Consider the following 115,343-nt stretch of genomic DNA (forward strand, 5'->3'; position numbering starts at 1 on the left):
CTGGTGCGATCCAGCTGAAAGAAGGCGTTGAAATGGTTATGCCAGGCGACAACGTTGAAATGTCAGTAGAATTAATCCACCCAATCGCAATGGACGCTGGTTTACGCTTCGCGATCCGTGAAGGTGGCCGTACTGTAGGTGCGGGTGTAGTTGCTAAAGTAACTGCATAATTATAAAATAAGTTTCACAAGCCGAAGTTTGCGGATTTCGGCTTGTTCTACAGGCCAGTAGTTCAATTGGTAGAGCGTCGGTCTCCAAAACCGAATGTTGGGGGTTCGAGTCCCTCCTGGCCTGCCATTTTTCAAAAAAAGCTTGATGCTGGCAAAACTGGTCATATAATAAGTCGCGAATCCTACGACGAGTACAAAAATGTCGAATGATAAATCGCGTGACGCATTAAGCGAAGCGCCAATTCCTCAAAGAAATAATCCTGCTGAAGTTGTAAATTCGGGTTCTCCATTAGACTACGTGTTGTGGATTATCGCCTTGATTTTATTCATTGCGGCAACCATGGTGAATCAGCATCTACCAGCGTACTGGGCACCGGCAAATGATATTTGGGTGCGCGTTGGGGTAATTTTGGCTTGTATCGTAGTGGCTTTAGGTTTATTATACGCCACCCATCAAGGCAAAGGCTTTGTTCGTTTATTGAAAGATTCACGAATCGAGCTGCGTCGAGTGACTTGGCCAACCAAGCAAGAGACAGTGACCACATCTTGGCACGTACTTGCAGTTGTAGTTGTAGCATCCATTTTATTGTGGTGTTTTGACTACGTTTTAGGTTGGGCAATTAAATTTATTATCGGGTAAGAGAGCTATGAAACGTTGGTACATTATTCATGCCTATTCTGGTTATGAAAAACAAGTGATGCGTTCGCTTAATGATCGAATCCAGCGTAGCGCTGTTGCCGATAGCTTTGGTGAAGTCCTGGTTCCTACCGAAGAAGTGGTAGAAATGAAGGATGGCAAGAAACGTAAATCTGAGCGTAAATTCTTTCCGGGCTATGTGCTAGTCGAAATGGAAATGAATGATGATACTTGGCACATTGTAAAAGAATGTCCAAAAGTATTAGGTTTTATTGGTGGTACACCGGAAAAACCTGCGCCAATTACGCAGCGTGAAGCTGATGCGATTCTTGCACGTGTACGCAATACTGGTGAAGCACCTCGTCCGAAGACGATGTTTGAACCAGGCGAAGAATTACTGGTAATTGACGGTCCATTCACCGACTTTAAAGGCGTGGTGGAAGAAGTCCTTTACGACAAGTCGCGTTTAACGTTGACGATTAATGTATTCAATCGACCAACACAGGTTGAGCTGGAATTTCGCCAAGTCGAAAAATCAGTTTAATTCACTGCTGGTTGAAAACGCCCGATTTGTTATGGATCGGGCATTGTTGTTGTAACGGTATCGTTACTTAGAAATCATTGGGGAGCCTAGCGGCGTTTGTACCCAGAGGTAATTGAAAATGGCTAAGAAGATTGACGGCTATATCAAGCTGCAAGTTCCAGCTGGTAAAGCAAATCCATCTCCACCAATTGGTCCTGCACTGGGTCAACGTGGTGTTAACATCATGGCATTCTGTAAAGAATTCAATGCTGCGACACAAAAAGTTGAAGCTGGTCTTCCAATTCCAGTAGTGATCACTGTGTACAACGACAAGTCGTTCACATTCATCATGAAAACTCCACCTGCTGCTATTCTGCTTAAGAAAGCTGCTGGTATCCAGAAGGGTTCAGCTGTACCAAACAAAACTAAAGTTGGTAAGTTGACTCGTGCTCAGTTAGAAGAGATCGCGACTACGAAAGAACCAGACTTAACTGGTGCTGACTTAGACGCGCGTGTACGTACCATCGCTGGTTCTGCACGTTCTATGGGCTTGGAAGTGGAGCTATAAGACATGGCAAAGTTAACTAAACGTCAAAAAGCCATTGCTGCTGCTGTAGAAGCAAACAAAGTTTATACTTTGGAAGAAGCAGTACAAGTTCTTAACAGCCTTCCTGCAGCTAAATTCAAAGAATCTTTGGATGTATCTGTAAACCTAGGTGTTGACCCTCGTAAATCTGACCAGGTTGTTCGTGGCGCGACTACACTTCCTGCAGGTACAGGTAAAACTGTACGTGTAGCTGTGTTTGCTCAAGGCGCTGCTGCTGAAGCTGCTAAAGCTGAAGGCGCGGACGTAGTTGGTTTTGATGACCTGGCTGAAAGCATCCAAGCGGGTAACCTTGACTTTGACGTAGTAATTGCTGCTCCAGATGCAATGCGCGTTGTAGGTAAATTAGGTACAATCCTTGGTCCACGTGGCTTAATGCCAAACCCTAAAGTGGGTACGGTTACTCCTGACGTAGCAACTGCAGTTAAAAATGCAAAAGCTGGTCAAGCACGTTACCGTGTAGACAAAGCGGGTATCATCCACGCTGCGATCGGTCAAGTAGGTTTCACTGCTGAAGCTGTTCGTCAAAACGTTGAAGCTCTTGTAGCTGACCTGAAGAAAGCAAAACCTGCGACTTCTAAAGGTGTATACATCAAAAAGATCACTCTAAGCTCAACTATGGGTCCTGGTCTGACTGTTGATGTAAACAACGTTTCTAACTAAGTTTAACTTAGACAGAATTTTAAAGTCCTGAAAGGTCTCCTTCTCCCTCTGGGAGAAGGTTGGGATGAGGGTTAAACCTCTCCCTAGCCCTCTCCTGAAAGGAGAGGGGACATTCAGGCGGACTTTGAATTGGTAAATGAGAATTTATCAGCGTCAAAGACCTCAGGCGAGGGGAGTTTTATGCTCTTCTCTTAAAATCCCAGCCTGCGTAGACGCGGTGGTGTGATTTATTCCTCCTCCGCGTGTGAGTTCAGTGATGAATTCACGAATTGGGAGTGTATCCCTTGTGGGTACATAAATCACCGTTAGGAGGTTTTACAATGGCTCTTCTTATCGAAGACAAAAAACAGATCGTAGCAGAAGTAAACGAAGTTGCTTCTCGCGCGTTCTCTGCTGTTGTTGCTGACTATCAAGGTTTAACCGTTGAGCAATTAACTGCTTTACGTGTTGAAGCGCGTAAGCTTGGTGTTACGACTCGTATCGTGCGTAATACTTTGGCTAAGCGTGCATTCGAAGGTACTCAATTCGATATCTTGAATGCAACTCTTGTTGGTCCAACAATCTTAGCTTTCTCGACTTCTGAAGACGACATGGGTGCAGCTGCACGCTTGTTCGAAGATTTCGCTAAAACAAACAAAGCATTTGAACTTAAAGCTGCTGCATTTGACGGCAAGGTTTATGAAGGTGCTGAAGTTAGCGTGATTGCAAATCTTCCGAACCAAGAAAAAGCGCTTACTATGCTTGCAAACGTTCTTCAAGCTCCTATTTCGAAATTGGGTCGCCTTATTACAGCACTCAAAGAGAAAAACGAGTCAGAAGCAGCTTAAGCTTAAATCAATTTACACACCATTCAATTTCCATTTGGAGTTATTCTCATGGCTTTAACTAACGAAGAAATTTTAAACGCAGTTGCTGAAAAAACTGTTCTTGAACTTGTTGAACTGATCTCTGCTTTCGAAGAGAAATTCAACGTATCTGCTGCTGCTGTTGCAGTTGCTGCTGCTCCAGGCGCTGGCGCTGCTGCTGCTGAAGAGCAAACTGAATTCAACGTTGAGTTGACTTCTTTCGGTGCAAACAAAGTTGCAGTAATTAAAGCAGTTCGTGAAGCGACTGGCCTTGGTCTTAAAGAAGCGAAAGACATGGTTGAAGGTGCTCCAGCAGTACTTAAAGAAGGCGTTTCTAAAGAAGAAGGCGAAGAGCTTAAGAAGAAACTTGAAGAAGCTGGTGCTACAGTTACACTTAAGTAATAGCTTAAGCGGAGTCGATTTTTTTATAATCGACTCCAAAAAATGGCTGATGGCTCTTGGGTCATCAGCCTTTTTGCGTTACAATAATCGGCTCGATTTTTGTTTGCATGATATAAATTTCATACAAATTAAAAATAAAGATAACAATCAAACGCTTACCAATATTTTTCAATGTTAAAAAATATTGTTAAGCGTTTTAATACCACTAAAAATTGCAGCATTTGTAAAGAGTGGTGGCCATATCGGCCTGCGTAATTCCTTCTGAGCCCGTTCTGCAGGCGGGCTTGGTTTACTTTCCGAGGACTCCAGATGGCATACTCATATACCGAAAAGAAACGGATCCGTAAGAATTTTGGTAAATTGCCCCAAGTCATGGAAGCACCGTACCTGTTGGCGATTCAAGTCGACTCGTACCGTACTTTCTTGCAAGATGGCAAATCTCCAAAAAACCGCGAAGATATCGGTCTCCAAGCCGCATTTCGTTCAGTTTTTCCTATAGAAAGTTATTCTGGCAATGCTGCTTTAGAATTTGTTGAGTATAGTCTTGGTAAACCAGAGTTTGATGTGCGCGAATGTATTCTTCGCGGCTCAACTTATGCGGCACCAATGCGCGTTAAAATTCGTTTGATCTTGAAAGATCGTGAAACGAAATCAATCAAAGACGTACGTGAACAAGAAGTCTATATGGGCGAAATGCCATTGATGACGGATAACGGTACTTTTGTGATCAACGGTACCGAGCGTGTAATCGTATCGCAATTACACCGTTCACCAGGCGTATTCTTTGACCATGACAAAGGTAAGACTCACTCAAGCGGTAAAGTGCTGTATTCAGCGCGTATTATTCCTTACCGTGGTTCATGGTTAGACTTTGAATTTGATGCCAAAGATTTAGTCTATGTACGTATCGACCGTCGTCGTAAATTACTGGCGACTGTGGTTCTGCGTGCCCTGAACTATAACAACGAACAGATTCTTGACCTGTTCTACGAAAAAGTTCCTGTTTACCTGGATATGGGTAGCTATCAGATCGACTTGATTCCAGAACGTCTGCGTGGCGAAATGGCACAATTCGATATCACTGATGCCGATGGTAAAGTCATTGTTGAACAAGGTAAGCGTATCAACGCACGTCATGTTCGTCAAATGGAAGCCTCTGGTCTGACCAAACTGTCAGTGCCGGATGAATACCTGTATGAGCGCATTACTGCCGAAGACATCGTGCTGAAAGATGGCGATGTGATTCCGGCCAACACACTGTTAAGCCATGAAGTGATGGTGAAGCTGGCTGAAGGCGGCGTGAAGCAGTTCAATACCCTGTTCACCAACGACATCGACCGCGGTTCATTCATTGCAGATACGCTACGTGCCGATACGACTACAGGTCGTGAAGAAGCACTGGTTGAAATCTACAAAGTCATGCGTCCAGGCGAGCCACCAACTAAAGAAGCAGCTGAGAACCTGTTTAACAACCTGTTCTTCTCTTCTGAGCGTTATGACCTGTCACCAGTCGGCCGTATGAAGTTCAACCGTCGTCTGGGTCGTCCTTATGAAGTGGGTACTGACCAGAAGTCGCGCGAAGTTGAAGGCATCCTGTCGAACGAAGACATCACGGATGTACTGAAAACATTGGTTGAAATCCGTAACGGTAAAGGTGAAGTCGACGATATCGACCACTTGGGTAACCGTCGTGTTCGTTCAGTGGGCGAGATGACCGAGAACCAGTTCCGTGTGGGTCTGGTACGTGTTGAGCGTGCTGTAAAAGAGCGTCTATCACAAGCTGAAACTGACAACCTGTCTCCGCAAGATCTGATCAATGCGAAGCCAGTGGCGGCTGCAATCAAAGAATTCTTTGGTTCGAGCCAGTTGTCTCAGTTTATGGACCAGAACAACCCATTGTCTGAAATCACCCACAAACGTCGTGTATCGGCGCTTGGTCCTGGTGGTTTGACCCGTGAACGTGCAGGCTTCGAAGTGCGTGACGTACACCAGACTCACTATGGTCGTGTATGTCCAATTGAAACGCCTGAAGGTCCAAACATTGGTTTGATCAACTCGCTATCTGTTTACGCGAAAGCCAACAGCTTCGGTTTCCTGGAAACGCCATACCGTAAAGTGGTTGATGGTCGTGTAACAGACGAAGTTGAATATCTGTCTGCGATTGAAGAAGTGGGTACCGTGATTGCACAGGCCGACTCGGTTGTAGATCAGGACGGTAACCTGACTGAAGAATTCGTTTCTGTACGTCACCACGGTGAATTCGTACGTATGTCACCTGAAAAAGTGACCCATATGGACGTATCTGCTCAGCAGGTGGTTTCTGTTGCAGCATCACTGATTCCATTCCTTGAACACGATGACGCCAACCGTGCATTGATGGGTTCCAACATGCAACGTCAGGCCGTACCTACACTAATCGCGGACAAACCGCTGGTTGGTACCGGTATGGAAGCCAACGTGGCACGTGACTCAGGTGTGTGTGTGGTTGCAGGCCGTGGTGGTGTGATCGAGTTTGTTGATGCATCACGTATCGTAATTCGCGTGAATGAAGATGAAATGATCGCGGGTGAAGCAGGTGTAGATATCTACAACCTAATCAAATACACGCGTTCAAACCAGAACACCTGTATCAACCAGAACGTTGTGGTACGTTTAGGCGATAAAGTTGCACGTGGTGACATCCTGGCGGATGGTCCATCGACAGATGGCGGTGAACTGGCCCTGGGTCAAAACATGCGCGTGGCGTTCATGACCTGGAATGGTTACAACTACGAAGACTCGATCTTGCTTTCTGAGCGTGTGCTTCAAGAAGACCGTTTAACGTCGATTCACATTCAGGAACTGTCATGTGTTGCACGTGATACCAAACTGGGTGCTGAAGAAATCACGGCTGATATTCCAAACGTCGGTGAAGCTGCGCTGTCTAAACTGGACGAATCAGGTATCGTTTACATCGGTGCAGAAGTGACTGCCGGTGACATCCTGGTGGGTAAAGTAACACCAAAAGGTGAAACTCAGTTGACGCCTGAAGAAAAACTGCTTCGTGCCATCTTCGGTGAAAAAGCAGCGGATGTGAAAGACTCCTCTTTACGTGTTCCATCGGGCACAAAAGGTACAGTCATCGACGTTCAAGTCTTTACCCGTGATGGTCTGGAAAAAGACGAACGTGCACTGGCGATTGAGAAAGCGCAGCTTGATGCATACCGTAAAGACTTGAAAGAAGAATACAAAATCTTCGAAGAAGCAGCACGTGAACGTATTGTCCGTCTGTTAAAAGGTCAGGAATCAAATGGCGGTGGCGGCACCAAACGTGGCGACAAACTGTCTGAAGATATGCTGTCTGGTCTTGAACTGGTTGATCTGCTTGAAATCCAGCCAAGTGACGAAGCGATTGCGGAACGTTTAACGCAAATTCAAACCTTCTTGAAAGAGAAGAGCTTTGAAATTGACGAGAAATTCGCCGAGAAGAAACGCAAACTGTCTACAGGTGATGAACTGACCACTGGCGTACTGAAAGTGGTTAAGGTTTACCTTGCGGTGAAACGTCGTATCCAGCCAGGTGATAAGATGGCGGGTCGTCACGGTAACAAGGGTGTTGTATCCAACATTCTGCCGGTTGAAGACATGCCACACGATGCCAACGGTGTGCCGGTAGACGTGGTACTGAACCCGCTTGGTGTACCATCGCGTATGAACGTGGGTCAGATTCTAGAAACGCACTTAGGTATGGCAGCCAAAGGTCTGGGTGATCAGATCGACAAGATGCTGAAAGAACAGCGCACCATTCTTGAACTGCGTGAATTCTTGGACAAGATTTACAACAAGGTGGGCGGCGAGCAAGAAGATCTTGACAGCCTGACGGATGATGAAATCTTGGCGCTTTCTGGCAACCTGCGTGCTGGTGTTCCATTGGCAACACCTGTATTTGACGGTGCTGAAGAAGGTCAGATCAAAGACTTGCTTGAACTTGCGGGTCTGTCACGTACCGGTCAAACCGTATTGTATGATGGCCGTACGGGTGAGCGTTTCGACCGTCCTGTCACTGTTGGTTACATGTACATGCTGAAACTGAACCACTTGGTTGATGACAAGATGCATGCGCGTTCAACTGGTTCTTACTCATTAGTAACACAGCAGCCGCTGGGTGGTAAGGCACAATTCGGTGGTCAGCGTTTCGGTGAGATGGAAGTCTGGGCACTGGAAGCATACGGTGCAGCTTATACGCTTCAAGAAATGCTCACTGTGAAGTCGGATGACGTTGAAGGCCGTACCCGCATCTATAAGAATATTGTAGATGGCAACCATTATATGGATCCGGGCATGCCTGAATCGTTCAACGTATTGACCAAAGAGATCCGTTCTTTAGGTATCAACATTGAACTGAAAAATGGTGACTAAGAATCTCCATTAAATCTCCCCAAACCCCTCTTTATAAAAGAGGGGCTTCCCCCTTAACAAAGGGGGACTGAGGGAGATTAAAATTCAGTTAAAAAACAATATTTGTGACCCAGTCGGAAAGTGAAAATCTTACCGGCACACGGAGAAAAAAATTGAAAGACTTGCTCGATATCATGCGCAAAAAGACGGACTCAGACGGTCATGCTCCTGTAGAGTTTGATCGCATCCGTATTGGTCTTGCGTCACCAGAAATGATTAAGTCGTGGTCTCATGGTGAAGTTAAAAAGCCTGAAACCATTAACTACCGTACCTTCAAACCAGAACGTGACGGTTTGTTCTGTGCCAAAATCTTTGGTCCAGTCAAAGATTACGAATGCTTGTGTGGTAAATACAAGCGTATGAAATACAAAGGCGTCATCTGTGAAAAATGTGGCGTTGAAGTAACAACTGCAAAAGTTCGTCGTGAGCGTATGGGTCACATCGAGCTGGCATCTCCAGTAGCACACATCTGGTTCTTAAAATCACTGCCGAGCCGTATCGGTCTGTTATTAGACATGACCTTACGTGATATCGAACGTGTTCTGTATTTCGAATCTTATGTAGTGACTGACCCAGGTATGACTCCATTTGAGAAATACCAGCTTCTGAACGATGAAGAATACTTCAATGCGTTGGAAGAGCACGGTGATGAATTCACAGCGAAAATGGGTGCAGAAGCAGTTCAGGACCTGTTAAAAGACATCGATCTTGAAAACGAAATCTCACGCCTGCGTGAAGAAATTCCACAAACAACCTCTGAGACGAAACTGAAAAAAGCGTCTAAGCGTTTGAAATTGATGGAAGCGTTCAAAGAGTCGAACAACAAGCCAGAATGGATGGTGATGAATGTACTGCCAGTACTTCCGCCAGACCTTCGTCCGCTGGTTCCGCTTGAAGGTGGCCGTTTCGCAACGTCTGACCTGAACGACCTTTACCGTCGTGTGATTAACCGTAACAACCGTTTGAAGCGTCTTCTTGACCTTGCAGCGCCAGACATCATCGTACGTAACGAAAAACGTATGTTACAAGAGTCTGTAGATGCATTGCTTGATAACGGTCGTCGTGGTCGTGCAATTACCGGTTCGAACAAACGTCCGCTGAAATCTTTGGCCGATATGATCAAAGGTAAGCAAGGTCGTTTCCGTCAGAACTTGTTGGGTAAACGTGTTGACTATTCAGGCCGTTCGGTGATTACCGTAGGTCCTACTTTACGTTTGCACCAATGTGGTCTTCCGAAGAAAATGGCGCTGGAACTGTTCAAGCCGTTCATCTTTGCGAAACTGCAAGCCTCTGGTCAAGCCACTACCATTAAAGCTGCGAAGAAAATGGTTGAGCGCGAGACGCCAGAAGTTTGGGATGTTCTTGCATCTGTGATCCGTCAGCATCCAGTGATGTTGAACCGTGCGCCAACCCTTCACCGTTTGGGTCTGCAAGCGTTTGAACCGATCCTGATTGAAGGTAAAGCGATCCGTCTGCACCCGCTCGTTTGTGCTGCGTTTAACGCCGACTTCGACGGTGACCAGATGGCGGTACACGTACCATTAACACTTGAAGCGCAATTAGAAGCGCGTGCGTTAATGATGTCGACCAACAACATTCTGTCTCCAGCCAACGGTGAGCCAATCATCGTACCGTCTCAGGACGTGGTCTTGGGTCTTTACTACATCACCCGTGATGCGGTAAATGCCAAAGGTGAAGGTATGGTGTTCGCAGATACGCATGAAGTTAACCGTGCCCTTGCAACCGGTCAGGTTGATTTGCACGCTCGCGTAAAAGCGCGTGTATACCAAACTGTGATCAATGACAACGGTGAGCGTGAGCAACAAACTATTGTTGTTGACACCACACCAGGTCGCTGTCTGCTTTGGGAAGTTGTGCCAGAAGGTTTAAGCTTCGAGCAAATTAACGTTGAGATGACCAAGAAAAACATCTCCAAGTTAATCAACTCTTGCTACCGTAAACTGGGTCTGAAAGACACGGTCATCTTTGCTGACCAATTAATGTACTTGGGCTTCCGTCAAGCGACGCGTTCAGGTGTATCGGTTGGTATGGAAGATATGGTTATTCCACCAAGCAAACAGGCGATCATTGACAAGGCAGAAGCTGAAGTTCGTGAAATCGAACAACAGTTCGAACAAGGTTTCGTAACGGCCGGTGAACGTTATAACAAAGTCGTCGATATCTGGGCACGTACCAATGACCAGGTAGCGAAAGCGATGATGGACAACTTGTCTTTCACTACTGTGAAAAACAAACAGGGTGAAGACGAGAAACAAAAATCATTCAACTCGATCTACATGATGTCGGATTCTGGTGCCCGTGGTTCGGCAGCTCAGATTCGTCAGCTTGCAGGTATGCGTGGTCTGATGGCGAAGCCGGATGGCTCGATCATTGAAACGCCAATTAAGGCGAACTTCCGTGAAGGTTTGACCGTACTTCAGTACTTCATTTCAACGCACGGTGCGCGTAAAGGTTTGGCCGATACTGCACTGAAAACTGCGAACTCGGGTTACCTGACGCGTCGTCTGGTTGACGTTGCGCAAGACTTGGTGATCACTGAGCCAGATTGTGGCACCATGGCTGGTCTGGTGATGACACCATTCATTCAGGGCGGTGACGTGATCGAGAACCTGGGTACGCGAGTACTGGGTCGTGTGGTTGCTGAAGACGTGAAGAAAGCCGGTTCAGATGAAGTGATCCTGCCACGTAACACCTTAATTGACGAAAAACTTGCCAACTTCCTGGAAGAGCAAGGTGTCGACGAAGTGAAAGTACGTTCAGTAGTATCATGTGAATCGACCTTCGGTGTGTGTGCGAAATGTTATGGTCGTGACCTTGCACGCGGTCACTTGGTGAACCCAGGTGAATCTGTGGGTGTTATGGCGGCACAATCAATTGGTGAGCCAGGTACACAGTTAACCATGCGTACCTTCCACGTGGGTGGTGCGGCAAGCCGAACTTCTGCTGCCAACAGCGTTCAAGTGCGTAACAAAGGTACCGTACGTTTCCACAACGTGAAAACCGTACAACATGCCAAAGGTCACTTGGTATCGACTTCACGTTCAGGTGAAATCGGTATTGCGGATGATTTGGGTCGTGAGCGCGAGCGCTATAAACTGCCTTACGGTGCATCTATCTTGCTGAAAGATGGCGAAGCTGTAGAAGCTGGCGGTATCGTGGCAACTTGGGATCCGCATACACATCCATTGGTAACAGAAGTTGCTGGTAAAGTACGTTTCAGCCAGATCGCTGATGGCGTAACCGTAACGTCGAAAACTGATGATGCAACAGGTATGTCAACAATCGAAATCCTGCCAGTGACTTCACGTCCTGCGTCAGGTAAAGATTTGCGTCCTGCGGTTGTATTAGACACAGTGGATGGTGGTGAACAGTTCTACTTCCTGCCACAAAACACCATTCTTTCTGTCCGTGATGGCGAAACAATTGGTGTCGGTGACGTTATCGGTCGTGTACCACAAGAATCTTCACGTACCCGTGATATTACCGGTGGTCTGCCGCGTGTAGCTGACTTGTTCGAAGCACGTAAGCCGAAAGAGCATGCGATCCTTGCAGAAGTGTCTGGTATCGTAAGCTTCGGTAAAGAGACCAAAGGTAAGAACCGTCTGGTGATTACTCCGGATGATGGTTCTGAAATCTACGAAGAGCTGATTCCGAAATGGCGTACCATCAACGTGTTCGAAGGTGAGCATGTGAACCGTGGTGAAACCATTTCTGATGGTCCACAAAACCCGCATGACATCTTACGTCTGAAAGGTGAAGTGGCGTTGACCAACTACATCGTGAACGAAGTTCAGGACGTTTACCGTCTGCAAGGTGTAAAAATCAACGACAAGCATATTGAAGTCATCGTACGTCAAATGCTGCGTAAAGTTGAAATCACTGACGGTGGTGATACCAGCTTTATCAAAGGCGAACAGGTGGATTACATCCGCGTGGTTCAAGAAAACCAGGCTGTACTTGCACAGAACAAGTTCCCAGCGAAGTTTGATCGCCAGTTGATGGGTATTACCAAAGCATCGCTGTCGACGGATTCGTTCATCTCTGCTGCATCGTTCCAGGAAACCACACGTGTGTTAACTGAAGCGGCTGTAACCGGTAAAGAAGATGATCTACGTGGTCTGAAAGAAAACGTCGTTGTTGGTCGTCTGATCCCAGCGGGTACAGGTTTGGCTTACCACTTAGAGCGTCGTCGTCAGGAAGCAGAAGCTGCAGAATTTGAACTGCAAAATGACTTCTCTGATGTAGACCAAGCATTAAGTCAGGCATTTAACCAGGAATTCTAAGCTGGTGAAATGACAACCAAGAGACGCCTTCGGGCGTCTTTTTTTATGCCTGAAAAAAGGGTATCGTGCTGTACTTTGGCGTTAGATGGGCCGGGTTGCTGCTGCAAAGCGGGTGTTTTTACATAAATCCTCTATTGGTTACCAAGTTGGTAACATATTGCTCAGATTCGACCCATCAATATCGAATAAGCTAAAGCTATGACCAAAACAGGGGAAGAGCGATCATGAAAAAAGTTATCGGTGTTATGGCAGCCGCCACCTTATCTACCTTTATGCTGGCCGGCTGTGAAAGTATGTCTCCAAATGAACAGCGTATTGGTGCAGCTGCTTTAGGTGGTGCAATTGGTGGTGGTGTCGGTGGTAATGTCGGCGGTACTGCAGGTGCAGCCATTGGTGGTGGTGCCGGTGCAGCAGTGGGTAGTAAAACCCAGGATGGTTCAAACCGTAACGCGACCTATAGTGGTGTCGGCGGTGCAATTGGTTCTGCGGTAGGTAAAAGCATCTTCGGTGGTAGTACTGGTGCAGCGATTGGTGGTGCGATTGGTGGCGGTGCAGGTGCCGCGATTGAGCAGAACCGCTAAGTCGGGTGCAGACGATCTCACATAAAAAAGCGCTTAAAGATAAGCGCTTTTTTATTTAGCCGGCAGCATGCGGCTTTTTGCGGCGGATGTATACCGTCTTTTCTACCTCCGCAATACGTACGCCGGCTTCATCAAAAATATTCAGGCGGTAGTTACGATATACCGGTGCATAATTCTCGGCCAGTTCCCGAATGGTAGCGACCTCCATGGCATTGAGGCGGATATCGGCATAGACCATACTGCGACCGGGCGCTAGAAAGCGGATGGTCGCGGCCTTATCCCAGACAATATATTTTGAGCCAAGATGATGCATCAACAGCAGCATATAAAACGGATCGACCATGGCATACAGGCTACCGCCAAAATGCACCCCAACAATATTCTGGTTTTTACGCGTCAGTGGCATTTTGACACGAATGTGGTAATTGGCCAGATCCATTTTCTCGACCGCAATACCGGCGCCGCGATAGGGGGCATAGCGATTGATCAGGAATTTGGACAGGGTCGGAATTGTCTGTAGTTTTTTTAAAAGGCTCATAAGGGTCAATTATTTTTATTGCACTGATCTGCATACTAGAACAGAAACCGGCAGGTGGCATTGATTTGATTGACTGCACTTGCCAATAAACAGCCAATACAAGAAATCACCCATAAACAGAACAGGATGTCATCATGCACGCTCATACGCAGTGGATTCATACCTCAGACCAGCAGCGCCTGTATGTCAAAAGCTGGGGCAAGCCCGACAATCCGGCGCTGGTACTGGTTCATGGTTATCCCGACAATCAGGAAGTCTGGGAAGCTGTTATTACCCAGCTGATTCAGGATTTTTATATTGTGACCTATGATGTGCGTGGGGCCGGTCAGTCTTCCATTCCAAAGCATATTCATGATTATCGGCTGGCACGCCTGTCTGAAGATTTACTGACCGTGGTGGATGCAGTGCTGCCCAACCGGCCATTTCATCTGGCTGCGCATGATTGGGGTTCAATTCAGTCCTGGGAGTCGGTGACCGATGCCCGGTTTCGCCAGCGGATTCTTTCTTACAGCAGCATTTCCGGGCCTTGTCTGGATCATGCTGCATTCTGGATGCGTGCGCAGTTACAGCAGGGTAAGGCCAAATTCTTAAAACAGCTGGGCAAGTCCTGGTATATCGCTGTGTTTCAATTGCCCTTACTGGCACCGACGGTGTGGCAATACATGAGTGCAGAGCGCTGGGGCAAAATGCTACAGCAGCTGGAGCAAAGCTCGGGTCTGGCCTTAAACCCGAATATCCAGCAGGATGGTCAATATGGCGTCAATCTGTATCGGGCCAATTTTATCCCGCGTTTGCTCAAACCACGTCAGCGTGTGGCGATTTGTCCGGTACAGGCCGTGGTACTGACCGAAGACCGCTTTGTCAGTCCGGAGCTGATTGATGAAGTGCCGAACTGGGCAGCAGACTTCCAGCGCGTAGAGATTGCGGCCAATCACTGGGCAATTTTAAGCCAGCCGGAGCGGATTGCTCAACATCTTCGGGATTTTGCATTTTCAAAATCAGGCAGTTAATTTGACTGTTACTGGCAAGGTCAAGACAAATATCGGACAGCGCAACAACAGCAGCTAAATAGCGATCAATCTCTGATAAAATAGCGTTTTTTCTCGATCCGTCTTTTCTTATGTTTGCAATTCTTGCCGCCATCGCAGTCATGTTCGGGCTGTCGTTGGCACGTGTTCCTGTTGTTTTTGCACTGGTCATTGGTGCCGTTACGGGTGGTTTGCTGGCTGGTTTGGGCCTGCAAGGTACTTTAGAGGCGTTTAATAATGGCCTGGGCGGTGGTGCTAAAATTGCTTTGGCCTACGGTATTTTAGGTGCTTTTGCACTGGCTCTGGCGCGTTCAGGTTTACCTGATTTATTGGCCTATAAAATGATTCACACCTTAAAGGGTGAGGCCGATCTGAAAGCGCAAAACCGGGTCAAATACTTTATTTTCCTGGTGGTGGCCATTGCCGCGGTATTCTCCCAGAACGTGATTCCGGTACATATTGCCTTTATTCCGGTGCTGATTCCGCCATTGTTGATGGTATTTAACCACCTGAAACTGGACCGTCGTCTTGTGGCCTGTTTATTGACCTTTGGTCTGGTGGCCACCTATATGCTGGTGCCGGTCGGATTTGGCGCCATCTTCCTGAATGATATTCTGGGCCATAATATTAATACCTTTGGCAAGCCGTATGGATTTGAGATCAGCTATGACCAGATTCCAACAGCGATGGCCATTCCGGTATTCGGGATGTTTGTCGGTTTGCTGATCGCGGTGTTTTTCTCATACCGTAAGCCACGTGAATATAAAGACGTGCATATTGAAGAGCAGCAAAGCATTTCGGCTGAAATGGGTGTGGCACAAAAATCAGGTCAACCTGAAGTGGCGACGTTCACCATCTGGATGGCAGTCATTGCGATTCTGGTAACCCTTGGCGTGCAGCTGTATTCAGATTCGATGATTCTGGCCGGTCTGGTTGGTGTAGCGATTCTGAGCTGTGCCGGGATCTTTAAGTGGAAAGAAGCGGACGATGTTATTATTACCGGTATGCGGATGATGGCACTGGTTGGCTTTATTATGATTGCTGCGCAAGGTTTTGCTGCCGTGATTGAGGCAACAGGACAGGTTTCTGCGCTGGTTGAAGCGTCGGTTGACTGGATTGGTAATAGCCAGGCACTTGCAGCCTTTTTAATGTTGTTGATTGGTTTGCTGATTACTCTGGGCATCGGTTCATCATTCTCTACCATTCCGATTCTGGCGATTATTTATGTACCGCTCTGTATTCAATTTGGTTTTAGTCCTGCAGCAACTATTGCGATCATTGGGACTGCGGCTGCACTGGGCGATGCCGGTTCACCTGCTTCGGATTCGACCTTGGGGCCAACCTCAGGCCTGAATATGGATGGTCAGCATGACCATATGAAAGACAGTGTAGTGCCGACCTTTATTCACTTTAATATCCCGCTGATGATTTTTGGCTGGATTGCCGCCATGGTGCTTTAACCTGAAATATCCCGGGAATAAAATCCCGGGATTTTTTTGAATCATAGATGTATTTATAATAAATCTTATAATCATTCTGATAATCTAATAATAGATGTATTTAAAATATATATTATAGAGCGTTTAAAATAAACCTGAGTATTTTAATCTGAATATTATTATTTAATCTTGATAAAGCAGGTTGGTATTTAAAACCAAGTTGTGTGGTTGGTTAAAATAAATTAATTTAATAATCAATAGTTTGAAAATAATATAAAATTATTATATCGGATAAGTATTGCATATTAATTTCTAACGTGTTTATTATTGATTAATGTTTAATTTTTGAATAAATAATCTTCCAGTGGGGTATTAAAATGTTAAAGCAAATTACACTCGTTGCATTAATGGGTCTTTCTGCTTCTGCGATGGCAGGCCAATGGCAAGTCAAGCTGGGCGGTTCGGTTGTAGCACCTACAGGCGATTATAATCTCGGCGGCGCAACAGTTGAGGCAGATCATGAATATGCATTTACCCCGTCAGTTGAATATTTCTTTAATGACAATATTTCGACAGAACTGCTTTTAGCTGCACCAATTAACCATGATGTTCAGTTAGCGGGTACAGATGTGGTACGTATTAAACATTTACCACCAACGCTGACGGCAAAATACCATTTTAAAAACAATACCGGTTTTACACCGTACATTGGTGTCGGTGGTACCGCATTTGTGGCTTGGGATGAGCGTACCAAAGGTCTGGGTGATACCGATGTGAAAGTAAAAGAAGATTTTGGTTTTGCCGGCCAGATTGGTTTTAACTTTCAGCCAGCAGATGCCAAAAACTGGGGCGTATTCTTTGATGCACGTTATGCGCAACTTAGCCCTGAAGTTACTTTCAGTGGTGATGTGGCAGCCCAATTCGATTTAGATATCGATCCAATGGTGTACACCATCGGTTATAGCTATAAATTCTAATTATAAAAAGTACCAATAATAAAATTCAGCGTAGCCCCATCCTGGTGATGGGGCCTTTTTATTGCAAAATGATAACAATAGAACAAAATCAGAATATTGAGTTAAGTATTCGTTTTCATTTAATTTGTAGTGAATGAAATGAAAGAAATGAAAAAGTGAGAAGATCAAATATGAATAGAAATACAACCTTTGCCTTGGTCTTCGCCAGTTTGATCAGCCTGCCTGCCGCTGCAGCCAGCTTTAATTGTGAACGTGCCCAAACCCCAACCGAACATGCCATTTGTGAACATCGTAATGTTAATGATGCCGATGTGAAGATGGCCACCACCTATAAAATTATTAACCGTCTGGTACCGATGGGGACACGTTCGGCTATACGGGATGAACAGGTGCGCTGGCTGGCCCTGCGTGACCGCTGTGGCCAGTCGGTTGAATGTCTGACCCAGGTTTACCAGATGCGTCAGCAAAAGCTGGAGCAGTATATGCAGCGGGTCTATCAGCAGGGCCCATTTTAATATTTTTTTGTTTTCCTATTGAAAAATCGTCGCCTCACTCCAATTCATAAGGCATTCCAATACAACAATGCTGTCAATTTAAGGAGTGATGAATGAGCGAACAAAGCGCACAAAAACACAGTTTCCAGGCTGAAGTGGCTCAGCTTTTACATTTGGTGACGCATTCTCTTTATTCCAACCCTGAAATTTTTCTGCGTGAACTGATTTCTAACGCCTCTGATGCCTGCGATAAATTGCGTTTTGAAGGCATCAACCATCCTGAATATTATGAAAATGATCCGGACCTGCGCGTGCGTGTGCGTCTGGATGCAGAGAACAATACCCTGACTATTTCCGATAACGGTATTGGTTTAAGCCAGCAGGAAGCGATTGATAACCTGGGGACCATTGCCAAATCCGGCACCAAAGACTTTATGTCCAAGCTGACCGGTGATCAAAAAGCCGATGCCCAGCTGATTGGCCAGTTTGGGGTGGGTTTCTACTCTGGCTTTATTGTGGCCGATAAAATTACCGTAGAATCACGCCGTGCCGGTCTGGACGCATCGGAAGGTGTACGCTGGATCAGCGGTGGCACCGGTGAATTTGAAGTCGAGCAAATCAACAAGGAAGGTCGTGGCACCGACATCATCCTGCATTTACGTGAAGATGCGTTGGACTATCTGCAAAGCTATAAAGTGAAGCAGATTATCAATAAATATTCTGATCACATCAGCCTGCCCATTCAAATGCAAAAAGAAGTCTGGCAGGAAGAGGAAGTAGCGGAAGGTGAACAGCCAAAAGGCGGCCAGTATGTGAAAACTGATGAATGGGAAGCGATTAACTCGGCCAGTGCTTTATGGACCCGCAGTAAAAACGAGATTAGCGAAGAACAGTATATCGAGTTTTATAAAAACCTGAGCCATGATTTTGAAGCGCCGCTGGCCTGGTCGCATAACCGTGTCGAAGGCAGCACCGAATATACCCAGTTGCTGTATATTCCACCAAAAGCACCACATGATATTTTTACCCGCGAAGCCAAAGCTGGCATCAAGCTGTATGTCAAACGCGTGTTTATTATGGATGATGCTGACAACCTGATTCCAAACTATTTGCGCTTTGTACAGGGTGTGGTGGATAGCGCCGATTTACCGCTGAACGTCAGCCGTGAACTGCTACAGGAAAGCCGCGATGTGAAAACCATACGTGAAGGTAACGCACGCCGTGTGCTGACCATGCTGGATGGTCTGGCCAAATCTGAAGATGAAAAAGACCAGAACAACTTCAAGACTTTCTATCGTGAATTTGGTTCGGTCTTAAAAGAAGGCCTGGGCGAAGACTTTGGTAACCGTGAGCGTATCCTGAAATTATTACGCTATGCGACCTCCACCCAGGATGAGGTCAGTACCTCACTGGCAGATTACAAAGCGCGGATGCAGGACGGCCAGAAAGCCATTTACTATGTAACCGCAGATAGCCTGACCGCGGCCAAGAACTCGCCGCAGCTGGAGCTGTTCAAGAAAAAAGGCATTGAAGTCCTGCTGATGACTGAACGTGTTGATGAATGGGCCATGAACTTCGTACATGAGTTTGATGGTACACCGCTGCAAAACGTGTCTAAAGGTGCGGTCGATTTGGGCGATCTGCAAGATGCTGAAGAGAAGAAGGCACTGGAACAGGCGGCAGAGCAGTTTAAGCCAGTGGTGGAGCAGCTGTCTGAATCGCTGAAAGATAAAACCAAAGAAGTGCGCGTGACCACACGATTGGTTGATTCTCCGGCCTGTCTGGTTACGGCTGATGGGGAATTGTCGCCACAGCTGATCCGGATGCTGAAAGATGCTGGTCAGCCGGTGCCAGAAATGAAGCCGATTCTGGAAATTAACCCGCAGCATCCACTGGTGCAAAAACTGCAAGGTTCGGCTCAGTTTGATGATCTGGCCAATGTGATTTTTGATCAGGCCCTGATTGCAGAAGGGGGACTGCCAGAAAATCCGGCAGAGTACCTGAAACGCATCAACAGTCTGCTCTTAAAATAAGCCTATTAAAAAAACCTCCTGCGGGAGGTTTTTTAATGCACGATTATATTGTTGACGGCTTTAGAACAGGGCTTCTAAACGCAGCAAGACACTCGGGTAATGGCTGCGGTCTTCACGGTCATCATTATAGTAATTCAGGTCGCCCTGCACAAAAAACCATTCGCGCAAGAACGGCTGACGCCAGGACACAAATGGCCCCCAGCTGTTCAGGCGTAAATCATCATTATGATAATAACCGCCGGTGTAGAGCCCGTAGTTAAAACGGTTGCCGTGGAAGAACTGGTGCTGTCTAAAGCTGTAGTTGTCCCATCTGAGGTCATCATCCTGTTCATCGGCATAGGTCAGGCTAAACTGGTTGCTTAAAAACGGATGATCGGGCCGGGCATGAATGAGTTCCAGGTTGGTTCTTAAATAGTTTTCACTGTCGAGGCCGTAACGGTAAATCTGCTCGGCATGAAAGGAAAAGTCATTGACCAGTTCCCAGTCCTTGGCAATTTTTAAACGGGCATAAATATCATCACCGGAACGCACCCCGAGGTCGGCATCAGTTTCAAAGGGTAAGCGTTCAGTGAAGTCAGACCAGCGTAAGGCCAGCGAGCTGTTGTCTTCACGTGCCCGTCGACCATCCAGGGTTTTGTCCGGGCTGTTGCTGGGGTTTTCATTGGTAATGGCAACACTGTTTTGCAGTTCGTTATCCAGTGAGTCATCACCAAAGACCAGACTTAATTTGCGTTCCAGCGTCGGCAGTTTAATCCGGCCACGTACCCGCGGTTTAATATCGTAGTCATCATATTTGTTCCAGCGACTGTCGACCAGAATACGCAAGGTCGCAGAGGCCGGTTCCTCCGGGCTGGTTTCTCCAAACCAGTTATCAATTTTATGTGCGGTATTGTCTGCCCAATGGCGAATCTGCTTCTGGCGCCGGTCTACCCAGCTTTGTTCTTCGGTTTCATGCGTGGGCGGCACAATCGGTTCATTCGACTGTTCCGGCAAAATGGTCGGGGTGGCATCAATCAGCCGCGGCAGGGTATAGAAAAAACCATTACCCGCCTCACTTTCGGGCACCAGTGGCACCTCATAACCTGGTGGTGCGGTCTGCGGTTCTGTCTCCAGGTTGGTATTGTTGTCTGCAACCGTATATCCACTGCCTAACAGGCAAAATAATAATAATGATGGCGCTATAAAATGTACTTTTCTTGGCATTATTTACTGATCTTTAAGCTCTTTTTGCTAGTGTTGAAAATCTTCAGGCGAAAAGCAAGATGCAGCTACAAAAACATAAACATTAACTGGCGGTGAGCCGTTGAATGGCCTGAACCAGACGTAAAGGGTCGACCGGCGCAGGCAGGTGATTCAAGACTTTTTGAATAATTTGCCAGCTCACGCCCTGCTGACGATCGAGCAGAATATAGGGATAGGCCGGTTCGGTACGAGCCAGTTGTAAACGCTGCTGGCCATGAATCAGGCGAATTTTTTGTCGCTCTTTTAATAAAATCAGCGGGGTGGCCAGCGTGGCTGCTGTTTCCTCAAACTGGATAAATTTCTGGGTATGAATCAGTTGTAGCGGAATAAACGGATAATAATCTTCTTTGTGCCAGATCATCTGCTCGGCATGTTGATAGCACTGAAACAGGCTGTCCAGCGCAAACAGCTGGCTTTCCAGTACAGCGCTGTCTATTTCACGGATTGCGGCAATTTCATGTTCATGCTGCTGGCTAAAGGCATGGGCAAAACGGGTGGCCTGCATAGCATCCAAGGCGCCAAACAAGACCAGATATTTAATAAAACGACCTTGGGCATTGATCTGCTCGGCCACATAACCGGGGCGTTTGAGCAGAGCCGCTTGCTCTGCATCATGAACCAGCACATCGGCATACTGCATCACTTCAGGCCGGGCTGGTAAAAATACCCGGCACAGTTTTTCCGCCGGCAGATGGTCCAGGGGTAATTCGGAAATCGGGCAGCTGAGCTGATTGAGCAGCAGATGACGGGCGCTAGACTCTGCTTGCTGTTCAGGCTGAACAGGTGCGGCTTTGGTAGGCTTGAGTTGCTGAGCTGCTGCTTCAGGTTCTATCGCTACAGCTGTACGTACTGCGACGGTATGCTGAAAGGCCTGCGTTGCGGCATAGTTTTGCTGGTTAAGTAATTCCAGATCGGTGTGCAGACTGCGATACTGATGCTGCTGTTGCAACATCCAGCGATAGACCTGTTCCAGATTGCCCCAGTCACTGAGCAGGGCAGTACGTGCGGGTGCCGGAATCAGCCAGATTTGCCAGCCGGAGGCGGGCTGATACAAGATAGCCCAACCTGAATCGGGCTGGGTATATAAAGCTTGTTCTAGCGCCTCGACCTGCTGAAACACGCCCCGAAAAGAACGTGCATAAATGGTGTCACGCGCAAATTCTTCGGCAGAACGTTCCGGCTGCACCTGTGTCTTATAGGCCAGAATCTGCTTTTTAAACAGAGGCTGGTCGCATTCAACAAAAATACTTTTAATCCGGCTTTTGGCCTTGGCGGTTTCATACAGACTCAAGGAACGGCGCTCCAGCGCGCCCGTTAGGTCGTGCAGTTCTTTAATCAGCCGGGATTTTTCTAAAGTATTCATGGTGGAAACTTAAACCAGTTGTTGTGCTTTTTCCAGATAACTGGCCAGGACAATATTCAGGGCCAGTTCAACCAATTTGTATTCGGCAGAATGCGGCTGTGAATAATGTTCCGCCAGCGCCACCAGATTTTCTACATTAATCTCTTGTGGAGAAATTTTTCTCTGAATCAGGGCTTGAAGTTCGTGCATTGCTCTCTCATCAACCTGTACTTAAATAATTGTTTTGGATCACTTTGATTATAGGTATTTCACTAAAAATTACATGAAAAAAAATGTCAGCTTTTGTGGATTTTTAGGCATTTATGACAGAAATTGGGATTTCAATATAAGAAATATTAAAAAATTTTTTAGATAAATTTCAGTTAAATCAGAGAATAAACAGATCATGCTGCCGAATTGACAAAAAATGTCAGTCTCAAATTGTCCGGTCGGATCAGGTGTCAGCCGCAGAATTGTTCTAAACCGCAATAAAAAAAGCAGACCTGAGGTCTGCTTGTATTTAAAGAAGTGCTTAAGCTTCTTTGTTCTGTTCAGCGCTTGCAGGCTGATCGTTGCTCACGGTTTCAGTGTGGGCTTTTTCAGTCGGGAAGCTTGGTACATAAACCATTTCTGCTGATACATTGGCTGCATACAGGGTGACCATAAACAGGCCAAGCGCTTTTAAAACGTTCATCAATCTTACCTTCACAAAAAAAGGATGACTTGGGAGAAAAGTCATCGTGGGAGAGTGTATTCAAACAACAGCTATGATAGCGCGTTGTGATTGAGAGAAAATGATCATATCGGCAAGTTTAAGACTTTTTGTTAAAAAATAACATTTAAAAACAATAAATTAGAATAATTGCTCTAATCATTTAGCTACAAGATTTAAATTAATGATGATTTTTACAAGAACGAGATCATCCTGTTTTAAGATGAAAAAATCTCCAGATTTTTTGCCCCATCCATGCGTCATCTCTGTACAAATCCCTTGATCTGTATAGAGATGTAAGTTTTTGACGCGGTATGGTTAAGCGCTCTTTTATTGTCTATTTTTTATTCTAAGATGAACGTTTATACCAACACTGAGGGATCAATCATGGCGATTGCAAAAGTAGTAGAAGTGAATGCCAGCAGTAATAAAAGTTTTGAAGATGCCATTCAAAGCGGCATTGCCAAAGTCGGTGAAACAGTCAAAAACCTGCAGGGTGCCTGGATTAATGAACAGAAAGTGGTGATTAAGGACAATAAGATTACCGAGTATCGGGTTAATTTAAAAATCAGTTTCCTGGTGGAATAAAGTACATAGAAAAAAATCCCCGTAAGGGGATTTTTTATGGCAGCGATGCTTAAGGATGTAACTGCTTATTGTTCCGGTACATCGCACTGGTCATCCTGACATTGCGCGCCGTTGTCTGTAGGTGTTTCCAAAGCTTTTTTCAGCACCTGTTCAAACACTTCCCGTGGCTGGGCACCGGCTAAAGCAACGCGCTGGTCAAATACAAAAAAGGGTACGCCCGTCACTTTAAGCTGATCACGTGCTACATCCTGATCAAATTTCACAAAATCGGCATAGGCATCGGAATCGAGCACATCATCGACTTCCACCGGGTTTAAACCGATACGTGCAGCGACATCTTCCAGCGTTTCGCGTTCGCCAATAGCCAGACCTTGGGTCATATAGCTGTAGAAAAAAGCCTCTTTGGCTTCATTGCCCAAGCCTTTGCTTTGCGCCAGATGAATCAGACGGTGGGCATTCAAGGTATTGCCGGAATTGGCCTGTTCCCAGTTAAACTGGATGCCTTCTTCAGCAGCCATGCTGGCAATATTGCGCTGCATGTCTTCTACTTCTGCCAAGGTACGGCCATATTTTTGTGCCAGACGTTCAGAGTTGGAAATTTCCTGACGTTCCGGTGCCTCCGGGTCAAGCTGGAAGCTGTGCCAGTGCACCTCAAGTTCTACGCCGACCTGTGCTGCCGCGGCTTCAAGACGTTTTTTGCCGATATAACAGAAAGGGCAGACCACATCGGACCAGATATCTACACGCATGAATATTCTCTTTGCCTTGTTTTCAACTATTGATGGGGATGATTTGCCTGAATTAAAGCCGAGATGGGTACTTTGCCGCCAGCAAACCGTATTTTTCATCCTCATCACTTTATATTTTTTGAAAATAAGCTAAACAATAAAAAATTAGCTGAATAAAATAAATCACTTAAGTCATTTTTATTGTTTGATCTTTTGTGTGCTTTGTTGAATAATTTTGTCTAAAAAACAGGCGATACAACAACAAAGCGTTATGATAACGAGAAATACAACAAGAGGACAGGATATGCGACGTATAGTGTGGATCATCGTCCTCGTGACCTGTGCCGTGTTTGGATTGATGTTTTATCAATATCAGGCACAACAAAAAGAACTGACCCAATTACACGAATATCAGAACGTACTGTATGACAAGGCCGAGCAGATTTATGTACAGGCGCAGGATTGGTCGACCCCGATTCAGGTTGATCCGTCCGATCCGCGTTTAAGCGGTGATTATGCCCTGATGGCTGAATTTGTGATTAGCCATCTGGTGCAAAGTGCCGAAGCGCGTAACAGCTATTTACGTGAGCTGAAAGCGCTGCAATGGGATCAGTTTCTGGATATTAAACGCCTGAATGAAGATAAAAAACAGGACTATGCTGAAACTGAAGCGATGCTGTCACAGGTCAAAGCCATGATGGAGCTGTATCAGGAGCATCTGACTGAACATGAAGCTCAGGCGCTGGCCCAAATTGAAGAATTACCGATTAAATCGCATCTACGCCGTCAGTTAAGTGAATCTCTGCTGGAAAGCCGCCAGAATGATGAAGGCACAGTGCTGTTTGAGCTGGAAAAACAGAGCCTGAGTCAGGCCTATGTGCTGCTTGGGATTCTAAAAAATAATCGCTGGGAAATGAAAAACAACCTGTTTATGTTCTATGAAGATGCAGGCCTGAAACAGTTTAATCAGGCCTATCAGGACATGCTCAAGCTGAATCAGCAAATGCAGGAGATTATCCAGGCGCATCAGCAGGCATTGGCTGAAAAACTGTAAGTAACAGCTCAACTTCTTGCACCTGTTTTAAGCCAAAGCTTAATACTGCCCCAACACCGTCATGGGGCAGTATCGGCAGATGCAAGGTGCATTCTTAATGATCACCTGGCCACAGGCTCAGGACATATTTTAGTGCTGCTGCTGGCCGCGATGGCTGTGAAAATGCACTGTGAGTGTACAGCCTCTAGCGCTTTTTAAGGGTGTGGATGGCTACGAGTTATATACATGGACAGCATCGTGCGTGATCCATTTAAAAAGAGGAAAAGAATAAAATTATGAATGAAAAAATATTGGTATAAGTAATTGATAAAATTCTAAAATTTAAGAAATTATCTTTCTATTCTTTCTTGTTTTTAACTAGTTCATCTCCTCCTCATGTTGGTGCCGATTTACCAGCAAAATCCGGCAGATTTTTTAAAATGGCATAGTAATTGCTCCAATCCCGCAGGAATCGCGCTTGTCTGCAACATGCAGGCAAGGGCCAGTATATTTTTAAGGATGGCTTCAGAGAAAAGCATCACTAAGCTGCGGCGTGGGGCTACATATGACAACGAGCAAACAGAATATTTCGCCCGAAGATGAATTTTTAGGGACAGGAAAAAGCCTGACTTATGGCTTACAGCATGTATTAACCATGTATGGCGGTATTGTGGCACCGCCATTAATTGTCGGCACAGCGGCCGGTTTAACTGCTGCGCAAATCGGGATTTTGATTACTGCCTCATTATTTATGGGCGGACTGGCGACCCTGTTACAAACCTTGGGGGTGAAATATTTCGGGGCACGCTTGCCACTGGTACAAGGCGTGTCCTTTGCCGGCGTAGCCACCATGGTGGGTATTGCCACCACGGGTGGCGGTTTTAATGCCATTCTGGGCGCGGTGATTGCCTCCTCCTTAATCGGGTTATTGCTGGCGCCATTTTTTGCCAAGATTATCCGTTTCTTTCCACCGGTGGTGACCGGCTGTGTGATTACCATCATCGGCCTGTCTTTATTGCCGGTGGCTGTGCGCTGGATTATGGGCGGCAATAGCAATGCACCCGACTGGGGTTCTATGCAAAATATTGGTCTGGCCGCCATGACCCTGGGGATTTTGCTGCTTTTAAGCCGTTTTGGTTCTGAAACCATTCGCCGTACCGGAATTTTACTGGCGATTCTGATCGGTTCGATTCTGGCCTATGTCTTGGGTTTTGGCGATTTTTCCAAAGTGGGTGAGGGTGCCTGGTTTGCCTTTCCTGACTTTTTGGCTTTTGGCGCACCGACTTTTCATCTGTCTGCAATTCTGGCCATGACCATTGTGATGGTGGTGGTGTTAACTGAAACCACGGCCGATATTATTGCAGTGGGAGATATTGTCGGTGCCAAAGTCGATGACAAGCGTATTGCCAATGGCTTGCGCGCCGATATGATTTCCTCAGCAGTAGCGCCCTTCTTTGGCACCTTTATGCAAAGTGCCTTTGCTCAGAATGTGGGGTTGGTGGCGATTACCGGTGTGAAAAGCCGCTTTGTGGTAGCTGCCGGTGGCCTGATTCTGGTGATCTTGGGCCTGCTACCGATTATGGGCCGTATTATTGCTTCCATTCCTACGCCGGTATTAGGCGGCGCTGGTCTGGTCCTATTTGGTACAGTGGCGGCCAGCGGAATTCGTACTTTATCTAAACTGGACTATAGCGATCAGAAAAACCTGATTATTGTGGCAACGTCTTTAGCCGCCGGGATGATTCCAATTATTGATCATTCCTTCTATGCCCAGTTTCCAACCTGGTTTAAAACCCTGTTCCATTCGGGCATTAGCTCGACCTGTGTGATGGCGATTTTCCTGAATATCCTGTTTAACCATCTTCATTTTGGTAAAAGGACAACGGTTGAGCCAGTGTTAACCACAGTGGCCAAGCCCGAACATTAAGGCGATGAGCTGAAGCTTGCTTCAGTCGTGATTGAGATGCAATTTAAAAATGCCCGATGTAGCACATGGGGCGTTTTGTTTTGAATAATTTTCGCGAATATAAAAAATCCCCGTATCAAACGGGGATTTTTTTATCTAAGTATTTAAAGATTAAACGCGTTCGATAATTGTCGCGATACCTTGACCAAGACCGATACACATGGTTGCTAGACCGATTTGCGTGTCTTGTTGTTCCATCACGTTCAGCAATGTGGTGGTGATACGCGCACCTGAACAACCCAATGGGTGACCAAGTGCAATTGCACCACCGTTCAAGTTCACACGATCTTGCTGATCATAGATGCCTAAGCCTTTAAGAACAGACAAACCTTGTGCAGCAAACGCTTCGTTCAATTCAAAGGTTTGAATGTCTGCAATTGACAAGCCAGCACGTTTAAGCGCTTTTTGAGTTGCAGGTACAGGGCCATAACCCATGATTGCTGCATCGCAGCCTGCAACTGCCATAGAGCGAATCACCGCACGTGGTTTTAAACCTAAAGCTTGTGCACGTTCAGCAGACATAAGCAACATCGCAGATGCACCATCAGACAATGCTGAAGATGTTGCCGCAGTGACCGTACCGCCTTTCGGGTCAAATACAGGACGTAAAGCTTGGAACGCCTCAAGGTTGGCATCTGGACGGATCACTTCGTCGATGTCGCATAGCTGTTTAAAGCCATTTGCGTCATGACCTTCAATGCCAATGATTTCGTTTTTAAAACGACCTTCTTGTGTTGCAGCCCATGCACGACGGTGTGATTCCACACCAAAAGCATCTTGCTCTTCACGCGAAATACCGTTCATGCGACCCAACATTTCAGCAGTTAAGCCCATCATGTTTGATGCTTTAGCATAGTGCTTCGATGCAGCAGGGTTGATGTCGATACCATGCATCATGCCCACATGGCCCATGTGCTCTACACCACCAATGATGAAAATATCACCCTGATTGGTTGCAATTTGTGCTGCAGCCGTGTGGATTGCTTGCATTGAAGAACCACACAGACGGTTTACGGTTTGACCCGCTACTGTTTTTGGAAGATCAGCCAGTAATGCAATATTACGACCAATGTTCATGCCTTGTTCTAGGGTTTGGTTCACACAGCCCCAGATTACATCTTCAACTTCGTTGACATCAAACTGGTTACGAGCAACTAAAGCACGAACCAATTCAGCCGATAGACTGTCAGCACGTACATTGCGGAACATACCGTTTTTGGTTTTACCCATTGCAGAACGTACGCCATCAACGATGACAACGTCACGTGGATTTAAAGTAGCCATTCACGTTGCTCCTTAACCGTAGAATTTTTTGTTGTTAGCAGCCATGTCACGCAACATTTGTGGCGCTTCATAAGCTTTTCCTAAGTGTGCATACTTGTCGCAAAGCGCAACGTATTCAGCAACACCTGTTTGGTCGATGTAACGGCATGGGCCACCACGGAATGGAGGGAAACCTACACCCATAATCATCGCCATGTCTGCTTCAGATGGTGTTGCCACGATATTGTCTTCTAAGCAACGAACAGTTTCGTTACAGAACGCCAACATCATACGGTCAATGATTTCTTGTGCATCAAATTCGCGTTTTTCAGATGTTGCCACAGATGCCACAAGCTCGTATGCAGTTGGATCAACCACTTTGGCTTTTTTGCCTTTGCGATCCAATTCATATTTGTAGAAACCTACGTCATTTTTTTGACCAAGACGTTTGTTTTCGTACATGACTTGGATTGAGCCTTTATAGTCTGGCTTCATGCGGTCAGGGAAACCTTCTGCCATAACTTCTGCACCGTGAACGCCAGTGTCGATACCAACCACGTCCATCAGGTAAGCAGGACCCATTGGCCAGCCGAATTTTTCCATGACTTTGTCGATTTGCTGGAAGTCCGCACCATCTTTCAGTAACAGATCAAATGCACCGAAGTAAGGGAACAAGACGCGGTTCACCAGGAAGCCTGGGCAGTCATTGACCACGATTGGGGTTTTACCCATTTTCTGTGCAAGAACAACCGTCGTCGCAATGGCTTCAGCAGAAGTTTTCTCACCACGGATCACTTCTACCAGTGGCATCATATGTACCGGGTTAAAGAAGTGCATCCCCACGAAGTTTTCTGGACGTTCCAGATTTTCAGCCAGACGCGTGATCGAAATTGTAGACGTATTCGAGGCAATGATCGTGTTTTCACGAACTTTGGCTTCAGTTTCTTTCAGTACGATGCCTTTGACTTTCGGATTTTCAGTCACGGCTTCAATCACGATATCCACTTCTTTAAACTCGTCATAGCTTAAAGTTGGGCGGATACGTGCCAAAGTTTCACCCATTTTGGCAGGTGTCATTTTTTTACGTTCAACTTGCTTGGTCAGCAATTTGTTTGCTTCAGACATCCCTAATGCTAATTGTGGGTTGCCGATGTCTTTCATGATAATTGGGGTGCCTTTGCTTGCCGCTTGGTAAGCAATACCACCGCCCATGATACCCGCGCCGAGTACAGCCGCTTGGTTCACAGGATGTGCACCTTTTTCATATTTTTTCGAGGTCTTTTTCACCACTTGGTCGTTGATAAACAAACCAATCAACGCACCTGCTTGAGGCGTTACAGCAGCTTTAGCAAAGCCTTCAGCTTCTGCTTTGAGTGCGTCATTACGTGGCAAGCTTGCACCAGCTTGTAAAGAATCCAGCATGAGTTTTGGTGCTGGGTATTGTGCAGGATTCGCTTTGGCTAATACCGCACCTTTCGCCGTGTTGAACGCCATCATCTGTTCCAGCGGGTTCAATTTCACCGGATCGAGTTTTTCCTGACGCTTGGCTTTCCAGTCCAGACGGCCAGCTGCTGCCTGTTTAGCCAGATCAACTGCGGCTTCAGTCAGTTTGTCTGCGGCAACAACGGCATCTACTGCACCATCTTTTAATGCTGCGGCTGGTTTTTTCGGATTGGCCATTGCCATCCATTCCACCGCATTGTCGATCCCGATTAAACGACTTAAACGTACTGTACCACCAAAGCCTGGGAAGATTCCCAGCTTGATTTCTGGCAGGCCGACTTGCGCCTGTTCGGACATGACACGGTAGTCACAGACCAGACACATTTCAAAACCTCCACCCAGCGCCATACCATTAATGGCAGCGACTTTAGGAATATCTAGATCTTCAAAAGCATTGAAGATGTCGTGAACAGGCAACGCCCATTCCACAATTGCTTGTTCGCCTTGTGCGAAGTTTTCACCAAACTCAGTGATATCTGCACCCACGATGAAGGTCGATTTACCTGAAGTGACCACCAAGCCTTTAATTTCACTATTGGCTTTGACAGCGTCAATTGCAGCTTTAAAATCTTCAATCGTTGCACGGTTAAATTTGTTGACCGACTCATCTTGTAAGTCAAAGCGGAATTCTGCAATTCCGTCCGAAAGCATTTGGACGGTAATGGCATTGCCAGCGTGGATCATGCCTGATCTCCTTTATTTTGGAGGATTTCTAAGTTGATGTTGTGAAGCGAGTGTGCATTTCCCGCACACTTCTATGCCTCGCTAATCTTACGATAACTATATCGAAAAAGAACATAACAAGTTGTATCAAGCCGTGACGCTAGGGTCATCAATTTTTCTATGCCCAATCAAGGTCTTGTTCCCTTTCTTCTCCTGCTTATTTCGCTTAAAAGCCAATGAAGTACTTGTTTCAGTTTTACTTTTTTGGCGCAGTTGCCCTCTGTTTATAACGGAAAAAGCTGGCGCTGCCTATGCCGGAGTTGTGGTGTTTTGGTCAAAAAAGTCAATTCGTGTGAATGGGCAGGGCAGTACAGGTACCTGAACAGCGCCAGTTTTGCAACGCTGTGTCTTAAACGACCGGCTGATTGGCCTGGCTAAATTTGTTATGCTCGCCGATATTTTGGCTTGTCTGTCGTCCCTGTACAGGGCGGCAATTTCCCGGATGTTGCTATGCTTAAGTGGATTATTCTGGCCATCTTTGTCATTTCAGCGTTTTATATCCAGCAACGCGGCAAAGTTCGGCATTCGTTTTATCGACAGTTCTTTGACCATTCGACCCTGTTCGCCCCGATTAATTTTCTGATGTACCGTTTTTCACGCGTACCGAATCAGCCCTATATCGACACCCAGCATTTTCAGGATTTAAAAGTGCTGGATGAACATTGGGAGATGATTCGCGATGAGGCCAAAGCGCTGTATGAACAAGGCGGCATCAAGGCCTCCAGCAAATATGATGATCTGGGGTTTAACTCTTTCTTTAAAACCGGCTGGAAACGCTTTTACCTGAAATGGTATGACACCGCGCATCCTTCTGCGGCCGAGCTGTGCCCGAAAACCACGGCTTTATTAAAAACCTTGCCAAGTATCAAAGCGGCAATGTTTACCGAACTGGCACCGGACAGCCGCCTGGTCCGGCATCGCGATCCTTATGCCGGTTCGCTGCGTTATCATTTGGGCCTAATGACCCCGAATGATGAGCGCTGTTTTATTGATGTCGATGGCCAGCGCTATTCATGGCGTGATGGTGAAAGTGTGGTATTTGATGAAACCTATATTCACTATGCTGAAAATGGCACTACGCAAAACCGGATTATTTTCTTTGCCGATGTCGAGCGGCCGTTAACTACCCGTTGGATGCAAAAGTTTAATCACTGGTTTGGTAAAAAGGTGATGACGGCGGCCAGCTCGCCCAATGAAGTCGGGGACCGCACTGGCGGCCTGAATAAAGTCTTTGCCTATGTTTATCAGATCCGGATTCAAGCCAAGGCCCTGAAAGCCAGAAACCGGACCCTATATTACATTTTAAAATGGGTGCTGATGTTGGGGCTATTCTTCCTGATTTTTATCCGGCCTTATCTGTTTTAAGATGACATGCTGATCTTTTGCACTCCAACCCAAACGCCCACATGGGCGTTTTTTTCTGCACGGCGGAATACAGCAGCCCCCATAAATTTTGTGTAAGATACAGACAGTAAAGGGGAAAATAATGCAGAAATTTCGTTCCAAAATTGACTGGTGGGTGCTGGCTTTTCTGATCTGTATGACTGGGCTGCTGGTGCAATTGTTGCTGACCATGCAGGCCAAAGGTACCATGCAAGCGTATCCGGTGCATACTGCGGTGTATCTGCTGACCATTGTGGTGATCTGGTGGCCGGTGTGGAATACCCGCTATCGTGTGAGCGAAGACTGCCTGACCATCCGCTGCCTGTTTTTAAGCTGGCGCATCCCATTGGCGCAGATTCAAAAAGTATCATCGACCAATAACTCGGTGGCATCTCCGGCCATGTCCTTAAAACGCTTAAAGATTGACTATCAGCAAGATGGCGTGAACAAGTTTGTGCTGGTGTCGCCGCGGCATCCGGAGCAATTCTGCGCCGCGATTAAACAGCCTTTATCGTCCTGATTCAGTGCTGGTCGCTGGGTCCGGCTGAATCAACAGCTGCTGATCCTGACAGTCCAGACACAGACTAAGCTGCTCAGGATGACTGAGGAAATACAGCGCCAGAATCGGTTCCAGTTCGGTGCGCATGCGGCGGCCCAAATGCCGGGCGCCATAGCGAATATCATGTCCTTGATAAAAATAAGCCTTGGCGGCATCGGTCAGCTGCACCTGACGTTTCTGATGCTGCAGGCGTTTGTTCAGTTTTTCCAGTTCAATCTCGACCAGTTGCGGCAGGGCATTTTCCTGGACCGGCGCATAATGCAGGGTCCGGTCAATCCGGTTGAGAAATTCCGGATCAAAACGGCGCTGCATCACCTTTTCAATAATCTGTCTGGCCGGCAGACGTTTTAGACAGAGGTCCTGCATTTTTTTCGGGAACAGATTCAGCTTGTCCAGATATTGCTGCGCAGCTTGGGCACCGACATTACTGGTCATGAAAATCATGCAATTGCGAAAGTCGATGGTTTTGGTGCCAGAAGTCAGGGTCAGTTTGCCGGTGTCCAGCACATTCATTAGCCCGCGCAGTACTTCAGTCGAGGCTTTTTCCAGTTCATCAAACAGCACAATGCCGGGGCGGGTGTGACTGCCTGCAATCGCAGTTTCATCAAACAGGCTATGGCCTTCTTTGGAGCCAACATAGCCCGGCGGTGCACCGGTGAGTGCTGCTGCATAATGTTCCTGTGCCAGCGTGTTCATATCAATCCGGCAAAAAGCATCCGGGCGGCCATAAATCGCTTCACTGATCAGCCGGACAGTTTCAGTTTTACCGACGCCAGTTGGCCCCAGCATTAGCGTCACCGACAGCGGACGTTCCGGGCTGGAAAAATCTGCCTTGACCACATGCAGCATTTTTTCAATTTCATTTAAGGCTGTGTCCTGTCCAATAATCCGGGTTCTGAGCAGCTGCATCACTTCACGCGGTTCAAAATGAAAGCGCGGTTTGCCAATCAGGCGGTCTTTTTCCGATGTCGCATGTGTTGAGGTGGTCGGCTGAATAATATGCATGGCAGAGTGGACGGTGTGCATAAACTGAATCCTGAGCGGGACAAGCAGTTCAGCATAGCAAAATTTGTCTGTGGCACTAAGACTTTGTAGCAATCATGTCATTTCTGCCGGCATGCTTGCGCGGCAATGCTTGAAAATAGCAGAATCACCATCACATCATGCTAGAGCAGACGAGATCGATAAATAGGCTGAATGTGAACGAAAACGCACGCGAACATATTGTCAAAATTCTGGCCAATATGACCACCTTACCCGGTATTTACCGCATGCTGGGTAAAGATGGGGAACTGTTATATGTGGGCAAGGCCAAGAATCTTAAAAATCGCGTGTCCAGCTATTTCGTAAAAACCATCGAACATCCGAAAACCCAGGCGCTGGTGGCGCGGATTTATGATATTGAAACGCTGGTGGTACGCTCTGAAACCGAAGCCTTGCTGCTGGAACAGAACCTGATCAAGCTGCATCGGCCGCCGTATAACATCATGCTGCGCGATGACAAATCTTATGTCTATATTTTTGTCTCCAGTGACAAGCCTTATCCGCGGATTGCCAGTGGCCGTGGCAAAGGCAAGCATCAGGTCGGTAAATTTTTCGGGCCTTATCCAAGTGCCTACAACGCCCGTGATACTTTAATCGTGCTGCAAAAGTTGTTTAATGTGCGCCAGTGCGAAAACAGCTATTTTTCCCAGCGCAAACGTCCCTGCTTGCAATACCAGATCAAACGCTGTTCGGCGCCCTGTGTCGGGCTGATTTCACCGGAAGCCTACCAGGAAGATGTGCAGAACTCGATCCGCTTTTTACAGGGCGATACCCGTGAACTGAATCAGGAACTGATTGCCAAAATGGAAGCCGCGGCCGAAGCACTGGAATTTGAAAAAGCAGTGTTTTATCGGGACCGGATGGCCTTGCTGCGCGATGTACAGGCACAGCAGGCGATTTATAAGGTCAAAGGCGAAGCCGATATTCTGGCAATTGCCTATCAGGCCGGGGTGACCTGTGTGCAGATTATGCATGTGCGCAATGGCAAGATGCTGGGCGGGAAAAGCTATTTTCCGGATATGCTCGGAGATGATCAGGGCCAGATGCTGTCCGATTTTATCGCCAACTTCTATTTTCAGGTCGCCGATGAAGTACCGGCCGAGCTGATTGTCAATATAGAACTGCCAGATGCCAAAGAGCTGGAGCAGGCGCTACAGCAGCAGTTTCAGCAGAAAGTCCAGATCAAGCACAAAGTCCGCGAAACCCGGGCCGAATGGCAAGAACTGGCACAAATGAACGTGCAACACGCGATTAAAGGCAAGCTGGCCAATCACTTCGAGTTGAATGAGCGTTTTCATCAGCTGGAGCAGGTGGTGGGGCGTCCTATTGACCGGATTGAATGTTTTGATATTTCCCACACCATGGGCGAAGCGACCGTGGCGTCTTGTGTGGTGTTTGATTCGGGCGGTGCGCGCAAACGCGATTATCGCCAGTTTTCCATCAATGACATTACCGAAGGCGATGACTATGCCGCAATGCGTCAGGCCCTGACCCGACGTTATAAAAAAGCCATGCTGCCGGATTTGCTGCTGATTGATGGCGGTAAAGGCCAGCTGCATATGGCGATGGAAGTGATGCAGGAACTGGGACTGGAAGCCTTTATGGTCGGCGTGTCCAAAGGCGAGGGGCGTAAACCCGGACTGGAAACCTTGCATTTTACCGATGGCAGCAAAATCCAGCTGCCGGAAGATCATAAAGCTCTGCATCTGATTCAGCAGGTACGGGATGAAGCGCACCGTTTTGCCATTACCCGGCATCGGGCCAAACGTGATAAAAAACGTGGCAGTTCGGTGCTGGAAGTGATTCCCGGCCTGGGACCAAAACGCCGCCGTGATTTGCTGACCCATTTTGGCGGGATTCAGGGCGTGCTAAAAGCCTCGGAAAAAGACCTGATGCTGGTACCGGGACTGGGGCAGGTCATGGCGCGGACCATCTATAAAATTCTGCACGAATAAGTCCGGCATATTTGACCTATTGGCAAAAATAGTCACTGGCCAGTATACGATTGACCATTCACATCCACACTGAAAAGCTGCAAGATGAAGCGCACTCAATAAAAAGGAAAATATATGTCGCTGCGTTCTGTATTTGCCGCAATCGAGCAGGATGAATGGATTCAGATTCCAACAGGCTGGTTACAGGGTCGAACCATCTATGGCGGACTGGTGGCCGGACTGATGATGCAGAAAGCCCTTTCGGTGCTTGCCGACCCGGATAAACGCCTGCTCAGTGCATCGGTGACCTTTGTCGGGCCGGTACGGGAAGGCCGGGCCAGAATCAGTGCAGAAATTTTGCGACAGGGCAAGTCGGTGACCACGCTGGAAGTGCGCTTATGGCAGGATGATGCGGTACAAAGCATCTTGCTGGCCAGCTTTGGCGCGGCGCGTGAGTCCACTATTCAGGTACAGCAGGAACCGGTGGCGCCGGATTATCCTGCACCAGCGCAGCTTAACTATTTACCGGTGCATCAGCTGATGCCGGAATGTTATCAGCAGTTTGAGGTGTGCTGGGCCGAAGGCGATTATCCGTGTACCGGCAGCCAGCAGTCCGATTTTGGTGGCTGGTGCCGCTATACGCCAGAAAAACATGCCAACCGCGACTTTACTGTGGCCGATCTGGTCACACTGATGGACATTTGGCCACCGGGTGTACTGCCTTTATTTAAAACCTTGTCACCGGCCAGTTCGCTGACCTGGCATATTACTTATGTGCATCCGATCCGCCACCAAGTGCATGATTGGTTTAAATATAAAGTGATTACTGAGCATGCGGCAGATGGCTATTCTACTGAAACGGCGCATCTTTGGGATGCTGAAAACCGGCTGATTGCCATTTCGCGGCAAACCGTAACGGTCTTTGCCTAGTGACACTTTCTGCCATTTCGTATAAAGTGAAGCCTATTAACGATGGATAAACCCTCAAAAAATATGTGCATTTAGCTCGTGCATAACGGGGAAGCATTGGCGGTGTCTATGACAACAGGTCGAATCCTGAACATTCCAAATATTTTAACTTTAGCGCGTATAGCCTTAATTCCCGTATTTTTATTGGTGGCCTACTGGCCGCCTGCCATGGGAATCCATGATCATGATGCAGGGATGACCCGGCATCTGATTCTGACCGCTATTTTTGTGATTGCTGCCGTCACTGACTGGTTTGATGGCTATCTGGCACGAACCTTAAACCAGACCTCAGCCTTTGGCCGTTTCCTGGATCCGGTGGCGGATAAACTGATGGTGGCAGCCGCCCTGATTGTCTTGGTGCAATGGCAGCCGACCATTTCCATGGCCTTTGCCGCGATTGTAATTATTTCACGTGAAATTACCGTGTCGGCCTTGCGTGAATGGATGGCAGAACTCGGCGCGCGTACCAGCGTGGCGGTCTCTACCGTCGGGAAATATAAAACTGCGTTTCAGATGATTGCGATTTCCGTGTTCTTGCTGAACTGGGAGCCACTGGAATTGCTTGGTTATGCCTTGCTCTATACTGCGGTGGTGCTGACTTTGTGGTCGATGTTTATTTATTTAAAAGCCGCCTGGCCATATTTAAAACAGCCTTAAGGCAAAAAAGCTCCTGTACAGGAGCTTTTTTTATGGATTAAAAAATACAGAATCATTCCTTCATCTTTAACCGGATTGTGGTTTAACTATGGGTTTCTTCTTCTGCATCATCTTCAAAGGTTCTGGCAATCTTTTCAATATTCAGGCTTTTGGCCATCGCATCAAAAATTTCTTTATAGACACCGTCCTGATGGTACAGCGTGTCATGTTCGCCGTGTTCGGCAATCGCGCCTTCTTTCATGACATAGGTGTAATCGGCATCAATAATCTGCGACAGACTGTGTGAGATAATCACCACGGTACGGCCCTGTTTAATTTCATCCAGACTCTGCTTGATCTGCTCGGTGGCAATGGCATCCAGACTGGCGGTTGGTTCATCCAGAAAAATAATCGGTGGATTTTTCAGGAACATCCGCGCCAGTGCAATCCGCTGCTGCTGACCGCCCGAGAGCATCAGGGCATCACTGTCATAGCCTTGCGGGAGCTGCAAAATCTGCTCATGAATCGAGGCTTTCTGGGCGGCCTGTATCACTTCTTCCTGAGAAGCATCGGTTTTGCCATAGCGGATATTGTCAAAAATACTGCCCTGGAAAATATGGTTTTTTTGCAGCACCAGCCCGATATGGTCACGCAGGTATTGGGTGTCGATGTCTTTTAAATCCACTCCATCTAACTGAATGCTGCCCTGCTGTGGTTCATAGAATTTATCCAGCAGGCTGATCAGGGTCGATTTCCCTGCACCGGACAGGCCGACCAGTGCGGTAATCTTGTTGGGCTGAATGCACATCTCGATATTTTTTAAGGCATGATGCCCGTTCGGATAATAAAACTCGACCCCGCTTAAATTGAATTGCCCACGAATTGCCGGTTTTTGTGCACCGCTGGCTTCAATTTCATCATCGGCCTCCAGAATCTGGAAAAAGCTTTCCGAGTAGATCATGGCATCATTCACTTCATCATAAATCCGGTGCAGTGAACGGATTGGTGCCGACACGTTATTAAACAGTAGCACGTGATACATGATCATGCCGATACTCATCTGGCCATCCAGCACAAAATAGGCAGTCAGGATAATAATCAGTACAATTCCGATCTGTTCAATAAAGGTTTTCAGGCCATCAAACAGGAAGCTGGTCTGCCGGGTATGCATCTGGTTATCGGTCAGTTCCTTTTGCAGTTTTAGCTGTTTGTCCGATTCGATATGTTCCCGGTTAAAGGATTTGATCACGGTAATCGAGTTGATAATACTCAGAATACCCTGGCTTTTCCGTTCGCGGCCATCACGTAAATTGCGGCGCCAGCTGCCAAGTTTCTGGGCCTGTTTATAGGTCAGCCAGAAGTAAATGGGCACAATGGCCGAGGCCACCAGTCCGACATAGAAATTGGCCCAGTACATCAGCCCTAAGGCAATAATCGCGCTGGTAAATAACGGTAAAATATCAATAAAAAAGATTTGTACCAGCCGGGTGAGGGAGCCAATGCCGCGGTCAATCCGGGTTTGCAGCTTGCCGGCCTGATTGTTATCCTGATTAAAAAACGCCAGCCGGTAAGTCAGGAACTTCTCAATAATGCCTTGAGCCAAATCCTGCGACACAAAAATCCGCAGTTTTTCACCATAAAATTTCTGCCCGAATTGGACAAAGGCATTAATGATTTCCTTGCCCAGTAAAATGGCGCTAATGGTTATCAGAATCTGCCAGCCTTCAGCCAGCCCCTGACCGGCTTCTACCAGCCGGTTAATGCTGTCGACGGCATATTGCAGGGTCAGGGCATTGACCTGTGCGGTCAGAGAACCAATTAAAGTCAGAATCAGCGTGGCAATCACCAGCAGCCGATACGGCCGCACAAAGGGCTTGAGCTTCTGAAAGAGCTGCCATAAGTTCATAAGCAATTATTTTTTATTCTAAAACCTGTTTTTCAGTCTATGTCGATTTGGCGTGGCTCACAAGCACAGAGAATGTTTTGATTTGTGAAGCCGTTTTGGGTTTAAACTGAAGTTCCGCTTCGCAGGAAAACGCCACAATGAATCTGGAACTGTTTCCGCCCGAGCCACGGCAGAATCTGTTGCCCTATGAGGGGATCGTGCAGGATTATGGGCTGATTCTGTCCGCTGAGGACAGTCACGCTTACTTGCAGCAATGTTTACAGCAGCTGGCCTGGCAAGCCGATGAAGTCACCTTATTTGGCAAACATTATGTCACCGCGCGGAAAATTGCCTGGTATGGTGATGAGTATTATCAGTATCGTTATTCGGGCAGTTTGAAGCAGGCGCAGCGTTGGCATCCGGCTTTGTGGCAGTTAAAACAGCAGATTGAACAGATCGTGGGACATCCATTTAATTCCTGTTTAGCCAATTTATATGCAGATGGCAGTCAGGGACTGGGCTGGCACAGTGATGATGAACCGAGTCTGGTCGCATCTCCGGGTGCAGAAACGGTGATTGCTTCTTTAAGTCTGGGTGCAACCCGTAAATTTAGCTTTAAGCACAAACACAGCGCAGCAAAAGTCGAGCTGCTGCTACAGAGTGGTCAATTAATTGTGATGCGTGGGCAGACCCAGCGCTACTGGAAGCACAGCCTGCCCAAATCCAGCCGTGTGGTGACGCCGCGAATCAATTTAACCTTTCGCTATTTTTATCCACTCTAATGCTGGTTGTGATCCAAAGGCCGGGCAGGGCAGAGATTTATCTCACCACGCTGATCTTAACAGCTGTATTTTGATAAAGATCAATCTAGGTATGTGGATTCAGACTTTCAACTTTCTGTTCAATCAGCGCGGCATTTTCCTGCAAAATGGCAATCAGCTTTTCGACATTGACAAATTCAAAGCGGTTTTTGGAGGCCAGTAAGGTCAGGGTGAATGGTGCTGTTTTATTGGAGAGTCTGATCGGCACCGACAAGCCGGCCAGTTGCGGTTCCAGTTCACCACTAGAATAGTAATAGCCCTGTTTTTTGATCTTTTTCATTTTGCTGATGAACTCGGCTTCATCCTGGGCAAAACCGGACTGACGGAACTGCACGGCAAAACGCTGATAATAATTCAGCATTTTCTGTTTTGGTAAATGCGCCAGCATGATTTTCGGTGACGAACCCATATACACCGGACGTGGGCAGCCGCGGCCATAGGACAGCAGATTCATATGCTGGAATACTTCATCATGCAGGTCGATACAGGCATCCTGATTCAGATAGGTCAGTACGCAGCAAAATTCGGTACGCTGCACAATATCCTGCATAAACGGAATGCTGATTTGCACCAGTGGATCGGTGGTGCGGGAAATATAATCCAGCACTGCAATTTTCGAGCCGAGGGTGTAATCGCCCGAAGTCCCACTTAAACGCTGCAATAATTCGGCCGAAACCAGTTCTTTTAAATAGCGGTAGCTGGTCGGTTTGGACAGGCCCAGTTCTTCACTGATCATATCGACATTAATCACCGGACGTGACACTGAAAATAAATTCAGAACCATCAAAATTTTGCCAAAACTCGATATTGCCATCAGTGATTACTCTACAACGTGAAAAAAGATCAATGAAAAAATCCGGTACTGACTATCATAACAGACCGGATTGAGCTGAAAACCAAGAGAAAGGGGATTTGGACGTCAACAGCGAGATTTTAAGGCTGGACGCCTTGCGGATAACGATACCAGCTTTCAATGAACAGGGCAGCCGCAATACTGTCGGCGGCAATTTTTTTACCGCGTCCCTGAGCCTGATAATGATCCAGTTCATCACGGGCTTCACGCGTGGTCAAACGCTCGTCCACCATCAGGGTTTCGATATTGGTCTGATGACGTAAACGTCGGGCAAACTTGCGCGCCCGGGTCGACAGCTCTGACTCGCTATCATCCATGTTCAGTGGCAAGCCAACCAGAAATAAATTTGGCTGATACTGTTTCACCAGTTTCAGCAGTTCGTCCCAGTTTGGAATACCATCTTTCATGGGAAACAGGGCCAGCGGCGTGGCGCTTTCAATCAGGGATTGACCCACCGCCATGCCCATTTTCTGGGTGCCAAAATCGAAGGCCATAATCAGGTGTGCAGTAGACTCAGGCATGGCCAATCTCTGATGCAAGCCAGGTGCGGTCAATTCCAATTTTCCGGTAGGCAGCATCCCAACGGTCGCTATAGGGTAGATTAAAAATCAGGTCCATATCTGAATCACAGATCAGCCAGTCACCACGCGAAATTTCTTCTTCCAGCTGGTTTTTGCTCCAGCTGGCATAGCCGAGGGCAATCTGGTAACGGCCTACGCCTTCGTTATGCGCAATGGCATCCAGAATATCTTTGGAAGTGGTAATACAGACATTTTCACCAACTGCAATGGATGAATGCCAGGTTGGCTGGCCAGTATGCAGCACAAATCCAGCTTCCGGACGCAGCGGCCCGCCTTGCAATACTTCATGTGGATGGACATGATCGGCTTCAATATCCAGATCATTCAGTAACTCTTTAATTTGAATCCCTGCCGGACGATTGAGAATAATGCCTTGCGCCCCGTCTTCATCATGACGCGCCAAATAAATGACAGTATTCGCAAAAAAGTCATCATTTATCTCGGGTGGCGCAATAAGACAGCGATGTGTCAGATATTGTTTGGTCACCTAAGCCTTTCTCCTAAAATGTATGTTCTGATATAGATATAGGTCTTAATCATCACGTTACAAGAGGATTGCTATTTCACCAAACATTTTTTGTGGTTTTTCAGTGATTTTATACGCCAGATTGAAACTTGAGCTGACGTAACTGCTTGGCATGCTGCAAGGTGGTTTCGTTAATTTCGACGCCACCAGTCATCCGTGCCAGTTCCAGAATCCGCTCTTCTTCTTGCAGCATTAAAATAGTACTACTGGCCGGATCAGTCTGCTGTTTCTTCACCAGCAGGTGCTGGTCAGACTGAGCCGCAACCTGCGCCTGATGGGTAATACACAGAATTTGTACGTGCTGCCCCAGACCGGCCAGTAAACGCCCCACAATTTCTGCAGTACCACCACTAATCCCGACATCAATTTCGTCAAACACCAGCACTTCTGCTTCGGTTTTTTCAGCATTCATGACCTGCATCACCAGCGCAATACGCGACAGTTCACCGCCCGAAGCGACACGCGCCAGTGGTTGTGCTGGAATGCCTTTATTGGCCGTAAACAGCAGCTGGATAAAGCTTAAGCCTTCACTCGATGGCTGCTCTAAAGGCTCAAATTTAAATTCAAAATGTGCTTCTGGTAAGGCCAGCTGTTTCACCTGTTCGGTCAGCTGTTTGGCCAAAGGTCCGGCAGCTTCACGTCGAATCTGGTCTAAATGTTCGGCCTTGGCCAAAAAGTCCTGATAGGACACTTCGACCTGTTCGGCCAAGGTTTCCGGATCTTCCAGCTGATGCAGCTGTTCCAGCTCGGCCTGCCAGTTGTCATATTCGGTTTTCAATAATTCTGGCTGGGTGCGATATTTACGGGCCAGACGATGGAAAATTTCCAGTTTGGAATTCAGTTCTTCCATCCGCTCCGGATCGAAACTCTGCCGGTCAATAAAATGACGCAAACTGGCGGTGGCATCTTCAATTTCACTTTGCGCATTCAGCAGGGAAGTATAAATTTCTGACAGCTGTTCACTGCGGCCGGCATGGCTTTCCAGACGCCGTAAAATCGAGGACAGTTCCTGGCTCAGGTTTGGCTCTGCTTCATCCAGCCCGTTCAGACTATAGGCACAATCCTGCATAATCGCTTCATGATGGCTTAAGCGATCAAATTCCTGTTCAATATCGGCATAATCGACCTGGACCACTTCTTCTAATTCTTCCAGCTGCAATTCCAGTGTGTCGATGCGCTGTTTACGCGTCGCCTGGGCATCCAAAGCCGCCTGATGCTGGCGAATATCTTTTTGCCACTGGCTATAGGCATCGCGTACGGCCTGGGCTGGCGCATAAAAATTGCTATAACGATCCAGCCAGTGTTTTGGATAAGGCGGTTCTAACAGCTGCTGCTGGCTGTGCTGGCTATACAGCTGCACCAGCAAACGGCCAATTTCTTTGAGCTCAGACAGACTGCTCGGACGGCCGTTAATCCAGGCCTTGCTGCGTCCGGTGGCGAAAATTACCCGGCGTAAATGAATTTCGCCCGATTCATCATCCAGTTCCTGCTGTTTTAGCCACTCGGCTTCTGGACTACCGTCATGATAGCTGAAGGTGGCAGTGACATCGGCCTTGTCTGCGCCATAACGAACATAATTGGTGTCGGTGCGTTCGCCTAGACAGGCCGAAAGTGCATCCAGCAATAATGATTTTCCGGCACCTGTTTCCCCGGTCAGGACGTTAAAACCAGATTCAATATCAATGGCTAAACGGTCGGCTAAGGCAAAATTGATCAGGGTTAAATGTGTCAGCATAAACGCATCCAGGCTGCGAAAAGTTTGAGTTGAAGAGTGTCAGGTTGGGCAGTGCAAAGCATCGCCCTTTATTTTAAGCAACTGAAAAAACACGATCATTCTAGCTTAATTTTTGCAGAAAAATAAAACTTCTCGGTACAGAATATTCAGCGGTGTGCTGTGAGCAGAGGTTCTACATCCACCATGTAGATCAAGTCGCTAGTGCCGCAATCGGAATATCTACTCTTATCTTCATCTGAAACAGAAAACTGTGTCCAGTTTCATGTGCTTGCAATACAGCGTCGGCAGAATGTTGCATAACTTTATCTGCCAATCATCAAATTTTTTATGATTATCAGACAAGCTGAAAACGAGCAGAAAAGTGCTCACTATATTTAGAGATTCAGATGAAAATCAGTCAGATGCATAACCCGAATTGAACCAGTTCGGCGCAGGATTTGTCAGGCTGAAAATACAGATGGTCGGAGAGTGCAATGGGGGCGTTGAACTTTAGTTCATCTGCGATTAAAAGGTATTTGTACTTGCCTGAAAGTTGATTTAGACTCTCGCAAAAATGAGGTGAATTTATTCGCGTGCCAGGCAAAATGACTTGCCTGAAACGACAGGAAATAGAGTGATTTACCTTAGATGAAGATTGATTGATTAGTTCAGTAGGCAGCATTACACTACCTCAATCATAAAATATAAAAACGCGTTAGCTGGAGAATACGCATGTCAGCTCAGTTTGATCATGTATCAGTGGTAAAAAAATCCAATGTTTATTTTGGCGGGCTCTGCATTAGTCATACGGTGCAATTTGAAGATGGCACCAAAAAGACGCTGGGTGTGATTTTACCGACTGAACAAGCCTTAACTTTCGAAACGCATGTTCCTGAACGGATGGAAATTATTTCAGGTGAATGTCGTGTGCAAATCGCTGATAGCGAAGAAAGTGAGCTTTTCCGCGCTGGTCAGTCTTTTTATGTACCGGGCAACAGCCGTTTTAAGATTGAAACTGATGATGTACTGGACTACGTTTGTCATTTAGAAGGCTAAGCATTTTTAGCCCAAATCGGTTAAACTAGGCCGACACAGAAATCCTGTAAAGTTTCCTTTGCAGGATTTTTCTTTTGGATTTACAGCACAGCGTTGAGGTCATTCATGGCAAAACCAGAATATTATTATGGCGTTCATTCGGTAGAGTCATTGTTAGAACTTGAACCGGAGCGTGTATTAACCCTGTTTACCCTCAAAGGTCGTGATGACCAGCGTTTACAGCGTATTCTGGAACTGGCAGAGCCGTTTGGTATTAGCGTACAAAAAGCCAGTCGTGACAGCCTGGAAAAACTGGCCGGTTTGCCATTTCATCAGGGCGTGGTGGCTGCGGTGCGTCCGCATCCAACCTTAAATGAAAAAGATTTGGAACAGCTGTTGCAGCAGTCCAATCAGCCACTGTTACTGGCTCTGGATCAGGTCACCGATCCGCATAATCTGGGCGCCTGTATCCGTACGGCAGCAGCCATGGGTGTAGAAGCGGTGATTGTACCGCGTGACCGTTCAGCCAGCCTGACCCCAACGGCGCGTAAAGTGGCTGCTGGTGGCGCCGAGAAAGTTAAATTTATTCAGGTTACCAATCTGGCCCGTACTTTGGGGCAAATCAAAGAGCAGTTTAATGTGCGCGTGGTCGGCACCATGCTGGATGAAAAAGCCTTGCCGATCCAGAAGTTTGACTTCACCGGTACGGCGGTGTGTGTGGTGATGGGAGCCGAAGATACCGGTTTGCGCCCAATCACCCAGTCGCAGTGTGATCAAACCGTGTATATCCCGATGATGGGCAATCTGCAAAGTCTGAATGTTAGTGTGGCCACCGGCATGGCGCTGTATGAAGCCTGCCGTCAGCGTCAACCGGCTTAAGCGCTCTTTCCATCTTAATGATCAACGCGCGTCAGCAAGGCTATCTGTTACTGGCCATCACCATGTGTATTTGGGGGGGCTTTACCCTGAGTACCCGTTTAAGTGCCCTGTGGGGCATTAGTGCTTGGGATCTGGTGGCCTTGCGTTTTATGCTGGCCTTTTGCCTGCTGATGCCGGTTTTGCTATATCGTAAAGATACGGCATTTTTATGGACCCGACAGTCCTTTATCCTGGCGATGATTGGCGGTGTCGGTTACTGCCTGACGGCTTATAGTGCATTTCATTTTGTGCCAGCGGCGCATGCGGCGATTTTCTTGAATGGCTGTATTCCCTTATGTACTGCACTGGCGGCCTGGTTGCTGTTTCGACAGCCCTTTGACCGGCATACCTGGATTAGCGTATTGATCATGCTGCTGGCGATTGCTGCCATGAGTCTGCTGATGTATCAGGAAACCGGTGTCGCTTTCGGTTTTGGCGATCTGCTGTTTTTCCTGAGTGCCTTATGGTGGGGCGTCTTTACGGTGCTGTTGCGGCAATGGAAGCTGTCGGCCTGGCATTCTATGGCCAGTGTAGCCATCTGGTCAGCTTTGGTGTATGTGCCTATTTATTGGCTATTTTTTCCAAAAAACCTGAGTGGTCCCGAACCACTGCATTTAATCGGCCAGACCCTGTTTCATGGAATTTTTGTGGTGATTATTGCCACGCTCAGCTATGTCGAAGCGATTAAGCGTTTAGGTGCTTTTAAGGCTGGCAGTATTGTGACCTTGGCACCGTTTATTGCCGCTATTCTGGCGGTACCGTTACTGAATGAGCCATTGAGCCTGGCGATTGTCTGTGGTCTGCTTGGTATGGGCATTGGGGCGTTACAGCCTTGGCGCTGGTGGGGCCGGAAAGACAGCTTAAGCCAGCAAATCGAACGACAAAACAAGCCGTCTTAAACCGACTGCTGCTGTTGCGCCAAAGTCAGATAGTGTTGATGTAAGGGTTGAAGCTGGGCATAGAGATGCTCCAGATGACCATCATTCAGCACAATATCATCTGCCCGCTGGCGTTTGTCTGCGCGTGACATCTGTACCTGAATAATCTTGCGAATTTGTTCGATACTTTGTCCATCGCGTTGTGAGGCGCGTTGAATCTGCAGTTCTTCAGAGGCATCAATTAACAGGTTGCGCTGGGTCAGTTCATGCTGGTTGCTTTCAAATAACAGTGGAGACACCAGCACCACATAGGCACTGCGGGCTGCCTGTAACTGCTGGATGATCGACTGGCGAATGGCCGGATGGGTAATTGCTTCCAGGGTTTTGCGTGCTGCCGGTTCTTTAAAAATATGCTCGCGTAAGGCACGGCGGTTGAGCTCGCCATTGAGCAGGACCCAGTCGCCAAAGGCCTGATGAATCTGGGTCAGGGCCGGCTGGCCTGGCTCAACCACTTCACGTGCCACCACATCTGCATCGACCACCACAATGCCTTGGGTTTCAAACCAGTGACTTGCTGCCGATTTACCGCTGCCAATGCCGCCAGTTAAACCCAAAACAAATGTCATCCTGTTGTCCTTATTGACCTAAATAAAGCTTCATGATTGCATCACCCCACAAAAAGGCGATCCAGCCGGCAATGGCAATATAAGGGCCAAAGGCAAAAGGCTGGTTCTCTTTGCGGATTTTCAGCAAAATAATGCCAATGATTGCACCAACCAGAGAAGATAGCAACACAATCAGCGGCAGCATCAGCGGGCCCATCCAGGCACCTAAGGCGGCCAGCAATTTAAAATCGCCATAGCCCATACCTTCTTTGCCAGTCACCAGCTTAAACAGGTAATACACCACCCACAGACATAAAAAGCCAATGATATATCCCCAAATGGCAGAGCTAGCGGAGGTGTACAGGGCATAGCTGTTCACCCCCAAGCCGAGTGCAGCCAGGGGGAGGGTATAGCGGTCAGGCAGCAGCTGGGTGTCAAAATCAATAAAGGTCAGGGCAATTAACACATAGGTCAACACCAGGCCAAACAGCATTTGCAGGGTCGGGCCAAAAACCGCGACTACGGTTAAGGCACACACTGCGGTCAGCAGTTCAATAAAAGGATAACGAATACTGATCGGGTTTTGGCATTGGCCACATTTGCCACGTAGAAGCAGCCAGCTGATTACTGGAATATTCTGATACCAGCGAATCGGGCTGTGGCATTTCGGACAGGTCGAGGCTGGCTGACTGAGGCTGATTTTGCTTTCATCAATGATGGCCTGTTCAGGATGCAGCAGCATTTGACAGTCATTGCGCCATTCCTGTTCCATCATTTTTGGCGTGCGGTAAATCACCACATTCAGAAAACTGCCAATACATAAACTAAAAATCCCAACTACGAAATACAGCGCAGTTGGGTGTTGAATCAGATAATGAATGAATTCTTGCATTAAACCACAGAGCCCATTTGGAAGATTGGGAGATACATCGCGACCACCAGACCGCCGACCAGAATCCCGAGAACGGCCATAATCAGTGGTTCCATCATCGAGGTTAAGCCATCGACGGCGTTATCGACTTCGTTTTCGTAGTGAGTAGCGACTTTATCCAGCATCGCATCCAGCGCACCGGATTCTTCACCAATCGCAACCATCTGCACGGCCATGGATGGGAATTTATCCGTGACCCGCATGGCAAACTGCAACTGCTGACCGGTGGCGACATCTTCACGGATTTTCATTACTGCTTCTTCATAAACCACGTTGTTGGTGGCGCCGGCAGTGGATTCCAGTGCATCAATTAAGGGAACACCGGCAGCAAAGGTGGTGGCCAGGGTACGACTATAACGCGCGATAATCGCCTTATACACCAGATCACCAAAAATTGGTGCTCTCAGGGCGGCTTTGTCCAGCAGGTCACGGAATTTCTTGCTGCGTTTCTTGGCTTCCAGAAAAGCTGCAATCGCAAAGCCGACCACAATAATCAGCACAAACCAGTATTTCTGGGTCCACTGCGACATATTCACCACCATTTTGGTGAAGGCTGGTAAGTCGGCACCAAAAGAGGTGAAGAGTTCTTCAAACACCGGTACCACTTTGACCATCAGGATAATGGTGACAATCACCGCCACCACAATCACCGTTGCCGGGTATTTCATGGCTTTCTTGATTTTTTGTTTGAGTAATTCGCTCTTTTCTTTATAGATCGCTACCCGGTCCAGCATAGTTTCTAGAGCACCCGACTGTTCACCCGATTCAACCAGCGAGCAAAACAGATTATCGAAATGTTGCGGATATTTACGCAGTGCACCAGCAAAGGTATTGCCCCCTTCGACTTCGCCTTTAATCCCCAATACAACTTCACGCATGGCCGGGTTTTCCAGACCTTCAGCCACAATTTCAAAGCTTTGCACCAGCGGTACACCGGCTTTCATCATGGTCGCCAGCTGGCGGGTAAAAATCGTGATGTCCAGGGTCGAGACTTTTTTCTTCATCAAGCCTTCAAGAATATTTTTCTTCTTCTGGCGGATGGTTTTGATGGTGATCCCTTGCTTGCGCAACGTGACCTTGGCCAGCGCCATATTACGTGCTGGCAGTTCCCCTTTAAGTTTTGCCCCTTTGCGGTCAATCCCTTCATAAATAAAGGTGGGCATCATCTGTGCTTTTTTGACAGCCATGCGTGTTTATCCTTATTTTAAATGCTTCATCTATTCGCTGGTCACACGATTCACTTCCTGTAAAGAAGTGACCCCCTGCATGACCTTGATTAATCCTGAACGGCGTAAATTGTTAAACCCAGATTTTGCCGAGGCTGCTGCAATTTGCAAGGCATTACCATCTTCCATAATAATGCGTGAGATTTCCGGGGTGACTTTCATTACTTCATAGACCCCGACACGGCCTTTATAACCTTCACGACATTCCGGGCAGCCAACCGGCTGATACAGCTGGAACTCTGGCTGGTTTAAATCTTCTTCGGTAAAACCGAGTTCCAAGAGGCTCTGGCGTGGAATCTCCACCGGGGCCTTGCATTTCTGACACAGACGACGTGCCAGACGCTGGGCAATCACCAGGTTCACCGAGGTGGCGATGTTAAATGAGGGGACGCCCATGTTGCGTAAACGGGTCAGGGTTTCGGGTGCACTGTTGGTGTGCAGCGTCGACATGACCATGTGACCGGTTTGTGCGGCTTTAATGGCAATTTCTGCAGTTTCCAGATCACGGATCTCACCGACCATGACAATATCCGGATCCTGGCGCAGGAATGATTTTAGTGCTGCGGCAAAGGTCAGACCCACTTTCGGGTTGACGTTGACCTGATTGATGCCTTCCAGGTTAATTTCCACCGGATCTTCGGCGGTAGAAATATTGGTGTCTTCGCGGTTGAGAATGTTTAAGCCGGTATATAAAGATACGGTTTTACCGGAACCGGTCGGGCCGGTGATCAGCAACATGCCTTGTGGTTTGTCCAGCGCCTCCATAAACAGCTCTTTTTGCTCCGGTTCATAACCAAGTGCATCAATCCCCAGCATGGCACTAGATGGATCGAGAATACGCAGTACAATTTTTTCCCCGAACAGGGTGGGCAGTGAGTTGACACGGAAGTCGATGGCTTTGTTTTTTGACAGCTTGAGCTTGATCCGGCCATCCTGCGGAATACGTTTTTCCGAGATGTCCATTTGTGACATAACTTTTAAACGTGAGGCGAGCCGTGTAGCCAGCTGTAACGGAGGATTGGCAATCTGGCGCAGTACGCCGTCAATCCGGTAACGGACCCGGTAGCTTTTTTCATAAGGCTCGAAGTGTAAATCCGAGGCGCCCATACGGATTGCATCGATCAGTAACTTGTTAATATATTTGACGATTGGGGCTTCATCGCCTTGTGGCTCATCGTTATCTTCTTGTGTTTCGGGAGCGTTGTCGCCAACTTCTAGATCAAAGTCTTCATCAAAGTCAAAGGTGCTGTCTTCGGTAAAGTTCTGTTCAATCAGCCGTTCCAGCTTGTCATGCTCAACAATCACCACTTCAATATTCAGCTTGCTGTTAAAGCGGATCGCATCAATGGCTTCGATATTGGTTGGGTTACTGGTAGCGATATAAAGCTGATTGTGACGTCGGAAAATGGGCAGAATTCGGTATTTGGTGAACAGTTTTTCATCCAGACCTTCACGTACAATCAGACGCGAATCGTACACCGCCAAGTCAAAAATCGGTTCACCAAATTCATAGGAAATTTTTTCAGCAATGGTCAGCGGTGAAATCTGCAACTGCTGAATTAAATACGGCACAATATCGGTCTCGGCTTTTTTCGCCGCGACAATGGCTTGCTGCATATTTTCAGCCGTCACAAGCCCTTCTTCGACCAGTCGCCGAATAAAACCTGTAAATCTAGGCATTGCTTGTTGTACTGACATTCCCCAACGTCCTTAAAAAAAATCAAAAAAGTTTGTTTATAATTGGTATCACAAAATTATACTTTTGTTGCATAAAAATACCATATCTGAAAATGATGTCACCACCTAAGTATCCCCTAAAAGCATGAACCAGTCGCAATTAATCGGCAAAGATTTTTGTTAAGCCGATGTTCAGATGGGCCTATTTAGACTGCAAATCTAAAAATGCCGCAACAAATTGTTCTGTCCTGAATCGATTTACGTGTAGAATGTGCGCGATTGAAACATAGGTATTTGAATAGGTATTGTATGTCGGGTTCGGCGATTACGCCTTGGGTGATTGGCAATTGGAAAATGAACCCAGTGCAAGCAGAAGCGCAACAGCTGGTTTCAGAATTTAAAACATTATTAGAACAGCAGGCCATTGATGCCGCACAGTGTCATTTAGGGGTTGCGCCAGTTGCAATCGCATTGGGCAGTGTTCAGGAACAGCTGAAAACTGCGGTACGTCCGGTGTATACCGTGGCACAAGATGTTTCACGTATTGCTGGTTTAGGTGCTTATACTGGTGAGGTGAGTGCCGAGCTATTAAAAGACAGCCAGATTGGCTTTGTACTGGTCGGTCATTCAGAACGCCGTGAAATTTTTGCTGAAAATGTGCAAATTCTAAATGCAAAAATTCAAAATGCACTGGCAGCCGGTCTGACCGTAATTTACTGTGTCGGTGAAAGCCTGCAGCAGCGTGAAAGTGGCCAGGCCGAGCAGGTGGTATTACAGCAGATTTGTGACATTGCGGCAGTGGTCGAGGCAGAGCAGTGGCAGAATATTGTAATTGCCTATGAGCCAATCTGGGCCATTGGTACTGGTAAAACCGCTTCGCCTGAAGATGCGCAGGCCATGCATGCCAAAATTCGTGAAGGTCTGACCCAGCTGACCAGCTATGGTCCGCAAATGGCTATTCTGTACGGTGGTAGTGTTAAGCCGGAAAATGCAGTAGAGTTAGCAGCCTGCCCAGATATTAATGGCGCGCTGGTCGGCGGTGCTTCTTTAAATGCGGCATCGTTCCATCAAATTGCGCAGGCCTTTGCCAATACACAATAATTAGGAGTTCAGCATGCAAACTTTTGTGCTGGTAGTACATATTATTTTAGCCGTCTTGATGATTGTGCTGATTCTAGTTCAGCACGGCAAAGGGGCAGATGCTGGTGCTTCTTTTGGTGGCGGCGGTGCGGCGACCGTATTTGGTGCCTCTGGTTCGGGTAATTTTATGACCCGTTTGACTGGAATTTTAACGGCTTTGTTCTTTATCACCAGTCTGACCCTGGCGGTATTTGCCAAACAGCAAACCACCGATGCCTACAGTTTAAAATCAATTCCGGCGACCACAACCGCGCCGGCAACATTGCCTGATTCTTCACCAACTACACCTCAAACTGGCGAATAATTGCAATTAGGCCTTTATTTTTCGCGGTGATGCGACTAGAATGCGTCACAGCTGCGGTGGTGGTGGAATTGGTAGACACGCTACCTTGAGGTGGTAGTGCTTTCGGGCGTGGGGGTTCAAGTCCCCCCTTCCGCACCAAACTTATAATCCAGAACATAAGTTTGGTGTATGCAGCAAAACTTCTGTTGATGCGGGATGGAGCAGTCTGGTAGCTCGTCGGGCTCATAACCCGAAGGTCGTTGGTTCAAATCCAGCTCCCGCTACCAATCAATCCTTTTTAAAGATGCAAACTTTAAAAAGGCGGCTTAAGTTTCTTGAGCTGAGAAGAGTTATTTGTACGCTGATGCGGGATGGAGCAGTCTGGTAGCTCGTCGGGCTCATAACCCGAAGGTCGTTGGTTCAAATCCAGCTCCCGCTACCATTTTTAATGGTTGAGTAATATATTTCATGTTGGTTGAATCTGACGCTTGTTACTCATTCTTCAGCGATAAATAACGCCATATACAGGACATACGATTTTCATTGAAAATTGCGCATATTTTGTATATAATTTTTGCACGTTGATGCGGGATGGAGCAGTCTGGTAGCTCGTCGGGCTCATAACCCGAAGGTCGTTGGTTCAAATCCAGCTCCCGCTACCAAGTTTCTTAAGAGGCTCACAACAAGGTGGGCCTTTTTGCACAGTGGACATTGGTTTTTCTGTGTAATAATAGGGGCGATTTACGCCCTTTTTTATTGGCTATCGTGTAGTGTCGATATGAGCCGGATACGGCATAAACTCAAGTGTCATGTTTCACTACTACTATAGCTTGAATGAGACTGTAGTGGTCAGATCAGGCCATTGAATCGCACCCATATGACGAGAGTAAATGAAGCTATCAAATAAAACCCAGGCACTCCAGGACTTGATTGCACCCGCAGTTGCAGCCTGTGATGTAGATTTGTGGGGAATTGAATTCCTGCCACAAGGTAAACGCTCACTATTGCGTATTTATATCGACAAAGCGGTTGATGAAAATGCCGCACCGGTCCTGAATGAAGACGGTGAACTCGAGCAGGGTCGTGGTGTAGGCGTACAGGATTGTGTGCGCGTGACTCAGCAAGTGGGCGCCATTTTGGACGTTCATGATCCGATCTCAGGTGAATATGCACTCGAAGTGTCTTCACCAGGTTGGGATCGTCCGTTTTTCCAGCTGGAACAGCTTCCTGCCTATATTGGCCAGACCATTGCCTTGCGTTTGATTAGCGCGGTAGAAAACCGTCGTAAATTCCAGGCGAAACTGGTGGCAGTTGACCTTGAAAATGAAACCATTCAGGTTGAAGTTGAAAAACAGCAAGTGCTGGAAATTGACAGCCATAATATCGATAAGGCCAATCTGGTTTATCAAGATTAATTCAATAAATAAGAATCTAAAATAGGTGACTTATGGCACGCGAAATTCTTACCGTCGTTGAAACGGTTAGTAACGAAAAAGGTGTAAGTCGTGAAGCAATCTTTGAGGCGCTAGAGCAGGCTCTTGTTGCTGCGACGAAAAAGAAATTTTACGAAGGCACAAATGCGGAAGAAGCACGTTTACGTGTAGAAATCGACCGTAAAACAGGTGACTACCGTACTTTCCGTCAATGGGAAGTGGTGGCGGATGAAGATCATGAAATGCCAGCATGTCAGGATGCGATTTCTGATGTCGATCCGGCGCAGTGGTCAATTGGTGACATTCGCGAACTTGAAGTGGAATCAATTGATTTCGGTCGTATTGCGGCGCAAATTGCCAAACAGGTAATTGTTCAGAAAATTCGTGAAGCAGAACGTGCACTCGTTGCCGATGCTTATGAAGCCAAAGTGGGCGAGCTGATTTACGGTGAAGTGAAAAAGCAGACCAAAGATGGCTTTATCATTGATTTAGGTGACAATGCCGAAGCGTATCTGGCACGTGAAGAAATGATTCCAAAGGAAATTCTGCGTCCAAAACAGCGCGTGAATGCCATTTTATTTAACGTCAACCGTGAAGGTCGTGGTGCGCAATTATTATTGTCACGTGCAAAACCTGAAATGCTGATGGCGTTAATGAAAAAAGAAATTCCTGAAATTTCTGAAGAAATCATTGAAATCAAGGCGGCTGCGCGTCAACCAGGCGTTCGTGCTAAGATTGCAGTGAAAACCAACGATCATCGTATTGATCCGGTTGGTGCATGTATTGGTATGCGTGGTACGCGTATCCAGGCAGTCCAGCAGGAACTTAATGGTGAACGTATTGATGTGGTGGTGTGGTCAGATGATCCGGCACAGTACATTGCCAGCGCTTTAGAGCCGGCTGATGTATCGAGTATCGTGATTGATGAAGATGCACGTACTGCTGACATTATTTTTGCCACCAGCGATCAATTGGCCCGTGCCATTGGTTCACAAGGTCAAAACGTACGTCTGGCATCTGAACTGACCGGTTATAAACTGGACATGATGCTGGAAGAAGAATATTACGCGCGTCAGCAAAATGAAGCGCAGCAATATCTGGATATGTTTGTATCGCGTTTGGACATTGCAGAAGACCTGGCGATGGCACTGGTTGAAATGGGCTTCACTTCACTGGAAGAGATTGCCTATGTACCAGCAGAAACATTTGATGAAATTGAGCTTGATGCCGAGCTGGTTGAATTATTGCAAAGTCGTGCCAAAGAAGTGGCTTTGGCAGATGCGTTAAAACAGCAAGAAAATATTCAGGATCCGAGTGACGAACTTCTGGCAATGGAAGGGATGACACAAGAGATCGCCTATGCGCTTGCTGCTCGTGGTGTAGTGACCGTTGATGACTTGGCAGACCAGGCCACCGACGATATCGCAGATATTGAAGGTCTAGGTGCTGACAAAGCGGGTCAACTCATTATGAAAGCACGCGAATCATGGTTTAACTAGGAGGTAATGTATGACGGACAAGACGATTAAAGAGTTAGCGCTCAGCGTAGGACGTCCAGTTGAGAAACTCCTGGAGCAGGTTCGTGATGCAGGTTTACCGCAACGTAAAGCTGACGACATTATTTCCACTGAACAACAAGATACCCTCGTGACCCACTTGAAAAAAGTACATGGTCAAGATGCGGGTAATGCAGGACAAATCACGTTGAAACGTAAAACTACCAGTACTGCTAAAGTGGCAAGTACGTCAGGTAAGGCGAAAACAATTAATGTAGAAGTGCGCAAGAAGCATACATTTGTCAAGCCAGACCCTGAGCAAATCAAAGCAGAAGCTTTGGCCAAAGCACAGGCTGAAGCAGAAGCCAAAGCAGCTGAACAGCAAGCCCGTGAACCGGCGAAGCCAAAAGCTGCGCCAGAAGCTGCCAGCAAAGGCGAATCTAAAGCCAAACAGGCCTTAGAAGCAATGCGTGCTGCTGCGAAACAGGAAACCGCCAAACAGGAAACTTCTAAAGCCGCTGTGGTGGTGAAGCGTAAATCAACCAACAAGCCAGTGGTGAAAGCCCAGGTTAAAGTGGTTGAAACGCCTGAGCAAAAACGCGCCCGTGAAGAACAGGCAGCACAGTTGAAAGCGACTGAAGAAGCTGCACGTCGTAAGGCAGCTGAAGAAGCGCAGCAACGTACCCTTGAGCAAATGCGTAAAATGGCATCGAAGTATTCATCTGATGATGCTGCACCGACCATTCGCGTAATTGATGATTCACCATTGGCCGCAGGTCTGGTGGGTCAGGCGTATGAAGATTCATTTGCCAAAGAAGACCGTGAAATCAAACGTGGTGGCGGAACCAAAGATACCCGTGGCCAGAAGAAAGGCGGCCGTCGTGGTGAAGAACAGTCATTCCGTGACAACTCGCATAAACGTGGTTTAAAAACCAGTCAGGCCAACAAGCATGGCTTTGAAAAACCGGTGAAAAAACAGGTTTATGATGTAGAAATTGGTGAAACCATTATTGTGGCTGACTTGGCTGCGAAAATGGCAATTAAAGTACGTGAAGTAATCAAGACCCTGATGAAGATGGGTGAGCTGGTCACACAAAACCAGGCCATTGATCAGGATACTGCGGTGCTTGTGGTTGAAGAAATGGGCCACAATCCGGTGCTGGTGTCTGAAACTGCGGCAGAAGACAACCTGCTGGAAGCGGCTGAAGAAGCACGTGGTGAGCAAACTACGCGTCCACCTGTTGTTACCATCATGGGTCACGTTGACCATGGTAAAACCTCGCTTCTTGACCGTATCCGCCGTGCTAAAGTGGCACAAGGCGAAGCCGGTGGTATTACCCAGCATATCGGTGCTTACCATGTGACAACAGACAAAGGTATCATCACCTTCCTGGATACTCCGGGTCACGCCGCGTTTACCGCGATGCGTTCACGTGGTGCCAAAGCGACTGATATCGTGGTGTTGGTGGTTGCAGCAGATGATGGCGTGATGCCACAAACTGCAGAAGCGATTGACCATGCGCGTGCAGCGGGTACGCCAATCATTGTTGCCATCAACAAGATGGACAAAGATTCAGCTGATCCAGACCGCGTACTGAACGAATTAACCACCAAGGAAATCGTGCCTGAAGAATGGGGCGGTGATGTTCCAGTCGCCAAAGTTTCCGCGCATACCGGTGCCGGCATTGACGAATTACTTGACCTGATTTCAATTCAAGCAGAAATGATGGAATTGAAAGCCTCTGAAGAAGGTGCAGCACAAGGTGTGGTGATTGAAGCACGTGTTGATAAAGGCCGTGGTGCAGTGACCTCGATTCTGGTTCAAAACGGTACCCTGAAAGTGGGTGACTTGGTACTTGCCGGTTCATCTTATGGCCGTGTACGTGCCATGACCGATGAAAACGGTAAACGCATCAAGTCTGCTGGTCCATCAATTCCAGTGGAAATTCTGGGTCTGCCAGAAGCGCCAATGGCGGGTGATGAAGTACTGGTGGTCAATGACGAGAAGAAAGCGCGTGAAGTTGCTGATGCGCGTATGGATCGTGAACGTCAGAAACGTCTTGAGCGTCAGTCTGCAATGCGTCTTGAGAACATCATGGCGTCTATGGGCAAGAAAGATGTGCCGATTGTGAACGTGGTACTGAAAACTGACGTACGTGGTACGCTGGAAGCATTGCACGTGGCACTGGCCGAGCTTTCAACGGATGAAGTGAAAGTCCGTGTGATTGGTTCAGGTGTCGGTGCGATCACTGAATCTGACGTAACGCTGGCTGAATCTTCAGAAGCGGTACTGCTGGGCTTTAACGTTCGTGCCGACAATACTGCACGTCAAAAAGCCGATGCTGACGGTATCGACATCCGTTACTACTCGATCATCTATCAATTGATTGATGACGTGAAAGATGCGATGAGCGGCAAACTGGCACCAGAACACCGTGAAACGATTCTGGGTGTGGCTGAAGTCCGTGAAGTATTCCACTCAAGCAAGTTCGGTGCAGCAGCAGGCTGTATGGTACTGGAAGGTACTTTACACCGTAACAAGCCGATTCGCGTATTACGTGATGATGTGGTGGTGTTCCAGGGTGAACTTGAATCTCTGCGTCGTTATAAAGACGTGGTGGAAGAAGTCCGTGCCGGTATGGAATGTGGTCTTGCAGTCAAAGGCTATAAAGACATCAAAGTACAAGACAAGATTGAAGTGTACGATGTCCAACTAATTAAACGGAGTCTTTAATGGCGGGTAGTCAGCGTCTTAAGCGAATGGCAGATACGGTACAACGCGAGTTGTCCGACCTGATCCGCCAGGAGCTGAAAGATCCACGTCTGGGTGGTCTGGTGACCATCTCGGCGGTGAAAGTCAGCCCAGATTTAGGCTATGCCGAAGTGTATGTGACCGTAATGGGTCGTGAACTTGGCGATGAGCAAAGTGAAGCGGCAAACAAGGAAACCCTGGATGTGCTTAACAAAGCCTCCGGTTTCCTGCGCCATGAGCTGAGCCGTCGGATCAAGACCCGGATTACGCCGCGTTTGCGTTTCCATTACGATAAAACCAATGCCTACGGTAACTATATGTTTGGTCTGATTGCAGAAGCAGTAAAAGATTTACCAGCTGCCGATGCAAAAAAAGATGAAGAATAAGTAGGCCAGCAGGTCTATGCAAAAAAGCCACCTTCGGGTGGCTTTTTTATGTCCTTCATAATTGCTTGACTTGCTATTTCTCAGCGGATACAAGCCCTTTAAGATTGCAATCAGGCAAGGGCAGGGCGGTTGAGACAGCACATAAAAAACCTGACCAGGAACAATCCGGGTCAGGTTTTTTTAGAAGATGACGCGAAGACTTATTCGTCTTTAGAGGGTTTGATTCTGCCCAGTGGTTCACGATCTGTAAAGGCGCGGTGACGGCTACGCTGCCATGGTAGCGGACGTTCCAGGGTTTCTGGGACTTCACCACTCATCGAGCGCAGACGTAAATGCAGGGCTGCCTGTGCCATCAGGTTGGCCGATACCGGCGCGGTAATAAAGGCAAACAGGGTAATCAGCACTTCGGCAAAACCAAAGCGACCCAGATAAGCTGAATAAATAATGGCAGCAATCAGGAAGCTGCCCAGACCTAAGGTACTGGACTTGGTCGGGGCATGCAGGCGCATAAACAGGTCCGGCAGACGAATCATGCCAATTCCGCCGACCAGCATAAAGAAGGTGCCGATTAACAGGAAAATGGAGACCAGGATTTCCATCATCAGTTGCATGCTGTTCTCCTAATCAATCACGTGGCCAGAGGTGAAGTAACGGGCCAGGGCAGCGGTTGAAACAAAGCCCAGCATCGCCACCAGTAATGCACCTTCAAACAGTGAAGTGCTGGTCCAGTAAATACCCAGTACTACAATCAGGCAGGTCGCATTTAAGAACAGGGTATCTAGCGCCAGCAGACGGTCGACAATTGACGGTCCCATAATCAGACGAATCAGGCACATAAACATCGAGCCGGCAATGGCAATCAGGCAGATGCCAATCGCATAAGGCAATATCATCATGAGGCCACTCCTGTCTTGACGTTAAAGATTTCAATCAGCGGCTGTTCATAACGGCTCTTGATCAGGGCAATTTCAGCTTCTTCATCATCGGTACTTAAGGCATGCACCAGAATATCGCCGCGGTCCTGGTCAATACCGGCCGTGACCGTCCCTGGCGTGGTGGTAATGATCATCGCCAGCAAGGTGTTGACCTGTTCATGCTCGGTCTCCAGCGGTACACGGAACCATTTCGGATGCAGCGCATCGGTGGGTCCCAGCACCTGTTTGGCGACGCGGATATTGGACAGGATAATATCCCAGACCACCACCCAGAACAGTTTAAAGGCTGGCACCCAGTGGATATTCGGGGTGCGGGCAATAAACGGTTTGACCATCAGTGGAATCAGGATACTCAGGATCAATGCCATCAGCAGATTGCCGGCAGAAACACTATGTGCCAGTAACAACCAGCTAATGGCCACAATCACCGAAACAAAGGGATGTGGCAGCCAGATATCCCAAAACGATGTCTTTTGCATAGTTATGGCTCCATAGGTTTAAGTTGTGGCAGGTCGTTGCTTGCGGCGTCCTGCTCAATCTGCTGATTGATCTGACGTTGTTTATAGTCCGAAATATGCTCACCTTCCAGTGTATTTGGACTGATTACATACGGAATCAGCTTGGCATTCGGGTCCGGTTTTTCACCACTGTATTTGGTTTCTGGCAAATAGTTTGGATCATAAGGCTGGACGCTAATCACCTGGCCGGTTTCATCCTGCTTTAACACCGCCATTTCATACAGACGATTGTTCTGCATTTGCTGGGCCGTGCTAAAGGCATAACGCTGGATTGGATTAGCAAAAACCACATAAGCCACCAGTGCTGCCAATAACAGGTAAATGGCCTTATCATTGCCTTTCGGGGCCTTGGCTGGCAGGGCCTGGTAGCTGTGATAGGCGTCATTGTCCGGATCATCTTCCGGACGCGATGCGCGCCAGAACAGGATAAAGCCAACCCGGGTCAGGGCCAGAATACTGAGTAAACCAACTAGCAGCACCACGGCAATAATAATGCCCTGATAAGGCGCATCAGCCGTGGCCTGTAACAAGAATACTTTACCGAGGAAGCCACTAAAAGGCGGCAGGCCGGCAATCATCAGTGCAATCAGCAGATAGGTAATTGACATCACTTTATGCTGTTTCATTTGCGGGGCGATATTAAAGTGATCCTTAAATTCACCGCGCTGCGCCGTGACCCAGCCGCAGAACAGATAGAAGGCAGCGGCAATTAAGGTACTGTGTACCAGATAATACAACGCTGCCGTCCAGGCCTGGGTGCTAAACAGGGCAATCGCAATCAGGATGGTCCCAATCGACGACAGCATCATAAAGCCGACAAAACGACGTAAGCGTTCTGCCCCAATCGCGCCAATGACGCCATACAGTGAGGTAATCAGGCCAATTGGTAATAACCAGTTGCTGAGAATTTTCTGGCTCAGTTCATCATCAAAGACCGTCCCATTGACCCTTAAAATCGCATAAATCCCGACCTTGGTCATAATGGTAAAAATCGCCGCCACAGGGGTAGCTGCTACGGCATAGGTTTTCGGTAACCAGAAGCCGACCGGCAGCATCGCCGCTTTAATCCCGAACACAATAAACAGGATCAAGCCGCCGACCACCGCCAGACGATGCTGATCTTCTGCCAGCGTCGGTATTAAACGGGCCACATCGGCCATGTTGAGGCTGCCGACACTGCCGTAAATCATGCCCAGACCAATCAGGAACAGTGCTGAAGCCAGCAGGTTGATGGTGACATAATGCACCCCAAGCTGAAAGCGCGGTTTGCCCTGGCTATGTAGCAACAGCACATAAGAAGCCAGCAGTAGCACTTCAAAAAATACGAACAGGTTAAATAAATCGCCGGTGAGGAAAGCCCCGCACAAGCCCATCATCAGGAAATGGAACATGGCATGGAAGTAGCGGCCGCGTTCATCCCATTGCTGGCAGGCGAACCACAGCACTGGCAAGGCCAGACCGTAAGTCAGTACCAGCATTAGCGCAGACAGCTGATCCAGCACCAGTACAATCCCGAATGGAGCCGACCATTCAGACAGGTTGTAGACGGTAATCTGGCCGGTTTTGGCCAGCATCAGATAGCTGATCGCCAAGCCCAGTCCGAGAATAGTCGAAATCAGGCTGATGCCACGACGCCACGGCTGGCGCCAGTCATACGACAGCGAACCCGAACCCGGGTTGCCCAGCAGCACCAGAATAAAACCGGTAAAAGCCGGCAGCAGGATGCTGAGAATAGGAGTGTGTTGCGCCCAGAATTGGATAAAGTCATGCATTATGGCTCATCCTCACGTGGGTCAAGTAAAGCAGGATCATCTTTGGCATCCACATGGTCGGTTCCCGATTCATAACGGCTGCGTAAGGCCAGTTGCACCACAAAGGCGGTGGTGGCAAAGCCAATTACAATAGCAGTCAGCACCAGTGCTTGCGGTAAAGGGTCGGTGGATTGTGCTGCCGTGGTTAAAATGGCCGGTGCATTCAGCTGAATCCGGCCCATGGCGAACAGGAAAATATTGACTGCATAACCAATCATGGCCAGGCCCAGTACCACCGGAAAGGTACGTGCCCTTAAGATCAGGTACACGCCGGTTGCGACCAGTAAACCTACAGAGGTTGCGACTAAAAATTCGATACTAATCATGCTTACCCCCGAGGAATTGGACCAGACATACTGGAGTGACGCGAGTCGCCCAGCACGGAAATCAGCAACATGGTTGCCCCGACAACGGTAACGTAAACTCCAACATCAAACAGTGCCGCTGAAGCCAAATGCAGTTCACCAATCACCGGCGGATTGACATAAATATGTGCACTGGTCAGGAATGGACGGCCCCAGAACCAGGCTGCAATCCCGGTCAGGCCGGCAATGGTCAGACCGGAACCAATCCAGATTTCATATAAACGTCCGGATTTGGCTTTCAGCATTTGCTCGGTTTGGTCCTGACCAATGGCAATGTACTGAATGATCAGTGCCATTGATGTGACCAGTCCGGCAATAAAGCCACCGCCTGGCAGATTGTGCCCGCGCAGGAAAATATACAGGCTGACCACTAAGGCCACCGGTAAAATCCAGGAAGCGGTCATGCGCAGCATCAGTGGAGATGGGTTAAAACGATAGGTCAGGCCCTGCGTCATGGTGGTGCCGTGGGCACGCATCCCATCCATCAGGCAGAGGGCGCCAATGGCAGCAATACCGAGTACGGTAATTTCGCCGAAGGTATCGAAACCACGGAAGTCGACCAGAATCACGTTGACCACGTTGGTACCGCCGCCCAGTGGAATTGACTGCTGATTAAAGAACCATGAAATCGAGTTGTGATCACGGGTCATGATTAACCAAGCCAGCCAGCTAATACCAGCACCGGCCAGAATTGCAATCCCGGCATCGCGCCAGCGGCGGGTGCTGCTTGATTCATACGGGGTTAATTGTGGCAGCAGCGACAGGCTCATCAGTAACAAGACGGTGGTCACCACATCGACGGTAATCTGGGTTTGAGCCAGATCCGGAGCCGACAGGGTTACAAAGATCATGGTTACCACCAGACCGACGGCGCCACTGATCAGGACAGCTTTAATCCGTTCATGATGGAACCACAGCATCATCCAGCAGGCACTGAATAACAGCAGCCACAAGACAATGGCAATTGCAGGTGCCTGGGTCAGCTCACGCGTACCGGTACCAATCCCCTGATTCAGCAGCGGCACCGACACCAGTGCAATGGTAAACACCAGAATCCAGAACAGATAACTTTGTAGGGAGCCGTTTTCGGTCAGGCGTTTAAAGCGGCGCGAGTTCAGCAATAGGCCTTTTAAGAACAGGTCAAATAACACCCGTCCCTGTAAGCGGCCCAATGCCGGATCAAGATCAATCTCGCGGATACGGCCGCCTTTGGCCAGGGCAAAATACATCACCAGACCGCCCACCAGCGCAATCACACTCATTAGCAATGGCAGGTTAAAGCCGTGCCAGATGGCCAGATGGGTGCCTTCAAAATTCATCAGCTGGGTACTGGCACGGGTGGTGCTATTGACCAGATGCTCAACCAGCAGGGCAGGGAACAGGCCGACAGCAATACATAAAATCGCCAGAATCAGGGCCGGTGCGCGCATGCCCATTGGCGGTTCATGTGCATCTTTATTGGGTACGTCTTTGCCAATCGGGCCATCGAAGAACACGCCATGCACTAAGCGCACCGAATAGGCCACGGCAAAAATACCGGCCAGTGTCGCGACAATTGCCGAGATCACCACCACCGGTCCGCTTAAATTGGCCAGCAGTTCGGTAAAGAACATTTCTTTGGACAGGAAGCCGTTGAACAGAGGCACACCTGCCATCGACGCAGCCGTAATCATGGTCAGCGTACCGGTAAACGGTAACAGCTGCCATAAGCCACTCAGTTTGCGTAAATCACGGGTGCCGGATTCATGGTCAATAATCCCGGCAATCATGAACAGTGCCGCTTTAAAGGTGGCGTGGTTGATAATATGGAAAATGGCTGCAGCCACGGCCAGCGGAGAACCAATCCCGAGCAGGCAGACAATCAGGCCCAAATGGCTGATGGTGGAATAGGCCAGCAGACCTTTCAGATCTTCTTTGAAAATGGCAAAGAAAGCCGCGATACACAGGGTAAACAGACCAACAAAGGTCACCAGATTATGGTACAGCGCTGCGCCGGCAAAAATTGGCAGCAGACGTGCCAGCAGGAAAATCCCGGCTTTCACCATGGTCGCGGAGTGCAGATAGGCCGATACCGGCGTTGGTGCCGCCATGGCATTCGGCAACCAGAAATGGAACGGGAACTGGGCACTTTTGGTAAAGGCGCCGAGTAAAATCAGCAATAAACTGGGTACAAACAGCGCATGGCTTTGAATCTGATCGGTCATGGTCAGAATCTGGTCTAGCTCATAGGTGCCGGTGATCTGTCCGAGCAGGACAAAACCACCGAGCATAGCCAAGCCACCCATGCCGGTAATGGTCAGGGCCATACGTGAGCCGCGTTGAGCCGCTTCGTAATTGCTCCAGTAACCCACCAGCAGGAAGGAGGAAATACTGGTCAGTTCCCAGAACACCAGCAGGATAATCAGGTTATTCGACAATGAAATCCCGAGCATGGCTGCCATAAACAGCATGAGCAGGAGATACAGTTTGCTGAGGGAGTTTTTGGGGCTTAAATAATAATAAGCATAAATAAAGATGAGGGTACCGATACCGGTAATCAGCAAAGAAAATAATAAACCTAAAGCATCCAGGCGAAAGCTTAAATCAATCCCTAACTGGGGTAGCCACGACCATGACTGAATGATGGTGGCGCCATTAAAGACATCCTTTGCTTGAGTCAGTAACAGGATCAGACTGCTTAAACTGACTCCTATCGCCCCTAAAGCCGTTACCCCGCGCGAGAATTGCTTCAGCCACGAGACAAGGGTTGTGCCAAGTACCAGCGGTAGCAATATAATAATCGATAGCACACTCGTATCCATTGTCTTGATAGGTTCAAAACCTAAGGGTGAATCTTATCTTTCAAGGATTACAGGAATGCAAGGAGCAGTCCAAAATACTCAATCTTGAAAGCCGAAAAATAGAATTATGTCTAAATAAACAAGTTGTGTTGCGCAACTTGAGAAACTTATAGAAAATCGGATTTTACTATAAAAATATAAATCTGATTGATTTTATTACATGAATAAAACAACATCAATTTGTTTTTGCGCACACGGCAGACATTATACGCCGCCGAACTTTTTTCAGGATGAAATTGTTAGATCAGACCGGATTTTTTTGGCTGATTTTCCGATATTCCCCTCTATTCAAAGCCGTATTTAAGGCAACGGATGCGGGGTCGAGGTGTCATCATCATTTTGCAGCCGTTTCAGCAAGGCTTCCTGCTGTTCGGCACTCAGTTGCTGCTGAATCTGCTGATAGATGTCATCTACGCTGGTGGGCTCCTGTACCGCTTCACTCAGGCTTTCATCGCTGCTGCTGACTTCAGTCTGCATAAACTGGGCATAAATAGCGTCCAGCTGTTCCTGCACCGGTTGCAAATGAATTGGATGCAATTGCTGCTGATCCAGTCTTAAACATTGATAGTCTTCGGCATTTTCCAAGAGTGCCGTGCGGTTACCGGTGGCAATAATCTGCAGTGCCGGAAAAGCCTGATGCAAACGTGCCAGAATTACCGAGGCCATATCCTGATCGAGCTGATGATCGACCTGATCAATCAGCAGAATGCCGTCGCCTTCTAGAGTCGGATACAGACTATAGGGATTGAGCAGACATAAACGCCGCACAATATCTCCGACCAGTGCAATCCAGTTGCGGATACTGTTGGACAGCTGCTGATAGAGCTGGGTTTTGCCCTGATAGGTGACCATTAATTGCAGTTTTGGATGATATTGTAGATAAATCTGGCTCAGTTCTGGCAGTACAATCTGTAGTGCATCGCGCAGGGCCTGCAGACTTGGCGCGTGCATCTGGGCATGTGCCTGCATCAGTTTGTCACGCCGTGGAGGTTCTGCGTCGGGATGCTGCGGATGTAATAACTGTTCAATCAGCTGGGCGCTCTGGGCGTTTTCAATATCGGAAATTTCCCGGAACCACTCAAAAAAACGTGTAAAGGTGGTGAAGGGGATAGCAGAAATTTCATAGGCATGTGCAGCCTGAAAAATCAGCGGATTGTTTTTACTCAGCAGATTGACTTCATTGACAAAACGTTCGGCCGGATAATAGGCAATTAATGGCAGGCCTTGTAGCGGGTCCTGTTTTACCGCCTGCTGGTACAGGCTGACCATTTTTTCTAGTTTCTGGGTTTCAGCCTTGCTGACCCCGACGCCGTTGCTGTTCAGGGTTTTGTACAGCTGCCAGTCGCAGCACTGACGGTCCTGCTGCTGGGCATCGCTGCTTTCCGGCAGGCTGCCAATGTCTTTGGGAAAACACACGCACAGATCAATTTTGGACTGCAGCCGGGTGTGCATAATGTCCTGATCAAGCATGACCAGTCCCGAGGTGCGTAAATCTTTATAACGGGCAGCAAACCAGGTCAGTGCCTGATAGGTGAAGCGCAGTAGCGAGGTTTTACCGGAACTCTGATTGCCCAGAATTAAGGCCACAGGCTGTTGCTGCGGATGCAGTTGTAGCTGAAGGTCGGTAAAGTGGGTGATGTGCTTGAACTGGACAGACTGAATTTTCATGGGTCACCTGCATGCTTTAACCCACCGCCTTACGCAAGGACACCGGCATCTGCTGTTTCAGCTGTTGCACCAGATCGTAAATATGATGGATATTTAAGCTTACTTTAGCACGTGTGCAGGCCACGTACAGTAATCGTAACTCTTCATCACTAATTTTATGATCACGTTCATTGACCTTGAACTGATAGTCATCTTCCAGATGCACGCGGTCCCATTCCAGCCCTTTGGCTTTGTGCGCGGTTGAAATAATATAGTCCGCCTGACCAATCGGGGTGATTTTGGCCAGCGCCTTTTTCAGCGGATCGGTACCATGATCATCCACCAGTTTTACCAGCGGCTTAATGTCGCTGCCTTCATTGGTTTCGCAATATTCATGTACATCGTGCCAGGAGTTAAACCAGGCCAGTTCCGGCACATCGGTGACGCGGCGGCCCTGTTTCAGCATACTGGCGGCATCGACAAAGCGGTTCAGTTTGACATGATCGGCCTGCAGGCTGACCTTGTCACCATGTACCAGACCGGCCAGCAGCAATTCCATCGCCCGGGCATTGGTGCGGCATAAAATGGCATCACGCTGTTTGGTATGCGGCTTGTTCACCACTTTGGAATGTAAATCCGGGTTGCCGAGCAGCGGCACAGTTTCATTTAAACCGCCGAGAATGGCATTGGCGGTCATGGCGATGTCCGGACCAAAACGGAATGAGGTGGTTAAACGCGACTCCGGCAAAGGCAGTTGCTGCATGGCGTTGATGGCACCGCGCCAGGCATAAATCTGCTGATGGGCATCGCCCACATAAATCACCTGGGTGTTACGCTGTTTGAGCAGAATCCCCAGCATTAACGGGTCGGCATCTTGCGCTTCATCAAACAGCACATAATCGGCCGGAATATTCGGTTCCGACAGCGCCCACAGTTTCAGGTAAATATCATGACCGATTCCGGCCTGATGGTTCGGATCAATTGATTCCAGCCAGCGCCGTTCCACTGCCGGATACAAATGTTTTTGCAGCAGCTCGGCATCATCAGGGTGCAGCCAGTTCGGTGCCTGAATATGCCGTGGTGCCGGATATTGCGAGCTGGTCGAGCAGAAATAGCCGACCGCATTGGCCACCAGACTGGCCAGCCGTGAAGGCATCAGCACATATTTTTCATAGCGGCCACCCATCATCCGGCGCAGGGTAATTGGCTCGAGACGATATTCCTTGGCAATAAAACTCGGACTCAGGCGCGGCAGGCGCAGTTTGTCGGTGACTCCACGTGGAACACTACGAAAGGCCAGCGAGTGAAAGGTGCGACAATCGACATTGCGATGAAACTTGTGTTGCGCTTCTGCGGCAATGGATTTGTTAAAGGCCAGATACATGCCACGCCGCTCCGGCATGGCTTCACTGATCATCTGCAAGGTGGTGGTTTTCCCTGTGCCGGCATAGGCAATCACCTTGAAGGATTTACCCAGACGTGCGTTATCAATGGCAGTGGCCTGCTCATAGGTGGCGGTCGGTTTCTTCAGCTCAGACACAGGGCGACAGCTTAAGCCTGAGTACGGTTGGCTTTTTCCACCAGACCGGATAAGCCCTGACGGCGTGCCAGTTCATTCAGAATCAGTTGCGGGTCCAGATTGAAATAGCCGAGCATGACCAGACTGTGGAACCATAAGTCAGCCACTTCATAGATCAGGTCATTTTTATTGTCTTCATAAGCTGCAGCCTGATATTCCTTGGCTGCCAGAATAGTTTCTACGCTTTCTTCACCAACTTTTTCCAGAATCTTGTTCAGGCCTTTGTGATACAGCTTGGCCACATACGAAGAATCCGGATCGGCGGCTTTACGTTCAGCCATCATTTTGCCTAAATAGCTCAGAATTTCGACCTGTTCAGATTGCGCAGTGGAGGCATTCATGGCCAAGGTGTGCGGATTGCTGGACTTCTCGCCATAAATCGCATTCGGGTCTTTTAGCTGCGCATCAACAATTTCCCAGCCATTCGGAGTCAGTTTGCGATAGAAGCAGGATTCACGGCCAGTATGGCAGGCAATGCCGCCATGCTGTTCAATTTGCAGGATAATCACATCAGCATCGCAGTCCAGACGGATTTCATGCACCGTCTGGAAGTGACCGGATTCTTCACCTTTGTGCCAGAGTTTGTTGCGTGAACGGGAAAAATACACCGCCTGATTTTTTTCTGCGGTTAAGGCCAGCGCTTCGCGGTTCATCCAGGCCACCATCAACACCCGACCGGTTTGATGATGCTGTGCAATGGCTGGCACTAATCCCTGTTCGTTAAATTTTACTTCATCGAGCCATTGCAAGTTATTCATGAGTATGTCACCAAAATTTGTTCAGAAAAACGAGATTTACGCCAGTGCGCAAACGCTATAGTGTACGGTATCTGACCGGCTTGCAGGAAAAAATCTTTGCCTATTTTTGCTCAGGATGTTACCACCATCCTGCTCATTCATCTCCCCATTTAAAGCGGCTGTAACACCTCTGGTAAACACTGCTTTTCAACCAGTTCTAAAAATTCATCGCCCAGGCGCTGACTTTCCGCAATACATTGTTTCCAGAGCTGAATACGCTGTGCCTGATCCATGCCTTTTAAATTAAAGTCTTTACGGTCGGGTAGGCGGCCCAAGGGTAAAGACTGTAAATATTCGGCTGATGGTGAAATCAGCAGGGTTCGTGCATGATTGTCCGGATTGGCTTTGCGGTGTTTCAGCATTTTGTCGAACCAGCCTGGGGTAATGCTATCGGTAAAATGCGGATACAGCACCAGTCCCTGACTCTGAAACGGCAGGTCAATATGATAGTCAATCAGGCCGCCATCGCGGTAGCTGCCCGGCGCTTCCGGAATATCCCGAATTGCGGACATCACGCCCGGAATTGAGGCCGAAGCCATCAGCCAGCTGGTGACATTGTCCGGCGTTAGCGCATGATAATGGGTAAAGAAATCATCCTGCACCTGAAACTGGTTGCCTTGAGCTGGCTGGCTGATCACGCGCTGCATAAACAGGCGGTTGTGTTTGCGCGCCAGTGCATTGCTGCTGACAATACCAGCCACCGAGGCCAGTAGGGCCAGTGCACGGTCACTCTGGAAAATGTGCTGCGCTTTTACCGAGAGCACGGTCAGATGATAATCCGGATGATCGACCAGCTGCTGTGCCTTGCCATCGACCAGATTCAACAGCATATCGCGGCAGACATGACTGACGTCCTGCCGTGACATTTTTTTATGAAAGCTCAGATTGGTATATAAGTCTGCCAGCCGTTCGGTACCTGCTTTGGCGCCCCAGGCCAGAATGCTGGCAAAACGCCAGCTGCCAATTGAAGAACCAATCAGGGTGCGGCGCTGCGCTGACTGCGGCAAAAACTCGCCAAAAATGGCCTGATCCAGTCCCTGAATACCAATACCTTTTGGACCACCGGCAGCACCCGGAATCATATCGACCTGATCGGGTTGTAGGCCCTGCTCGGCAATCAGCTGCCGGGCCAGATGACCGGCACGAAGGGTGAGGGCAGGTGGACGTTTTTGCAGAATCTGGATCATGGTCAGGCAGAAAAATAAACAGTTGTCTGTATTTTAGGCCAGTGACCAAGGCTGACAAGGGCAGGAATGTTCACTCTCTGACTGCTCAGTCATCCGGCATGTGGTCTGCAATAGCGTGGCATAAAAAACCGGTCATGTGACCGGTTTAAATAATGGGGGATATAAGGCTTCACGCAACTTCGCCCATTTCGCCTTATTTGGCCACGCGCCAGACTGCCAGAATACTGGCCAGCACAATCAGAATGACTGAGACAAACCACGGTGAAATAATCGCAATCGATAGCAGAATCGCCATTACGCTACCAAAAATCCAGCTGCGTTTTTGCTGATGCTCCATTTGCAGACGCATGCTTTGCAGTTCATTTAGCTGTTTGGCATGCCAGGCCGACTGGTTTTTCAGGCCGTTTAAGCTGTCGATCATCAGGGTCGGTAAATCCTGCGCACCCAACAGTAGGTCCGGAATTTTTTGTCCCAGCTCTTTCAGGTTTTTCTGCGGATTCATTTGTGCCTTGACCCAATCGGTGAGGATTGGTTTGGCCAGACTCCAGATATCCAGTTCTGGATACAGATCGGTGCCTAGACCTTCAACATGCACCAGCGTTTTGAGCAGCAGCATTAACTGTGGAGGAATTTCCAGATGGAAACGGCGGGCAATATCCATCACTTCAATCAGAATGCCGGCAAAGTCCAGCTCATGCATGGGTTTGGAGACCATCGGTCCTACCGTACGGCGCATTTCACGTGCCAAAGCATCCTGATCAGTGCCCGGTGGAATCCAGCCGGCCTGATGCACAATCTGGATCAGCTGCATAAAGTCGCTGTTCATGACTGCCAGTAACATGCGCGCTACGGTCATCTGATCGTGCTTGGACAGCTCGCCCATAATCGCGCAGTCCAGCGCAATAAAGCGCGGGTTTTGCGGATTGATAGTTTCTACAAACACATTGCCCGGGTGCATGTCGGCATGGAAGAAGTTGTCGCGGAACACCTGGGTAAAGAAGATGGTCAGACCTTTTTGTGCCAGATCGGCGCGGTCCATACCCAGACGGTCAAAGGTGGCCACATCGGAAATTGGCACCCCGGTAATCCGCTCGGCCACCATCACATCTTTGCTGTCCATATACACTTCCGGCACATACATCATGCTGGAGCCGGTGAAGTAATGACGCATACGGCGGGTATTATCGGCTTCTAAGGTCAGATCGAGTTCTTTCAGGATAATCTGGCGATAGTCCTGAATAATTTCAGATAAATGCAGCGCGCGTGCCGCTTCAAGACGTTTTTCCAGAAAATGGCCGAGCCATTGCAGAATTTCAAAATCCTGCAGAATCTGCTGGCGGATATTAGGACGGGTGACTTTGACCACCACTTCGCGGCCATCGTGCAGGGCAGCGGTATGCACCTGGGCAATTGAAGCAGCTGCCAGCGGCTGCTCATCAAAACGCGCGAACAGGGTGTTGACATCGGCCTTTAAGGATTCCTGAATCCGCATTTGCGCGACATCGGAACCAAAGGGTTTGACCCGGTCCTGCAGCAAGACCAGCTGCTGTAATACTTCAGGTGGAATCAGGTCACGACGGGTCGATAACAGCTGACCGAGTTTAATCGCCAGCGGTCCCATATCTTCCAGGGCCTGTTTCAGCTTGAGCGGATTTTTCCGTTCCTTACTGGACCAGGCCGCCGGATGCATCCGGATCAGACTCAGAATATGGCGGGCTTTTTCTGGTAATTCTTCCGCAGGGAACAACGTGTCGAGTCTATAGTGCGCAGCAATACGCCAAAGTTCGATTAAACGTGAAACGTGCGGAATCATAAATCTCTTTACCTAGTCGTGTGAATCTGGAGTGTCTTCAAGCTGCTTGCGGAGCTGTTGAATCTTGGCCTCTACGCGGTCGATATTCTGGTTCAGGATGCGGGTATCCTGTTGCAGATCATCCATTTGCCAGCGCGGTGCAAACAGGCCGGAATCTTCTTTCAGGGCATCTTCGGCGAAAAACAGCTGACTTTGCAAGGTTTTTTTCAGCTGCTTGGGCGCCAGCTGGATTTTACCCAGCTCATGTGCCAGTGTCGGGCCAACCCATGGCGACAGATGCGCGGCCAGATCGGGTTCGGCCTGCTCGATAATACGCTGGATGTCCTGTAGCAGCTTATAGTCGCCTTGTACCGGAATGGTGCCGACATCATCGGCCAGCAGCAGTTTCAGCAGTTCCACCACATTCTTGATCTGCAAGGTGGCGGTGGCTTCACTGAGCTGCTGTTCGCGCTCAAACGGGCGCTGCTCGAAAATAGACGGTTGGGTTGCCTGTCCGGTAACGGTCGGCTCCAGACGCACCTTGTTTTCATCAAAAAATACATCTACCGACAGTTGCGGCGCATCCATCACCACGCGCAGGGTTTTGCCCTGTAGCTGGTTCAGCTGGATGCGGGTAATCGCATCCAGATTAATGACATGATGGATGCATCGTTCAACGGCACCTAAGGCCAGAATCGACCACATAGCAGTGTCCTTTTCGGAATTAGAGTTTAAAACCGCGGTGCACCGCCACAATACCACCGGTCAGGTTGTGGTAGTCACAGTTCTGGAAGCCGGCATTTTCCATCATGCCTTTTAGGGTGCGCTGGTCTGGGTGCATACGGATTGATTCCGCCAGATATTTATAGCTTTCAGAATCATTCGCCACCAGTTTGCCCATGATTGGCAGTGCAGTGAACGAGTACAGGTCGTACAGTTTCGAGAACGGTTCAAATACCGGTTTTGAGAATTCCAAGATCAGTAAACGGCCGCCTGGCTTAAGCACGCGGTACATGGCTTGCAGTGCAGCATCTTTATCGGTCACATTACGTAAACCGAAAGAAATGGTCACCAGGTCAAAGCTGTTGTCAGCAAAAGGTTCAAGTGTTTCAGCATTGGCCAGGACGAAATCGACATTGGTACAGCCGGCATCAATCAGACGGTCACGACCGACATTCAGCATCGATTCATTAATATCTGAAAGGACCACATGGCCGCTTGGACCAACTTCACGGCTAAAAACTTTGGCCAGGTCGCCGGTACCGCCCGCAATATCCAGTACGTGCTGGCCACGACGCACACCCGACATGTTAATCGCAAAGCGTTTCCATAAACGGTGAATACCAAAAGACATCAGGTCATTCATGATGTCGTATTTGCTGGCCACCGAATGGAACACTTCCGCCACTTTCTGGGCTTTTTCTTCGCTGTTTACGGTCTGGTAGCCAAAGTGCGTGGTCGCGCCGACATTACCGGTATTGGCGCCACGTGGCAGGTTGTATTTTGGAATGCTGCCCGTTACCGGAGTATCGGTTAGGCGCTGTTCTAGAGACTGCTGCTGACCTTGTGGTGCACCTTCCGGTAATGGCGAGGTTAAGAATGGGCTCACTTTGTCTGTGTTGGTTGCCGTTTCTGGATGGGTAGGCTTTTGCTCTTCATTAGACATAGTGTCACTCCTAACATGAAAATCGGGTTGATGTGGCAGTGCAAGCATGATGACAGATTCTTAGGCGTTGTACAGTCATCGGCCTGCAATTGTCAGGAATAAAATACAGAAAATTGAATTGTTATCCTGATGAACGTGAATGCATATTCGTTTTACTGCTGTTTTTGTACCAAATTTTGGCCATCACATGCAAAAAATTATGTGGCTTTATTGAAAGGGCTGCGGATCTCCCCGATGCACTTTGTCAATAATCTGGCGTTCAACTGCGGTAAATTCGCGGACAAATTTTTCTGCAGATTTCAGCGGTTTCATGGCCACAAAACCATCTTGCATAAACTCGTACATGATATCGAAATTATATTTATGCGCGGCGCCTTTACACATTTTAAAGGCGGTATAAACCATAAAGGAGCGCATGTATTTGTCCAGGCTTTTGCCCAGTTCATCCAGCATGTCCAGCTGTTTTAAACGCGCGCTGCCCTGATCGAGCTTTAAATAGGTCAGGCGCATCATCTCGTCGGTCAATGGCGTCTGCGCCGGATAATCCTTTAACAGCTGAATGGCAACCTGTTCATCCAGCTGCACCGCTAAAATGGCCAGGGCCACCCCGGAGGTGCCGGTTTTAATGGCATTTTCCGGAATCAGTTTTTCTGCTTTATGTGCGTATTTGGTCAGGCGCGCAATCTGTCCGGCCAGCGCATCAAAATCGGGGCCGCCGTATAAACGGTTTAGAAAATATTCGGCCATCAGCATATTATTTTTTTCGGCAAAATGCGGGGCATGGGTGCGTTGCATGCGCTGTTTCTGCCACAGCTGCACTTCCTGCAAACGTGTGAAAATTTCCGGCTGGCGATGATATTCAAATTGATTATAAAGTTCTAAAAGGTCATCTAAAACCGCAAGTTTGGACATGGAGCGTCTCAATTGTTTTGACTTAAGCGGCATTCTAAAGCCAGTTACATGCACAGGCCATGACAAATTAGTGACAGATTCAGGATCATCGGGTCAGTTTGCACTAGAAATAGACAAAATCAGACAGACGCGCTATACAAAATCATCAGCCGCCCGGCCAGCAGGCTGGTTATACTGAACGGAACAATAAAACAAGAGTGTGTGCCTATGACCGAGCAGAACCCGCAAACAGAATTTCAGTTAATGGATGAAGATCAGCTGTCTGTCGAGCTGATTGAAGCACAATATGCCCTAAAAGACAGCCGCGGTCAGAGCAATGCCAAAAGTCTGGTGATTCTGGTCAGCGGCATTGAGCTGGCCGGCAAAGGCGAGGCGGTGAAACAGCTGCGTGAATGGGTCGATCCGCGTTATTTGCATGTGAAGGCCGATGCCGCACACCTGTTTGATTTCAAAACCAGTTTCTGGCAGCCCTATGCCCGTTTTATTCCGGCCGAAGGGCAGATCATGATTCTGTTTGGCAACTGGTATAGCGATCTGCTCAGCAGTGCCACCCATGTCTCGAAGCCCTTTGATGACAGCCTGTTTGATGAGTATGTGCAGCGTTTTCGGGCCTTTGAACAGGATTTAAAAAATAACCAGGTCGATGTGGTCAAGATCTGGTTTGACCTGTCCTGGAAAACCCTGCAAAAACGCCTGAACGAGATGGACCCGAGCGAAGTGCGCTGGCACAAGATGAATGGCCTCGACTGGCGCAACAAGAAACAGTACGACACCTTGCAAAAGCTGCGCCAGCGTTTTACCGATGACTGGATTATTATTGATGGTGAAGATGAGCAGCTGCGTGACCAGCAGTTTGCCCAGCATGTATTACAGGCTTTTAAAGATTGCCCGGAGCATCCGAAAACTGTTGAGCAGAGCTGGCAGCAGGCGCCGATTCCCGAGGCCTTGCTCAATCCGGACAATGCCGCGCTGGATGAGGGCGACTATAAAGCCGAACTCAAAAAACTCAGCCGCAAAGTGGCCGATGCCTTGCGTTTTGATGACCGCAACGTGGTGATTGTGTTTGAAGGGATGGATGCAGCCGGCAAAGGCGGCGCAATTAAACGGATTGTGAAAAAGCTGGATCCGCGTGAATACGAAATTTATACCATTGGCGCACCGGAAAAATATGAATTACGCCGGCCTTATTTATGGCGTTTTTGGACCAAGCTGCAACCAGAAGAAAAAATCTGTATTTTTGACCGTTCCTGGTATGGTCGGGTACTGGTGGAACGGATTGAAGGTTTTGCCAGTGACCTGGAATGGCAACGCGCGTATGCGGAAATTAACCGCTTTGAACAGGATTTAACCGAGCATCAGACCGTGATTATCAAGTTCTGGCTGGCGATTAGCAAAGATGAGCAGGAACAGCGTTTTAAAGCGCGTGAACAGACTGCACATAAACGCTTTAAAATTACCGAGGAAGACTGGCGGAACCGGAATCGCTGGGATGATTATTTAAATGCCGCAGCCGATATGTTTGCCCATACCAGCAGCGAGGATGCGCCGTGGCATATTATTGCCACCAATGATAAAAACAGTGCCCGGATTGAAGTGCTGAAAACCATCTTAAAACAGCTGAAAGCTGATTAAGCCGGCAGCAAACAGGCATGAATCCGCTATAAAAATGCCGGTCACTGGACCGGCATCAGATTGAGGAAAAAGGCTTAGCCATTGACCACCTGGGTCTGTTTCTGCTGGATGCCTTTGGCAATCTTATAGCTTTCTTCCACATGCGCTTCGGCGACTTTCTTCATGACAAAATAGCCCAGGCTGGCCGCCACCAGCTGTCCGCCTAAAGGAATAAATTTGGTGACTTGCTTCGTGATCACTTTCGCGGCAACATTGTTCAATGATTTTTTGACGGCGGTACGTGCCACCACCAGGCCGGAAAATTCAATGCCGCGTTTACGCAGTTCCTGCCAGTGAATCTGCTTGGTTTCGGGGTCATAGACACTGACCTGTTCCGGCGACAGACCAAAACGGGCATTAATTTCAGGAATCAGTTGTGACAAAATACCGACGTCAATCACGACATCTAAAAATGGAACCGGAATGACCGCCGCGCCTGCGGACACGTAGGCCCGTTTTTTGACCAGCTCCAGACAGTCAGCACGAACTTGCTCTAAATTTAAATTGGGGTCAATCGAGTTGGGAATCTTGTCTATTTTCATAATATTAAATACCTTAAGCGGTGTATCGATTTTTTTATTGAAGCACTATTAAGGTACGTATTTCAAAGCATTTTTGAATCGAACCATGAGCTAAAAGTGACATAGGCAACTGCAAAAGTATAGTAATGAATCTTTATGGTTTTGTAGATATCATGGCAAAAGTTTAACAGGGTAGAGCGTTATGGGGATTCATGTCATTCAAAGTCAGCGTGTCGATGTACTGGTCGAGGCGATGCTGAAGACAGTCCGTAAACCTGCAGCGCATCCGCTGGAGGTATTAAAAACCCAGCACTTTATTGTGCCGTCCCCTGCGGTGGAAGCCTGGTTAACCCAACGTCTGGCCGAACATCAAAGCATCTGTGCCAATACCGAGTTTCATCACCGGATTCGCGGTTTCCAGTGGAGTGCCTATCAATGGGTGCTGCACGATCAGAAAGACTTGGTCCGTCAAGCCAATATTCCACGAATTATCATTAAATGGCGCGTATTTCAGGCGCTAAAAGAATTTATTCAGCCGGAACAGAATCCGCTAGCAACCAGCCATGCGCTGTTTCCGATTATCCAGCGGATTTATGCCAGTGCCGACCGGCTGGAACAGCCGCTGGAACGCCAGCTGAAAAAACAGAGCATGCTGTACTGGGTGGCCGAACAGGTATCCAAACTGTTTAGCCACTATATGACTTATCGTGGGCATTGCCAGAAAGGCTGTGGCGAGCAGTGCCGCTGTCCGACCAACTGGCTGATGCAATGGGGCCGTGATCAGGCCCTTGATCTGGAGCAGATGTTCTTTAAAACCGACAGCGAAGTGTTGGGCTTTATGCTGCAGCAGGCAGAAGAACTGGAGGCGTGGCAGCGCTGGCTGTGGCAGGCAGTTTTTCATGAAGATTTTGAGCAGATGCAGCAGATTGACCAGCTGTTCTGGCAGGCGCTGGGCAGTCCGGAGCAGCCGGGCAAGGCGCTACGCAAATTACCGAAACAGCTGGTGGTATTTACCTTGCTGGACTTGCCGCCGCAGCAGTTACAGTTCCTGCGCCGTTTAGGTCAGTACATTGAAATTTTTATCCTGCATTATAACCCTTCACAGGAATACTGGGCCGACAGTGTCGATCCGAACTGGAAGGCACGTTATGATGCGCGGGTGAAACAGCGTTTTCTGGCGCAGCATCCACAGGCCAATGACGCCGAGATTGCTCAGTTTTTCGAGCAGTTTACTCTGCATTTTAATGCCCAGAACCGTGAGTCGCGTCATCCCTTGCTGACCCGTCTGGGCAAGCAGGCACGCGATCATTTCTCCTTACTCTCTGCCTTATCTTCCGGTGAAGAAGGCGTGTGGGCCGATCTGTTTATTGATGACTATCAGCCCAGCTTATTGGGCAAGCTGCAGGCCGATATCCTGTATTTAAATGAACCGGCCGCGCATCAATATGCTTTAGAGCAGCATGATGATTCCATCCAGATTCATGTCTGCCATTCCAGTCTGCGTCAGCTGGAAGTGTTAAAAGACCAGCTGTTGCACTGGCTGTCGCAAGGCACGAAAGAGCAGCCGCGCCGGCCAAGCGATATTCTGGTTTTAAGTCCGAATTTAAAAGAGATTGAGCCTTTAATCCGCAGTGTCTTTGCGCCGCCACCGAGTGCGCGTGATCTGGGCAATCCCTTACATGACAGTAGCCGGTTGGCCCAGCACGGCGTGTATTTGCCAATTCAGATTGCCGGGGTCAGCCAGCTGGATGTCAGCAATGCCTGGCGCGCCGTGGCTGGCCGGATTCGTCTGTTACAGGGCCGCTTTAGTCTGGATGAATTTGCCGATTGGCTCGGGCTAGCGGCCAGTTTGCAGCGTTATGAGCTGGACATTGCCCAGCTGGAGCGTCTGCTGGAGCTACTCAGTGCTGCCGGTTTTAAACGCGGTTTTGATGCCGAGCATTTGCAGCGCAGCCTAAGCGCCGATGATCAGGATTATCGCTTCAGCTTTAAATTTGCGCTGGATCGTCTGGCGCTGGGGCTGGCCATTCCGGAACATACCCTGTTTCAGGATACGCTGTGTTTTGCCGAGGTAATGCCGGCCGATTTTGAACTGATTGCCAAACTGATCCAGATTTATCAGGACCTGGCCGAGCGCCGGCACTGGATGATTGCGCATGAACGCGGCGAGAACACGCGGGCCGAACAGTGGCTAAAACGCTTAATGCAAGACATTGACGAGTTTAGCGCAGCTGGTGTCACCGCGCTGGAAAACGTCTATAAAATCATTAAAAAGCAATACCGTATGCTGACTTTGGCCAGCTATTATGATGAGCAGGACCGGCATGCACTGGCGGCCTTAAGTCTGCCTTTGCCGTATATATTGGAAGAAATTGAAGCACAGCTGGCAGCACAACTGGAACAGGCCGAACCAAGCGGCCAGATTACCTTTTGCCAGCTGGGCCAGCTGCGTCCACTGCCGTATAAACTGGTGGTGATGCTGAATCTGGACAGTGGCAAATTCCCGAATCGTAATGTGCAGCTGCCATTCGATTTAATGCAGTTGCTGAAACCGCAACTGGGTGACCGCTCGCGTCTGGAAGATGATCAGGGTGCATTTTTGGATGCACTGCTATTGGCGCAGGACAAGGTCTGGCTGTTTTATAACGGTTTTGATGTCAATGATGGGCAGGTGCGTGATCCGTCCAGCATCTTGCAGGAGCTGATTCAGCATCTGGCGCTGATTGTTGCCGCGCCGCAGCCCGAGTCTGCGCTGAACCAGACCGTGAGTATTGACGGGATTGAGGTGCCGGAGCAGTTGCGTCAGCTGTACTGTGTGCACCGTTTACAGCCGTTTGATCCGCTCGGTTTTGAATCCAGCGAGATCATCCGCTTTCAGGACCAGTGGTATGCAGTGGCACAGCAGATCCGTCAGCCGGGTGGGCAGCGCAGTCACTGGGCCAATCAGCCTTATCCTTTATTGACTCAGGATTTGCAGGTGCTGGACAGCCAGCAATGGATTCAGGACATGATTTTCCCGGCGCGGCTGTATTTAAAAAGTGTCGGGGTGGAAAACCTACGTCCGGAACAGCGCAGCGATCAGGCCGAGCCGTTATTGCTGGATGGTTTGGGTCGCTATACCATCCGCGATTTTCTGAAACAGCAGCACGATACGCCCGATCCGGCACTGTTACAAGACCGCCTGCCGATTGGCAAAATTCGTGAAGGCAGCTGGACCATGAGTCTGGTCGAACAGCAGCAGCTACAGGCCCGCTTGCAGCACTATGCACCGAGTGAAACGACTATCACCCGACAGGTCTGGAAAGTGCGTCCTGACTTGCACATCCGCCTGACCCTGCCAAAACAGGGCGCCGAGCGCTGGGTTAGTCTGGAAGCGTCCAGTGCGCGTGCCAAACGCCGTACCGCACTCTGGCTGGAATATCTGCTCTGGCTGGCCTATCTGAATCTGGGTGATGGCGGCCAGCAGCATCAGCGGATTGTGGTATTTAGCGATGATACCGTCTGCTGTGAAGGGGTCAGTTCCAATCAGGCCAGACAGTGGCTGGAACACTGGTTTAAGGCTTGGGACTATGGCCAGCGCCAGCCCTTGGTACTGCCATCAGCCTTGCTGCTGAAAGTGGCGGAAAAAGGCAAGCAGCATGAATGGGAACCCGATGCCGAACAGCGTATGCAGCTGAAAGATCTGGAGGGGCTGTATAAGGACTGGAATGATTCGGGCCAGTTTAGTGCCTTTTCGGTGGCCGACAACGAAGCCTGCAAGCATCATCGTGACTGGCAGTTTATTTTGCAGGAGCAGGATGCCAGTTTATTATTGGCGCATGCCTGTGAACAGTTTTCCTATGATTTATACCAGCCGATTTTCTGGCACCAGCAGACGCTTGAGGAGTAAATGATGGCCGCTACTCCACATTCTTCGCCACTATCTTTCCAGCCCATTACCGACATGCAGTTCAAGGGGCTGCACTGGATTGAAGCTTCGGCTGGCACCGGCAAGACCTATACCTTATCCAGCCTGATTGTGCGGATTTTTCTGGAAGCCTATTTACCCCATCAGGTGGTGGCGACCACCTTTACCCGTGCCGCCGCGGCCGAGCTGAAAAGCCGGATTCGTGCACGTCTGGTTGAAACCCTACGTTATTTTGAACAGTGCCAGTCCTATACTGAAGCCGAACTGCAAGCCAAGGCCCAGACTGAGTCCGATCCGCTATTGCAAAAAGTGCTGGCGGATTATGCTGCCAAACCGGACTTTGCCCGTGACCGGCTCAAGCTGGTGATTGACCAGCTGGATGAACTGTTTGTGGGTACCTTAGACAGTTTTAGCCAGAAGTTGTTGCGAGAATTCAGTTTTGAATGTGGCAAGATTGAACGCGCCGATATTACTGATGATGCCAAAAGTTATGTGCATCAGCTGATTCATGATGTGCTGCGGCAATGGCTGCAGGCCCAGCCACAGCAGGTGGTGAATTATCTGCTGTTGCAAAAGAAACTCAAGCATGTCGACGCCTATGTGGGTATTGTTGAAAATACCCTGAATTTTGCCTCGGCCCAGTTTCGTGAAGTACCGGCGCCCGAACTGGATTTAAACCAGTTTGAAGCAGCCATTGATGAGTTGTTGCAGCTGGATCTGGCTGATGTCGACAGCCTAAGCGACTATTATCTGGAGCAGGGCCAGTACGCTGCATTGGTTGGGAAAAAGTGGCGCACCAATCAGCTGATGCAACACACCTTATGCGAGGCTTTGCCGGCATTACTAAAGGCGTTGTCCCAGCAACGTGGCTATGCCTTGTTTGCACCACATTTTGAAAAAACCTTAAAGCTGTGTACCGATTTATCCACCAAAAAAGTGCTGAACAAATGTCCGGACGAGGTGCTGACGCAGTTTGAACAGCATGCGGTGATTCAACGGCTAAAAGCCTTCTGCCAGCAGTTGCAGCAGCTGCAACTGGATTTAGAGCTGCTGGATGCCTATCTCAAATACTATTTAAGCCGCGAAGTGAAAAAACGCCTGCCACAGGTGTTGCAGCAAAAAGGTGAAACCACCTTTGCCCAGCAGATCCGCAGCCTGTCGGAAGCCTTGCAGGGCGAGCAGGGACTGCGTTTTGCCCAGTTTGTGCACAGTAAATATCCGCTGATTCTGGTCGATGAATTTCAGGATACAAACCAGGATCAGGACAGTATGCTGGCCAGTATCTGGCGTCATGCCCGCTATTATCAGCAGGGCTGCATGATTATGGTGGGTGATCCAAAACAGGCCATTTACGGTTTCCGCGGCGGTGATATGCTGACCTATAACAAGGCCCGGGCCGATGTGCAGGCCAAACAGGGACGTCTGTATAGCCTGAAATACAATCATCGTTCTATTCCGGCTCTGGTGGAAGTGGTGGACGCCTTGTTCCAGCGCCAAATAGATTTTGGTGAAGAGGTGCAATATAGCCTGGTAGAAGCCGGACCTCGTCCCCATCCGGCCTTAATTGACGGGCAAGGGGAGAACCGGCAGCCCTTGCGCTGGTTAATGCTAGAAGACAAAAATAATGAAGCATTGCAGGTGGCCTGGAAAATCCGGGAGCTTTTAAATCAGGCGGCGCAGCAGCAAATCTATCTGCACAATGGTCAGGAGCGCAGCCCGCTAATTGAAGATGATATTGCGGTGCTGTCCAAAAACCATGACGGGCTGGACAAGGTGCAGTACGAGCTGGAGCGGCTCGGGATTCGGGTGAACCGTCCATCCAAACGCAGTGTGTTTGACAGCCAGATCGCCAAAGATGTGGGGGCGGTGCTGACCGCAATTATGCATCCTTATGATGAAGCCAAAGTCAAAAGAGCCTTGTTAAGCCGCCTGCTGAATTTTAATTTACAGCGCTTACTGGAACTGGAAGCCCATCCGGCCGGCTTGAGCCAGTTTATGGATGATTTTGACTGCATCCGCAGCATCTGGTTTGAAAAAGGCTTTTTAAGTGCCTGGCAATATGCCCTGAACCTGTTTCAGGTCTGGGAGAATCTGGTCGCCCATCACAGCCGTGACAATGAACGGGTGGTGGTCAATCTGCGCCATTTAAGCGAACTGCTTAGCCAGCACAGCGAACATTATCAGGGTGCACAAACCCTGTATCAGTGGTATTTAAAACAGTTGCAGGCGCCAAGTGAACGCGAGTGGGAACTGGAGCGAAAACTGTCCAATGCCGCCGGGGTACAGTTGATGACCATCCACCAGTCCAAAGGGCTGGAATTTAAAGTGGTGTTTTTGCTGGGGGCTGATAAGGACTTTCGCGAGGTCAACAAAACCCTGAATTTCTCGACCATTCAGGCGGTCAATGCGCTGACCGGTCAAACCGAGCAGCAGCGTCTGATTGCGGTAAATGCAGCAGCCTTGCTCAGTGCAGAGGATCAACAGCAGCATCAGCTTCGGGCCGAAGCCGAGCAGCGCCGTTTGTGGTATGTGGCACTGACCCGGGCCAGCCATCGGGTCTATGCCATTTTGCAGGATCAGAGCGGCAAATCCTGTTCCGGTCTGGCTTTCTGGCGCGGTCAGGGCAGTGACGTTTTCCAGCATCCGCATTGTGGCGATGAAGCATTGCTGACTGAAAAGCCGCCAAAGCTGAAGCTGCAGCAGCATGAGCAGACGCTACCATTAACGGCAAAGACTTTCCCGCAGCAGCGTTTCTATCCGCGCAGTAAAACCAGTTTCAGTGCTCTGGCCCAGCATTTAAGCCGTAAACAGGCGATTGATGCGCTGGCGGCTCATATTGAGCAGCACAGCAGTGCCTCTGATGAACTGCATCAGCCAGTAGCGGTGGCTGATGTCGACATCCTGAATCAGCCGATTGCCTGGATTAAACGCCAGTTCCCGATGGGTACGCTGGCCGGTAATTTCCTGCATGAGATTTTTGAACACATTGATTTTCAGGATCAGCAGGACTGGCCGCTGGAAATCCAGCGCCGTTTTAAAAATGATTATCCTTCTTTGTGGCAGGAGCTGCAGGACAAGTTTAGTCAGGAATATCCGGAACATACGGAGGAAATCTTGCTGAGCTGGCTGTCGGCATGGCTGCTGGATGTGCTGAGTACACCGCTGCATCCGGGCTTTCAGTTAAAACAGCTGGCGCCCGAGCAGCATCTGGCAGAATTTCCGTTTTATCTGTCCTTGTCCGATCAGGTCTTGGCGATCAAGCGGATTCATCAGCTGTTTGATGAATATGGCATTCAGATGCTGGATTTTCATGATGCCAATTCGGCGCGCTATTTAACCGGTTCGATTGACCTGGTGTATTTTGATGGCCACCGTTACCATATTGCCGATTATAAAAGTAACTTTTTAGGCGCCGATCAGTCGCATTATCAGGCGGCCTCGGTGCAGGCCAGCATGTCACAGTCCAGTTACTGGCTGCAGGCCGGTCTGTATCTGGTGGCCCTGCATCGCTACCTGAAAGTCCATCTGGAAAATTACGATATTTATCAACATTTAGGTGGGGCCAGCTATTTGTATTTGCGCGGCATGAATGGTCAGGCCGGGCAGGGCGTGTACCATTGGAAACCGCCGGTCGAGTTTATTTTGCGACTGGATGCACTGTTGGGGAATCCAACTGTCGATCAACTGGGGAAAATTGCCTAAATCATTTAATAACATTTAAAGAAAGAATGATTTAGCATGTGGATAACTTTGAGGATAATAGTGTGGACAACCAGCGGACAGTTTTAGCAGCAACGCCTGAAACCCAAACCCCGGCATGGTTTGCGCTTTGGAGTAACTATCTTTTACAGGCGCCTTTTTTTCAGGCGGAAAAGCGAGAAGATTCCGCTAAAATCATCGCGCAGTTGCTGGAGGCTACTCTCAATGGTGACAGCTGTATAGCCGCCTCTGCCGAACAGGTGGCAGCGTTGGCCAATCTGGTCGGCTCCGGTTCTGAACCGGGTTCGGTGGCGCCGTTTATTTATGACCAGCAGCATTTATACCTGTACCGATATTGGGCGCTGGAGTCGGCGCTGGCACAGCAGGTGGCACGCTTAAAACAGCAAGTTGTTACGGCGGTAGATGTGTCGGACTATCTGCATTTACTGGAAGACCAGCACCAGCAGCAGGCCTTAAAAATGACCGCGACGACCGCCTTTAACCTGATTACGGGTGGCCCGGGCACCGGTAAAACCTATACTTTGGCGCGGATTATTGCCGTGCTGAACCAAGCCTTGCCGGAGATCCGGATTGCCATGGCGGCCCCGACCGGAAAAGCCGCGCAGCGTATGAAAGAAGCGCTACAGAATTCCTTTGATGATCCGAAAATTGCCAATCTGGTCAGTGACGATCTCAAACGCCTGACCCCGATTACCATCCACCGGCTTTTGGGCCTTGGCAACCGGCAGCAGCCACGTTTTCATGCCCGGCAGCCGTTGCCTTATGACCTGATTGTGATTGATGAAGCTTCCATGCTGGACCTGAATCTGGCCAGCATGCTGTTCAATGCCATTGCTGAACAGACCCGGGTGATTTTACTTGGGGATGCGCAGCAGCTGGCGTCGGTCGATGTTGGTTCGGTGCTGGCCGATTTACAGCAGGTGCCGGCACTGGCAGATAATCATGTGCATCTGGTCACCAGTCGCCGTTTTAAAGCCGGTGCCTTAATTGGTGAAATGGCCCGCTTTATTCAGCAGCAAACGGCTGAACAGCCGGCCGTGCAAATCTTGCAGCAGTTTGCCGCACAGCTGGTACAGCCGGGTGAATTACAGGCCGTAACTTTAACGCCGGATATGGCCGATGTACTGCAACTGGAATATTTACCCGATGAAGCGCCCGATCCCGTAGCCGGGCAGGGCTATTATGACAAACTGATGCTGGGCTATCAGGGCTATGTGCACAGCCTAAAACAGTATTTACAGGCTGATGATCCGGACTCGGTGGTGGCGCAGGTGGTGAAAGCCTTTGACCAGTATCGGATTCTGACTGCAATTCGGCATGGTGGCTTGGGCTTGCAACAGCTGAACATGCAGATTGAGCAGCGTTTGTTGCAGCAACTGGCTCTGGACGTGGCCAAGCAGGGCGACTGGTATGTCGGCCGGCCGGTAATGATGACCTATAACGACTATCAGCTCGGCCTGTCCAACGGTGATATTGGCCTGTGTCTGCAACGTCTGCGTGAGGGCAACCGGCAGTTTGAAGTGTATTTCCCGAGTCTGGATAAATGGGTGCCAGCCACACGCTTGCCAAAAAATATTGAAACCGCATTTGCTCTGACCATTCATAAATCTCAAGGTTCGGAGTTTCAGCATGTGGCGGTGGTGCTGGATCAGGCCGCGCAGAATCTGCTGAGCAAGGAACTGATCTATACCGCCATTACCCGGGCCAAATCGGTGGTGAGTTTACTGGCAGACCGGCAGGCGCTGGTACAGGCCTTAACCGTGAAAACCAGCCGTAACAGTGGTGTGTTAGAAAAAGTAAATGAACATTTGTCATTATAAAGTTGGCATAAATAAACCCGGCCGTTGTAAGAAAATGCTTACAACGATTCGAGAAATTTGCGCATAGAGCTTTGCCTGAGTTTTTGAGAAGATGACTTCACACAAAAGCTCAACACGGAAAGTTGAGGAAAATCGCAAAACCAGAATAAGAAAGTCGAGAGACAGCGAGCTTACATTGAAGTAGGTGAAAAAAAGAGGAAACTTACAGCCGCTAAGCCTTGTAGTTTTGGGAGAGACTACAGGGCTTTTTTATTGGCAGTTCAAAATCAAAAAAATGAAGCGTCATTCATCGACGTAAGCGAAAACGTACAAGGAGAGAGGTAATTATCTGCTTCTTTCCCCAAGGGCTTGTGGCAAAATCTATCACATAAGGAAAGCCAATTAAAACAGGGAATGTTGATTAGAAGAAGGCCAAAGCCTCGCTATACATCACAATAAATAAAATTAGAACAACGAAAAAAGAAGAAACTACAGCGCAAAAAATAGCCCGGGAATTTATTCCCGGGCTATTTTTATTCCACTTGGGCTTATTTGCGTTTGATCGTCTTGGGCTTCTACTCGGTGTTTTATCAAATGGAGCGTAAACTTCTGTCTTTCAGTCAGAGATATAAGCGACACGACATGAAATGTCGTTTAATTGCTAAAAAACAATATATTAAGCCTAATATGAGCTAATATAAGCCCATGAAAACACTTAAATTACGTATAAAAGACAAACATTGTAAGGTGCTAGACCAATTGGCATCTGAAGTTAATTTTGTCTGGAACTATGTCAATGATTTGTGTTTCAAACACCTACAGCGCAAACAACAATTCTTTTCAGCATACGATATTGCTAAATACACGAAAGGCGCATCAAAGGAATGTAATCTTCATAGCCAAACCATTCAGGCTGTAACAGAAGAATTGGTCACTCGCAGAAAACAGTTCAAAAAATCAAAATTGAGATGGCGTGTCAGTAATAAGAAATCAGCAAGAAGATCACTAGGTTGGATACCCTTTAAAAAGGTCGCTATTAAATACGCCGATGGATACGTTCAGTATGGCAAGCATCAATTCAAGCTATGGGATAGTTACGGACTATCGAAATACAGCATTAAAACAGGCTCATTTGTAGAGGATAGTCGTGGACGTTGGTATGTCTGCTTAGTGGTTGATTCACCCAAACAAGACAAACCTACCGCCACAAAAGCCGTGGGTATTGATCTAGGCTTAAAAGATATTGCTACTTGTTCAGATGGTACGATCATTTCCAATCCCAAGTTCTACCATCAATATGAACAGAAATTAGGGATTGCTCAGAGAGCGAGAAATAAAAAGCGTGTCCGTGCATTACACGCCAAGATTGCAAACTGTCGTAAAGACCATTTGCACAAGGTTAGCACCCAGCTGGTGAAAGACAATGCACTGATTGTCGTTGGTGATCTAAGTGCGAACAAACTTGTAAAAACTAAAATGGCGAAATCTGTTTTAGATACAGGATTTTTAGCACTCAAAACCATGCTCAAGTATAAATGCGAGAACGCAGGGGTCATGTTTGAGGAAGTCAACGAGAGATTCACAACCCAAACCTGTTCGAGCTGCGGTGCAATCACCGCAAGTAGTCCGAAAGATAGATTTGCGAATAAGAGTATGGAAATGTGAATGCGGAAGTGTAAATCAACGCGATTTAAACTCCGCCAAGAACATACTTGCGCTTGGGCATAAGCGTCTAGCAGTAGGAATCACCCTCCTTTCAGGTGGGTGAGGATGTCAAGAATAGAATCAATCCTCCGGGTAGACGCTGCATCATTCATGTGACATCGCATCGGATAATTCATGGCTTTTTCGCGTTGTGTTTTGCAATTTAAGCGGTTTTGTCTTAAAATAATGCACTTGCTGTAGTGATGCACGGCAGTCAGACAGATGCTTGACATCGGTTTGATTTTTATCAAGGTATTTTATAAGCATCTCGGAGAAATCGAATGGCTTTAACAAACGCAGATCGCGCAGAGATCATCGCTAAATTTGCTCGTGCTGAAAACGACACTGGTTCACCAGAAGTTCAAGTAGCTCTTTTAACTGCTCAAATCAATGACTTACAAGGTCACTTCAAAGAGCACAAACACGACCACCATAGCCGTCGCGGTCTGATCCGTATGGTTAACCAACGTCGTAAATTATTAGACTACTTAAACGGTAAAGATCACGGTCGTTATGTTGCGTTGATCGGTGCTTTAGGTTTACGTCGTTAATTCGATTTAGACTTTTATTTTCGGGTTATTGCATGCGTTGCGCTGTATGTCTGAAAACTAAAGTGTACCCGGCGTTGACCGGGTAATTAAGAAGGGGCGATTGTTTCGCTCCTTCTTTGTGTTTAAAAAACCTATATTTCTAGTGAGGTCGGCTTCTAAGCTTTGTCATTTACTTGAACCTGAGTCGTGAATGCCAAACCTTAGGGGTCTCCACTAGAATAAAATCAGGAAACAAAAATACATGTCAATGTTTAATATTATTCGTAAAGAATTCCAATATGGTCAGTACAACGTGGTACTGGAAACCGGTCGTGTTGCACGTCAGGCCAACTCGGTTTTAATCACCATGGGTGGTGTATCGGTACTGGTGGCGGTAGTTGCACAGCCAACAGCAAAAGCCGGTCAGGACTTTTTCCCACTAACCGTAAACTATCAAGAAAAGCAATACGCTGCTGGCCGTATTCCGGGTGGTTATGGCAAACGTGAAGGCCGTGCGTCTGAGGCAGAAACTTTAATTTCACGTCTTATTGATCGTCCAATTCGTCCATTGTTCCCGGAAGGTTATTACAACGAAATCCAGGTAACAGCAACAGTTGTCTCTTCTGACAAAACCATGGAAGCGGATATTGCTGCCATGTTAGGTACTTCAGCAGCACTGGCAATTGCGGGTACACCGTTCCGTGGCCCAATTGGTGCAGCACGTGTGGGTTTAATCAACGGTGAATACATCCTGAACCCGAACCACGAACAGCTGGCACAGTCTGACCTTGACCTCGTGGTTGCAGGTACAGAAGCTGCAGTACTGATGGTTGAATCTGAAGCGAAAGAACTGTCTGAAGACCAGATGCTGGGCGCAGTGTTATTCGGTCATGACGAAATGCAAATTGCGATTCAGGCGATTAATGAATTTGCAGCAGCAGCTGGCGCAACTGAGTCAACCTGGACTGCACCAGAGAAAAATGAAGACCTTCGCGCGAAATTAAAAGAAGCGTTTGAAGCGAAAATCTCTGAAGCCTATACCATTGCAATCAAACAAGACCGTTATGCTGCTTTGGATGCATTGCAAGCAGAGGCGGTTGCGCAGTTCGTACCTGAAGAAGATGTAGATGGCATCGCAGATGACCTGAATGAACTGTTTGAAGATCTGAAATACCGCACTGTACGTGACAACATCCTGTCTGGTAAGCCGCGTATTGATGGTCGTGACACCAAAACTGTACGTGCGTTAGATGTACAGGTGGGCGTTCTTGATCGTGCTCACGGTTCTGCGCTGTTCACCCGTGGTGAAACACAGGCGTTGGTAACAACGACTCTTGGTAACACCCGTGATGCATTAATGGTTGATACCCTGGCTGGAACCAAAACTGACAACTTCATGTTGCACTACAACTTCCCGGCTTACTCGGTTGGTGAAACGGGTCGTGAGTCTGGTCCTAAACGTCGTGAAATCGGTCACGGTCGTCTGGCACGTCGTGGTGTACAAGCGGTTCTTCCAGCTGCTGACCGCTTCCCGTACGTAATCCGTATTGTATCGGACATTACTGAATCGAACGGTTCATCTTCTATGGCGTCTGTATGTGGTGCATCTCTGTCACTGATGGATGCCGGTGTTCCACTAAAAGCACCAGTTGCGGGTATTGCGATGGGTCTGGTCAAAGAAGGCGAGCGTTTCGCAGTGCTTTCTGACATCCTGGGTGACGAAGACCACCTGGGCGACATGGACTTTAAAGTTGCCGGTTCTGCCAACGGTATTACTGCGCTGCAAATGGACATCAAAATCGAAGGGATCACTGAAGAGATCATGGAAGTGGCATTGAACCAGGCTTATACCGGTCGTATGCACATCCTGAACGAAATGAACAAAGTGATTTCACGTGCACGTCCAGAAATTTCAATGCATGCGCCTACCTTCCAGGTCATTACCATCAACCCGGACAAAATCCGTGACGTGATTGGTAAAGGCGGTGCAACCATTCGTCAAATCACTGAAGAAACCAAAGCGGCAATTGATATTGAAGACAACGGTACCGTTCGCGTATTTGGTGAAACCAAAGCAGCTGCACAAGCGGCTATTGCCAAAATTCAGGCTTTAACTGCTGAAGTTGAACCAGGCAAAATCTACGCCGGTAAAGTAATTCGTATTGTTGAATTCGGTGCCTTCGTAAACATCATGCCGGGTACAGATGGTCTGCTGCACATTTCTCAAATTTCAAATGAGCGTGTAGCCAACGTGACTGACGTACTGAAAGAAGGCCAGGAAGTGAAAGTCCAGGTTGCAGATGTCGACAACCGTGGCCGTATCAAGTTAACCATGAAAGACATTGATCAGGCTTAATTTCAGGCCCTGATGAATTGAAAAAGCCCGCTTTATGAAGCGGGCTTTTTTATGGCATGATCGCAAAATAAAATGACAGGAATGTGGATGCACGCGGATGCAACAGTATTATTTTTCCCTCCATGACACCACACAACAGTTATTTCTGCATCGGGGGCCGGCCGCCGAGGCAGAATTTATCTGGCTGGACTATACCCGGGAAGATGTACGCCAGCATCCGGAACAGTGGCAGCAACAGGTACTGCAGCACACCCAGCTGTGGCTGAATGAATATCATCTGCGAGATATTTTAAATCTGGAACATCCCTGTAATTTCGACAGTCTGGAAGATTATGACCTGCTGATTTTCCGCAAACTGATTACTCCGGATGACCAGATTCATAACTTTAATGACGAAGCGCATGAGCATGTGTTTGGCTTAAGCACCACACCGGTCAGTTTTATTCTGACCCCGCAGGTGCTTATTACGGTGAGTGAGCAGGGCAATAAAGCCATTGAAAATTATATTGCCCGTTTAGATACCATTTTAAGCCGGCCGGCTGAAGAGCAGAATAAACCAAAAAAACTGGCGACCTCGCCTCTAGATTTGGCCTTACGTTTACTGAACAGTATGGTCGATGACTATTTAAACCTGCGTCATCCTTTAACCCGCCGGGTCGAGTTTTGGCAGCGTGAGCTGTTGCAGGGCCATCGCCGTTTTAACCAGTGGCATCAGTTGCTACAGGAAAATATGGCATTTCAGCATGTGGAAAATCTGTGTGAAGAACAGATTGATACCTTGCAGGAACTGCGCGATGAAATTGTCGAAAACTATCTGCATTTAAAAGGTAAGAAACGCAGTGAAAAACAGGAAATCATGCTGGTGCGGGTAGATGACTTAAGCAGCCATGTGGCCCGCATCCAGAAACATACCTTGCGTTTAAGAAGTGCCATTCAGGCGGCGATTGACCTGCATTTTTCTGCTATTGCCAACCAGACCAATGAAAATATGCGGATTCTGGCGATTATTACCGCGGTGTTTGCACCCTTAACCCTGTTAACCGGAATTTATGGCATGAATTTCGTGATGATTCCGGGGCTGGATTCACCCTATGCCTTCTGGGTGATGCTTGGCACCATGCTTATTACCACTTTGTTGCTGCTGTATTATTTTTATCGGCGACATATGGTGGGACGCGGTGAAAAAAGCGTACTGGACATGCTTTCGCAGCGGCCGGATCGGACCCGGATGGACCTGTTCTGGTTTCTGGATTATGTGCCTGGCAAGCCATTACTGCCGGAAGGTCAGAACGCTCTTCGAGATTCTCAGCTTAAACCAAAATAATGCAGCCTTCATTTGCCTGCCCGAAAGAAAGCATCTGCTTTCTTTCGGGCAGCGTGCAGATTTCATCGCACTGCAATAAAAACCGGTTAAGGTGAAGATGAAGGATTTTGCTGGGCCTGCTGCAAAAGCTGATAAATCTGATCTTTCAGTTTTAATTTTTTGCGTTTCAGCGCCTCGATATCATCATTAATCTGATGAACCGGATCAAGCTCGAGCTGGCTGATTTTCCGGTCCAGATGTTCATGATCTTCAAACAGGCGCGCAAAATGTGGGTTGTCTTCGCGCAGTTGTTGCATTAATTCCCGAAACTCCGGGAACATGAGTTTGACCTTTTTGTTGCATTCTTTTGTTTTCATTGCGACCGTCTATTTTCCCAAAAATAAAGAGAGGGAAATACGCAGATTTCCCTGTAGAGAGTAAATGGCGTGGTGCCTAGCTTTGTCTTAAATGCAGATGTTTGACTTCTTTGCGCAAATTTTGCAGCTCATCAATCAGGTCGAGCATCATGGCGACGGCAGAAAAGCTGGCATTAAAATCACGTTGCAGGCGATAGGCCTGGCGGGCACGAGAGACATCTTCCCCAAAAAACTGGTGAATCCGTTCTTCCGGACGTGAAGGGAGAATGTCATATTCTAAAAGCTGTAATACCCATTCCGGGCTTTGACCACAAGCTTCAGCAAAATGCTCTAAATCAAAAGATACGCGCTCATCTATAATTTCAGCTTGTGGGCGACCAGACTGGGAGTTTTCGCGATATTGGATCGTGGTCATGGCTTACTCCTTTTAGCTTGAACTTGTTAAAACAAGGAAGAGCAGATGCATGGGTTGTTCTAACGTAATTTCGGGTCTATGCGCTGCGCTCTTGTTGTTTTATCTGAAGGATTAATTTTATTTAAAACCATATTTCAGCATTTGGCTGTTTTGTTTGGTATTCCTTTGTGCTTGAAACGTAGCCTTGCTTGCTTTTTCGCCATTTTGCTGGCACCAAGGACGCTCAGCAGGCCTACTTTTGGCTAATCTCCAGTTTAAATAAACTGTTTAAATTTTATTCATTATTCAGGCTTTCGAGAGGGACGGACAGAGGGTAGAGCAACTATATTGTTTCAAATTATGTCCATATCATTAAGATAAAATGAAGGCTTCCGTAGAAGCCTCTTGTAAACCTGTTGAAGAATCAGTATTTAATCCAGGTCACGCTACGACCAATCACGGAAACACCGACATAGCCGCGTAAGGTCAGGCGTTTACCGTTGGCACTTAGGCGTGCCTTGCCTTTATAGACTTTGCCGCCAATCGGGTCGAGTACACTGCCTTGCACAAACTGTAACGGGTTTTTTGGATCCTGCTTAAAGCCCCAGATAAATGGCAAGCCGATAAACGGTTTGTTTTTAAGTTGACCCGGACATTGGTGGCAAATATTCATTTTTTCTGCGCCCGGAATGTTGCGGGTTTCAACAATAATACCTTCATAGGTGCCATCTGGCTTTTTACGGATTTCGACATCGGCACGGGAATAACTGGTACGGTCATCAATTGTTTTCCATTTCCCCACCAATGGATCATTCTCTGCGAAAGATACGCCTGAAACTGTTGCCAAAAGCAATCCAGCAACAATCCCTGTAAACCCCTTTTTCATGATTATTATCCCCAACGCCATGCGCGTTATTAAAATTAGAGTAAAGTGCCTAATTTTATAGAAGAAAATACTGTTAAATCAATGAAATAATAAGTGAAAGAGATCACAATAAGATGAGAAACCACTAAATAGTTGCAACTATTGCACACGCTTGAATTCATCAGTCAGGTTATACAAAGAATGTGTGCTTGCGCTAGATGAATAAAGCGGTACGGTTTGTGTAACCCAGTCGCTTAAAAAAGATGAGTAACAGCTTGAGCGAGATTGATGCTGAGTTCAGTAAAAAGCGTGCGCTATTTGAAGCTATATCTACAGCGCAAAAAGCTTGAATAAACGTATGAAACTGAACATAAAAAAAGAGACCAAACCGTTCTCCGGTTTGATCTCTTGGTAATCTTGAATCTTGCGGCCTAGCTTAGGTGTTCACCAAACAGGCCAAGTGCTTCTTCTGCAGTAAACTGATAACGTGCATTACAGAACTGGCAATCCATCACAATCGGGTTTTGATGTTCCAAGGTTTCGCGTACTGCATTGGCCCCAATCTGGGTCAGTGCCGTAGCACAGCGTTCTTTGGAACAGGTACAGCCAAATTTAAGATGTTCAACTTCTGGCAGCCGTACTTCTTCTTCGTTGTACAGACGGTACAATACTTCCTGAACTTCCAGATCGGTCAGTTCGCTGGTTTTCAGGGTTTCGGTCAGCATGGTCAGACGTGGCCATAAATCTTCATCTACACGTTGCTGTTCTTCTTCGCTATTTCGCGGTAACAGCTGAATCAGCAAGCCGCCAGAACGCTGGTCGTTGCTGGCCAGTACAATACGGGTGGGAATTTGTGCAGATAAATCATAGTATTGCATCAGGCAGCCGGCCAGATTTGGCTTGTCTAAAGGCACAATACCCTGATAACGCTCACCAAATTCCGGTTCAATATTAATAAACAGCACCGGATTGACCAGGGTTTTGAGTACCGTGCTGCTGTCTTCAGCCTGCTGGAAATGTGGATCTGGTTCATAATCTGCCAAAGCACGAATTTCACCCAGATGATTACATTCGGCCATTGCCCATTTAAAGGTGCCGCTGGCCTGAATTTGCAGGCTAATCCGACCTTTAATTTTTAAGGTACTGGCCAGCAAAGCGGTGGCACTGAGCATTTCTCCCAAAAGGACCTGGATGGCAGGCGCATAGTCACGTTGGGCCAAAATGGTTTGCAGGGCTTCTTCAAGATGAACAATCTCACCGCGGACAGGGCTATCTTCAATAAAAAAGCGTTGGCGTAAATCAGACATAAAATTCTCCATAACCCTGCATTAATGGTGATGATATTGTAAATCACAAGTCAGTTTGATTCATTACGTGTTACATCAATATGATGGTTTTGTAGTGAACGCTTTAAATCTACACCGGTCGGGCTTTCCCGGACCTGAGCATCATTCTCGAACAGGTGCTCCAGCTCGGCCAGTGCATTGCGATGAGTTTCATAGATTTTTTGCTCATCGGTATAAATATTCTGCTGCTGGGCCAGTAATTTTTCATCATAACTGCGAAACAATTCGATACTCTTGTAAGCATCTTCTTCAGCAATACCCTGGTCGCGTAGCGCGCAATAGGCCATGCCTAAAGAAGATAAATAGGTTTCACGCCAGATGTGTTCAACGCCTAAATCCCGCAATAAATGCACATGATGGCGGTCACGGGCACGCACCAGCAGTTTGAGCTGCGGATAATTCAGGCGGATATGCCGGGCCACATTCATCGAGTCTTCAATATCATCAATGGCCAGAATAAAGGTCTTGGCATGTTCAATCCCCGCAGCACGTAAAATATCGGGCTGGGTGGCATCGCCATAATAGACTTTACCGCCATAATTGCGCACAAAATCAACTTTATCCAGGTTGCTGTCAATGGCGGTATAGGGTAGGTGCTGCAAATAGGCCACCCGTGCAATAATCTGCCCAACCCGGCCAAAACCGGCAATAATCAGCGCTGGATGCGCATCGGGAATCTGGTCATATTCCGGCGTCTTGTCCTGATTCAGACGCGGAATCACCTGGCTGGTCATGAACCAGTACAGCACCGGGGTTAGCACCATCGACAGGGTCACCATCAGGGTAATCGGCTCTAAAATGGCCTGTGCCACCACTTTTTCTGTTAAGGCAACCTGTAACACCACAAAGGCAAATTCACCGCCTTGCGCCAGACAGGTGGCCAGTAGCAAACTGTTTTGCCAGGAATATTTAAAATACCGGGCAATTGCGGTCAGGGAAATAAATTTCACCAACAGCAGTATTAAGGCGCCGCCGAGAATGAACAGTGGACTGTCGATCAGCAGGGACATCTGAGTGGTCATCCCCACGGTCATGAAAAACAGGCCGAGCAATAGTCCTTTAAACGGTGCAATACTGGCTTCCAGTTCATGTCGGAATTCGGAATCGGCCAGTAGCACCCCGGTCAGGAAGGCGCCAAGCGTGGTGCTAATCCCCAAGACATCCATCAGGCAGACCACGGCCAGCACAATAAACAGGCCGACCGCGGTAATCAGCTCATGCGCGCCGGTTTTGGCAACAAAACGGAAAAACGGGCGCATGAGATAACGGCTAAATAAAAACAGCCCGCTAAAGGTGGCTAAAATCGCGGCGAAATAGGCCAGCCCATGATGAGTCGATTCAGTACCGGCCAGCAAGGGAATAATTGCAATTAATGGAATGGCGGCGATATCCTGAAATAGCAGAATTGAAAAAGACTGCTGGCCATAACTGCTGTTCAGTTGCTGTTTTTCATTCAAGAGTTGCAGCACAAAGGCGGTTGAGGACAGGGCCAGGGCAAAACCAATAATCAGGCTGGCGGCAATCTGCTGCTGCAAACTGAAAAACACCAGAATCGCCAGTAACAGGCCAGTGACGGCCACCTGCGCGCTGCCCATGACAAAAATCGACTGACGCATTTGCCAGAGCCGCTGGGGTCTGAGTTCCAGACCAATAATGAACATCAGTAAAATGACGCCAAATTCAGCCAGTTCCTGAATGGCTTCCGGGTCGCTGGCGATATTGAACACACTCGGGCCCAATAAAATACCGGTAAACAGATAGCCGAGTACGGTGGCAATCCCAAAACGCTTGAGCAGCGGAACCAGTAATAAAGAGGCACCCAGAAACAGGGTGATTTGCAGCAGTAACGACATCGACAATCCTAGGAGTTATGGTGCCCTCAGGCTGCAGCCAAAGTCAGTGGTTAACTGAATTCCTGAGGGTCTATATCTAAGCTAAGTTTCATATTTGATGGCTTGTGATGCAACATATTTTGCCACCATGCACGTAGATAAAAATGTAAACGGGCGCGATCTTGCGACAACAGCACCAGATGCGCCTGATAGCGGCCGGCCTTGCGTTCCATTGGCGCCGGAATCGGTCCCCAGATATCAATTAACTGTTCAGAATTTTCTCGCAGCCACTGGGCATGTTGCTGTAAAAACTGCTGGTTCTGCTCCTGACTTTTGGATTCGCAGCGAATCAGGGCGGTATAGCGAAACGGGGGCAGCAGGGCGGCCTGACGTTCTTTTAAGGTTTGCCGGGCAAAGGCACGATAATCCTGCTCGACCAGGGTGCTCAGCAGCGGATGATCAGGACGCAGGGTCTGTAAATAGACATCGCCTTTATGTTCACCGCGGCCGGCACGACCGGCCACCTGCACAATCAGCTGCGCAGTCCGCTCTGGCGCCCGGATATCAACACTTAACAGGCCGGCATCAATATCCAAAATCGCCACTAGAGTCACATAAGGAAAATGGTGGCCTTTGGCCAGCATTTGGGTGCCGAGCAGAATCAGCGGCTGGCTGGTTTGAATGCGGTCATAAATTTTTTGCCAGCTGCCGACGCGGCTGGTGGAATCGCGGTCCACCCGCACCACATCGTAATCTGGGAACAGCTGTTGCAGGTTTTCTTCAACCTTGGCTGTGCCCATGCCCAGGGTTTTCAGTTCATTATGCTGGCACTGCGGGCATTGCTCCGGCTTGCGTTGAATGGTGCCACAATGATGACAATGCAGATGGGTATATGGACTATGATGCAGGGTAAAGTTGGCATCACAGTGTGGGCATTGTGCCTGCCAGCCGCAGCTGTCACAGACCAGCACCGGTGCATAACCACGGCGGTTTAAGAAAATCAGCACCTGTTCTTTTTTCTGCAGGCGTTTTTTGATTTCCTGAATCAGCAGCAGGCTTAGACCTTGCTGCTTTTGCGCAACTTTTAAATCAATGATGTGAATTTTCGGCATCAGTGCCGGGCCGGCACGCTGGTTCAGTTCCAGACGGATCATTTTACCCTGTTCCGTTAAGGCATAGCTGTCAATGCTGGGCGTGGCCGAACCGAGAATCACCGGGCAGTGTTCTAAATGAGCACGGTATAAGGCCACATCGCGGGCATGGTAACGAAAGCCTTCCTGCTGTTTAAATGACAGGTCGTGTTCTTCATCCAGAATAATCAGCCCCAGATTGGGCAGCGGGGTATAAATTGCCGAGCGTGTACCAAGAATAATCGAAGCCTTGCCAGTCTGGGCGGCCTGCCAGGCCTGCAGACGTTTGCTGTCATTTAAACCGGAATGCAGCAGCGCAATATGACAGTGAAAACGAGACTGGAAGCGGCTAATGGTTTGAGGGGTCAGGCCAATTTCTGGCACCAGCACCAATACCTGTTTTCCCTGTTTTAGCACTTCCTGCATGATCTGCAGATAGACTTCGGTTTTACCACTACCGGTCAGACCATCGAGTAAAAAGGCCTGATAACGATGCTGCGCTTTCAGTACGGTTTCAATGGCCCGTTTCTGGTCACTGTTCGGGGTTAACGGCATTTGCGCCAGCGTCATTGGCACCGGGCTAAAATCCTGCTGCTCCAGATCGCAATAGCAAATCTGCTTTTTTTCCAGCGCTTTTAAGGTTGCAGTTTCAATACCGGCCAGATTCAGGATATTTTCTGAAGTCCCGCTCGGATGCAGCTTCAGGACTTTATAGGCCTCCTGCTGCTTCTCGGAGCGCTTCAGTTTGGCTTCGGCCTGATCATCCAGTAGTTTCCACATTCGTGCCAGTAAATTATACGGGCGTCCCTGACGTAACAGGCTGGGCAGGGCGCTATGCATCACTTCGCCAATCGGAAACTGATAATACTGCGCCGACCATGTCAACAAAGTTAAAACTTTCTGATCTAGAATCGGCTGCTGGTCGAGCAGCTCGCTAATGGCTTTCAGTTTAATCTTGGGGTCAAGCGGATGATCGGGCGGGAGTTTTTCAATAATGATGCCCACCAGATTCTGCCGGCCAAAGGACACCAGCACCCGCGCGCCAACGGCAGCCTGCTGATATTCAGCCGCACTGAGCATATAGTCAAACCCGTCATACAGATAGACCGGAACAGCTACACGAACACGGTAGATGGGGGCGGGATGAACGGGCGAATTTGGCATAACAGCGGGTCTGCTTCCTGATGAAAATGTCGTCGTGCTCGATCTGGAGTTATGATAGAGTGAGCAAATAATTTATATCTCAGAATATGAATGATTTTGGTGGTGAGACGCAACTGCGTTGAATAATTTTTTGGAAAATTAGAGCATTACAATGCCTGCATATCAGTTTACAGCCCTTGATGCATCAGGAAAGCAGCAAAAAGGGGTTTTAGAAGGGGATTCTGCACGGCAGATTCGTCAGCAATTGCGTGACAAGGCCCTTATCCCGATTAGCGTTGATCCGGTAGAACAAAAACAGAAGCATCAGGCCCAGCGCTGGTTCCAGAAAAAAATGACCGCTTATGATCTGGCCTTAATGACCCGGCAGCTGTCGGTACTGGTGGCCGCAGCCATTCCGCTGGAAGAAGCCTTGCGCGCCGTGGCCAAGCAAAGTGAAAAAGTCCATGTGCAGAATTTATTGCTGTCGGTACGCTCCAAGGTTTTAGAAGGATATTCACTGGCCAATGCCTTACAGCAGTCGGGGCATTTTCCGGATTTATATATTGCCACCATTGCCGCCGGGGAACGTTCTGGACATCTGGATTTAATTTTGGACCAGCTGTCGGACTACACCGAAAACCGCTTTGCCATGCAGAAAAAAGTGCAGGGCGCGATGATTTATCCAATTATTTTAATGCTGATGTCCTTCGCGATTGTGATGGGGCTGATGACCTATGTGGTGCCGGATATTGTCAAAACCTTTGATCAGGACAAAGGCGCCTTGCCGTGGATTACCGTGGCGTTAATGCAAGCCAGTGATTTTATCCGTCTGGCCTGGCCCTTTTTGCTGGTCGGGACGATTCTGGGCATCTTCCTGTTGGTTCGCTTTTTAAAAACCTCGGCCGGCCATTATGCATTTGATCGTTTAACCCTCAAACTGCCACTATTTGGTAAACTGTCACGTGGTATAAATGCAGCACGTTTTGCCAGCACCCTGTCGATTCTGACCCAGTCCGGTGTGCCATTGGTTGATGCCTTAAAAATTGGCGCTGCGGTCAGCAGTAACTGGGTGATCCGCGATTCGGTCAATCTGGCGGCCGAGAAAGTCACCGAAGGGGGGAACTTGGGCACCCAGCTGGAGCGCAGTGGTTATTTCCCGCCGATGATGGTACAAATGATTAAAAGTGGTGAAGCATCGGGTGAACTCGACCGGATGCTGGAGCGCGCATCGACCATGCAGGATCGGGAGGTGACCACGCTCATTTCGACCTTACTGGCACTACTGGAGCCCTTAATGCTGGTGCTGATGGCCAGTATTGTGCTGGTGATTGTGATTGCGGTGATGCTGCCTATTGTCAATATGAATAATATGATTTAAATCAAATCGAGACCCATTGAAGATAACAAATGATGAAAGATTCAAGAGAGAACCTGATGCAACGGAAATCCTATTCGAATAAACAGGCCGGTTTTACCCTCATTGAAGTAATGGTGGTGATTGTCATTTTAGGCGTGCTGGCGGCGCTGATTGTCCCGAACGTGATGGGCCGTGGTGAAAAAGCCAAAGTCGATACCACCGCAATTACCTTAAAAGGTGTGGCTGGTGCGCTGGATCAATACAAGCTGGACAATGGCCGTTATCCGTCCATGCAGGATGGTGGTTTAGATGCGCTGGTCAATCAGCCCGCGTCAGCTAAAAACTGGTTGCCAGGTGGTTATGTCAAAGGCGGTTATCCAAAAGACAGCTGGGACAATGACATTCAATATGTGATTCCAGGCTCTGAAGGTCGCGCTTTTGACCTGTATTCTTTTGGTGCAGATGGTCAGCAGGGCGGTGAAGGCACCGATGCCGATATTTATTATCAGCCTTAAGCCGGCTTGATTATAAATGTCGTGATGGAATATATCACTTCACCTGATTGGACTATTCAATTAAAGGTGAAGTGATAATAGCTCTTAATTATAAAAAATATTCTAATATCTTGATAAATATAGATTTAAGATAATCTTCCAGATTTGAGATTCATAATAAGAATTATTTCCAACAGTACTGATTACAATAATCCTAGGAATGTGGAGCAATATCATCTATTTATTTCATTAAAACCGTTCATAATAAGTCAAAAGGCACATATTTGTCTGGAGGATGGTATGAAAGCATTAATCTTGTCGGATGAAATTAACCAGTTTCACTGGACGATGCTGAAGTCTGTTCTGCTGATTTTAAGCCTGCTTCCCTTGAGTCAGGGCTTTTTGCATCTCTGGCAAAGCACCGAAGGCAGCAGCCAGATTATGGTCGGTTTCTTCGCGCTGAGCCTGATGAGCTCATGCTTGCTCTTAAGTTTCTGGTCGGCACTACAAGCCACTGTTTTAAAACTAGAACCAGAACAGGCCTCTTGCTTTGAGCAGGCAGTGGTAAAAGTCTATCGTTATTTGCCGATGCTCTCTCTGGCGGCGATGCTGTCCTATCTGGTGACCCAGCTTTAAATATAGACAAAATAAAAAAACCGAGGCATGCACCTCGGTTTTTTTATTACGCCTCCCTTTTACAAAGGGTGAGAAGCACTGCTTCGCAAGGGAGGGATGTATAAAATTAATCCCCCTTTGATAAAGGGGGACTTCATAGGCGAATTATCTTCTCGACTTAAAGCTGACATCCACTTTACGTGGACGATAGATCCAGCCCAAAACCAGCAACAGGAAGGAGAAGATCAGCACCGGCCAATCACTAAGGCGAGTGTACAAGGTCTGGCCCTGCATTGCCGGTAATTCACCGCGTAGCACTGCTTCCTGATCAATCGGGGCCTGCTGCACAATATGGCCTTGATGGTCAATAAAAGCGGTCACGCCGGTATTGGTGGCCCGAATAAACCAGCGGCCATTTTCTTTGGCACGCATCTGCACCATCTGTAAATGCTGCCACGGGCCGGCTGTACCGGTAAACCAGGCATCATTGGATACAGTCACCAGAAAATCACTCTGGCTGGCATTACGACGGGTCAGATTCGGATAGGCCACTTCATAACAGATGGCTGCACCCAACGGCGAGTTGTGAATCATCAAGGGTTTTTGTTCTTTGGCACCGCGCGAAAAACCACTCATGGATGGATCATTCTGCAAGGCCGGCAAGACCCAGCTTAACAGGCCGGATAAAGGAATATATTCACCAAATGGCACCAGGCGCTGTTTCTTGTATAAGCCTTCTGAATCTGTACCGGTGGCCATAATACTGTTGTAGTACATCGGCTGGCCATTTTGCTGAGATTCAGGCAGGTCCCAATACGGAATGCCGGTGACCCAGGCACTTCCGGATTTTTCTGCCTCGGTTTTCATGGCGGCTAAAAACGGTTCGATATCGGTCTGGAACATTGGAATGGAAGATTCCGGCCAGACAATCAGATCACGGCCCCATTCGGTGCGGGTCAGTTCGCTGTAGATTAACAGGGTTTTCAGTTGATATTCGGTCAGCCATTTCAGGTCTTGCGGAATATTGCCCTGAATCAAGGATACGGACAGCGGCGGTTCATCTTTCTCGCTGACAAAGTTGAGCTGGGAAGCACCCCAGGCTCCGGCCAGGAGCAGCAATGACGGCACTAGCCAGAAGATGCGTTTATTCAGGATTTCCACCAGCGCACAGGCCAGAATAATGGCCACAAACGACACCCCGAACACCCCGAATAAAGGCGCATAGCTGTCCAGAAAACGCTCGGTAAAGGCATAGCCGACAAATAGCCACGGGAAACCGGTAAATACCCAGGTTTTGGCCCATTCAAAGAACACCCACAGCGGCGCAAAAGTTAGGGGGGTTTCCGGGAAGAAGCGGCGATACAGCCAGGTTTGAATGGCGGTAAATAGCCCCATGGCCAAGGCCATAATCGCAATCATCAGCACGCTTAAAATGGCCGGGGTATCTCCATAGACATGAATGGAGGTATATAGCCAGAATGCACCGACAAACCACAGGCCAATACCGTAGGCCCAGCCAATAAAAAAGGCCTGTTTGGCAGAGCGCTGACGTAAAACCGCATAAAGCAAAGCTGGAGACAGCAGGGCAATCCACCAGTAATAATACGGTGCCAGGGCAAAACTGAAAATGGCACCTGTGATTAAGGCAATCAGCAGGGGATAAACTAGCGGGAGCTGTTTGTGTTGTTGGGATGAATCTAACAGCTTGGTGAAATAAGTCCTCATTGACGTACAGCTCGAATCAGATGAATAGTGCGTGCATCTGCTTCAAGAATCTTAAACTGCCAATCCCCAATTTCAATAATTTGACCTTGCAGATCACTCACCAATCCAATTTCCTGAAGCAGTAAACCGCCGACAGTTTCTACTTCATCGTCAGAAAAATCAGCATCTAAAACATTGTTAAAGTGTTCAATTGGTGTAAGTGCCTGTACCAGCCAGGTGTTGGCAGTCTGTGGATCATGATCGGGCACAATGTATTGTGCTTCGGCATCGGCCTGATCATGCTCATCTTCAATTTCACCAACAATTTCTTCCAGAATATCTTCTAGGGTTACCAGTCCTGAAGTGCTGCCATATTCATCAATTACAATGGCAATATGGGTCTGGGTATTTTTCAGCATACGCAGGACCTGATCGGAACGCGCACTTTCTGGCACAAACAGTGGCTGACGCATCAGTGCCCGGATATCAACCTTCGGCGTTGGTTCGGTCAGAAAGGGTAACAAGTCTTTGGCCAGCAGAATGCCCACTACATTGTCAGGCTGGTCTGAAGAGAAGACCGGAAAGCGTGAATGGGCCGACTCGACCAGTACATGCAGAATATCCAGCAGCTCATCATCTTCCTGCAAGCTGATCATGGAAGTGCGCGGGGTCATAACCTCACGGATTTTGGTGGCCGGCAAATCCAGCACACCTTCCAGCATTGCCACAGTATCGGGTTCTAAAAAACGACGTGAATCTTGTACTAATTTTAGCAATTCATCGCGGGTTTCCGGTGCAGTACCTAACCATTTACGTAAGCCACGCATACCCCACGATGGGCCTGATTCCTCGTGCATGATCCTTCCTAAAGACTCGTTGTATCTAAAAAACTTGATTTAATCATACCGCAGAAAATACAGTTGTCTATTGTTTATCGACTTTCGCTGAAACAATGAATTTGATGATTTATCAGGCGGATAAAGCCAGCTTGCGGCATCAGTGGTTTTGCTGGCTTTGTGTTAGAATAGAAAAATTGTATCTCGCCGAGTTTTATTATGTCTGATTCATCCATTACCCCTGCCATTCAGCTAAATACGCGCGGTCTGCGTTGCCCTGAACCAGTGATGATGTTGCATCAAGCTATTCGTAAATCTAAATCGGGCGATGTGGTGGAGATTTTTGCCACCGACAATTCTACTTCGTGGGATATTCCAAAATTCTGTATGCATTTGGGCCATGAGCTGCTGTTACAGGAAGAAGTGCTGGATGCTGCCGGTAATAAAGAATTTCATTATCTGGTCAAAAAAGGCTAGGTCATCCTCCGACAATGCCGCGGTTTTAAAGGCTATGCTTTTTATCGGATAGTTACATATTGATAAACAAGCGGCCGGGTTGAAGCGATGTTTTATGTGGTTATTTTGTATAAAATAGCCACACTTTTTTTTAGCTATTTATTACAGAACAATGATGCCAAGCAATATATTTGCAGCACTAGAAAAATTAGGCCTCAGCCCACAAAAACGTGCCCTCCATATTCAATTTTCTCAGCCTGCCTTAAATACCGATGTTTTCTTGCAGCGCATCGACGGTGAACACCAGCTCAATCAGGGCTTATGTGCTGAACTGATCTGTCTCTCCACCAACGCGCAGATTCCGTTAAAACAGTTTATCGGCGCGCAGGTTGCCGTCGATCAGGTCACTGACCAGGGCCAGCTATTTCGCAGCAGCGGTATTATCACCGCAGCCGCGCAAGGCCAGAGTGATGGCTCTCTCACCCTCTATAAACTTACGCTAGAAGATCCAACCGCACTCTGGCATAAACGCCGTAACAGCCGTGTGTTTATGAATAAAAGCGTGCGTGAGGTCAGCGAGATCTTATTTAAAGAATGGCAGAACAAAAGCCCGCTCTTTGCTGCCAGCCTGACTCTGGACTTAACCGGACTGACCCAGGAACTGGATGTGCGTCCTTTTATCATGCAGTCCAATGAAACCGACTATGACTTTTTGACCCGGCTCTGGCGTAGTGAAGGGATTAACTGGCTGATTGATGAAGCCCAGTTACAGGTCGTACATTCCAGCAGCCCGATACAGGCCCAGAAACTGCGCCTGATTGATGACAACAGCCAGTACAGTGCCTTAAACCGCCGCAGCATTCGTTTTCATCGCTCCAGTGCCACCGAACAACTGGACAGCATCACCCAGTTGATTGCCCAGCGCAGCCTGCAACCGACTGCCGTACATCTACAACGCTGGCAGTCGGATAGCCTGAGTCAGGAAGAAGGTGCCGGTTCCGTACAAAGCAAACACCAGCATAGCCATAATCAGGACAATGCCAGCTTAAGTCTGGAACAAGCCTGGCAGATCAGCCCGGCCTGGATGCAGGATTTAAATGGCGAAGACCAGGCCACCGCATCCTCTAATAACCAGCTGGATAAACTGAACCAGAACCTCAGTCACTACAACGACCTGCAATCCAAATACTTCAGCGCCCATTCCACCGTCCGTGATGCCCAGGTTGGCTACTGGTTTGAACTGAATGAACATCCGGAAATTGACCAGCACAGCGCAGCCGACAAAGAATTTCTAATTACCGGCAAACAGTTCTATAACCAGAACAACTTACCTAAAGACCTCAATCAGCAGATTAACCAACTACTCAGCCAGAGCCACTGGCATAGCCATTTTAGTTTTCAACACGAACAACACCCGGATGAACGTCAAGGCAATACCTTAACCCTGCAACGTCGCAACATCCGCACCGTCCCGGAATACCATCCACTACAGCACCGACCAGCAGCCCATCCGCAGCGTGCTCGGGTGGTCGGTCCTGCTGGCGAAAGCATCCATGTCGATGAATGGGGACGGATTAAAGTCCGCTTCCTGTTTACCCGCAGTGATGACCATCAGCATGATGGTGGGGCCGGCAGTAATGACAATGACACCGATTCCGCCTGGGTCGATGTACTGACGCCTTGGGCCGGAGAAGGCTACGGGGCACGTTTCCTGCCACGGATTAATGAAATTGTGGTGATCGACTTCTTTGACGGTAACATCGACCGGCCTTTCGTGGTTGGTCGTTTACATGAAGCAGAACGCTCGCCAACCCAATTCGACCAACAAGGCCAACTACCCGACACCAAAAAACTCAGCGGGATCCGCTCACAGGAAATTGAAGGCAGTGGTTTTAACCAGCTGCGCTTTGATGATACTTCGAAGCAGATCTCTGCCCAGCTGCAAAGCAGCCATGGTGCGACCCAACTGAACCTGGGGAACTTGAGCCATCCCAAAGCCAGCGCTGAAAGTGATGGCCGTGGTGAAGGTTTTGAACTGAGAACCGATCAGTGGGGTGCAGTACGTGCTGGAGAAGGCTTGCTGATTTCCACCCATCCACAGGCACAGGCCGAAGGCAATCATCTCGATGCCAGTGAAGCCAAGAGCCAGCTAGAAAGCAGCTTAAACAACAGTACTGCCCTAAGTGAAGTGGCCAAGAATCAGCAGACCGATCCTTTAGAGGTTTTAGAAAATCTCCAGTCTTTTATTGAAACACTGGCCAATGACGACCCTGCCAAAGCAGATGCCTTTAAGTCTGCGATCATGGTATTGGCTGCACCAAACTCTATTGCCTTAAGTAGTCAGCAAGATGTGCATCTCTCTGCGGATGGTCAGATCAGCCACAGTGCTGGAGAGAGTATTAACCTCAGCACACAGCAATCTTTGATTGCGCATGCCAGCCAGAAACTGAGCCTGTTTGCAGCCCAACAGGGTGCACGCTTATATGCCGGTAAAGGCAAGGTTGAGATTCAGGCCCAAGGGGGTGGCGCAGATCTTATTGCCAGAAAGGGGGTGCAGATTATTTCGACTGAGGCAAATGTCGATATCACTAGTGCGAAAGAAATCGTACTGACCGCAGGCGGTTCACAACTAAAAATAAATGCTTCAGGGGTATTTCCTACGACTGGCGGTAAGTTTGAGGTTAAGGCAGGGCAGCATCAGTTTGTGAATGGAAAGAATGTATCAGCAAAATTTCCAGCTTTACCTACCTTTAAATTATTACCTAATAAAGTGGAATTAAAATACATTTATGATGACTTAAAACCTGTTGCACAAGCTCCATTTAAATTGATTTTTGCTGATGGTTCTGCCCAAGAAGGAGTACTAGATGCCGAAGGTTATGCCAAAGTCACTATTCCTAGTGATAAAACTCAACCTAAAGTCTACTATGGCTTTAGTAGTGTTGAGGCGAAACCAGATAGAGAAAAAGTTGATAATCCTTTCAAAGATCAAAAAGTGATGAGTGTTACTGAAGCAGAGCAGTTAATTGAAAAATATAATCAACAGGAACTTGATGCATTATTAGATGAATATTTCCCTGATGAAATTGAAGAGATGCTCACGTCAAATAATATCGAATACGACGATCATGTAAGCGATTATGAAGAACAATTAATACCACAACAAAATGATGTAGACGATGCAATAGCAGATGATTTAGAAGAAATTTTACTTACAGATGATTCTACTTCTAGATTAGACCTAGGAGATAAACAATGAATACTGCCGTAGCCAAGGGTTCAACGCAAGCTGTGAGAATAACAGCTAAAGGGGAAGAATCGGCGGCTCAATGGATTAAAGGTGTACTTGATGGTAGTGGCTCCAGTCCTGCTCAAATTATTGTTGCAGTTGTGATAGGTTGTATACCCTTTGTTGGTCAAGGCGTTGATGTCGGGAATGTGATTGTCTCAGTCGTTAAAATATCAGAAAAGCCAGATAATAAAGAGAATTGGTTTGATTTGGTATTTAATCTTGTTGCATTTGTTCCAATTGCTGGTGATGGATTAAAAATTGTTTTTAAACAATTGCGTTCAGGTAAAGCTATGGGAGCTATTTTGGATGCAATACCAAGCAAAACATTACGTGGTGATGTAGATAAATGGTTTAGAACCTTAAATTGGAATACATACACAAGAGAGCTGCAAACAACTAGTAATAAAATTATTGATGGTTTAATTGGCGTTTTTGATAGTTGGATGACCCGAGCTGTTCTCGGCAATGCTAAGTTAAAAACATTAGTAACTCAGCTTCAGCAAATGAAGAAAGTTGCCAATCAAAAAATTGATATGGTTATGAAAGAAATGCAAGCAGCCCATAAAAAGGCACTAGCAACTCCTTATCCTAACACTACAGCTAGAGCTCCAATTACGACTCGAACACCAACAACAACCAGTAGACCAAATCAAAATCCAGCCCCACGCACTCAGCAAAATGGCAATGTACCAAGAAATACTGGAGGAAATAATGTAAGCCCAGGTCGTCAAAATACTTCAACGCGACGTCAACAATTACAGCGAAAAAGAAGGTCGAATCAAGAACTTGGTTCTGGTGGTGAACATATAACAGATTACTACTATGTAAAACGCATGAAAAGTCGCTCTAAAATTAACAATAATGGTGTGCTGTACGAATATCACGATACGGGTCATAACGGTATCGATCACGTTTGGCATAGTGCTCGACTAGCACATAAGTATCGTGTAACAGACAGTAAAGCGACCAATGCTCTGAGTCATCGAACACTCATGACGCCTAAAGCAGCCATGATGGCATTGAAAATGGGTCTCGATGTTTATATGGCATCAGACCAAGATGATAAAGTGAAACGCTCCGTTGGAACAACGGTGAGTGATGGCGTACAAATGTCACATTTATGGATTGCTAATAAGATAAAAAGCTCAAAAATTATTGAGTTACATGAAGAAAAATTGATTTTACAAATAGAAGCATGGCGACGTGTTAACTTTAAACCAAGTACAGAAAGAAAAATTGGAAAAACCGTTGCAATACGTTGTCCTTATGATAGAAGCCTAGTTACGATTACAGGCGATAAATTTGACCATCATGAAAAATGTAAAGGTTTAAATAAACCCAAGTGCACACGGACAGTGACTGCGCATGGGATTAAATTAGAATTTGTTTTACCCAATGAGATGTTGGAGAGATAAAAGAATGTCGATACAAGTAAGTGATAAAGATATAGATTGGCACAGTTGGTTAAATTTAGAAGTAAAAGATTCAAAAAAATATAGAGATAACTTTCTTGAATCAAAAATGTATCATAAACGATTTGACATTTTAGTGAATGGTATATATTCCGTTACAGACGGTTTCAATAAGTATAAAAATGATTCTAAATTTGGCGGATATATCGCAGCTGGTCATCAACGCTTACAAGATGCTTTAAACTTAATATCTTTACAATATTCCGCGGGTGGAGATTTAAATTTTTTAACGGAACTTTACCCATATATTCTTCATTGGACAGAAGAGTATGCTGAAACGAGTCATCTTTATAATTTAAGCCCAGATGCAGGTGGACGTTATGTCTGGCATATTTCTTTAGGAACTGAAGATTATTGGTATATTGCATTACGATTGATATGCTTTGGTTTACTGACAGGGTATGCAGATCAAATGAGTCGAATTATGACGATTATCGACTACACAGAAGCAACACCTGAAGGACAAGAAAAAGATGGCTTAATCGAGCGATTGGTTGCTCCATTTGTAACAGATCGAGGCATACCACCGAATGATGCACGTCGTCATTTGCCTTATCGTAAGCTCATTAAAGTTTTTGATGCTGCACCTGAAAAACGTCCAGCGATGATGTTGCAGTACTTAGAAGATTGGTATGAAGCCAGTCGTCGTGAACCTTATCATGATCAACATCCACAACCTGATATTAGATCAGGTATCAGTTATTTTGGTTATTGGTCATGGGAAGCGGCAGCTGTTACATGGTTGTTAGATATTGATGACACCACTTATCGAGATCACCAATTTTATCCAAAAGATTTAGTTGATTTTGCTAGATCGCAAGCTGAATCGGTTTCAGCAGAAACCACTATAGAAAAAATTAAAATCAAAGGTGGAGAGCAATCCACGAAAACAGGTTTTTGGACGACTCCTGCCCAGCCAAATCAGCGTCAGCACTTTAGTAAAGGTGAGATTTTACCAACGCTTTCTGAACAAGATTGGGGTGAAGTATATTGGTATTATGATGGTGAAGAATAGAATTAAAAATGCCCTTCGGGGCATTATTTTTATATGGATAATATTATTGCCCATTCTTAATATCATAAGTCCAAAGAAAAAAATAACTTCAACCATTATGAGAAATGTAAAGGCCTAAATTAGCCAAAGTGTACACTGACAGTAACCGCACACGGTATAAAATTAGAATTTGTTTTACCAAACGAGATGTTGGAGAGATAAAAGAATGTCAACACAAGTCAATGATCAAGAAATAGATTGGGAAAAATGGCAATTTCTAGAGATTAATGATGAAACAAAATTTAGAGATAATTTTTTAAATGCCCAAGATTATCATGAAAATTTTGAAGAACTTATAAATGGACTATATACCGTTGTAGATGGTTTCAGTCATTATAAAAATGATTCTAAGTTTGGTGGATATATAGCATCTGGTCACCAAAGAATGAGAGATGCATTAGATTTGATGTCATTACAATATTCAGCAGGTGGTGATTTAAATTTCATAAAAGAACTTTACCCGTATCTTCTTCATTGGACAGAAGAATATGCTGAAACGAGTCATCTTTATAATTTAAGCCCTGATGCAGGTGGACGTTATGTCTGGCATATTTCCTTGGGAACAGAAGATTATTGGTATATTGCTTTGCGTTTAATTTGCTTCGGCTTACTTACAGGCTATACAGATCAAATGAATCGGATTATGCCGATTATCGACTATACAGAAGCAACTCCTGAAGGGCAGGAAAAAGATGGCTTAATCGAGCGATTGATTGCTCCATTTGTAACAGATCGAGGCATACCACCGAATGATGCACGTCGTCATTTGCCTTATCGTAAGCTCATTAAAGTTTTTGATGCTGCACCTGAAAAACGTCCAGCAATGATGTTGCAATACTTAGAAGATTGGTATGAAGCCAGTCGTCGTGAACCTTATCATGATCAACATCCACAACCTGATATTAGATCAGGTATCAGTTATTTTGGTTATTGGTCATGGGAAGCGGCAGCTGTTACATGGTTGTTAGATATTGATGACACCACTTATCGAGATCACCAATTTTATCCAAAAGATTTAGTTGATTTTTCTAAAGCACAATCAGAAAAAGTACAAACACAAGATTCAGTAGAAAAAATTAAAATCAAAGGTGGGGATAAATGTCCAAAAACAGGTTATTGGACGACTCCAGCCCAACCAAATGAGCGTCAGCACTTTAGTAAAGGTGAGATTTTACCAACGCTTTCTGAACAAGATTGGGGTGAAGTATATTGGTATTTTGATGGTGAAGAATAAAACTATATCGCTCAAGGGGAAACTTTCGTATTTATCGAAGTTTAATAAAAAAACTTTAGCGAGGGTTTTAAAAGACATTACATATTCGAATAGCTCATATCACCTGCACCCTCAGGTACAACCCAAGTAATATTTTGTGACGGATCTTTAATATCACAAGTCTTACAGTGAACACAGTTCGCAGCATTAATTTGGAAATGCTTAGAACCATCATCATTTTCCATTATTTCGTATACACCAGCAGGGCAGTAGCGCTGAGCAGGCTCATCCCATTGAGGAAGGTGAAGTTTTATATCGTGTTTTAGATCCACGTAGTTTAGATAACAGTATTTGTTGGATGCGTAAGTCTGAGTTTGGAAAGCTAAAAAGTCGTGAAGATTGGCGTGATAAATTTGCAGTTTGGGCAAGCTGGAATGCTAATGGTGAATATCTTGAATATACAGTTCCTAAAGGACAGAAGTTGTATGCATGGGAAGGACCTGCTGCTTCACAAGAGCTTGGCGAATTTTATTTAAAAGGTGGTGGGATTCAAATTGTACTTCATCCTGATCATTTAATTCCTTCGGGATTAAGCAAGCGAAAATTGACAGGTTGGGGCTATGGCACCGACACTGAGATTGGCAATTTTTCAATGGTGGGTGTTCCAACTTTGCAAACTAAAATGGGCGATTATAGTTTGGCTGCCAAGCTAGAACATAAACCGAGATAAACAAGATAGAGAAAACTATGAATTACGAAGTAAATCCTAAAGCTGCATATTTATTAGAACAATTTAGCTCGTTAGAATTTTTTGAGACTATGCGAAATAACTATGGTTTTTTTTTAGATAGTTTAGAAGAACTATTTGAAATCTATATGCATAATTTACCATATAATTTACGAAGTTTACCCTATCCAGAACAAGCAGATATTCAATGGGGTGGGACTGTTTTGCCTAATTTAAGAAATACGATGGATCGTATAGAGTCTGCGTACGCAAAAATAAAAACAGGTGATTTTACTTATTTACGTTGTACTGGAGAAATACGCTCTAATGATAAAGGTTTGAGTGAATTTTCTCCACATTGGATGGATGATTTACCTACAGATAAAGTAAGACGGTGCTGGGATTACTATTCAATTGCAAAAAATTATGCTTCTATTATTGGGAGGACATACCCGACCTATTGGAGTATGGATATGCTGAGTAATGGTTATCCAGAAGCTGATGTATTTCATGGAATAAATTTAGTTTTACCTGACTCTTATCCAATTTATAGGGTAAATCCAGAAATAATAGTTAAATCTAATGAAAAAGTTGAAAAAACAGGTGTTTATATTTGTGACGAAGACAGAAAAAGAATTGAGTTTATGGCAGCAAGTGAGGAAGAGGATAGAGGAGTAGGTAGTGTTATAGCTACTGGTATGGATCCTGAAACATTTGAGACCTTATATGGTGATTGTACTTGGACCTTAGTTGAGCGGATTGCAGATGAAGGTGGTTCATCTGAGACAATTCAAGTTGAAAACTTAAAAGGTTTTGCTGGTCAGACTTGTCAACGGACAGGTAATTGGTGGAGTCCTGCAAATCAATTGCAATCCCGTTATTTTGAACAGGGAGAAGTATTTCCTGAGTTTGAGAATAATAGTTGGGGGGAAACAATTTGGTATTTGGAAGTGACGAATAAGAAGTAAATATGTGTTATAGCGTAAATCCCAAAGCTGTATATTTGTTGGAACAGTTTAGCTCCTTAGAGTTCTTTGAAGTGATGTACAACAACTATCGTCTCTTTTTAGAAAGCCTAGAGGAGCTATTTGAAATCTATATGCATAATTTACGAAGTTTACCATATCCAGAACAAGCAGATATTCAATGGGGGGGAACTGTTTTGCCTAATTTAAGAAATACGATGGATCGTATAGAGACTGCATACGCAAAAATAAAAACAGGTGATTTTACTTATTTACGTTGTACTGGAGAAATACGCTCTAATGATAAAGGTTTGAGTGAGTTTTCTCCACATTGGATGGATGATTTACCTACAGATAAAGTAAAAGAATGTTGGGATTATTATTCAATTGCCAAAAGCTATGCTTCAATTATTTCAAATACTTATCCAACCTATTGGAATATTGATGAGCTTGTTATTGATTATCCTGAAGCTGATATATTTCATGAAATCAATCTAGTTTTACCTGACTCTTATCCAATTTATAGGGTAAATCCAGAAATAATGGTTAAATCTAATGAGAACGTTGGGAAAACAGGTATCTATATTTGTGAAGAAGATAGAAATAGAATTGAGTTTATGGCAGCAAGTGAGGAGGAAGGTAGAGGAGTAGGAAGTGTTATAGCGACTGGAATGGATCCTGAAACATTTGAGACTTTTTATGGCGATTGTACTTGGGTACTAGTTGAACGCATTGCAGATGAAGGTGGTTCATCTGAGACAATTCAAGTTGAAAACTTAAAAGGTTTTGCTGGTCAGACTTGTCAACGGACAGGTAATTGGTGGAGTCCTGAAAATCAATTGCAATCCCGTTATTTTGAACAGGGAGAAGTATTTCCTGAGTTTGAGAATAATAGTTGGGGGGAAACAATTTGGTATTTGGAAGTGACGAATAAGAAATAATGTCTAAGTTTAAGATTCATCCTCAAGAAATTTATTTATTAGAACGCTATAGTTCGGCTGAATACTTTAGCGAACTAGTCGATACTTTTAAGAATATGCTGGATGCAGCAGAGGATGCGCTCGAGCTATTTATGCAAGATTTACCTTATGATTATCGGAACCGTCATATTTCACAACAGCCCGATGTGGTTTGGGGTGAGCATGTTTTGCCTAATTTTCGATCAACTCTAGAGGCATTAAATTATGGATATAAACGTTTATTAGAGGGTGATTTATCTGCTTTACAATATGCAGGGAATGTGGTGACTGACTTTAGAAATCAAAGAATAGACTATTTCCCTGATTGGATGGATGAGGGTAATTTAGCCTTATTTGATCAATGGCAAAGTAAAGCTAGTAAGTTATCATCTAATATTAAAGCTACAGTTTTTGGTAGCTGGCCTATGACTTTTTTAAAAGAAGACTATGATTCAGATTATTTAGGAGAGTTAAACTTACCATCATCTTTACCAATATATAAGTTAAACCAAAATGTTACGGTAAAAACAGGCGAAACTGTGCCACAGGATGGTATTTACATTCCTGAAATACAGGAAGCAAGTGCACAGCTGCTGCTTAAAGGGCATGATGCGATAGAAGCATTAGTGGGACTTGATCCAGATTGCCCACAATATGATCATGAGGAAGATACGGAATGGGTATTGGTTGAACGAATTGCAGACGAGGGTGGGTCATCTGAGACTATTCAAGCTGAAAATTTAAAAGGTTTTGCTGGGCAGACTTGTCAACAGACAGGTAATTGGTGGAGCCCTGCAAATCAATTGCAATCCCGTTATTTTGAACAGGGAGAAGTATTTCCTGAGTTTGAGAATAATAGTTGGGGTGAAACGATTTGGTATTTAGAAGTGACGAATAAGAAGTAAATATGTGTTATAGCGTAAATCCTAAAGCTGTATATTTATTAGAAGAATTTAGCTCGTTAGAATTTTTTGAGACCATGCGAAATAACTATGGTCTTTTTTTAGATAGTTTAGGCTTTGTTGCATAAATATGTAAGCATCTGATTTAAATAAATTTAATTTTGGATCAAAAAATAATCAAAACTTTTAAAATCATATAGTTATGAAATC

General features: G+C 47.4%; 91 protein-coding genes, 5 tRNA genes and 5 pseudogenes. 59 read left to right on the forward strand and 42 right to left on the reverse strand.

Features of this window, described 5'->3' with window-relative positions; all coding sequences use genetic code 11:
- The 11 genes and pseudogenes from FTU67_RS07040 to FTU67_RS07090 form a co-directional block, all read left to right on the forward strand.
- Positions 1–170 (forward strand): annotated as a pseudogene (locus FTU67_RS07040) (elongation factor Tu); the annotation flags it as partial.
- Between the two features lie 51 nt (positions 171–221).
- Positions 222–297 (forward strand) — tRNA-Trp (locus FTU67_RS07045).
- Positions 298–369: 72 nt separating this feature from the next.
- Positions 370–810 carry a preprotein translocase subunit SecE gene (secE, locus tag FTU67_RS07050; protein WP_005181678.1) on the forward strand — a complete coding sequence of 147 codons (441 nt, stop codon included), beginning with the start codon at positions 370–372 and terminating at the stop codon, positions 808–810.
- 7 nt (positions 811–817) lie between these two features.
- The gene (gene nusG, locus FTU67_RS07055) at positions 818–1,351 is read left to right on the forward strand and encodes a transcription termination/antitermination protein NusG (protein ID WP_005181681.1); all 534 of its coding nucleotides are present in this window, start codon (positions 818–820) and stop codon (positions 1,349–1,351) included.
- 118 nt (positions 1,352–1,469) lie between these two features.
- Complete coding sequence (gene rplK / locus FTU67_RS07060; protein ID WP_004868049.1) at positions 1,470–1,898, forward strand: 50S ribosomal protein L11; 429 nt, start codon at positions 1,470–1,472, stop codon at positions 1,896–1,898.
- A 3-nt stretch (positions 1,899–1,901) separates the two neighbouring features.
- A complete protein-coding gene (gene rplA / locus FTU67_RS07065; protein ID WP_005181684.1) occupies positions 1,902–2,597 on the forward strand; it encodes a 50S ribosomal protein L1 in 696 nt (231 codons plus the stop codon).
- Positions 2,598–2,917: 320 nt separating this feature from the next.
- Complete coding sequence (rplJ, locus tag FTU67_RS07070; RefSeq protein WP_005181686.1) at positions 2,918–3,424, forward strand: 50S ribosomal protein L10; 507 nt, start codon at positions 2,918–2,920, stop codon at positions 3,422–3,424.
- Positions 3,425–3,472: 48 nt separating this feature from the next.
- A complete protein-coding gene (gene rplL, locus FTU67_RS07075; protein WP_004774018.1) occupies positions 3,473–3,844 on the forward strand; it encodes a 50S ribosomal protein L7/L12 in 372 nt (123 codons plus the stop codon).
- A 309-nt stretch (positions 3,845–4,153) separates the two neighbouring features.
- Complete coding sequence (gene rpoB / locus FTU67_RS07080; protein WP_160243601.1) at positions 4,154–8,242, forward strand: DNA-directed RNA polymerase subunit beta; 4,089 nt, start codon at positions 4,154–4,156, stop codon at positions 8,240–8,242.
- A 152-nt stretch (positions 8,243–8,394) separates the two neighbouring features.
- Positions 8,395–12,585 carry a DNA-directed RNA polymerase subunit beta' gene (gene rpoC / locus FTU67_RS07085; RefSeq protein WP_075167624.1) on the forward strand — a complete coding sequence of 1,397 codons (4,191 nt, stop codon included), beginning with the start codon at positions 8,395–8,397 and terminating at the stop codon, positions 12,583–12,585.
- A gap of 224 nt (positions 12,586–12,809) precedes the next feature.
- A complete protein-coding gene (locus tag FTU67_RS07090; protein ID WP_005181692.1) occupies positions 12,810–13,166 on the forward strand; it encodes a hypothetical protein in 357 nt (118 codons plus the stop codon).
- A 55-nt stretch (positions 13,167–13,221) separates the two neighbouring features.
- Here FTU67_RS07090 and FTU67_RS07095 read toward each other — a convergent pair whose 3' ends face one another.
- Positions 13,222–13,704: a DUF4442 domain-containing protein gene (locus tag FTU67_RS07095; RefSeq protein ID WP_005181693.1), complete on the reverse strand. Its 483-nt coding sequence runs from the start codon at positions 13,702–13,704 to the stop codon at positions 13,222–13,224.
- Positions 13,705–13,838: 134 nt separating this feature from the next.
- On the opposite strand from FTU67_RS07095, the gene FTU67_RS07100 reads away from it, so the two are divergent.
- The 5 genes from FTU67_RS07100 to htpG all read left to right on the forward strand — a co-directional run bounded on the left by FTU67_RS07100 (position 13,839) and on the right by htpG (position 19,675).
- Positions 13,839–14,714, forward strand: coding sequence for an alpha/beta fold hydrolase (locus tag FTU67_RS07100; RefSeq protein WP_180061606.1), 876 nt, complete (start codon positions 13,839–13,841; stop codon positions 14,712–14,714).
- Between the two features lie 110 nt (positions 14,715–14,824).
- The gene (locus FTU67_RS07105; RefSeq protein WP_005181697.1) at positions 14,825–16,192 is read left to right on the forward strand and encodes a Na+/H+ antiporter family protein; all 1,368 of its coding nucleotides are present in this window, start codon (positions 14,825–14,827) and stop codon (positions 16,190–16,192) included.
- A gap of 356 nt (positions 16,193–16,548) precedes the next feature.
- Entirely contained in the window at positions 16,549–17,148 is a 600-nt protein-coding gene (locus FTU67_RS07110; protein ID WP_180061607.1) for an OmpW family protein, read from the forward strand.
- Between the two features lie 170 nt (positions 17,149–17,318).
- Positions 17,319–17,663: a lysozyme inhibitor LprI family protein gene (locus FTU67_RS07115; RefSeq protein WP_016659674.1), complete on the forward strand. Its 345-nt coding sequence runs from the start codon at positions 17,319–17,321 to the stop codon at positions 17,661–17,663.
- A 92-nt stretch (positions 17,664–17,755) separates the two neighbouring features.
- Complete coding sequence (gene htpG / locus FTU67_RS07120; protein WP_005181707.1) at positions 17,756–19,675, forward strand: molecular chaperone HtpG; 1,920 nt, start codon at positions 17,756–17,758, stop codon at positions 19,673–19,675.
- Between the two features lie 60 nt (positions 19,676–19,735).
- Here htpG and FTU67_RS07125 read toward each other — a convergent pair.
- From FTU67_RS07125 to FTU67_RS07140, 4 genes and pseudogenes are all read right to left on the reverse strand, one after another.
- Positions 19,736–20,698, reverse strand: a pseudogene (locus FTU67_RS07125) (hypothetical protein); the annotation flags it as partial.
- A gap of 262 nt (positions 20,699–20,960) precedes the next feature.
- Positions 20,961–22,280 (reverse strand): hypothetical protein, encoded by a 1,320-nt coding sequence (locus FTU67_RS07130; protein WP_168370323.1) that lies wholly within the window; start codon positions 22,278–22,280, stop codon positions 20,961–20,963.
- Between the two features lie 9 nt (positions 22,281–22,289).
- The gene (locus tag FTU67_RS07135) at positions 22,290–22,469 is read right to left on the reverse strand and encodes a hypothetical protein (RefSeq protein WP_005181710.1); all 180 of its coding nucleotides are present in this window, start codon (positions 22,467–22,469) and stop codon (positions 22,290–22,292) included.
- A gap of 322 nt (positions 22,470–22,791) precedes the next feature.
- Positions 22,792–22,953, reverse strand: a complete 162-nt coding sequence (locus FTU67_RS07140) for a hypothetical protein (RefSeq protein ID WP_168369786.1) — start codon at positions 22,951–22,953, stop codon at positions 22,792–22,794.
- A gap of 405 nt (positions 22,954–23,358) precedes the next feature.
- On the opposite strand from FTU67_RS07140, the gene FTU67_RS07145 reads away from it, so the two are divergent.
- A complete protein-coding gene (locus FTU67_RS07145) occupies positions 23,359–23,559 on the forward strand; it encodes a dodecin family protein (protein WP_005181715.1) in 201 nt (66 codons plus the stop codon).
- A 65-nt stretch (positions 23,560–23,624) separates the two neighbouring features.
- Here the strand turns inward: FTU67_RS07145 and FTU67_RS07150 are convergent, their stop codons facing one another.
- Positions 23,625–24,308, reverse strand: a complete 684-nt coding sequence (locus FTU67_RS07150; RefSeq protein ID WP_160241685.1) for a DsbA family oxidoreductase — start codon at positions 24,306–24,308, stop codon at positions 23,625–23,627.
- A 283-nt stretch (positions 24,309–24,591) separates the two neighbouring features.
- On the opposite strand from FTU67_RS07150, the gene FTU67_RS07155 reads away from it, so the two are divergent.
- Positions 24,592–25,341, forward strand: a complete 750-nt coding sequence (locus FTU67_RS07155; protein ID WP_168370324.1) for a hypothetical protein — start codon at positions 24,592–24,594, stop codon at positions 25,339–25,341.
- 544 nt (positions 25,342–25,885) lie between these two features.
- On the forward strand, positions 25,886–27,247 hold the full coding sequence (locus tag FTU67_RS07160; RefSeq protein WP_168370325.1) for a nucleobase:cation symporter-2 family protein: 1,362 nt from the start codon (positions 25,886–25,888) through the stop codon (positions 27,245–27,247).
- 150 nt (positions 27,248–27,397) lie between these two features.
- On the opposite strand, the gene fadA is transcribed toward FTU67_RS07160, so the two are convergent.
- The gene (gene fadA, locus FTU67_RS07165; protein ID WP_004975824.1) at positions 27,398–28,570 is read right to left on the reverse strand and encodes an acetyl-CoA C-acyltransferase FadA; all 1,173 of its coding nucleotides are present in this window, start codon (positions 28,568–28,570) and stop codon (positions 27,398–27,400) included.
- Positions 28,571–28,582: 12 nt separating this feature from the next.
- Complete coding sequence (fadB, locus tag FTU67_RS07170; protein ID WP_168370326.1) at positions 28,583–30,736, reverse strand: fatty acid oxidation complex subunit alpha FadB; 2,154 nt, start codon at positions 30,734–30,736, stop codon at positions 28,583–28,585.
- A 489-nt stretch (positions 30,737–31,225) separates the two neighbouring features.
- On the opposite strand from fadB, the gene lpxO reads away from it, so the two are divergent.
- Positions 31,226–32,140 (forward strand): lipid A hydroxylase LpxO, encoded by a 915-nt coding sequence (lpxO, locus tag FTU67_RS07175; protein ID WP_075167599.1) that lies wholly within the window; start codon positions 31,226–31,228, stop codon positions 32,138–32,140.
- 121 nt (positions 32,141–32,261) lie between these two features.
- Positions 32,262–32,678 (forward strand): PH domain-containing protein, encoded by a 417-nt coding sequence (locus FTU67_RS07180; RefSeq protein ID WP_163143064.1) that lies wholly within the window; start codon positions 32,262–32,264, stop codon positions 32,676–32,678.
- On the opposite strand, the gene FTU67_RS07185 is transcribed toward FTU67_RS07180, so the two are convergent.
- The gene (locus FTU67_RS07185) at positions 32,667–33,743 is read right to left on the reverse strand and encodes an AAA family ATPase (protein ID WP_168370327.1); all 1,077 of its coding nucleotides are present in this window, start codon (positions 33,741–33,743) and stop codon (positions 32,667–32,669) included. The genes FTU67_RS07180 and FTU67_RS07185 overlap by 12 nt on opposite strands.
- A 173-nt stretch (positions 33,744–33,916) precedes the next feature.
- Here FTU67_RS07185 and uvrC point away from each other — a divergent pair, with 173 nt between their 5' ends.
- The 3 genes from uvrC to pgsA all read left to right on the forward strand — a co-directional run bounded on the left by uvrC (position 33,917) and on the right by pgsA (position 37,321).
- Positions 33,917–35,716 (forward strand): excinuclease ABC subunit UvrC, encoded by a 1,800-nt coding sequence (gene uvrC / locus FTU67_RS07190; protein ID WP_168370328.1) that lies wholly within the window; start codon positions 33,917–33,919, stop codon positions 35,714–35,716.
- A gap of 114 nt (positions 35,717–35,830) precedes the next feature.
- The gene (locus FTU67_RS07195) at positions 35,831–36,625 is read left to right on the forward strand and encodes a thioesterase family protein (RefSeq protein WP_180006873.1); all 795 of its coding nucleotides are present in this window, start codon (positions 35,831–35,833) and stop codon (positions 36,623–36,625) included.
- A gap of 108 nt (positions 36,626–36,733) precedes the next feature.
- Positions 36,734–37,321, forward strand: a complete 588-nt coding sequence (pgsA, locus tag FTU67_RS07200) for a CDP-diacylglycerol--glycerol-3-phosphate 3-phosphatidyltransferase (RefSeq protein WP_034598126.1) — start codon at positions 36,734–36,736, stop codon at positions 37,319–37,321.
- Positions 37,322–37,403: 82 nt separating this feature from the next.
- Here pgsA and FTU67_RS07205 read toward each other — a convergent pair whose 3' ends face one another.
- The gene (locus FTU67_RS07205; RefSeq protein WP_177155272.1) at positions 37,404–39,206 is read right to left on the reverse strand and encodes an ABC transporter ATP-binding protein; all 1,803 of its coding nucleotides are present in this window, start codon (positions 39,204–39,206) and stop codon (positions 37,404–37,406) included.
- Positions 39,207–39,343: 137 nt separating this feature from the next.
- Here FTU67_RS07205 and FTU67_RS07210 point away from each other — a divergent pair, with 137 nt between their 5' ends.
- Positions 39,344–39,967: an alpha-ketoglutarate-dependent dioxygenase AlkB gene (locus FTU67_RS07210; protein WP_016659661.1), complete on the forward strand. Its 624-nt coding sequence runs from the start codon at positions 39,344–39,346 to the stop codon at positions 39,965–39,967.
- A gap of 85 nt (positions 39,968–40,052) precedes the next feature.
- Here FTU67_RS07210 and FTU67_RS07215 read toward each other — a convergent pair whose 3' ends face one another.
- The 4 genes from FTU67_RS07215 to recN all read right to left on the reverse strand — a co-directional run bounded on the left by FTU67_RS07215 (position 40,053) and on the right by recN (position 43,701).
- Positions 40,053–40,820, reverse strand: coding sequence for an IclR family transcriptional regulator (locus FTU67_RS07215; protein WP_016659660.1), 768 nt, complete (start codon positions 40,818–40,820; stop codon positions 40,053–40,055).
- A 119-nt stretch (positions 40,821–40,939) separates the two neighbouring features.
- Positions 40,940–41,380, reverse strand: a complete 441-nt coding sequence (gene ruvX, locus FTU67_RS07220; protein ID WP_016659659.1) for a Holliday junction resolvase RuvX — start codon at positions 41,378–41,380, stop codon at positions 40,940–40,942.
- Entirely contained in the window at positions 41,373–41,927 is a 555-nt protein-coding gene (locus FTU67_RS07225) for a YqgE/AlgH family protein (protein ID WP_005181761.1), read from the reverse strand. The genes ruvX and FTU67_RS07225 overlap by 8 nt, the downstream gene beginning before the upstream one ends.
- A 109-nt stretch (positions 41,928–42,036) precedes the next feature.
- Entirely contained in the window at positions 42,037–43,701 is a 1,665-nt protein-coding gene (gene recN, locus FTU67_RS07230) for a DNA repair protein RecN (RefSeq protein ID WP_168370329.1), read from the reverse strand.
- Between the two features lie 711 nt (positions 43,702–44,412).
- Between recN and FTU67_RS07235 the strand changes: the two genes are divergently transcribed.
- The 3 genes from FTU67_RS07235 (at position 44,413) to FTU67_RS07245 (ending at position 46,532) form a co-directional block, all read left to right on the forward strand.
- The gene (locus FTU67_RS07235) at positions 44,413–44,736 is read left to right on the forward strand and encodes a pyrimidine/purine nucleoside phosphorylase (RefSeq protein WP_005181767.1); all 324 of its coding nucleotides are present in this window, start codon (positions 44,413–44,415) and stop codon (positions 44,734–44,736) included.
- A 105-nt stretch (positions 44,737–44,841) separates the two neighbouring features.
- Positions 44,842–45,594, forward strand: coding sequence for a 23S rRNA (guanosine(2251)-2'-O)-methyltransferase RlmB (gene rlmB, locus FTU67_RS07240; RefSeq protein ID WP_005181769.1), 753 nt, complete (start codon positions 44,842–44,844; stop codon positions 45,592–45,594).
- Between the two features lie 17 nt (positions 45,595–45,611).
- Positions 45,612–46,532 (forward strand): DMT family transporter, encoded by a 921-nt coding sequence (locus FTU67_RS07245; RefSeq protein ID WP_016659657.1) that lies wholly within the window; start codon positions 45,612–45,614, stop codon positions 46,530–46,532.
- Here the strand turns inward: FTU67_RS07245 and coaE are convergent.
- The 4 genes from coaE to pilB are packed head-to-tail and all read right to left on the reverse strand — an operon-like array spanning position 46,529 to position 50,971.
- Entirely contained in the window at positions 46,529–47,137 is a 609-nt protein-coding gene (coaE, locus tag FTU67_RS07250; protein ID WP_005181773.1) for a dephospho-CoA kinase, read from the reverse strand. The two genes, FTU67_RS07245 and coaE, sit on opposite strands and share 4 nt — an antisense overlap.
- A 10-nt stretch (positions 47,138–47,147) precedes the next feature.
- A complete protein-coding gene (locus FTU67_RS07255) occupies positions 47,148–48,008 on the reverse strand; it encodes an A24 family peptidase (RefSeq protein ID WP_005181774.1) in 861 nt (286 codons plus the stop codon).
- Positions 48,008–49,234: a type II secretion system F family protein gene (locus FTU67_RS07260; protein ID WP_016659656.1), complete on the reverse strand. Its 1,227-nt coding sequence runs from the start codon at positions 49,232–49,234 to the stop codon at positions 48,008–48,010. The genes FTU67_RS07255 and FTU67_RS07260 overlap by 1 nt, the downstream gene beginning before the upstream one ends.
- 30 nt (positions 49,235–49,264) lie before the next feature.
- The gene (gene pilB / locus FTU67_RS07265) at positions 49,265–50,971 is read right to left on the reverse strand and encodes a type IV-A pilus assembly ATPase PilB (RefSeq protein WP_168370330.1); all 1,707 of its coding nucleotides are present in this window, start codon (positions 50,969–50,971) and stop codon (positions 49,265–49,267) included.
- A 288-nt stretch (positions 50,972–51,259) separates the two neighbouring features.
- On the opposite strand from pilB, the gene tpiA reads away from it, so the two are divergent.
- From tpiA to FTU67_RS07315, 10 genes are all read left to right on the forward strand, one after another.
- Complete coding sequence (tpiA, locus tag FTU67_RS07270) at positions 51,260–52,051, forward strand: triose-phosphate isomerase (RefSeq protein ID WP_005181780.1); 792 nt, start codon at positions 51,260–51,262, stop codon at positions 52,049–52,051.
- Positions 52,052–52,064: 13 nt separating this feature from the next.
- Positions 52,065–52,394, forward strand: coding sequence for a preprotein translocase subunit SecG (gene secG / locus FTU67_RS07275; protein WP_005181783.1), 330 nt, complete (start codon positions 52,065–52,067; stop codon positions 52,392–52,394).
- Positions 52,395–52,447: 53 nt separating this feature from the next.
- Positions 52,448–52,532: transfer RNA gene (locus tag FTU67_RS07280), tRNA-Leu, on the forward strand.
- A gap of 51 nt (positions 52,533–52,583) precedes the next feature.
- A tRNA-Met gene (locus FTU67_RS07285) sits at positions 52,584–52,660 on the forward strand.
- A gap of 78 nt (positions 52,661–52,738) precedes the next feature.
- Positions 52,739–52,815 (forward strand) — tRNA-Met (locus tag FTU67_RS07290).
- Between the two features lie 143 nt (positions 52,816–52,958).
- Positions 52,959–53,035, forward strand: a tRNA-Met gene (locus FTU67_RS07295).
- A 228-nt stretch (positions 53,036–53,263) separates the two neighbouring features.
- Complete coding sequence (gene rimP / locus FTU67_RS07300) at positions 53,264–53,788, forward strand: ribosome maturation factor RimP (RefSeq protein WP_005181784.1); 525 nt, start codon at positions 53,264–53,266, stop codon at positions 53,786–53,788.
- Between the two features lie 32 nt (positions 53,789–53,820).
- Entirely contained in the window at positions 53,821–55,305 is a 1,485-nt protein-coding gene (gene nusA, locus FTU67_RS07305; protein WP_005181786.1) for a transcription termination factor NusA, read from the forward strand.
- A gap of 10 nt (positions 55,306–55,315) precedes the next feature.
- Positions 55,316–58,036, forward strand: coding sequence for a translation initiation factor IF-2 (gene infB, locus FTU67_RS07310; protein WP_005181788.1), 2,721 nt, complete (start codon positions 55,316–55,318; stop codon positions 58,034–58,036).
- Complete coding sequence (locus tag FTU67_RS07315) at positions 58,036–58,440, forward strand: ribosome-binding factor A (protein WP_005181793.1); 405 nt, start codon at positions 58,036–58,038, stop codon at positions 58,438–58,440. The genes infB and FTU67_RS07315 overlap by 1 nt, the downstream gene beginning before the upstream one ends.
- Before the next feature lie 200 nt (positions 58,441–58,640).
- Here FTU67_RS07315 and FTU67_RS07320 read toward each other — a convergent pair whose 3' ends face one another.
- The 14 genes from FTU67_RS07320 to FTU67_RS07385 form a co-directional block, all read right to left on the reverse strand.
- A complete protein-coding gene (locus FTU67_RS07320; protein WP_168370331.1) occupies positions 58,641–59,051 on the reverse strand; it encodes a Na+/H+ antiporter subunit G in 411 nt (136 codons plus the stop codon).
- Positions 59,052–59,060: 9 nt separating this feature from the next.
- Positions 59,061–59,336 (reverse strand): monovalent cation/H+ antiporter subunit F, encoded by a 276-nt coding sequence (locus tag FTU67_RS07325; RefSeq protein ID WP_168370332.1) that lies wholly within the window; start codon positions 59,334–59,336, stop codon positions 59,061–59,063.
- A complete protein-coding gene (locus FTU67_RS07330; RefSeq protein ID WP_104499197.1) occupies positions 59,333–59,854 on the reverse strand; it encodes a Na+/H+ antiporter subunit E in 522 nt (173 codons plus the stop codon). The genes FTU67_RS07325 and FTU67_RS07330 overlap by 4 nt, the downstream gene beginning before the upstream one ends.
- A 2-nt stretch (positions 59,855–59,856) precedes the next feature.
- Complete coding sequence (locus FTU67_RS07335; protein WP_163143043.1) at positions 59,857–61,665, reverse strand: monovalent cation/H+ antiporter subunit D; 1,809 nt, start codon at positions 61,663–61,665, stop codon at positions 59,857–59,859.
- A complete protein-coding gene (locus FTU67_RS07340) occupies positions 61,665–62,030 on the reverse strand; it encodes a Na+/H+ antiporter subunit C (RefSeq protein WP_075167613.1) in 366 nt (121 codons plus the stop codon). Before FTU67_RS07340 ends, FTU67_RS07335 begins: the two co-directional genes overlap by 1 nt.
- Positions 62,031–62,032: 2 nt before the next feature.
- Complete coding sequence (locus FTU67_RS07345) at positions 62,033–64,870, reverse strand: monovalent cation/H+ antiporter subunit A (RefSeq protein ID WP_104499198.1); 2,838 nt, start codon at positions 64,868–64,870, stop codon at positions 62,033–62,035.
- A 339-nt stretch (positions 64,871–65,209) separates the two neighbouring features.
- Positions 65,210–66,577: an AAA family ATPase gene (locus FTU67_RS07350; RefSeq protein ID WP_160241676.1), complete on the reverse strand. Its 1,368-nt coding sequence runs from the start codon at positions 66,575–66,577 to the stop codon at positions 65,210–65,212.
- Positions 66,578–66,593: 16 nt separating this feature from the next.
- A complete protein-coding gene (locus tag FTU67_RS07355; RefSeq protein ID WP_005181808.1) occupies positions 66,594–68,096 on the reverse strand; it encodes a UvrD-helicase domain-containing protein in 1,503 nt (500 codons plus the stop codon).
- An 11-nt stretch (positions 68,097–68,107) separates the two neighbouring features.
- Positions 68,108–68,893 (reverse strand): bifunctional phosphoribosyl-AMP cyclohydrolase/phosphoribosyl-ATP diphosphatase HisIE, encoded by a 786-nt coding sequence (gene hisIE, locus FTU67_RS07360; protein ID WP_005181811.1) that lies wholly within the window; start codon positions 68,891–68,893, stop codon positions 68,108–68,110.
- Positions 68,894–69,042: 149 nt separating this feature from the next.
- The gene (locus FTU67_RS07365) at positions 69,043–70,119 is read right to left on the reverse strand and encodes a patatin-like phospholipase family protein (protein ID WP_180061608.1); all 1,077 of its coding nucleotides are present in this window, start codon (positions 70,117–70,119) and stop codon (positions 69,043–69,045) included.
- A gap of 193 nt (positions 70,120–70,312) precedes the next feature.
- Complete coding sequence (locus FTU67_RS07370; protein ID WP_104494772.1) at positions 70,313–71,932, reverse strand: AarF/ABC1/UbiB kinase family protein; 1,620 nt, start codon at positions 71,930–71,932, stop codon at positions 70,313–70,315.
- A gap of 12 nt (positions 71,933–71,944) precedes the next feature.
- Entirely contained in the window at positions 71,945–72,616 is a 672-nt protein-coding gene (locus tag FTU67_RS07375) for an SCP2 domain-containing protein (RefSeq protein WP_180061609.1), read from the reverse strand.
- 19 nt (positions 72,617–72,635) lie between these two features.
- A complete protein-coding gene (gene ubiE, locus FTU67_RS07380) occupies positions 72,636–73,577 on the reverse strand; it encodes a bifunctional demethylmenaquinone methyltransferase/2-methoxy-6-polyprenyl-1,4-benzoquinol methylase UbiE (protein WP_005181822.1) in 942 nt (313 codons plus the stop codon).
- A gap of 207 nt (positions 73,578–73,784) precedes the next feature.
- Positions 73,785–74,489, reverse strand: a complete 705-nt coding sequence (locus tag FTU67_RS07385; RefSeq protein ID WP_104471774.1) for a hypothetical protein — start codon at positions 74,487–74,489, stop codon at positions 73,785–73,787.
- Between the two features lie 207 nt (positions 74,490–74,696).
- On the opposite strand from FTU67_RS07385, the gene FTU67_RS07390 reads away from it, so the two are divergent.
- Positions 74,697–76,121, forward strand: coding sequence for a phosphate--AMP phosphotransferase (locus FTU67_RS07390; RefSeq protein ID WP_168399011.1), 1,425 nt, complete (start codon positions 74,697–74,699; stop codon positions 76,119–76,121).
- 74 nt (positions 76,122–76,195) lie between these two features.
- Here the strand turns inward: FTU67_RS07390 and FTU67_RS07395 are convergent, their stop codons facing one another.
- Positions 76,196–76,702 (reverse strand): hypothetical protein, encoded by a 507-nt coding sequence (locus FTU67_RS07395; protein ID WP_005181834.1) that lies wholly within the window; start codon positions 76,700–76,702, stop codon positions 76,196–76,198.
- Positions 76,703–76,883: 181 nt separating this feature from the next.
- Between FTU67_RS07395 and FTU67_RS07400 the strand changes: the two genes are divergently transcribed.
- The 7 genes and pseudogenes from FTU67_RS07400 to FTU67_RS07430 all read left to right on the forward strand — a co-directional run bounded on the left by FTU67_RS07400 (position 76,884) and on the right by FTU67_RS07430 (position 92,021).
- Entirely contained in the window at positions 76,884–80,570 is a 3,687-nt protein-coding gene (locus FTU67_RS07400) for an exodeoxyribonuclease V subunit gamma (RefSeq protein WP_180061610.1), read from the forward strand.
- 3 nt (positions 80,571–80,573) lie between these two features.
- On the forward strand, positions 80,574–84,290 hold the full coding sequence (locus FTU67_RS07405) for a UvrD-helicase domain-containing protein (protein ID WP_180061611.1): 3,717 nt from the start codon (positions 80,574–80,576) through the stop codon (positions 84,288–84,290).
- Between the two features lie 62 nt (positions 84,291–84,352).
- Entirely contained in the window at positions 84,353–86,128 is a 1,776-nt protein-coding gene (recD, locus tag FTU67_RS07410) for an exodeoxyribonuclease V subunit alpha (RefSeq protein ID WP_180061612.1), read from the forward strand.
- Positions 86,129–86,812: 684 nt separating this feature from the next.
- A pseudogene (locus tag FTU67_RS07415) lies at positions 86,813–87,875 on the forward strand (RNA-guided endonuclease InsQ/TnpB family protein).
- Positions 87,876–88,092: 217 nt separating this feature from the next.
- Complete coding sequence (rpsO, locus tag FTU67_RS07420; protein WP_004637724.1) at positions 88,093–88,362, forward strand: 30S ribosomal protein S15; 270 nt, start codon at positions 88,093–88,095, stop codon at positions 88,360–88,362.
- A 247-nt stretch (positions 88,363–88,609) separates the two neighbouring features.
- Positions 88,610–90,697 carry a polyribonucleotide nucleotidyltransferase gene (pnp, locus tag FTU67_RS07425; RefSeq protein WP_171065134.1) on the forward strand — a complete coding sequence of 696 codons (2,088 nt, stop codon included), beginning with the start codon at positions 88,610–88,612 and terminating at the stop codon, positions 90,695–90,697.
- A gap of 97 nt (positions 90,698–90,794) precedes the next feature.
- The gene (locus FTU67_RS07430; protein ID WP_168369775.1) at positions 90,795–92,021 is read left to right on the forward strand and encodes a magnesium transporter CorA family protein; all 1,227 of its coding nucleotides are present in this window, start codon (positions 90,795–90,797) and stop codon (positions 92,019–92,021) included.
- An 86-nt stretch (positions 92,022–92,107) separates the two neighbouring features.
- Here FTU67_RS07430 and FTU67_RS07435 read toward each other — a convergent pair whose 3' ends face one another.
- From FTU67_RS07435 to FTU67_RS07460, 6 genes are all read right to left on the reverse strand, one after another.
- Entirely contained in the window at positions 92,108–92,377 is a 270-nt protein-coding gene (locus FTU67_RS07435) for a YdcH family protein (RefSeq protein ID WP_034598128.1), read from the reverse strand.
- A gap of 76 nt (positions 92,378–92,453) precedes the next feature.
- Positions 92,454–92,792: a chaperone modulator CbpM gene (locus tag FTU67_RS07440; RefSeq protein WP_005181858.1), complete on the reverse strand. Its 339-nt coding sequence runs from the start codon at positions 92,790–92,792 to the stop codon at positions 92,454–92,456.
- A gap of 403 nt (positions 92,793–93,195) precedes the next feature.
- The gene (locus FTU67_RS07445) at positions 93,196–93,657 is read right to left on the reverse strand and encodes a DUF2147 domain-containing protein (RefSeq protein WP_005181860.1); all 462 of its coding nucleotides are present in this window, start codon (positions 93,655–93,657) and stop codon (positions 93,196–93,198) included.
- 410 nt (positions 93,658–94,067) lie between these two features.
- A complete protein-coding gene (locus FTU67_RS07450) occupies positions 94,068–94,943 on the reverse strand; it encodes an Hsp33 family molecular chaperone HslO (protein ID WP_005181862.1) in 876 nt (291 codons plus the stop codon).
- Positions 94,944–94,993: 50 nt separating this feature from the next.
- The gene (locus tag FTU67_RS07455; RefSeq protein WP_180006875.1) at positions 94,994–96,835 is read right to left on the reverse strand and encodes a monovalent cation:proton antiporter-2 (CPA2) family protein; all 1,842 of its coding nucleotides are present in this window, start codon (positions 96,833–96,835) and stop codon (positions 94,994–94,996) included.
- Positions 96,836–96,885: 50 nt separating this feature from the next.
- Positions 96,886–99,108 carry a primosomal protein N' gene (locus tag FTU67_RS07460; RefSeq protein ID WP_005181868.1) on the reverse strand — a complete coding sequence of 741 codons (2,223 nt, stop codon included), beginning with the start codon at positions 99,106–99,108 and terminating at the stop codon, positions 96,886–96,888.
- A 151-nt stretch (positions 99,109–99,259) separates the two neighbouring features.
- Between FTU67_RS07460 and gspF the strand changes: the two genes are divergently transcribed.
- The 3 genes from gspF to FTU67_RS07475 all read left to right on the forward strand — a co-directional run bounded on the left by gspF (position 99,260) and on the right by FTU67_RS07475 (position 101,574).
- A complete protein-coding gene (gspF, locus tag FTU67_RS07465) occupies positions 99,260–100,465 on the forward strand; it encodes a type II secretion system inner membrane protein GspF (RefSeq protein ID WP_005181870.1) in 1,206 nt (401 codons plus the stop codon).
- Between the two features lie 56 nt (positions 100,466–100,521).
- A complete protein-coding gene (gene gspG, locus FTU67_RS07470) occupies positions 100,522–100,959 on the forward strand; it encodes a type II secretion system major pseudopilin GspG (protein ID WP_005181871.1) in 438 nt (145 codons plus the stop codon).
- Between the two features lie 279 nt (positions 100,960–101,238).
- A complete protein-coding gene (locus tag FTU67_RS07475) occupies positions 101,239–101,574 on the forward strand; it encodes a hypothetical protein (RefSeq protein ID WP_045795389.1) in 336 nt (111 codons plus the stop codon).
- 144 nt (positions 101,575–101,718) lie between these two features.
- Here the strand turns inward: FTU67_RS07475 and lnt are convergent, their stop codons facing one another.
- Positions 101,719–103,278, reverse strand: coding sequence for an apolipoprotein N-acyltransferase (gene lnt / locus FTU67_RS07480; RefSeq protein WP_180061613.1), 1,560 nt, complete (start codon positions 103,276–103,278; stop codon positions 101,719–101,721).
- Positions 103,275–104,114: an HlyC/CorC family transporter gene (locus FTU67_RS07485; protein WP_005181878.1), complete on the reverse strand. Its 840-nt coding sequence runs from the start codon at positions 104,112–104,114 to the stop codon at positions 103,275–103,277. Before FTU67_RS07485 ends, lnt begins: the two co-directional genes overlap by 4 nt.
- 198 nt (positions 104,115–104,312) lie before the next feature.
- On the opposite strand from FTU67_RS07485, the gene tusA reads away from it, so the two are divergent.
- From tusA to FTU67_RS07510, 6 genes and pseudogenes are all read left to right on the forward strand, one after another.
- Positions 104,313–104,570, forward strand: a complete 258-nt coding sequence (gene tusA, locus FTU67_RS07490) for a sulfurtransferase TusA (RefSeq protein WP_005181880.1) — start codon at positions 104,313–104,315, stop codon at positions 104,568–104,570.
- A gap of 151 nt (positions 104,571–104,721) precedes the next feature.
- Positions 104,722–107,808 (forward strand): type VI secretion system Vgr family protein, encoded by a 3,087-nt coding sequence (locus FTU67_RS07495; RefSeq protein ID WP_180061614.1) that lies wholly within the window; start codon positions 104,722–104,724, stop codon positions 107,806–107,808.
- The gene (locus FTU67_RS07500; RefSeq protein ID WP_180006755.1) at positions 107,805–109,256 is read left to right on the forward strand and encodes a hypothetical protein; all 1,452 of its coding nucleotides are present in this window, start codon (positions 107,805–107,807) and stop codon (positions 109,254–109,256) included. The genes FTU67_RS07495 and FTU67_RS07500 overlap by 4 nt, the downstream gene beginning before the upstream one ends.
- Positions 109,257–109,260: 4 nt before the next feature.
- On the forward strand, positions 109,261–110,328 hold the full coding sequence (locus FTU67_RS07505; protein ID WP_180006756.1) for a PoNe immunity protein domain-containing protein: 1,068 nt from the start codon (positions 109,261–109,263) through the stop codon (positions 110,326–110,328).
- 93 nt (positions 110,329–110,421) lie between these two features.
- Positions 110,422–110,529, forward strand: a pseudogene (locus FTU67_RS14270) (hypothetical protein); the annotation flags it as partial.
- A gap of 4 nt (positions 110,530–110,533) precedes the next feature.
- Positions 110,534–111,601 carry a PoNe immunity protein domain-containing protein gene (locus FTU67_RS07510; RefSeq protein ID WP_180006758.1) on the forward strand — a complete coding sequence of 356 codons (1,068 nt, stop codon included), beginning with the start codon at positions 110,534–110,536 and terminating at the stop codon, positions 111,599–111,601.
- Between the two features lie 77 nt (positions 111,602–111,678).
- Here FTU67_RS07510 and FTU67_RS07515 read toward each other — a convergent pair.
- Positions 111,679–111,945 (reverse strand): annotated as a pseudogene (locus FTU67_RS07515) (4Fe-4S dicluster domain-containing protein); the annotation flags it as partial.
- Here FTU67_RS07515 and FTU67_RS07520 point away from each other — a divergent pair.
- Genes FTU67_RS07520 through FTU67_RS07535 form a run of 4 tightly spaced genes read left to right on the forward strand, consistent with a single transcriptional unit; the run spans position 111,939 to position 115,136 of the window.
- On the forward strand, positions 111,939–112,310 hold the full coding sequence (locus FTU67_RS07520; protein WP_180006759.1) for a hypothetical protein: 372 nt from the start codon (positions 111,939–111,941) through the stop codon (positions 112,308–112,310). The pseudogene FTU67_RS07515 and the gene FTU67_RS07520 sit on opposite strands and share 7 nt — an antisense overlap.
- A 17-nt stretch (positions 112,311–112,327) precedes the next feature.
- On the forward strand, positions 112,328–113,275 hold the full coding sequence (locus FTU67_RS07525; RefSeq protein WP_180006760.1) for a hypothetical protein: 948 nt from the start codon (positions 112,328–112,330) through the stop codon (positions 113,273–113,275).
- A gap of 2 nt (positions 113,276–113,277) precedes the next feature.
- Positions 113,278–114,213, forward strand: coding sequence for a hypothetical protein (locus FTU67_RS07530; RefSeq protein ID WP_180006761.1), 936 nt, complete (start codon positions 113,278–113,280; stop codon positions 114,211–114,213).
- Entirely contained in the window at positions 114,213–115,136 is a 924-nt protein-coding gene (locus FTU67_RS07535) for a hypothetical protein (protein WP_075175634.1), read from the forward strand. Before FTU67_RS07530 ends, FTU67_RS07535 begins: the two co-directional genes overlap by 1 nt.
- Positions 115,137–115,343: the final 207 nt, after the last annotated feature.

It is taken from the genome of Acinetobacter sp. YH12132 (assembly GCF_013418645.1).
Lineage (GTDB): Bacteria > Pseudomonadota > Gammaproteobacteria > Pseudomonadales > Moraxellaceae > Acinetobacter > Acinetobacter indicus.

Excerpts from the sequence above, each read along its gene's own strand:
- secE (WP_005181678.1), top strand. The coding sequence starts at position 370 with ATGTCGAATGATAAATCGCGTGACGCATTAAGCGAAGCGCCAATTCCT.
- nusG (WP_005181681.1), top strand. The coding sequence starts at position 818 with ATGAAACGTTGGTACATTATTCATGCCTATTCTGGTTATGAAAAACAA.
- rplK (WP_004868049.1), top strand. The coding sequence starts at position 1,470 with ATGGCTAAGAAGATTGACGGCTATATCAAGCTGCAAGTTCCAGCTGGT.
- rplA (WP_005181684.1), top strand. The coding sequence starts at position 1,902 with ATGGCAAAGTTAACTAAACGTCAAAAAGCCATTGCTGCTGCTGTAGAA.
- rplJ (WP_005181686.1), top strand. The coding sequence starts at position 2,918 with ATGGCTCTTCTTATCGAAGACAAAAAACAGATCGTAGCAGAAGTAAAC.
- rplL (WP_004774018.1), top strand. The coding sequence starts at position 3,473 with ATGGCTTTAACTAACGAAGAAATTTTAAACGCAGTTGCTGAAAAAACT.
- rpoB (WP_160243601.1), top strand. The coding sequence starts at position 4,154 with ATGGCATACTCATATACCGAAAAGAAACGGATCCGTAAGAATTTTGGT.
- FTU67_RS07090 (WP_005181692.1), top strand. The coding sequence starts at position 12,810 with ATGAAAAAAGTTATCGGTGTTATGGCAGCCGCCACCTTATCTACCTTT.
- FTU67_RS07095 (WP_005181693.1), bottom strand. The coding sequence starts at position 13,704 with ATGAGCCTTTTAAAAAAACTACAGACAATTCCGACCCTGTCCAAATTC.
- FTU67_RS07100 (WP_180061606.1), top strand. The coding sequence starts at position 13,839 with ATGCACGCTCATACGCAGTGGATTCATACCTCAGACCAGCAGCGCCTG.
- FTU67_RS07105 (WP_005181697.1), top strand. The coding sequence starts at position 14,825 with ATGTTTGCAATTCTTGCCGCCATCGCAGTCATGTTCGGGCTGTCGTTG.
- FTU67_RS07110 (WP_180061607.1), top strand. The coding sequence starts at position 16,549 with ATGTTAAAGCAAATTACACTCGTTGCATTAATGGGTCTTTCTGCTTCT.
- FTU67_RS07115 (WP_016659674.1), top strand. The coding sequence starts at position 17,319 with ATGAATAGAAATACAACCTTTGCCTTGGTCTTCGCCAGTTTGATCAGC.
- htpG (WP_005181707.1), top strand. The coding sequence starts at position 17,756 with ATGAGCGAACAAAGCGCACAAAAACACAGTTTCCAGGCTGAAGTGGCT.
- FTU67_RS07130 (WP_168370323.1), bottom strand. The coding sequence starts at position 22,280 with ATGAATACTTTAGAAAAATCCCGGCTGATTAAAGAACTGCACGACCTA.
- FTU67_RS07135 (WP_005181710.1), bottom strand. The coding sequence starts at position 22,469 with ATGCACGAACTTCAAGCCCTGATTCAGAGAAAAATTTCTCCACAAGAG.
- FTU67_RS07140 (WP_168369786.1), bottom strand. The coding sequence starts at position 22,953 with ATGAACGTTTTAAAAGCGCTTGGCCTGTTTATGGTCACCCTGTATGCA.
- FTU67_RS07145 (WP_005181715.1), top strand. The coding sequence starts at position 23,359 with ATGGCGATTGCAAAAGTAGTAGAAGTGAATGCCAGCAGTAATAAAAGT.
- FTU67_RS07150 (WP_160241685.1), bottom strand. The coding sequence starts at position 24,308 with ATGCGTGTAGATATCTGGTCCGATGTGGTCTGCCCTTTCTGTTATATC.
- FTU67_RS07155 (WP_168370324.1), top strand. The coding sequence starts at position 24,592 with ATGCGACGTATAGTGTGGATCATCGTCCTCGTGACCTGTGCCGTGTTT.
- FTU67_RS07160 (WP_168370325.1), top strand. The coding sequence starts at position 25,886 with ATGACAACGAGCAAACAGAATATTTCGCCCGAAGATGAATTTTTAGGG.
- fadA (WP_004975824.1), bottom strand. The coding sequence starts at position 28,570 with ATGGCTACTTTAAATCCACGTGACGTTGTCATCGTTGATGGCGTACGT.
- fadB (WP_168370326.1), bottom strand. The coding sequence starts at position 30,736 with ATGATCCACGCTGGCAATGCCATTACCGTCCAAATGCTTTCGGACGGA.
- lpxO (WP_075167599.1), top strand. The coding sequence starts at position 31,226 with ATGCTTAAGTGGATTATTCTGGCCATCTTTGTCATTTCAGCGTTTTAT.
- FTU67_RS07180 (WP_163143064.1), top strand. The coding sequence starts at position 32,262 with ATGCAGAAATTTCGTTCCAAAATTGACTGGTGGGTGCTGGCTTTTCTG.
- FTU67_RS07185 (WP_168370327.1), bottom strand. The coding sequence starts at position 33,743 with ATGCACACCGTCCACTCTGCCATGCATATTATTCAGCCGACCACCTCA.
- FTU67_RS07195 (WP_180006873.1), top strand. The coding sequence starts at position 35,831 with ATGTCGCTGCGTTCTGTATTTGCCGCAATCGAGCAGGATGAATGGATT.
- pgsA (WP_034598126.1), top strand. The coding sequence starts at position 36,734 with ATGACAACAGGTCGAATCCTGAACATTCCAAATATTTTAACTTTAGCG.
- FTU67_RS07205 (WP_177155272.1), bottom strand. The coding sequence starts at position 39,206 with ATGAACTTATGGCAGCTCTTTCAGAAGCTCAAGCCCTTTGTGCGGCCG.
- FTU67_RS07210 (WP_016659661.1), top strand. The coding sequence starts at position 39,344 with ATGAATCTGGAACTGTTTCCGCCCGAGCCACGGCAGAATCTGTTGCCC.
- FTU67_RS07215 (WP_016659660.1), bottom strand. The coding sequence starts at position 40,820 with ATGGCAATATCGAGTTTTGGCAAAATTTTGATGGTTCTGAATTTATTT.
- ruvX (WP_016659659.1), bottom strand. The coding sequence starts at position 41,380 with ATGCCTGAGTCTACTGCACACCTGATTATGGCCTTCGATTTTGGCACC.
- recN (WP_168370329.1), bottom strand. The coding sequence starts at position 43,701 with ATGCTGACACATTTAACCCTGATCAATTTTGCCTTAGCCGACCGTTTA.
- FTU67_RS07235 (WP_005181767.1), top strand. The coding sequence starts at position 44,413 with ATGTCAGCTCAGTTTGATCATGTATCAGTGGTAAAAAAATCCAATGTT.
- rlmB (WP_005181769.1), top strand. The coding sequence starts at position 44,842 with ATGGCAAAACCAGAATATTATTATGGCGTTCATTCGGTAGAGTCATTG.
- FTU67_RS07245 (WP_016659657.1), top strand. The coding sequence starts at position 45,612 with ATGATCAACGCGCGTCAGCAAGGCTATCTGTTACTGGCCATCACCATG.
- coaE (WP_005181773.1), bottom strand. The coding sequence starts at position 47,137 with ATGACATTTGTTTTGGGTTTAACTGGCGGCATTGGCAGCGGTAAATCG.
- FTU67_RS07255 (WP_005181774.1), bottom strand. The coding sequence starts at position 48,008 with ATGCAAGAATTCATTCATTATCTGATTCAACACCCAACTGCGCTGTAT.
- FTU67_RS07260 (WP_016659656.1), bottom strand. The coding sequence starts at position 49,234 with ATGGCTGTCAAAAAAGCACAGATGATGCCCACCTTTATTTATGAAGGG.
- pilB (WP_168370330.1), bottom strand. The coding sequence starts at position 50,971 with ATGTCAGTACAACAAGCAATGCCTAGATTTACAGGTTTTATTCGGCGA.
- tpiA (WP_005181780.1), top strand. The coding sequence starts at position 51,260 with ATGTCGGGTTCGGCGATTACGCCTTGGGTGATTGGCAATTGGAAAATG.
- secG (WP_005181783.1), top strand. The coding sequence starts at position 52,065 with ATGCAAACTTTTGTGCTGGTAGTACATATTATTTTAGCCGTCTTGATG.
- rimP (WP_005181784.1), top strand. The coding sequence starts at position 53,264 with ATGAAGCTATCAAATAAAACCCAGGCACTCCAGGACTTGATTGCACCC.
- nusA (WP_005181786.1), top strand. The coding sequence starts at position 53,821 with ATGGCACGCGAAATTCTTACCGTCGTTGAAACGGTTAGTAACGAAAAA.
- infB (WP_005181788.1), top strand. The coding sequence starts at position 55,316 with ATGACGGACAAGACGATTAAAGAGTTAGCGCTCAGCGTAGGACGTCCA.
- FTU67_RS07315 (WP_005181793.1), top strand. The coding sequence starts at position 58,036 with ATGGCGGGTAGTCAGCGTCTTAAGCGAATGGCAGATACGGTACAACGC.
- FTU67_RS07320 (WP_168370331.1), bottom strand. The coding sequence starts at position 59,051 with ATGCAACTGATGATGGAAATCCTGGTCTCCATTTTCCTGTTAATCGGC.
- FTU67_RS07325 (WP_168370332.1), bottom strand. The coding sequence starts at position 59,336 with ATGATGATATTGCCTTATGCGATTGGCATCTGCCTGATTGCCATTGCC.
- FTU67_RS07330 (WP_104499197.1), bottom strand. The coding sequence starts at position 59,854 with ATGCAAAAGACATCGTTTTGGGATATCTGGCTGCCACATCCCTTTGTT.
- FTU67_RS07335 (WP_163143043.1), bottom strand. The coding sequence starts at position 61,665 with ATGCATGACTTTATCCAATTCTGGGCGCAACACACTCCTATTCTCAGC.
- FTU67_RS07340 (WP_075167613.1), bottom strand. The coding sequence starts at position 62,030 with ATGATTAGTATCGAATTTTTAGTCGCAACCTCTGTAGGTTTACTGGTC.
- FTU67_RS07345 (WP_104499198.1), bottom strand. The coding sequence starts at position 64,870 with ATGGATACGAGTGTGCTATCGATTATTATATTGCTACCGCTGGTACTT.
- FTU67_RS07350 (WP_160241676.1), bottom strand. The coding sequence starts at position 66,577 with ATGAAAATTCAGTCTGTCCAGTTCAAGCACATCACCCACTTTACCGAC.
- hisIE (WP_005181811.1), bottom strand. The coding sequence starts at position 68,893 with ATGAATAACTTGCAATGGCTCGATGAAGTAAAATTTAACGAACAGGGA.
- FTU67_RS07365 (WP_180061608.1), bottom strand. The coding sequence starts at position 70,119 with ATGATCCAGATTCTGCAAAAACGTCCACCTGCCCTCACCCTTCGTGCC.
- FTU67_RS07370 (WP_104494772.1), bottom strand. The coding sequence starts at position 71,932 with ATGATTCCGCACGTTTCACGTTTAATCGAACTTTGGCGTATTGCTGCG.
- FTU67_RS07375 (WP_180061609.1), bottom strand. The coding sequence starts at position 72,616 with ATGTGGTCGATTCTGGCCTTAGGTGCCGTTGAACGATGCATCCATCAT.
- ubiE (WP_005181822.1), bottom strand. The coding sequence starts at position 73,577 with ATGTCTAATGAAGAGCAAAAGCCTACCCATCCAGAAACGGCAACCAAC.
- FTU67_RS07385 (WP_104471774.1), bottom strand. The coding sequence starts at position 74,489 with ATGTCCAAACTTGCGGTTTTAGATGACCTTTTAGAACTTTATAATCAA.
- FTU67_RS07390 (WP_168399011.1), top strand. The coding sequence starts at position 74,697 with ATGACCGAGCAGAACCCGCAAACAGAATTTCAGTTAATGGATGAAGAT.
- FTU67_RS07395 (WP_005181834.1), bottom strand. The coding sequence starts at position 76,702 with ATGAAAATAGACAAGATTCCCAACTCGATTGACCCCAATTTAAATTTA.
- FTU67_RS07400 (WP_180061610.1), top strand. The coding sequence starts at position 76,884 with ATGGGGATTCATGTCATTCAAAGTCAGCGTGTCGATGTACTGGTCGAG.
- FTU67_RS07405 (WP_180061611.1), top strand. The coding sequence starts at position 80,574 with ATGGCCGCTACTCCACATTCTTCGCCACTATCTTTCCAGCCCATTACC.
- rpsO (WP_004637724.1), top strand. The coding sequence starts at position 88,093 with ATGGCTTTAACAAACGCAGATCGCGCAGAGATCATCGCTAAATTTGCT.
- pnp (WP_171065134.1), top strand. The coding sequence starts at position 88,610 with ATGTTTAATATTATTCGTAAAGAATTCCAATATGGTCAGTACAACGTG.
- FTU67_RS07430 (WP_168369775.1), top strand. The coding sequence starts at position 90,795 with ATGCAACAGTATTATTTTTCCCTCCATGACACCACACAACAGTTATTT.
- FTU67_RS07435 (WP_034598128.1), bottom strand. The coding sequence starts at position 92,377 with ATGAAAACAAAAGAATGCAACAAAAAGGTCAAACTCATGTTCCCGGAG.
- FTU67_RS07440 (WP_005181858.1), bottom strand. The coding sequence starts at position 92,792 with ATGACCACGATCCAATATCGCGAAAACTCCCAGTCTGGTCGCCCACAA.
- FTU67_RS07445 (WP_005181860.1), bottom strand. The coding sequence starts at position 93,657 with ATGAAAAAGGGGTTTACAGGGATTGTTGCTGGATTGCTTTTGGCAACA.
- FTU67_RS07450 (WP_005181862.1), bottom strand. The coding sequence starts at position 94,943 with ATGTCTGATTTACGCCAACGCTTTTTTATTGAAGATAGCCCTGTCCGC.
- FTU67_RS07455 (WP_180006875.1), bottom strand. The coding sequence starts at position 96,835 with ATGTCGTTACTGCTGCAAATCACCCTGTTTCTGGGTGCCTCTTTATTA.
- FTU67_RS07460 (WP_005181868.1), bottom strand. The coding sequence starts at position 99,108 with ATGCCAAATTCGCCCGTTCATCCCGCCCCCATCTACCGTGTTCGTGTA.
- gspF (WP_005181870.1), top strand. The coding sequence starts at position 99,260 with ATGCCTGCATATCAGTTTACAGCCCTTGATGCATCAGGAAAGCAGCAA.
- gspG (WP_005181871.1), top strand. The coding sequence starts at position 100,522 with ATGCAACGGAAATCCTATTCGAATAAACAGGCCGGTTTTACCCTCATT.
- FTU67_RS07475 (WP_045795389.1), top strand. The coding sequence starts at position 101,239 with ATGAAAGCATTAATCTTGTCGGATGAAATTAACCAGTTTCACTGGACG.
- lnt (WP_180061613.1), bottom strand. The coding sequence starts at position 103,278 with ATGAGGACTTATTTCACCAAGCTGTTAGATTCATCCCAACAACACAAA.
- FTU67_RS07485 (WP_005181878.1), bottom strand. The coding sequence starts at position 104,114 with ATGCACGAGGAATCAGGCCCATCGTGGGGTATGCGTGGCTTACGTAAA.
- tusA (WP_005181880.1), top strand. The coding sequence starts at position 104,313 with ATGTCTGATTCATCCATTACCCCTGCCATTCAGCTAAATACGCGCGGT.
- FTU67_RS07495 (WP_180061614.1), top strand. The coding sequence starts at position 104,722 with ATGATGCCAAGCAATATATTTGCAGCACTAGAAAAATTAGGCCTCAGC.
- FTU67_RS07500 (WP_180006755.1), top strand. The coding sequence starts at position 107,805 with ATGAATACTGCCGTAGCCAAGGGTTCAACGCAAGCTGTGAGAATAACA.
- FTU67_RS07505 (WP_180006756.1), top strand. The coding sequence starts at position 109,261 with ATGTCGATACAAGTAAGTGATAAAGATATAGATTGGCACAGTTGGTTA.
- FTU67_RS07510 (WP_180006758.1), top strand. The coding sequence starts at position 110,534 with ATGTCAACACAAGTCAATGATCAAGAAATAGATTGGGAAAAATGGCAA.
- FTU67_RS07520 (WP_180006759.1), top strand. The coding sequence starts at position 111,939 with ATGCGTAAGTCTGAGTTTGGAAAGCTAAAAAGTCGTGAAGATTGGCGT.
- FTU67_RS07525 (WP_180006760.1), top strand. The coding sequence starts at position 112,328 with ATGAATTACGAAGTAAATCCTAAAGCTGCATATTTATTAGAACAATTT.
- FTU67_RS07530 (WP_180006761.1), top strand. The coding sequence starts at position 113,278 with ATGTGTTATAGCGTAAATCCCAAAGCTGTATATTTGTTGGAACAGTTT.
- FTU67_RS07535 (WP_075175634.1), top strand. The coding sequence starts at position 114,213 with ATGTCTAAGTTTAAGATTCATCCTCAAGAAATTTATTTATTAGAACGC.